This window comes from Priestia filamentosa (assembly GCF_900177535.1).
GTDB lineage: Bacteria > Bacillota > Bacilli > Bacillales > Bacillaceae_H > Bacillus_I > Bacillus_I filamentosa.
Window position 1 is genome coordinate 345793 of the sequence record NZ_FXAJ01000003.1, and the last position, 113927, is coordinate 459719.

130 protein-coding genes, 2 pseudogenes and 1 riboswitch (2 of these 133 only partly in view) are annotated in these 113927 nt (G+C 36.4%); of the genes and pseudogenes, 99 read left to right on the forward strand and 33 right to left on the reverse strand.

Features of this window, described 5'->3' with window-relative positions:
• The 9 genes from purU to B9N79_RS15295 all read left to right on the forward strand — a co-directional run.
• Positions 1–316, forward strand: partial view of a formyltetrahydrofolate deformylase gene (purU, locus tag B9N79_RS15250; protein ID WP_026009624.1) — the final stretch only. It extends 587 nt beyond the left edge of the window; the window shows 316 of its 903 coding nt (coding positions 588–903); its start codon lies off the left edge, out of view; its stop codon occupies positions 314–316.
• 32 nt (positions 317–348) lie between these two features.
• The gene (locus B9N79_RS15255) at positions 349–1143 is read left to right on the forward strand and encodes a thymidylate synthase (RefSeq protein WP_040058176.1); all 795 of its coding nucleotides are present in this window, start codon (positions 349–351) and stop codon (positions 1141–1143) included.
• Positions 1140–1625, forward strand: a complete 486-nt coding sequence (gene folA / locus B9N79_RS15260) for a type 3 dihydrofolate reductase (protein WP_046216797.1) — start codon at positions 1140–1142, stop codon at positions 1623–1625. The genes B9N79_RS15255 and folA overlap by 4 nt, the downstream gene beginning before the upstream one ends.
• Positions 1626–1692: 67 nt before the next feature.
• Positions 1693–2436, forward strand: a complete 744-nt coding sequence (locus B9N79_RS15265) for a lysophospholipid acyltransferase family protein (RefSeq protein WP_019393184.1) — start codon at positions 1693–1695, stop codon at positions 2434–2436.
• A gap of 440 nt (positions 2437–2876) precedes the next feature.
• Positions 2877–4145, forward strand: coding sequence for a threonine ammonia-lyase IlvA (ilvA, locus tag B9N79_RS15275; RefSeq protein WP_019393186.1), 1269 nt, complete (start codon positions 2877–2879; stop codon positions 4143–4145).
• Positions 4146–4238: 93 nt separating this feature from the next.
• Positions 4239–4490, forward strand: a complete 252-nt coding sequence (locus tag B9N79_RS15280) for a DUF2535 family protein (protein WP_019393187.1) — start codon at positions 4239–4241, stop codon at positions 4488–4490.
• An 85-nt stretch (positions 4491–4575) separates the two neighbouring features.
• On the forward strand, positions 4576–5181 hold the full coding sequence (locus B9N79_RS15285) for an SCO family protein (protein ID WP_019393188.1): 606 nt from the start codon (positions 4576–4578) through the stop codon (positions 5179–5181).
• Between the two features lie 124 nt (positions 5182–5305).
• Complete coding sequence (locus B9N79_RS15290; RefSeq protein WP_019393189.1) at positions 5306–6127, forward strand: SGNH/GDSL hydrolase family protein; 822 nt, start codon at positions 5306–5308, stop codon at positions 6125–6127.
• The gene (locus B9N79_RS15295) at positions 6124–6699 is read left to right on the forward strand and encodes a YpmS family protein (RefSeq protein WP_019393190.1); all 576 of its coding nucleotides are present in this window, start codon (positions 6124–6126) and stop codon (positions 6697–6699) included. Before B9N79_RS15290 ends, B9N79_RS15295 begins: the two co-directional genes overlap by 4 nt.
• Before the next feature lie 38 nt (positions 6700–6737).
• Here the strand turns inward: B9N79_RS15295 and B9N79_RS15300 are convergent, their stop codons facing one another.
• Positions 6738–7481, reverse strand: a complete 744-nt coding sequence (locus tag B9N79_RS15300) for a DUF4397 domain-containing protein (RefSeq protein ID WP_040058173.1) — start codon at positions 7479–7481, stop codon at positions 6738–6740.
• Between the two features lie 189 nt (positions 7482–7670).
• Here B9N79_RS15300 and B9N79_RS26185 point away from each other — a divergent pair, with 189 nt between their 5' ends.
• The 5 genes from B9N79_RS26185 (at position 7671) to nagE (ending at position 11650) form a co-directional block, all read left to right on the forward strand.
• A complete protein-coding gene (locus tag B9N79_RS26185) occupies positions 7671–7823 on the forward strand; it encodes a hypothetical protein (protein WP_019393192.1) in 153 nt (50 codons plus the stop codon).
• The gene (locus B9N79_RS15305) at positions 7813–8130 is read left to right on the forward strand and encodes a hypothetical protein (RefSeq protein WP_040058172.1); all 318 of its coding nucleotides are present in this window, start codon (positions 7813–7815) and stop codon (positions 8128–8130) included. Before B9N79_RS26185 ends, B9N79_RS15305 begins: the two co-directional genes overlap by 11 nt.
• Positions 8131–8202: 72 nt before the next feature.
• Entirely contained in the window at positions 8203–8331 is a 129-nt protein-coding gene (yjcZ, locus tag B9N79_RS15310) for a sporulation protein YjcZ (protein WP_108745545.1), read from the forward strand.
• Positions 8332–8480: 149 nt separating this feature from the next.
• On the forward strand, positions 8481–9881 hold the full coding sequence (locus tag B9N79_RS15315; RefSeq protein WP_019393195.1) for an ATP-binding protein: 1401 nt from the start codon (positions 8481–8483) through the stop codon (positions 9879–9881).
• Positions 9882–10288: 407 nt separating this feature from the next.
• Positions 10289–11650, forward strand: a complete 1362-nt coding sequence (gene nagE / locus B9N79_RS15320) for an N-acetylglucosamine-specific PTS transporter subunit IIBC (protein ID WP_019393196.1) — start codon at positions 10289–10291, stop codon at positions 11648–11650.
• 30 nt (positions 11651–11680) lie between these two features.
• Here the strand turns inward: nagE and B9N79_RS15325 are convergent, their stop codons facing one another.
• The 5 genes from B9N79_RS15325 to B9N79_RS15345 all read right to left on the reverse strand — a co-directional run bounded on the left by B9N79_RS15325 (position 11681) and on the right by B9N79_RS15345 (position 18114).
• Positions 11681–13666, reverse strand: a complete 1986-nt coding sequence (locus B9N79_RS15325) for an ABC transporter permease (RefSeq protein ID WP_040058171.1) — start codon at positions 13664–13666, stop codon at positions 11681–11683.
• 19 nt (positions 13667–13685) lie between these two features.
• Complete coding sequence (locus tag B9N79_RS15330; RefSeq protein ID WP_040058170.1) at positions 13686–15581, reverse strand: FtsX-like permease family protein; 1896 nt, start codon at positions 15579–15581, stop codon at positions 13686–13688.
• Positions 15556–16326, reverse strand: a complete 771-nt coding sequence (locus tag B9N79_RS15335; protein WP_040058169.1) for an ABC transporter ATP-binding protein — start codon at positions 16324–16326, stop codon at positions 15556–15558. Before B9N79_RS15335 ends, B9N79_RS15330 begins: the two co-directional genes overlap by 26 nt.
• 112 nt (positions 16327–16438) lie before the next feature.
• Positions 16439–17422, reverse strand: coding sequence for a sensor histidine kinase (locus tag B9N79_RS15340; RefSeq protein WP_040058168.1), 984 nt, complete (start codon positions 17420–17422; stop codon positions 16439–16441).
• Positions 17419–18114: a response regulator transcription factor gene (locus tag B9N79_RS15345; RefSeq protein ID WP_040058167.1), complete on the reverse strand. Its 696-nt coding sequence runs from the start codon at positions 18112–18114 to the stop codon at positions 17419–17421. The genes B9N79_RS15340 and B9N79_RS15345 overlap by 4 nt, the downstream gene beginning before the upstream one ends.
• 189 nt (positions 18115–18303) lie before the next feature.
• Here B9N79_RS15345 and B9N79_RS15350 point away from each other — a divergent pair, with 189 nt between their 5' ends.
• The 6 genes and pseudogenes from B9N79_RS15350 to kamA form a co-directional block, all read left to right on the forward strand.
• Positions 18304–19653: an aspartate aminotransferase family protein gene (locus B9N79_RS15350; protein ID WP_040058166.1), complete on the forward strand. Its 1350-nt coding sequence runs from the start codon at positions 18304–18306 to the stop codon at positions 19651–19653.
• A complete protein-coding gene (locus B9N79_RS15355; protein WP_046216799.1) occupies positions 19650–20348 on the forward strand; it encodes a CoA transferase subunit A in 699 nt (232 codons plus the stop codon). Before B9N79_RS15350 ends, B9N79_RS15355 begins: the two co-directional genes overlap by 4 nt.
• A complete protein-coding gene (locus B9N79_RS15360) occupies positions 20327–20983 on the forward strand; it encodes a 3-oxoacid CoA-transferase subunit B (protein WP_040058164.1) in 657 nt (218 codons plus the stop codon). The genes B9N79_RS15355 and B9N79_RS15360 overlap by 22 nt, the downstream gene beginning before the upstream one ends.
• Before the next feature lie 12 nt (positions 20984–20995).
• Positions 20996–22264 carry a peptidase gene (locus B9N79_RS15365; RefSeq protein ID WP_085118665.1) on the forward strand — a complete coding sequence of 423 codons (1269 nt, stop codon included), beginning with the start codon at positions 20996–20998 and terminating at the stop codon, positions 22262–22264.
• Positions 22265–22278: 14 nt separating this feature from the next.
• Positions 22279–23145, forward strand: a complete 867-nt coding sequence (gene ablB, locus B9N79_RS15370; protein ID WP_019393206.1) for a putative beta-lysine N-acetyltransferase — start codon at positions 22279–22281, stop codon at positions 23143–23145.
• 43 nt (positions 23146–23188) lie between these two features.
• Positions 23189–24193: pseudogene (kamA, locus tag B9N79_RS15375) on the forward strand (lysine 2,3-aminomutase); the annotation flags it as partial.
• 209 nt (positions 24194–24402) lie between these two features.
• On the opposite strand, the gene B9N79_RS15380 reads toward kamA, so the two are convergent.
• Both B9N79_RS15380 and B9N79_RS15385 read right to left on the reverse strand, forming a co-directional pair.
• A complete protein-coding gene (locus B9N79_RS15380; RefSeq protein WP_085118667.1) occupies positions 24403–25959 on the reverse strand; it encodes a recombinase family protein in 1557 nt (518 codons plus the stop codon).
• 264 nt (positions 25960–26223) lie between these two features.
• A complete protein-coding gene (locus B9N79_RS15385) occupies positions 26224–27780 on the reverse strand; it encodes a recombinase family protein (protein WP_085118667.1) in 1557 nt (518 codons plus the stop codon).
• 46 nt (positions 27781–27826) lie between these two features.
• Here B9N79_RS15385 and B9N79_RS15390 point away from each other — a divergent pair.
• Together B9N79_RS15390 and B9N79_RS15395 are read left to right on the forward strand one after the other, a co-directional pair.
• Positions 27827–28249: pseudogene (locus B9N79_RS15390) on the forward strand (lysine 2,3-aminomutase); the annotation flags it as partial.
• Complete coding sequence (locus B9N79_RS15395) at positions 28249–28521, forward strand: YokU family protein (protein ID WP_026009626.1); 273 nt, start codon at positions 28249–28251, stop codon at positions 28519–28521. The pseudogene B9N79_RS15390 and the gene B9N79_RS15395, both read left to right, overlap by 1 nt.
• Before the next feature lie 38 nt (positions 28522–28559).
• On the opposite strand, the gene B9N79_RS15400 is transcribed toward B9N79_RS15395, so the two are convergent.
• Both B9N79_RS15400 and B9N79_RS15405 read right to left on the reverse strand, forming a co-directional pair.
• Entirely contained in the window at positions 28560–29396 is an 837-nt protein-coding gene (locus B9N79_RS15400) for an aminotransferase class IV (protein ID WP_040058160.1), read from the reverse strand.
• A 114-nt stretch (positions 29397–29510) separates the two neighbouring features.
• A complete protein-coding gene (locus B9N79_RS15405; RefSeq protein WP_019393212.1) occupies positions 29511–30542 on the reverse strand; it encodes an acyltransferase family protein in 1032 nt (343 codons plus the stop codon).
• Positions 30543–30906: 364 nt separating this feature from the next.
• On the opposite strand from B9N79_RS15405, the gene B9N79_RS15410 reads away from it, so the two are divergent.
• Positions 30907–31122: a YozE family protein gene (locus B9N79_RS15410; RefSeq protein ID WP_019393213.1), complete on the forward strand. Its 216-nt coding sequence runs from the start codon at positions 30907–30909 to the stop codon at positions 31120–31122.
• Positions 31123–31275: 153 nt separating this feature from the next.
• Positions 31276–31944 carry a hypothetical protein gene (locus tag B9N79_RS15415; RefSeq protein ID WP_019393214.1) on the forward strand — a complete coding sequence of 223 codons (669 nt, stop codon included), beginning with the start codon at positions 31276–31278 and terminating at the stop codon, positions 31942–31944.
• On the opposite strand, the gene B9N79_RS26190 is transcribed toward B9N79_RS15415, so the two are convergent.
• Positions 31939–32109: a hypothetical protein gene (locus tag B9N79_RS26190; RefSeq protein ID WP_019393215.1), complete on the reverse strand. Its 171-nt coding sequence runs from the start codon at positions 32107–32109 to the stop codon at positions 31939–31941. The two genes, B9N79_RS15415 and B9N79_RS26190, sit on opposite strands and share 6 nt — an antisense overlap.
• 144 nt (positions 32110–32253) lie before the next feature.
• Here B9N79_RS26190 and B9N79_RS15420 point away from each other — a divergent pair, with 144 nt between their 5' ends.
• Positions 32254–32427: a YozD family protein gene (locus B9N79_RS15420; RefSeq protein ID WP_019393216.1), complete on the forward strand. Its 174-nt coding sequence runs from the start codon at positions 32254–32256 to the stop codon at positions 32425–32427.
• 36 nt (positions 32428–32463) lie between these two features.
• Here the strand turns inward: B9N79_RS15420 and B9N79_RS15425 are convergent, their stop codons facing one another.
• The gene (locus B9N79_RS15425; protein ID WP_048896723.1) at positions 32464–33537 is read right to left on the reverse strand and encodes a DUF2515 family protein; all 1074 of its coding nucleotides are present in this window, start codon (positions 33535–33537) and stop codon (positions 32464–32466) included.
• Positions 33538–33750: 213 nt separating this feature from the next.
• On the opposite strand from B9N79_RS15425, the gene B9N79_RS15430 reads away from it, so the two are divergent.
• The 6 genes from B9N79_RS15430 to deoD all read left to right on the forward strand — a co-directional run bounded on the left by B9N79_RS15430 (position 33751) and on the right by deoD (position 37384).
• A complete protein-coding gene (locus tag B9N79_RS15430; protein ID WP_040058487.1) occupies positions 33751–34503 on the forward strand; it encodes a serine/threonine protein kinase in 753 nt (250 codons plus the stop codon).
• Between the two features lie 60 nt (positions 34504–34563).
• Positions 34564–34695: a hypothetical protein gene (locus B9N79_RS26780; protein WP_019393219.1), complete on the forward strand. Its 132-nt coding sequence runs from the start codon at positions 34564–34566 to the stop codon at positions 34693–34695.
• 54 nt (positions 34696–34749) lie between these two features.
• A complete protein-coding gene (locus B9N79_RS15435) occupies positions 34750–35391 on the forward strand; it encodes a phosphatase PAP2 family protein (RefSeq protein ID WP_167555129.1) in 642 nt (213 codons plus the stop codon).
• A gap of 36 nt (positions 35392–35427) precedes the next feature.
• Positions 35428–35931 (forward strand): hypothetical protein, encoded by a 504-nt coding sequence (locus B9N79_RS15440; protein ID WP_019393221.1) that lies wholly within the window; start codon positions 35428–35430, stop codon positions 35929–35931.
• A 104-nt stretch (positions 35932–36035) separates the two neighbouring features.
• Positions 36036–36344 carry a hypothetical protein gene (locus B9N79_RS15445; protein ID WP_040058486.1) on the forward strand — a complete coding sequence of 103 codons (309 nt, stop codon included), beginning with the start codon at positions 36036–36038 and terminating at the stop codon, positions 36342–36344.
• A 335-nt stretch (positions 36345–36679) separates the two neighbouring features.
• Positions 36680–37384, forward strand: coding sequence for a purine-nucleoside phosphorylase (deoD, locus tag B9N79_RS15450; protein WP_019393224.1), 705 nt, complete (start codon positions 36680–36682; stop codon positions 37382–37384).
• 159 nt (positions 37385–37543) lie between these two features.
• Here the strand turns inward: deoD and B9N79_RS15455 are convergent, their stop codons facing one another.
• On the reverse strand, positions 37544–37711 hold the full coding sequence (locus tag B9N79_RS15455; protein ID WP_019393225.1) for a twin-arginine translocase TatA/TatE family subunit: 168 nt from the start codon (positions 37709–37711) through the stop codon (positions 37544–37546).
• Between the two features lie 145 nt (positions 37712–37856).
• On the opposite strand from B9N79_RS15455, the gene B9N79_RS15460 reads away from it, so the two are divergent.
• Positions 37857–39149, forward strand: a complete 1293-nt coding sequence (locus B9N79_RS15460) for a hemolysin family protein (RefSeq protein ID WP_081496117.1) — start codon at positions 37857–37859, stop codon at positions 39147–39149.
• A gap of 212 nt (positions 39150–39361) precedes the next feature.
• Here B9N79_RS15460 and B9N79_RS15465 read toward each other — a convergent pair whose 3' ends face one another.
• Positions 39362–40537 carry an FtsW/RodA/SpoVE family cell cycle protein gene (locus B9N79_RS15465; RefSeq protein WP_040058158.1) on the reverse strand — a complete coding sequence of 392 codons (1176 nt, stop codon included), beginning with the start codon at positions 40535–40537 and terminating at the stop codon, positions 39362–39364.
• Positions 40538–40865: 328 nt separating this feature from the next.
• Here B9N79_RS15465 and B9N79_RS15470 point away from each other — a divergent pair, with 328 nt between their 5' ends.
• The 4 genes from B9N79_RS15470 (at position 40866) to yidC (ending at position 43299) form a co-directional block, all read left to right on the forward strand.
• Positions 40866–41441 (forward strand): hypothetical protein, encoded by a 576-nt coding sequence (locus tag B9N79_RS15470; RefSeq protein WP_040058157.1) that lies wholly within the window; start codon positions 40866–40868, stop codon positions 41439–41441.
• A 134-nt stretch (positions 41442–41575) separates the two neighbouring features.
• Positions 41576–42067 carry a PTS sugar transporter subunit IIA gene (locus B9N79_RS15475; RefSeq protein WP_040058156.1) on the forward strand — a complete coding sequence of 164 codons (492 nt, stop codon included), beginning with the start codon at positions 41576–41578 and terminating at the stop codon, positions 42065–42067.
• A 165-nt stretch (positions 42068–42232) separates the two neighbouring features.
• A complete protein-coding gene (locus tag B9N79_RS15480) occupies positions 42233–42526 on the forward strand; it encodes a hypothetical protein (protein ID WP_019393230.1) in 294 nt (97 codons plus the stop codon).
• A gap of 11 nt (positions 42527–42537) precedes the next feature.
• A complete protein-coding gene (gene yidC, locus B9N79_RS15485; RefSeq protein ID WP_019393231.1) occupies positions 42538–43299 on the forward strand; it encodes a membrane protein insertase YidC in 762 nt (253 codons plus the stop codon).
• A gap of 138 nt (positions 43300–43437) precedes the next feature.
• Here yidC and B9N79_RS15490 read toward each other — a convergent pair whose 3' ends face one another.
• The 5 genes from B9N79_RS15490 to B9N79_RS15510 all read right to left on the reverse strand — a co-directional run bounded on the left by B9N79_RS15490 (position 43438) and on the right by B9N79_RS15510 (position 47014).
• A complete protein-coding gene (locus tag B9N79_RS15490; protein ID WP_082864693.1) occupies positions 43438–43995 on the reverse strand; it encodes a class F sortase in 558 nt (185 codons plus the stop codon).
• The gene (locus B9N79_RS15495; RefSeq protein ID WP_019393233.1) at positions 43962–44717 is read right to left on the reverse strand and encodes a DUF4397 domain-containing protein; all 756 of its coding nucleotides are present in this window, start codon (positions 44715–44717) and stop codon (positions 43962–43964) included. The genes B9N79_RS15490 and B9N79_RS15495 overlap by 34 nt, the downstream gene beginning before the upstream one ends.
• A gap of 104 nt (positions 44718–44821) precedes the next feature.
• Positions 44822–45301 (reverse strand): helix-turn-helix transcriptional regulator, encoded by a 480-nt coding sequence (locus tag B9N79_RS15500; protein WP_046216801.1) that lies wholly within the window; start codon positions 45299–45301, stop codon positions 44822–44824.
• A 127-nt stretch (positions 45302–45428) separates the two neighbouring features.
• A complete protein-coding gene (locus B9N79_RS15505) occupies positions 45429–45686 on the reverse strand; it encodes a hypothetical protein (protein WP_085118673.1) in 258 nt (85 codons plus the stop codon).
• Between the two features lie 23 nt (positions 45687–45709).
• Positions 45710–47014 (reverse strand): hemolysin family protein, encoded by a 1305-nt coding sequence (locus B9N79_RS15510; RefSeq protein WP_026009627.1) that lies wholly within the window; start codon positions 47012–47014, stop codon positions 45710–45712.
• A gap of 253 nt (positions 47015–47267) precedes the next feature.
• Between B9N79_RS15510 and B9N79_RS15515 the strand changes: the two genes are divergently transcribed.
• From B9N79_RS15515 to B9N79_RS26785, 4 genes are all read left to right on the forward strand, one after another.
• On the forward strand, positions 47268–47807 hold the full coding sequence (locus B9N79_RS15515) for an HD domain-containing protein (protein WP_019393237.1): 540 nt from the start codon (positions 47268–47270) through the stop codon (positions 47805–47807).
• A 132-nt stretch (positions 47808–47939) separates the two neighbouring features.
• Positions 47940–48602, forward strand: a complete 663-nt coding sequence (locus B9N79_RS15520) for a response regulator transcription factor (protein ID WP_019393238.1) — start codon at positions 47940–47942, stop codon at positions 48600–48602.
• Entirely contained in the window at positions 48599–49933 is a 1335-nt protein-coding gene (locus B9N79_RS15525) for a sensor histidine kinase (RefSeq protein WP_046216803.1), read from the forward strand. The genes B9N79_RS15520 and B9N79_RS15525 overlap by 4 nt, the downstream gene beginning before the upstream one ends.
• Before the next feature lie 332 nt (positions 49934–50265).
• Complete coding sequence (locus tag B9N79_RS26785) at positions 50266–50388, forward strand: hypothetical protein (protein ID WP_019393241.1); 123 nt, start codon at positions 50266–50268, stop codon at positions 50386–50388.
• Positions 50389–50434: 46 nt separating this feature from the next.
• On the opposite strand, the gene B9N79_RS15530 is transcribed toward B9N79_RS26785, so the two are convergent.
• Positions 50435–50974 carry a 5' nucleotidase, NT5C type gene (locus B9N79_RS15530; protein ID WP_019393242.1) on the reverse strand — a complete coding sequence of 180 codons (540 nt, stop codon included), beginning with the start codon at positions 50972–50974 and terminating at the stop codon, positions 50435–50437.
• 171 nt (positions 50975–51145) lie between these two features.
• Here B9N79_RS15530 and B9N79_RS15535 point away from each other — a divergent pair, with 171 nt between their 5' ends.
• The 4 genes from B9N79_RS15535 (at position 51146) to B9N79_RS15550 (ending at position 54305) form a co-directional block, all read left to right on the forward strand.
• Positions 51146–51553 (forward strand): CBS domain-containing protein, encoded by a 408-nt coding sequence (locus B9N79_RS15535; protein WP_019393243.1) that lies wholly within the window; start codon positions 51146–51148, stop codon positions 51551–51553.
• Positions 51554–51565: 12 nt separating this feature from the next.
• Positions 51566–52306: an NAD-dependent protein deacylase gene (locus B9N79_RS15540; RefSeq protein ID WP_019393244.1), complete on the forward strand. Its 741-nt coding sequence runs from the start codon at positions 51566–51568 to the stop codon at positions 52304–52306.
• Between the two features lie 123 nt (positions 52307–52429).
• On the forward strand, positions 52430–52825 hold the full coding sequence (locus tag B9N79_RS26790) for a MerR family transcriptional regulator (RefSeq protein ID WP_046216804.1): 396 nt from the start codon (positions 52430–52432) through the stop codon (positions 52823–52825).
• A gap of 112 nt (positions 52826–52937) precedes the next feature.
• The gene (locus tag B9N79_RS15550) at positions 52938–54305 is read left to right on the forward strand and encodes a hemolysin family protein (RefSeq protein WP_040058153.1); all 1368 of its coding nucleotides are present in this window, start codon (positions 52938–52940) and stop codon (positions 54303–54305) included.
• A gap of 40 nt (positions 54306–54345) precedes the next feature.
• Here the strand turns inward: B9N79_RS15550 and B9N79_RS15555 are convergent, their stop codons facing one another.
• Positions 54346–55446, reverse strand: a complete 1101-nt coding sequence (locus B9N79_RS15555) for a mechanosensitive ion channel family protein (RefSeq protein WP_040058152.1) — start codon at positions 55444–55446, stop codon at positions 54346–54348.
• Between the two features lie 190 nt (positions 55447–55636).
• Between B9N79_RS15555 and B9N79_RS15560 the strand changes: the two genes are divergently transcribed.
• The 5 genes from B9N79_RS15560 (at position 55637) to B9N79_RS15580 (ending at position 58331) form a co-directional block, all read left to right on the forward strand.
• Positions 55637–56737 (forward strand): M24 family metallopeptidase, encoded by a 1101-nt coding sequence (locus B9N79_RS15560; RefSeq protein WP_019393248.1) that lies wholly within the window; start codon positions 55637–55639, stop codon positions 56735–56737.
• A 115-nt stretch (positions 56738–56852) separates the two neighbouring features.
• The gene (locus B9N79_RS15565) at positions 56853–57077 is read left to right on the forward strand and encodes a hypothetical protein (RefSeq protein WP_040058151.1); all 225 of its coding nucleotides are present in this window, start codon (positions 56853–56855) and stop codon (positions 57075–57077) included.
• Between the two features lie 152 nt (positions 57078–57229).
• Positions 57230–57520 (forward strand): polymorphic toxin type 35 domain-containing protein, encoded by a 291-nt coding sequence (locus tag B9N79_RS15570; protein ID WP_040058150.1) that lies wholly within the window; start codon positions 57230–57232, stop codon positions 57518–57520.
• 83 nt (positions 57521–57603) lie between these two features.
• Positions 57604–58044: a hypothetical protein gene (locus B9N79_RS15575; RefSeq protein ID WP_019393251.1), complete on the forward strand. Its 441-nt coding sequence runs from the start codon at positions 57604–57606 to the stop codon at positions 58042–58044.
• A 68-nt stretch (positions 58045–58112) separates the two neighbouring features.
• Positions 58113–58331 (forward strand): hypothetical protein, encoded by a 219-nt coding sequence (locus B9N79_RS15580; protein WP_040058149.1) that lies wholly within the window; start codon positions 58113–58115, stop codon positions 58329–58331.
• Positions 58332–58376: 45 nt separating this feature from the next.
• Here B9N79_RS15580 and B9N79_RS15585 read toward each other — a convergent pair whose 3' ends face one another.
• Together B9N79_RS15585 and B9N79_RS15590 are read right to left on the reverse strand one after the other, a co-directional pair.
• Positions 58377–59294, reverse strand: a complete 918-nt coding sequence (locus tag B9N79_RS15585) for an ABC transporter permease (RefSeq protein ID WP_019393253.1) — start codon at positions 59292–59294, stop codon at positions 58377–58379.
• Positions 59291–60202, reverse strand: a complete 912-nt coding sequence (locus tag B9N79_RS15590) for an ABC transporter ATP-binding protein (protein ID WP_019393254.1) — start codon at positions 60200–60202, stop codon at positions 59291–59293. Before B9N79_RS15590 ends, B9N79_RS15585 begins: the two co-directional genes overlap by 4 nt.
• Before the next feature lie 288 nt (positions 60203–60490).
• Between B9N79_RS15590 and B9N79_RS15595 the strand changes: the two genes are divergently transcribed.
• The 4 genes from B9N79_RS15595 to B9N79_RS15610 all read left to right on the forward strand — a co-directional run bounded on the left by B9N79_RS15595 (position 60491) and on the right by B9N79_RS15610 (position 63665).
• Complete coding sequence (locus tag B9N79_RS15595; protein ID WP_085118675.1) at positions 60491–61807, forward strand: MATE family efflux transporter; 1317 nt, start codon at positions 60491–60493, stop codon at positions 61805–61807.
• 90 nt (positions 61808–61897) lie between these two features.
• Positions 61898–62383, forward strand: a complete 486-nt coding sequence (locus tag B9N79_RS15600; protein ID WP_019393256.1) for a DinB family protein — start codon at positions 61898–61900, stop codon at positions 62381–62383.
• Between the two features lie 124 nt (positions 62384–62507).
• Positions 62508–62963 (forward strand): NUDIX hydrolase, encoded by a 456-nt coding sequence (locus B9N79_RS15605; protein WP_019393257.1) that lies wholly within the window; start codon positions 62508–62510, stop codon positions 62961–62963.
• Positions 62964–63047: 84 nt separating this feature from the next.
• On the forward strand, positions 63048–63665 hold the full coding sequence (locus B9N79_RS15610) for an NUDIX hydrolase (RefSeq protein ID WP_019393258.1): 618 nt from the start codon (positions 63048–63050) through the stop codon (positions 63663–63665).
• Between the two features lie 31 nt (positions 63666–63696).
• Here B9N79_RS15610 and cls read toward each other — a convergent pair whose 3' ends face one another.
• Entirely contained in the window at positions 63697–65166 is a 1470-nt protein-coding gene (gene cls / locus B9N79_RS15615; RefSeq protein WP_019393259.1) for a cardiolipin synthase, read from the reverse strand.
• 184 nt (positions 65167–65350) lie between these two features.
• On the opposite strand from cls, the gene B9N79_RS15620 reads away from it, so the two are divergent.
• The 8 genes from B9N79_RS15620 (at position 65351) to B9N79_RS15655 (ending at position 73046) form a co-directional block, all read left to right on the forward strand.
• Complete coding sequence (locus tag B9N79_RS15620; RefSeq protein WP_019393260.1) at positions 65351–65923, forward strand: LemA family protein; 573 nt, start codon at positions 65351–65353, stop codon at positions 65921–65923.
• Entirely contained in the window at positions 65920–66681 is a 762-nt protein-coding gene (locus tag B9N79_RS15625) for a TPM domain-containing protein (protein WP_040058147.1), read from the forward strand. The genes B9N79_RS15620 and B9N79_RS15625 overlap by 4 nt, the downstream gene beginning before the upstream one ends.
• A 164-nt stretch (positions 66682–66845) precedes the next feature.
• The gene (locus B9N79_RS15630) at positions 66846–67733 is read left to right on the forward strand and encodes a diacylglycerol/lipid kinase family protein (RefSeq protein WP_040058146.1); all 888 of its coding nucleotides are present in this window, start codon (positions 66846–66848) and stop codon (positions 67731–67733) included.
• A gap of 99 nt (positions 67734–67832) precedes the next feature.
• Positions 67833–69131 (forward strand): nucleotide sugar dehydrogenase, encoded by a 1299-nt coding sequence (locus B9N79_RS15635; protein ID WP_040058145.1) that lies wholly within the window; start codon positions 67833–67835, stop codon positions 69129–69131.
• Positions 69132–69227: 96 nt separating this feature from the next.
• Complete coding sequence (locus B9N79_RS15640) at positions 69228–69698, forward strand: TraR/DksA C4-type zinc finger protein (RefSeq protein ID WP_040058482.1); 471 nt, start codon at positions 69228–69230, stop codon at positions 69696–69698.
• 115 nt (positions 69699–69813) lie between these two features.
• Positions 69814–70656, forward strand: coding sequence for a MurR/RpiR family transcriptional regulator (locus B9N79_RS15645; RefSeq protein ID WP_182928742.1), 843 nt, complete (start codon positions 69814–69816; stop codon positions 70654–70656).
• Positions 70657–70767: 111 nt separating this feature from the next.
• Positions 70768–71652 (forward strand): N-acetylmuramic acid 6-phosphate etherase, encoded by an 885-nt coding sequence (gene murQ / locus B9N79_RS15650; RefSeq protein ID WP_040058143.1) that lies wholly within the window; start codon positions 70768–70770, stop codon positions 71650–71652.
• A gap of 26 nt (positions 71653–71678) precedes the next feature.
• Positions 71679–73046, forward strand: coding sequence for a PTS transporter subunit EIIC (locus B9N79_RS15655; protein ID WP_040058142.1), 1368 nt, complete (start codon positions 71679–71681; stop codon positions 73044–73046).
• A 37-nt stretch (positions 73047–73083) separates the two neighbouring features.
• Here the strand turns inward: B9N79_RS15655 and B9N79_RS15660 are convergent, their stop codons facing one another.
• Positions 73084–73524 (reverse strand): YtoQ family protein, encoded by a 441-nt coding sequence (locus tag B9N79_RS15660; protein ID WP_040058141.1) that lies wholly within the window; start codon positions 73522–73524, stop codon positions 73084–73086.
• A 282-nt stretch (positions 73525–73806) separates the two neighbouring features.
• On the opposite strand from B9N79_RS15660, the gene B9N79_RS15665 reads away from it, so the two are divergent.
• The 9 genes from B9N79_RS15665 to B9N79_RS15705 all read left to right on the forward strand — a co-directional run bounded on the left by B9N79_RS15665 (position 73807) and on the right by B9N79_RS15705 (position 81720).
• Positions 73807–74400 (forward strand): beta-class carbonic anhydrase, encoded by a 594-nt coding sequence (locus B9N79_RS15665; RefSeq protein ID WP_376752401.1) that lies wholly within the window; start codon positions 73807–73809, stop codon positions 74398–74400.
• Between the two features lie 41 nt (positions 74401–74441).
• A complete protein-coding gene (locus tag B9N79_RS15670; protein ID WP_040058140.1) occupies positions 74442–75698 on the forward strand; it encodes a SulP family inorganic anion transporter in 1257 nt (418 codons plus the stop codon).
• Positions 75699–75979: 281 nt separating this feature from the next.
• The gene (locus B9N79_RS15675) at positions 75980–76882 is read left to right on the forward strand and encodes an extracellular catalytic domain type 1 short-chain-length polyhydroxyalkanoate depolymerase (RefSeq protein ID WP_046216809.1); all 903 of its coding nucleotides are present in this window, start codon (positions 75980–75982) and stop codon (positions 76880–76882) included.
• Between the two features lie 112 nt (positions 76883–76994).
• Complete coding sequence (locus B9N79_RS15680; protein WP_040058139.1) at positions 76995–78287, forward strand: amidohydrolase; 1293 nt, start codon at positions 76995–76997, stop codon at positions 78285–78287.
• Between the two features lie 193 nt (positions 78288–78480).
• Positions 78481–79320 carry a glycerophosphodiester phosphodiesterase gene (locus tag B9N79_RS15685; RefSeq protein ID WP_040058138.1) on the forward strand — a complete coding sequence of 280 codons (840 nt, stop codon included), beginning with the start codon at positions 78481–78483 and terminating at the stop codon, positions 79318–79320.
• Between the two features lie 117 nt (positions 79321–79437).
• Positions 79438–79728: a hypothetical protein gene (locus B9N79_RS15690; RefSeq protein WP_019393274.1), complete on the forward strand. Its 291-nt coding sequence runs from the start codon at positions 79438–79440 to the stop codon at positions 79726–79728.
• Between the two features lie 254 nt (positions 79729–79982).
• Positions 79983–80279, forward strand: coding sequence for a hypothetical protein (locus B9N79_RS15695; protein ID WP_019393275.1), 297 nt, complete (start codon positions 79983–79985; stop codon positions 80277–80279).
• Positions 80280–80329: 50 nt separating this feature from the next.
• Positions 80330–81058 (forward strand): glycerophosphodiester phosphodiesterase, encoded by a 729-nt coding sequence (locus B9N79_RS15700; protein WP_019393276.1) that lies wholly within the window; start codon positions 80330–80332, stop codon positions 81056–81058.
• A gap of 104 nt (positions 81059–81162) precedes the next feature.
• Positions 81163–81720, forward strand: a complete 558-nt coding sequence (locus tag B9N79_RS15705; RefSeq protein WP_019393277.1) for a GrpB family protein — start codon at positions 81163–81165, stop codon at positions 81718–81720.
• A gap of 77 nt (positions 81721–81797) precedes the next feature.
• On the opposite strand, the gene B9N79_RS15710 is transcribed toward B9N79_RS15705, so the two are convergent.
• Both B9N79_RS15710 and B9N79_RS15715 read right to left on the reverse strand, forming a co-directional pair.
• The gene (locus tag B9N79_RS15710) at positions 81798–82214 is read right to left on the reverse strand and encodes a hypothetical protein (RefSeq protein WP_040058137.1); all 417 of its coding nucleotides are present in this window, start codon (positions 82212–82214) and stop codon (positions 81798–81800) included.
• Positions 82215–82305: 91 nt separating this feature from the next.
• Positions 82306–83091: a hypothetical protein gene (locus tag B9N79_RS15715; RefSeq protein ID WP_019393279.1), complete on the reverse strand. Its 786-nt coding sequence runs from the start codon at positions 83089–83091 to the stop codon at positions 82306–82308.
• A 341-nt stretch (positions 83092–83432) separates the two neighbouring features.
• Here B9N79_RS15715 and B9N79_RS15725 point away from each other — a divergent pair, with 341 nt between their 5' ends.
• From B9N79_RS15725 to B9N79_RS15735, 3 genes are all read left to right on the forward strand, one after another.
• Positions 83433–84314, forward strand: coding sequence for a Cof-type HAD-IIB family hydrolase (locus B9N79_RS15725; protein WP_019393281.1), 882 nt, complete (start codon positions 83433–83435; stop codon positions 84312–84314).
• A gap of 111 nt (positions 84315–84425) precedes the next feature.
• A riboswitch (Lysine riboswitch) is annotated at positions 84426–84601 on the forward strand.
• 88 nt (positions 84602–84689) lie between these two features.
• The gene (locus B9N79_RS15730; RefSeq protein ID WP_046216811.1) at positions 84690–86114 is read left to right on the forward strand and encodes an amino acid permease; all 1425 of its coding nucleotides are present in this window, start codon (positions 84690–84692) and stop codon (positions 86112–86114) included.
• A gap of 154 nt (positions 86115–86268) precedes the next feature.
• Entirely contained in the window at positions 86269–86475 is a 207-nt protein-coding gene (locus B9N79_RS15735) for a hypothetical protein (RefSeq protein WP_046216812.1), read from the forward strand.
• A gap of 38 nt (positions 86476–86513) precedes the next feature.
• On the opposite strand, the gene B9N79_RS27020 is transcribed toward B9N79_RS15735, so the two are convergent.
• Positions 86514–86870, reverse strand: a complete 357-nt coding sequence (locus B9N79_RS27020; RefSeq protein ID WP_472924689.1) for a YczF family membrane protein — start codon at positions 86868–86870, stop codon at positions 86514–86516.
• Between B9N79_RS27020 and B9N79_RS15745 the strand changes: the two genes are divergently transcribed.
• The 5 genes from B9N79_RS15745 (at position 86869) to B9N79_RS15765 (ending at position 92646) form a co-directional block, all read left to right on the forward strand.
• Entirely contained in the window at positions 86869–88464 is a 1596-nt protein-coding gene (locus B9N79_RS15745; protein WP_019393285.1) for a spore germination protein, read from the forward strand. The two genes, B9N79_RS27020 and B9N79_RS15745, sit on opposite strands and share 2 nt — an antisense overlap.
• On the forward strand, positions 88454–89665 hold the full coding sequence (locus tag B9N79_RS15750; protein WP_019393286.1) for a Ger(x)C family spore germination protein: 1212 nt from the start codon (positions 88454–88456) through the stop codon (positions 89663–89665). The genes B9N79_RS15745 and B9N79_RS15750 overlap by 11 nt, the downstream gene beginning before the upstream one ends.
• Before the next feature lie 17 nt (positions 89666–89682).
• A complete protein-coding gene (locus B9N79_RS15755) occupies positions 89683–90804 on the forward strand; it encodes a GerAB/ArcD/ProY family transporter (RefSeq protein ID WP_085118677.1) in 1122 nt (373 codons plus the stop codon).
• Between the two features lie 46 nt (positions 90805–90850).
• Positions 90851–91297: an OsmC family protein gene (locus B9N79_RS15760; protein ID WP_046216813.1), complete on the forward strand. Its 447-nt coding sequence runs from the start codon at positions 90851–90853 to the stop codon at positions 91295–91297.
• A 104-nt stretch (positions 91298–91401) separates the two neighbouring features.
• Positions 91402–92646: a DNA polymerase IV gene (locus tag B9N79_RS15765; RefSeq protein ID WP_046216814.1), complete on the forward strand. Its 1245-nt coding sequence runs from the start codon at positions 91402–91404 to the stop codon at positions 92644–92646.
• A 10-nt stretch (positions 92647–92656) separates the two neighbouring features.
• Here B9N79_RS15765 and B9N79_RS15770 read toward each other — a convergent pair whose 3' ends face one another.
• The 3 genes from B9N79_RS15770 to B9N79_RS15780 all read right to left on the reverse strand — a co-directional run bounded on the left by B9N79_RS15770 (position 92657) and on the right by B9N79_RS15780 (position 94336).
• Positions 92657–93451 carry an ABC transporter ATP-binding protein gene (locus B9N79_RS15770; RefSeq protein ID WP_046216815.1) on the reverse strand — a complete coding sequence of 265 codons (795 nt, stop codon included), beginning with the start codon at positions 93449–93451 and terminating at the stop codon, positions 92657–92659.
• A gap of 183 nt (positions 93452–93634) precedes the next feature.
• Positions 93635–93775: a YrzI family small protein gene (locus B9N79_RS15775; protein WP_019393291.1), complete on the reverse strand. Its 141-nt coding sequence runs from the start codon at positions 93773–93775 to the stop codon at positions 93635–93637.
• Between the two features lie 315 nt (positions 93776–94090).
• Positions 94091–94336 carry a hypothetical protein gene (locus tag B9N79_RS15780; protein ID WP_019393292.1) on the reverse strand — a complete coding sequence of 82 codons (246 nt, stop codon included), beginning with the start codon at positions 94334–94336 and terminating at the stop codon, positions 94091–94093.
• Positions 94337–94451: 115 nt separating this feature from the next.
• Here B9N79_RS15780 and B9N79_RS15785 point away from each other — a divergent pair, with 115 nt between their 5' ends.
• The 4 genes from B9N79_RS15785 to B9N79_RS15800 all read left to right on the forward strand — a co-directional run bounded on the left by B9N79_RS15785 (position 94452) and on the right by B9N79_RS15800 (position 97877).
• Entirely contained in the window at positions 94452–95009 is a 558-nt protein-coding gene (locus tag B9N79_RS15785; RefSeq protein ID WP_026009630.1) for a sigma-70 family RNA polymerase sigma factor, read from the forward strand.
• The gene (locus tag B9N79_RS15790) at positions 94994–95401 is read left to right on the forward strand and encodes a PadR family transcriptional regulator (RefSeq protein ID WP_019393294.1); all 408 of its coding nucleotides are present in this window, start codon (positions 94994–94996) and stop codon (positions 95399–95401) included. The genes B9N79_RS15785 and B9N79_RS15790 overlap by 16 nt, the downstream gene beginning before the upstream one ends.
• 3 nt (positions 95402–95404) lie before the next feature.
• Positions 95405–96652, forward strand: coding sequence for an FtsW/RodA/SpoVE family cell cycle protein (locus B9N79_RS15795; protein WP_019393295.1), 1248 nt, complete (start codon positions 95405–95407; stop codon positions 96650–96652).
• 70 nt (positions 96653–96722) lie between these two features.
• The gene (locus B9N79_RS15800; RefSeq protein WP_082864695.1) at positions 96723–97877 is read left to right on the forward strand and encodes an FAD-dependent oxidoreductase; all 1155 of its coding nucleotides are present in this window, start codon (positions 96723–96725) and stop codon (positions 97875–97877) included.
• Between the two features lie 27 nt (positions 97878–97904).
• Here B9N79_RS15800 and B9N79_RS15805 read toward each other — a convergent pair whose 3' ends face one another.
• Entirely contained in the window at positions 97905–98321 is a 417-nt protein-coding gene (locus B9N79_RS15805) for a hypothetical protein (RefSeq protein WP_019393297.1), read from the reverse strand.
• A 246-nt stretch (positions 98322–98567) separates the two neighbouring features.
• On the opposite strand from B9N79_RS15805, the gene B9N79_RS15810 reads away from it, so the two are divergent.
• The 8 genes from B9N79_RS15810 (at position 98568) to B9N79_RS15845 (ending at position 102378) form a co-directional block, all read left to right on the forward strand.
• A complete protein-coding gene (locus B9N79_RS15810) occupies positions 98568–99017 on the forward strand; it encodes a hypothetical protein (RefSeq protein WP_040058131.1) in 450 nt (149 codons plus the stop codon).
• 84 nt (positions 99018–99101) lie between these two features.
• The gene (locus B9N79_RS15815; RefSeq protein WP_046216817.1) at positions 99102–99524 is read left to right on the forward strand and encodes a hypothetical protein; all 423 of its coding nucleotides are present in this window, start codon (positions 99102–99104) and stop codon (positions 99522–99524) included.
• A gap of 84 nt (positions 99525–99608) precedes the next feature.
• Positions 99609–99824: a DUF1659 domain-containing protein gene (locus B9N79_RS15820; protein ID WP_019393300.1), complete on the forward strand. Its 216-nt coding sequence runs from the start codon at positions 99609–99611 to the stop codon at positions 99822–99824.
• A 15-nt stretch (positions 99825–99839) separates the two neighbouring features.
• On the forward strand, positions 99840–100055 hold the full coding sequence (locus B9N79_RS15825; RefSeq protein WP_019393301.1) for a DUF2922 domain-containing protein: 216 nt from the start codon (positions 99840–99842) through the stop codon (positions 100053–100055).
• 102 nt (positions 100056–100157) lie between these two features.
• A complete protein-coding gene (locus B9N79_RS15830) occupies positions 100158–100292 on the forward strand; it encodes a YvrJ family protein (protein ID WP_019393302.1) in 135 nt (44 codons plus the stop codon).
• Between the two features lie 226 nt (positions 100293–100518).
• The gene (locus tag B9N79_RS15835; RefSeq protein WP_019393303.1) at positions 100519–101022 is read left to right on the forward strand and encodes a sigma-70 family RNA polymerase sigma factor; all 504 of its coding nucleotides are present in this window, start codon (positions 100519–100521) and stop codon (positions 101020–101022) included.
• Positions 101015–102097, forward strand: coding sequence for an anti-sigma factor (locus tag B9N79_RS15840; RefSeq protein WP_158512792.1), 1083 nt, complete (start codon positions 101015–101017; stop codon positions 102095–102097). The genes B9N79_RS15835 and B9N79_RS15840 overlap by 8 nt, the downstream gene beginning before the upstream one ends.
• Positions 102088–102378, forward strand: coding sequence for a hypothetical protein (locus B9N79_RS15845; RefSeq protein ID WP_019393305.1), 291 nt, complete (start codon positions 102088–102090; stop codon positions 102376–102378). Before B9N79_RS15840 ends, B9N79_RS15845 begins: the two co-directional genes overlap by 10 nt.
• A 14-nt stretch (positions 102379–102392) precedes the next feature.
• Here B9N79_RS15845 and B9N79_RS15850 read toward each other — a convergent pair whose 3' ends face one another.
• Entirely contained in the window at positions 102393–102911 is a 519-nt protein-coding gene (locus B9N79_RS15850) for a GrpB family protein (RefSeq protein WP_019393306.1), read from the reverse strand.
• Positions 102912–103210: 299 nt separating this feature from the next.
• On the opposite strand from B9N79_RS15850, the gene gabT reads away from it, so the two are divergent.
• The 9 genes from gabT to B9N79_RS15895 all read left to right on the forward strand — a co-directional run.
• Positions 103211–104542, forward strand: coding sequence for a 4-aminobutyrate--2-oxoglutarate transaminase (gene gabT / locus B9N79_RS15855; RefSeq protein WP_046216819.1), 1332 nt, complete (start codon positions 103211–103213; stop codon positions 104540–104542).
• Between the two features lie 72 nt (positions 104543–104614).
• The gene (locus tag B9N79_RS15860) at positions 104615–105982 is read left to right on the forward strand and encodes a sigma-54 interaction domain-containing protein (RefSeq protein ID WP_085118679.1); all 1368 of its coding nucleotides are present in this window, start codon (positions 104615–104617) and stop codon (positions 105980–105982) included.
• Between the two features lie 102 nt (positions 105983–106084).
• On the forward strand, positions 106085–107509 hold the full coding sequence (locus tag B9N79_RS15865; protein ID WP_046216821.1) for an NAD-dependent succinate-semialdehyde dehydrogenase: 1425 nt from the start codon (positions 106085–106087) through the stop codon (positions 107507–107509).
• Positions 107510–108253: 744 nt separating this feature from the next.
• The gene (locus B9N79_RS15870) at positions 108254–109081 is read left to right on the forward strand and encodes a MerR family transcriptional regulator (RefSeq protein WP_094041280.1); all 828 of its coding nucleotides are present in this window, start codon (positions 108254–108256) and stop codon (positions 109079–109081) included.
• A gap of 141 nt (positions 109082–109222) precedes the next feature.
• The gene (locus tag B9N79_RS15875) at positions 109223–110710 is read left to right on the forward strand and encodes a UbiD family decarboxylase (RefSeq protein ID WP_046216822.1); all 1488 of its coding nucleotides are present in this window, start codon (positions 109223–109225) and stop codon (positions 110708–110710) included.
• Positions 110711–110783: 73 nt separating this feature from the next.
• The gene (locus tag B9N79_RS15880; protein WP_046216823.1) at positions 110784–111395 is read left to right on the forward strand and encodes a non-oxidative hydroxyarylic acid decarboxylases subunit B; all 612 of its coding nucleotides are present in this window, start codon (positions 110784–110786) and stop codon (positions 111393–111395) included.
• A 433-nt stretch (positions 111396–111828) separates the two neighbouring features.
• Positions 111829–112662, forward strand: a complete 834-nt coding sequence (locus B9N79_RS15885) for an alpha/beta fold hydrolase (protein ID WP_046216824.1) — start codon at positions 111829–111831, stop codon at positions 112660–112662.
• A gap of 230 nt (positions 112663–112892) precedes the next feature.
• The gene (locus tag B9N79_RS15890; protein WP_046216825.1) at positions 112893–113573 is read left to right on the forward strand and encodes a cyclase family protein; all 681 of its coding nucleotides are present in this window, start codon (positions 112893–112895) and stop codon (positions 113571–113573) included.
• A gap of 15 nt (positions 113574–113588) precedes the next feature.
• Positions 113589–113927: the start of a carboxymuconolactone decarboxylase family protein gene (locus B9N79_RS15895; protein WP_046216826.1), read on the forward strand. The gene runs 378 nt beyond the window's last position; only the first 339 of its 717 coding nucleotides appear in the window; its start codon is at positions 113589–113591; its stop codon lies off the right edge, out of view.

Sequence of the window (113927 nt, forward strand, 5' to 3'; positions counted from 1 at the left end):
TGTCATAAGACATCCGAATCGCGTTATGAATATTCATCATTCTTTTTTACCTGCATTCGTTGGAGCAAAACCATATGAACGTGCATATGAGCGCGGTGTAAAGCTTATTGGGGCAACGGCTCATTATGTAACAGATGAGCTTGATCAAGGTCCGATTGTTGAGCAAGATATTGAGCGAGTTGACCACCGTGATTCCATAGAAGAACTAAAAAGAATTGGTCGTTCTGTTGAGAAAAGCGTTTTAGCTCGCGGTGTAAAATGGCATTTAGAAGATCGTATTCTTGTTTATGGAAATAAAACGATCGTTTTTGATTAATGATAAGAAGTAAGTGAGAGGAAGGGATCAAAGTGAAACAATATTTAGATTTATGTCAACACATTTTAAACAACGGTACGAAAAAAGAGGATCGAACAGGAACGGGAACAATCAGTACGTTCGGTTATCAAATGCGCTTTGATCTTAAAGAAGGTTTTCCACTTGTAACAACAAAAAAGCTTCATGTAAAGTCTATTATTCATGAGCTTCTTTGGTTTTTAGCAGGAGACACAAATGTTGCCTATTTGCAGGAGAACGGAGTAAGAATCTGGAATGAATGGGCAGATGAAAAAGGGGAGCTTGGTCCTGTATATGGACATCAATGGCGCTCATGGCCGACATCAAACGGAGAAAGCATTGACCAGATTTCAAATCTCATAAAACAGATTAAAGAAACACCAGATTCACGTCGTCTTATCGTAAGCGCCTGGAACGTAGCTGATATCGAGAATATGGCGCTTCCTCCATGTCACTGCCTGTTTCAGTTTTATGTAGCAGATGGTAAACTATCTTGCCAGCTTTATCAGCGTTCTGCTGACGTGTTCTTAGGTGTCCCGTTTAATATTGCGTCATATGCTCTTTTAACAATGATGATTGCCCAGGCGTGTGATCTAGAAATAGGAGAATTTATTCATACGCTCGGTGATGCACACATTTATACAAATCACATTGAACAAGTAAAGCTGCAACTTACACGTGAAGAGCGTTCGCTGCCAAAAATGAAAATTAATAAAGACGTTAAGAACATCTTTGATTTTACGTATGACGATTTTGAGCTTGTTGGATATGATCCACATCCGCATATAAAAGGAGCTGTTAGCGTATGATTTCTTTCATCGTTGCAATGGATGACAATAATCTGATTGGAAAAGATAATGCTTTACCATGGCATCTTCCTGCTGACCTTGCTTATTTTAAAAAGGTGACAACAAATCATACAATTGTAATGGGAAGAAAAACATATGAGTCGATTGGTAGACCTCTTCCAAAACGGAAGAACGTTGTGTTAACGCACAGTACATCATTCCAAGAAGAAGGTGTAACGGTTATTCATTCATTGGACGAGCTGAAAGAAATGGCAAACCATTCGAATGAGGAGCTGTTTATTATCGGAGGAGCTCGTCTTTATGAACAGCTACTGCCTGTTGCAGATCGTTTGTATGTTACCCACATTCGTGCTACGTTTGATGGAGATACACATTTTCCTGTATTTTCAAAAGAAGAATGGAAGATAATAGATTCTAAAGAGCATAAAAAAGATGAAAAAAATGCTTATGATTATGAATTTGTTGTCTATGAACGAAGCTAGCATTACACTTCTCGGATGAAAATAGGACGAGAAAGAGGGAAAACCAGCTTTTAAAGGGGGTTCCAACATGATTCGTACAATTTATATTGGTGGTTATTCACTTTCTTCTCTTTTTTTTAGTTTATCTGAGCTAAATCGTGTTCGAAATCTTCCACCTTTAATGTCGCCTGCAAAACGGGACAAGGAAGTGCATGATAAACCAAAAAAATGGGGACGTAGAGTTATTGAATTAACTGGATCCAAAGTAGAAGTAAACAAAAAAGAGAGGCTGTTGGATGAGCCTGTATTATTTGTTAGTAACTATCAAGGCCCATACGATATTCCAGCTCTTTTAGGCTATATTCAAAAGCCTTTTGGTTTCTTCTCAAAGCAAAAGTTTGAAAACTATCCGCTATGGAATCAATGGATGAACTCTATGCATTGCGTCCTTATGGATCGCAATGATAGTGCAAGAATGAAAGAAGCTTATCGCACAGGAATTCATTTATTAACACAAGGTCATTCACTGCTTGTATTTGCTGAACATAAAGAAAAAGGTTCCAAGGATTTGCATCATCTTAACGGAGAAGACCTTTCAATGGCAGTAGAAGCTGGGGTGCCCATTGTGCCAGTTTCTATTGATGGAACGAAAGAAATTGATGAGCAAGGAACATTTCGCATTCGTCCGAGTACGCTGTCTGTTCATATTGGTTCCCCAATAAGGGAGCATTTAGATGATACTATCACAAAACCGCAGTTGATTAAAAAAGTAGAAGAAGCCCTTCAAGGTGGCCTTCTAAAAGAGGACGCAGAAAAAGAGGATCAATCATGATCCTCTTTTTTTTATTGCAAATGCGTCTCTTCTTCGTATTTATCAAGCTCTTTCATCATATGATGAAAAGAATCTGAGTCTACAAAATCATCTTCATGCTAATGAACTGAAACCTAAGCTATAAGCTGGACTATTAAAAACTTCTCCGCTTGTATCTTCTTTTCGAACCATATAACAATCATTTTCATCATCAAGCGTTCCTAAACAAGGGATCGCACTTTCTTTATTTTTAGGGTGAATTCCATCTGCAATCTCCTTCTCACTTTTCTATTAAAAAGGGAGTTCTTCCTTAATATAAGAAGTTTTAATAGGATTATCTGTTAGTTTATGTAATTTTCATATAGTGAAATGATGAAATTTATAAAATATAGTGATTTTTCTTAATTTTTTGTGCTATAATGTACAAATTAAAAAGGGAATGAAAAGGAAGGAAGTTGATTATGAGCCAGCAAGTAGAAACAAAGAAAAACATTCATCTTGAGGATGTGTTGATCGCTCATCAAACAATTAAAGATGTTGTGGAACATACGCCTCTTCAAAAAAGTGATCTTTTATCAGAGCGCTATGAATGTGAAGTTTATTTAAAAAGAGAAGATTTACAAAACGTCCGTTCCTTTAAAATTCGCGGAGCTTATAATAAAATCAAAAAGCTATCAAAAAAAGAACGAGAAAACGGCATTGTTTGTGCAAGCGCAGGAAACCATGCGCAAGGAGTTGCATATGCCTGTCAACATTTAAAAATCGACGGAAAGATTTTTATGCCTGCCACAACTCCTAAACAAAAGATTAATCGGGTTACATTTTTAGGAAAAGAATTTGTAGAAGTTGTCTTAACGGGCGACACATTTGATGATGCTTATGCTAAAGCGGCAGAGTGTGGTGTAGAAGAAGGAAGAACGTTCATTCATCCGTTTGATGATCCTGATGTCATTGCAGGACAAGGAACAGTTGCAGTTGAAATGCTAAATGATACAGAGAAAGATTTTGATTACGTTTTTGCAAGCATTGGTGGAGGAGGGCTTATCTCAGGAATCGGTACCTACATTAAAAGCGTTTCTCCTCAAACACGAATTGTCGGTGTAGAACCTGCAGGGGCTCCTTCAATGCATGAAGCTCTAAAAAAAGGAAGTGTTCAAACGCTTCAGCATATTGACGGATTCGTAGACGGAGCAGCAGTAAAAACGGTAGGCTGTTTGCCATTTCATATCTGTCAGCAAGTTATTGATGACATTGTAGTTGTGCCAGAGGGAAAAGTTTGTACAACAATTCTATCTCTTTACAATGAAAATGCTATTGTAGCAGAGCCTGCAGGAGCGCTCTCAATCGCAGCTCTTGATGCGTATAAAGATCAAATTAAAGGAAAAACCATTGTTTGTATCGTAAGTGGCGGGAACAACGATATTGGACGCATGCAGGAAATTAAGGAACGTTCAAAGCTTTACGAAGGACTTCAACACTATTTTATTGTAAATTTTCCACAGCGTGCAGGGGCCCTTCGAGAATTCCTTGATGAAGTATTAGGGCCAACAGACGATATTACAAGATTTGAATATACGAAAAAAAATAACCGTGAAAGCGGACCAGCGTTTGTGGGGATTGAAGTGAAGCATAAAGAAGACTATTTTCCTCTTATTGAACGTATGAATCAAAAAGCTTTTCCATTTACAGAGATTAATAAAGATAGTCAGCTTTTCCATCTATTTGTCTAAAAAAAAATTAATGAAGCGTCATAATATGACATGATTTTACGTTAAAGGGAAGTTATAATAGAGAAAAACGGGTGAAAAAGAGGGCTGATCTGCTTGTTATTTAAAAGTTTGGAATTTAAGCTTGCAAATGGACAAAAAGTAAAGGTTATTGAAATTCCGGTTGTGCCACATCATCATCCACTTTCGTTTATGATTTCGGTTCATTTTGAATCATTCGTCAAAATGATTGAAAGAAAAGAAATCCGAAAAGAACTCTATTCATTTAAGGAATATATGAAAAAACATTGTAAATGGACAACATATGAGCAAATCTTTTTAACAGTTCCTTTAAAACATAATGCTTAAAAAAAGAAGAACGGGCTACAATGACCGTTCTTCTTTTTTTCTAAAATATGAAAACGTTTTTTAATATTTTTAGGAGGGATTGGAGATGAAAAGAAAAAGCTTTTTATGGTTAGTATGCTCTCTTTTTTTATTGACAGCATGTGGAGAGAAGAAAGAAGAAAGTAAGGCAGAAACAAAAGAAGAACAGCAATTATCAGACCCAATTGCTGATTTTACATACGAAAACCAAAATGGTGAACCATTTTCATCACAAAGCTTAGATGGAAAAGTGTGGATAGCGAACTTTATCTTTACAAGCTGTACAACTGTCTGTCCGCCAATGACGTCTCATATGGCAAAACTTCAAGAGAAAGCAAAAGAGCAAGGAGCAGATGTGGAATTTGTCTCTTTCACAGTTGATCCAACTGTTGATAGCAGTGAGAAACTGAAAGAATTTAGTGAAGGATTTGAGGCAAATAGCGATAATTGGCAATTTCTCACAGGGTATTCTCAAGAAGAGATTGAAACATTCGCAAGAGAGAATTTTTATATGAATGTTCAAAAGCCGAGTTCAGGAGATCAAGTGATTCATGGAACAACATTTTTTCTTTTAAATCAAAAAGGTCAAATTGTAAAGGACTATGATGGGGTGTCTAATGTTCCTTATGAGGATATTATTCATGAAGCAAAGGAATTAGAAGAAACGTCCTGATAAAACCAACCGACCCCTTTAGTAGGGGGAAGATAGGTTGGTTTTTTTTTGTATGATTTTTTAGTTTTAAAGAATATGATATGATAATACATTAGAGACATCTAGTAACAGGGGTGAACATAGGATGAAAAAAATAGGTCTTATTTTTCTTATTCTCTTTTTGTCAGCTTGTTCTGCTTCACCTCCAACTCAAAATGAGGAAGAGTCCAAAGAAGTGTCAACAAAACAAGGAAAAGATATATTTCCTGCAAATGTGAACATGGTTGCAATTGGTGATTCCTTAACAAAAGGAGTTGGCGATTCAACGAAGGAAGAAGGCTATGTAACACGCGTTGCTTCAGAAATTGAAAAACAGCCTTCTGTTGGAAAAGTAAAAGTGAGCAACTTTGGGAAAACAGGAAATCGTACAGATCAGCTTCTTAAAAGGTTAGATTATGAAAATATCAAATCAAGCCTTGAAGATGCGGACATTATCTTTGTCACAATTGGTGGCAATGATATGATGAAAGTTATGCGAGATCATTATGATAATATTACGTTCAAAACGTATAAAAAAGAGCAGAGAAAGTATGAAAAAAGACTACAAAAAGTAATGAAAAAGATGCGCAGTATTAACGAGGATGCTCCAATTTACCTTATTGGATTTTACAATCCGTTTTTAAATACGCTTAGTGATTTAAAAGAGATCGATACTGTTGTAGCAGAATGGAATAGTTCAAGTGAACGAATGGCATCTCAATACGAAGGGATAACATATATTGAAGTTGCTGATATTTTCACAAGTACAAATGAAAACTTATTATCAAATGACTATTTTCATCCAAACACAAAAGGGTATAAATTAATTGCAGACAGAATTAGCGAGCGCGTTTTTCTTGAAAACATAGATGATGAAAAACTGGTGTTCGCCAATCCAACATATAGAGGAGAGGACAAAGCAGGATGAAAAAATGGAAGACGCTTTTCTTTAGTTTACTTTGCTTAAATATTATTTTAGTTCTAGTTGCTGTAGTAGCTATTTTTCAGCCAATTGAACAGCGACAGGCTCCTTCAAAAGAAGAGATAAACGGTATAGAGCTCGGAGTTGTAGGAGATAAGAAAAACTTGAACGCGCTTATTGATAAGTATTTGAAACAAGAGTTTGCTAGTGATGCGTTAGCATATAATGTTGTTTTAAATGATGAAGTTGAAGTGTATGGAAAAATCGTCGCTTTTGGCCGTGACGTTGATATTAAAATGACATTTGCACCTATTGTCCAGAAAAACGGTAACCTTGTTCTTGAACAAACAGGTCTTTCCGTCGGGGCGTTACCATTACCAGTTGAGACAGTCTTGAAGTATGTGAATAATCATTTCCCAATGCCTGAGTGGGTAAGTATTAATCCGAAAAAAGAATCTATTTATGTTGCTCTAAATCAAATGGAGCTTGAAAATGGTTTCCGAGTAAAAGCTGAGAAATTCGACTTAAAAAATGACGAAATATCAATTAAACTTATTGATCCAACTGTTCAACCGTAAAAAAGAGCCTTCTAACGAGAAGGCTCTTTTTTATTGAGCTAATCTTGTGTAACTAAAGCTTCAAGAGAAGGATTTCCATTTACAAGTCCAACTCCGTATACCGTATAGGTGCGGTCTGGACGAAGACGAAGCGGTGGGATTTTTAATAAAACTTCTTTTGTTCCACTTTTTCTCAGCTCAAGGTTCACTTCCATTGGAGTTAATGCTAAATAGCTTGTAGCCTCTTTAAAAGATACATTCGGGAAAACAACGTCTCCACGCACTGCTGCAACATCAATGGAAGGAGCGTTTGGAGAAAGATGAATAAAGCGCAGCTTTGCTTCTCCTTTTGGTACTGTGTCATCATCTTTTATAGCGAGCAGTGATAAATTAGTAGGTTCTCCAGCTGCAATAATTGTATATTGCATATCTTTTTGTATTTCTCTTTCTGCACTAAGAAGAGGTCGAGCTGTTTCACCTGCTTTGTACAGATCAATTCTATACCGCCCACCTTCTCTTAGTTCAATATAATCTGTTTCTTGCTTAAAGATTAAGTTTGGGATTGTTTTCCGTCCATTAAGGTATACATCAAGGGAAGGAGCACCTGGAGAAGCGTGAAGAATACGGATTCTTGTTCCTTGTCTATTACGCATATTTGATAATGAATAGGAAAGCTTTGTAGCATATTTAAAATGTTTTTGGTAGTAAGCAATGTGTAAAGAAGGATCTCTGTATTTATAGTACTGAGCTAATAAATCGTACATAGCCGCTTTTTGAGCATAGTGCTGCTGTTTATTATTCAAGACTTTGTCCTCCTCAAAGCAAAATTTTTACGTAGCAAGTTTATGCAAGAAAAGAAGGAAAAATGCTACGTATCCTGTTTTTAAAGCTTATTTATGAATAACCTTTAAGGCGATAGGCGCATATAATGGTGTACGGAGAACCCGAAAGTAAAAAGATACTCGCTATACTGAAAAGTAAGGAGTGAGAGGATGAAACATTTCTATGTTAAAACGTTTCGCTTCATGTTAGGAGGCATTATCCTCCTGTCGTGTTTAACATACTTTACGGAAAATGCAGTGGAGAATTCGCCTTCTAAAGCGAAGCACACTATAACGTTTGAGGTGGAGAACAATGGAGAATAAGAAGAAAGTTTTTACTGCCTACCGTTATATTCTTGTTCTATATACAATTTGTTTTACACTGTTTTTATTAGCTCTTTTGCCTCTTCTAGCCGGCTATGACGTGAGCGTTGTAAATAGCAACACATCTGCTTTTAAAGGATCACTTGTTGTCACAGAATACGTAAATGGAGAGCATCATTACTTGTATGAAATTCCTTATATTGGTTATGTTGTAGGCTATGTAAAAAGTATGATCGTTCCTATTCTTTCTCTTTCCTTGTTTCTCTTTTTTCTTACTCTTTTGTTCAATGATAAGGAGAAAAAATAGGCAAATGCACAAACTATTTTTATAAGAAAACATAAGCTGTTTTGGTAAATGAAAATGAGGAGGAATAGAGAGATGGATGATCCGTATGAAAACTGTGGCTATTACTATCCATATAGCGGGGGCTGTGAAAGCTTTAACTTCGCAACCATTGTAGTACTCTTTATTTTGTTAATCATTATTGGAGCGGTTTGTTTCCATTAATAATAAAGTAAACGGGGAGGATGAGGATCCGGCCCGTTTACTTTATAGAAGAAAAAGAGAAAAACTTTCAAATAAATGTTGAAAAACCATATAAATCTCTTATTTTCCATACTATACTAGTGATACATAAGCAAAACGAAGGTGGATTTATGGATAATTTAATATTATTAAAAGAAGCTTTTAAGAAGAGCGTTGTGCCAACTTTGATTATCGACCAAAGCGGGACATGTATTTTTGCAAATGATGAAGCAGAAAAGCTTCTCGATGTTGAAAAGGAAAAGAAGCGTTCTTTTTTCTTTTACTTCACGGCTTTATTCAATTTGTCATTAGCACAATTATTAACCTTGTTAAAAGAAACCATTGAAAAGACAATAAGAGTTCAACACATTTCAAATTTAGAGTACGATATGACGATAAAGCCGATTAAGACGAGTAAAAGTATGTATCAGCTTATTCAGTTTAATGAAGTGTCATTGTCTCTAGAAAAGCAGGATGCTGTTTTAAGAGAGTTGAATCAGTACAAACGCTTTATTGAAGAAAGTCAAGATGCTTTTCTAGTTGTAGTGGATGAAAAAGTGCGCTATGTAAATCCGGCAGCTATTCGACTTTTAGGTGGAAGGAGTAAGTATGAATATATTGGGAAAGAGCTGCTGACGTTCATTCATGAAGACGATATTAGGTTTGTGAAAAAACGAATGGATGCCATCATGCAAGGTAAGCCGTTTAGACCAAGAGTAGAAGTGAAAATCCTAGCTAACAAAGGCGTAAAATTTATTGAATCATCCGTAACTAAAATGGAGTTTCAAGGAAAGCCTGCTATCCAATATTTTATGCGTGATATTACGAATCGAAAGAAATATGATGAGATGGCAAGAACCTCTGAGAAATTAACAATGGTAAGCAAACTAGCCGCTGGAGTAGCGCATGAGATTCGCAATCCCATGACAGCTGTTAAAGGGTTTATTCAGCTTTTAAAAGTATCTAAAGAATATAATGAGGAATATAGCGAAATTATGATTGCTGAAATTGAACGAATTGAGGTTATTATTGAAGAATTTTTAACGCTCGCAAAATCAAAAAAGGAAACTGCTTATAAACCTAAACAGCTATGTCGTATTTTACAGCATGTCGCTCTGTTACTTAACACACATGCAAGCTATCGAGATTGTCAAATTACAACAGATCTTACAGCGGTAGATGCATGGATTTACTGTGAGGAGAATGCTTTAAAACAAGTATTTATTAACGTTATCCAGAATGCAATTGAATCAATGACGAGAGGAACCGTTCATATCTCTTTAAAAACAGAAGGGAGCTTGGCCGTTGTTGAGATTACGGATGAAGGTTGTGGGATGGAGGAAAGTGTTTTACAAAAGATCGGTGAACCTTTCTTTTCTACAAAAGAAACCGGGACAGGTTTAGGATTAATGATTAGCTACAAAATCATTGAACAACATAAAGGAAAAATGACGTTTACAAGTAAAATAGGTGTAGGAACAAAAGTGAAAATTACGCTTCCAATTGTTTTAAATTGTGAAAAAGAGTCTTAGAGGGCTCTTTTTTTAACGTCTGACATAATGTTTTGCACATAGGCTAACATTGTTTCTCCCTTTTAATATAGAGACAAAGATGTTGTTATCTTTCAACTTGATGACTATCCTAAGCTTTCTAGTATCTATAATATTACAATTATATGGAATATAATTTATCAAATAAATTGATGTTCTAAAAGATAATATATTCAAACAAATGAAATAGAAGCAGCCCAATGGCATATTAAAGAAGAAAGTTCCGTATTATTTATGGAAAGATGAAGAGGGTTTGAAGCTGGGTATTCACTATATCAAGGATATCGTTAGTAATTCAAGGTTGAGGTAGCCAGAAAATTGTTATTCACATCTTTCTTTACTAGAAGATGTGATCATAAATAAAAAAGGTGGATATGGGGGGAATCAAAATGTTAGGCTTCTTACAAAGAATAGGAAAAGCACTTATGCTTCCGATTGCTGTGCTTCCAGCAGCAGCTCTGCTGCTTCGCTTAGGGAAGGAAGATATGTTAGATATCCCGTTTATGGAAGCTTCAGGTGATGCCATAATGGCACAGCTTCCGCTTATTTTTGCTATTGGGGTTGCTATTGGACTAGCAAAAGACAGCAATGGAGCAGCGGCTCTTGCGGGAGCGATTGGCTATTTTGTGCTTGTAGGGGGAACCCAAGCCATTGACAAGCATAACGATATGGCTGTTTTTGCAGGTCTTATTGCTGGAACAGTTGCAGGTCTATTATATAATCGTTATCACGATATTCAACTGCCACAGTGGCTCGGATTTTTTGGTGGAAAGCGGTTTGTTCCTATTATAACGGCTGGATCTATGCTTGTACTCGCAGGGATTTTTGGGTACGTGTGGCCGCCAATCCAAAGTTTTATTGATGGAATTGGGCAGTATCTCATTGATTTAGGTGCTCTTGGTGCAGGGATTTATGGTGTGTTAAATCGCTTACTTATTCCAGTTGGTCTTCATCATATTTTAAATAATATTGTTTGGTTTTTATTTGGTGAATATAACGGTGAACGCGGGGATATTGCTCGCTTCTTTGCAGGAGATCCAACAGCAGGCACGTTTATGACAGGGTTTTTCCCTATTATGATGTTTGGATTACCAGCAGCTGCACTTGCGATGATTGCAGCAGCCAAAAAAGAGCGTCGCAAGCTTGTAACAGGAATGCTTGTAAGTCTAGCTCTTACGTCTTTCTTAACAGGTGTGACAGAACCAATTGAGTTTCTTTTCATGTTTTTAGCTCCTGTTTTATATGTTGTACACGCTCTATTAACAGGATTATCGATGTATATTACGGTAAGCTTAGACATTCATGATGGATTTGGATTTTCCGCGGGTGCTATTGATTATCTGCTGAATTATAATATTGCGCAAAAGCCTTTGCTTCTTCTAGGTGTTGGTGTTATTTATGGTATTTTGTATTTCATTATTTTTTATGCTGTGATTAAGAAATTTGATCTTAAAACACCAGGTCGTGAAGATGAAGTTGTAGAAGAAGTGCATCATAATGGAGAAGGAAAGTATGAAAAGGCAGCAGAGCAGTATATTGCAGGTCTTGGAGGCGTTTCAAATATTGAGGAGCTTGATAACTGTGTTACAAGGCTTCGCTTGAAAATAAAAGATACATCATTCATTCAAGAAGAAGTATTAAAAAAAGCAGGAGCAAAAGGAGTAATAAAACTAAATGAACGAGATGTTCAAGTTGTCATTGGAACAGACGTTGAATTTGTCGCAAATGAGATTCGTAGAAAACTGGAATAGAAGAAAGCCGCTTAAATATGAGCGGCTTTTTTAGATGAGTGATTGCTTAATTTTCTTAAGATAGCGAGTTCGAATGACTGTAAAATAGCAAGCCTGTAAAATGAAAAAGCTAATAAGGACAGTAATGACTCCTTTTAAAATTGAGAGAGCAAAGAAATCTTGCAGAGCAGCAAAAGCAACAGTACTATGAATAGTCGCCACAAGAAGAGGAATGAAAAAGAGTAAAAGGAGCTGTTTTGTTACAATATTGCTTAGTTCTTTTTCCGTTAAACCAACTTTGGCAACTGTTGCATATTGGCGTTTATCGTAGTCTAAATCAGCATAAAGACGAAAATAAAGGAAACTTCCGGCTGCAATAAAGAAGACAGCACCAACGAGGAGAGAAACAAACAGAAGCATGTTTGTTATTTTCATTTGTTCAGCATAAGGCTCTCCACTAACGGCTATGGAATAGCTCTTGTTTGGATTGTAGGTGACAATTCCATTGTCTCCAGCTAAACGGGGTAGGAGTCCCGCCGTTTCTTTCCACTCTCGAACGTTGAATCCTGTGAACGTTTCAGTGTTTCCTTTTGAAAGTAGGCGTTTATATACAGCATCATTTACAATAAGAGTATCTGAAGCCATGATATCAGGAGGAAACAAAATGTGTTCTGCTTTATCTTTAATATGCATTACAGGTTCTCCAGGGATTCTATACTCATCCTTTTGCAAAAAATTCATATAGCTCTCATCCATAAACGTTTTAGTGAGCGTATTTGCTGGAGGGATGAGTACTTCATTTTCGTTTAGATGCGACAAAGGCGAAACATGATTGCCAGCTCCTTCTACATACTTTATATAATTTGAGCGAGAAATAAAGGCAAGGGGACGATTTTCACTTACACCGTTTCTTTGAATAGAAGCTCCTGCTGATATGTTCGCCTCTTTTGTTTCAACTTTTCCTTGAAGGATGAGAATTGGTATGGAGAATGTCGTATAGCCCAAGTTTTTTTCTTTAAGCGCTTGTTTAATTTCCTCAATATGTTTTTGCTCTGTTTGATGTTCACCATTTGCTATATAGCTAATCGCATATGGGTAATCTTGTTCGATTTGCTCTGCGAACGTATTAAAAGAAGCGAGCGTACCGATAGCACATATTGAAACCGTTGAGACGATTGTTACCATAAAGAACATACGGGCATTGTCCTTGAGACGGTAAGCAAGACTTGCGATTGTGATTATATTCGTTTTCTTGAAAAAAAGGTACTTTCGCTTTTTAGTAAGATTAAGGATACAAATACTTGTTTGACGAAAGAAAAAATATGTACCAATAATCGTAAGAATGACGGCAGGAAAGAAGCGTTTTAAAACAGCTAATCCGCCTTCTGCCGTTAGCGATAAATAGTAGGCTGTAATAAGGCATGCTAAGCCAATAAGAGAAAGAACAATTGAGTTTTTTGGCTCTTCTTTTACTTTTTGAGATTCCTGAAAAAGATCAAGAAGTTTTTTCGTTCGAATCGTTAAGCTAGTAATCAATGAAATAACAAAAAATAATCCTAAGAAAGAAAAAATGGTTAAGAAAAAGGCTTTTGATGCAAAGTAGAATGGGATATTTGTTATTCCAACAGCTTTTGCCCCCATCATTAAAAATAGTTTTGCAGTTAAAAGCCCAAATAAAAGCCCTGTTACAATTGCCCCGATGCCAATGAGCATATTCTCTAAAAAGACCATTTGATTAAGCTGATGACGCGACATGCCGTGCAACATTAAAATCCCAAATTCACGTTTTCGGGTTTTTAAAAATGCGCTCATTGAGTAGAGCACAAAAAAGAATGAAAAAAGGAAAATGATATATTCCGCAGCTTTCATTGCATCGATGGCTGCTCCTACAGTAATACTCTGTTGAATATAGGGATTAAAAATGAATAGGGCGTACACAAAGAAAATCATAACGGAAAAAGCGCTGCTTAAAAAGTAAGCCGCATATGTTCTTATGTTTCTAGTAACGTTTTTGTAAGCGAACTGACGAAAAGTCAAGAGGTATCTCCTCCTTGAATTATAAAAGCTTTGTTTTGAGTATTTTTAAATATTGTGTTCGAATAAGTAGAAAATAAGCAATTTGAGCTGCTAAGAAGCTTAATAGAACAAGAATCATATTTTGAGCAATTGAAATAGAAAATAAGCTTTGGAGAGCTTTAAAAGCAAACAAGCTGTGAGAGACAGCGAGCATGAAAGGGACAAAGAAAAGCAAGAGAAGTTGTTTTGTAACAATCGTACGCAACTCTTGATCTGTTAGCCCAATTCTTGCAATTGTATTGTATTGCCTTATGTCGTAATCTAAATCCGCATAGAGCCTGAAGTATAAGAAGCTTCCGGACGCAATGAAAAACACGGCTCCAACAAGCAAAGCTACAAAGAACATTGTATTGAAAATTTGCTTTTGAGAAGCTAACACTGTTCCTCCAACAGCCAGTGCATAGGATTTATTATCGCTCGATGAAACAAGGCCGGTATGACTAATATTTGCCCCAATATCGTTTGTTTTGGAGAAGCTTTCTGTATTCCAGCCAACATATGTTTCAGTCTTAGAGGGAGAAAGTTTTTCATAAAGTTCATCACTTACGATCACACCTTGACTTGGCAAAAGGGTGTTTGGCAACATAATGTGGCTAGCCACATCTTTAATAGATAAGAAACCATGGTTTTCTCCCTTAAGCGAATATGTTTGTGCTGTAAACTGTTTTTCATCCCAGAGGGTTGTTGGGAGAAGGTAAGCCTCGCCATTTTTTAACGTTCGAATCGTTTCTGTCTTTCCTGTTTCCTTCAAAAACTTTTGATATTGGGAAAATGAAATATATAAAACTTCTTCTCCTACCGTTGTTTTTACATAGCGAATAGGGAAAGTCATTTTGCTATACGATACGTTGTTTTGTTGTAAGCCATTTTCAATATCCTCCACATGTTTTTCTTCCAACGTATTATTCTTTTTTGAAATATAGTTTATAGCTACTGGATAACTTTTTTCTACTTCTTGGTTTAATACATTAAACGAAGAAAATGCTCCAATTGCACAAAAAGAAACGGTGGAAACAATAGTAACAAGAAAAAATATCCGAGCATTATCTTTCAGTCGATAAGCAAGATTTGCGATCGACACGATATTTGTTTTTTGCAAAAAAAGCGTGCGTTTTTTTCGTGAAATCTTAAGAACAAAAACGCTCAGTTGTGTATAGAAAAAATAGGTACCAACAATCGTCATCATAATAACCGGAAGCATTCTAATGACAATATCTCCGCCTTTTGTTGTAAAAGCTAAGAAATAAGAAGAAAAGAGCAGAAGCGCACATAAAAGAGAAAGTAAAACAGATGCTTTTGGTTCTTTTTTTGGTTTTTGCACTGCTTGAAAAAGGTCAATAAGTTTATTTACTCTAAGTGTAAAAAGAGTAAATATTGATACAGCTGCAAACAAACATAAAAAGGAAAAAGAGGTTAAACTGACAGCCTTCCATGATAAATAAAAAGGAAGCTCCTCGATACCAAGTATACGGCTCCCCATCAGTAACAAGAGTTTCTCGAACAGAAGTCCGCACGCTATTCCGGTTATAATCGCAAAAATACCAATGAGCATATTTTCTAAAAAAATGAGTTGATATAGTTGCTGTTTAGACATACCGTGCATCATTAAAATGCCAAACTCTCTCTTTCTCGTTTTTAAAAAGGTGCTAACTGAATAGAGTACAAAGAAAAACGAGAAAATGTACATAATATATTCAGAGATTGTCATCGCTTGAACGGCGACCCCTACAACAAGACCGGTTTTAATATGGGGATTAAAAATAAACAGCGCATACATGAAGAAAATCATAACGGAAAAAGCGCTGCTTAAAAAATAAGCTCCATACGTTCGTTTGTTTCGGGTTACATTTTTATAAGCGAACTGTTGAAAGGTCATGTGTGTCGCCTCCTAAAAGAGAAAGCATATCAATAATTTTTTGAAAGAATGCTTGTCTATTTTCTCCTTTGTAGATTTCGTTATAAAATTTTCCGTCTTTAATAAAAATAACGCGATCACAGTAGCTTGCAGCAACAGCATCATGAGTTACCATCATCGTTGTGGCACCTTCTTCAATGTTAATAGCAGACAATGTTTCCATCACATCTTTGGATGATTTAGAGTCCAAATTACCTGTTGGTTCATCTGCTAATACGAGAGACGGAGTATGAATAATTGCTCTAGCAATGGCGGTTCTTTGCATTTGTCCTCCTGAGATTTCATAGACACGCTTTTTTAAAATGCTATCAATTCCAAGCTTTTTTGAAACAGAACCAAGTTTCTTTTCCATTTCTTTTATTTTCACGCCATCCAGTGTTAATGGAAGAATAATATTTTCTTCAACTGTTAACGTATCAAGTAGATTGAAGTATTGAAAAACAAATCCAAGCTCACGGCGTCTAAAAAGAGCCGTATTTCGTTTGTTTAAAGAATGAGGATTTTTTCCTCCAATAAATATTTCTCCTGATGTGGGCTTATCAATTGTGGCAATCATGTTTAAAAGGGTTGTTTTTCCACTTCCAGACGGTCCCATAATGCCCACAAATTCACCTTTTTCAATCGAAAAGTTGATGTTATCTAGCGCTTTATATGAGATTTTCCCTTCGTATATTTTCGTTAGATGCCTAACATTTAAAATAGCCATCGTAAGCACTCCTTTTTGTTTGATAGTTTTATTGTAAAAGAGAGGGGGATATGTTGCTATGTTGCTTTCTTACAAGAACCTTACAATGTTGTAATATAAAAAAGCAGTGCACTTAATGCGCTGCTTTTTGGAAGAGAAGTCGGACTGTTGTACCTTCTTCCACCTTTGAAGTAATCGTAATGTTATGATGAAGCTTTTCACCAATCTGTTTCACGAGATAAAGTCCCATACCCGTTGATTCTTGAAATTTCCGGCCATTTTCCCCTGTGAAATAGGGATCAAAAACGCGTGAAAGGTCTTCTTTAGGAATCCCAATGCCTTCATCTCTTACTTCAAGGGCTATATGATCTTTTTCATTATAAGAGGTGAAAAATAATTTGCTTCCTTCGCTTGAATAGCGGACAGCATTTGTGATCAACTGGGTAAGCGCAAATGACAACCATTTCTCATCAGATGTAATCCACGTATTTTTTTTTATGTCGATATGTGGATAAACGCGGTTGCGAATAAACAGACGTTTTTGAGAAGAGGTCACTTTTCGAATAAATTCATTTAGCTCTAACATTTCAACATGAAAGTCATAGGTAAAAGCACCAAGACGTGACGTATATAAAACAAGATCAAGCCCTTTTTTAAGCCGATCTACTTCATCTTGAATTGCAAGGGCTTCCCGATCATCTCGCCTTTCCATCATAAGGTGAATGACAGATAGGGGTGTTTTCATGTGATGAACCCACTGATTCATAAAGGTAATATGATGATCAAGCCTGTGCTTATATTGGTGAATGTTTTGTTGATATTGCTGTAGTCTTTTTCTTTCAAATTCATAAAACGCAGAGGATAAAGGAGTCTCTGCTTTTTTATCTCCAACATCGTTTAGACTCTCTGGAGGGTAAGAAAGTTTTTTATAAAACGAACGGTGCGTTGTATAGCGATAAAAAAGGTACATAACGTAAATAACACTGCTTAATAAGATAGAGTAAAGCGCTGTTGTAATACGCACGTTTCCGTCAAGCCAATAAATAAGTAAAGTGAGAACAAGCTGTATACCGTAGAGTATTGTGAGAAGAAGGTGATCTTTGAAAAAAAGTTTCATTCTCCTTCACCAACATAGAGCCGATATCCTACGCCTCTTACTGTTTGCAGAGCGTTATAGATCTCCAATTCTTTCATTTTTTTACGAACGCGGGCAATGTATACATTTAGCGTATTATCATCCACAAAAGCTTGTTCATCCCAAATTTTTTCGAGTAATCGGTCACGGCTTACGACATGTTCATGCTTTTTCATCATTTCATCTAAGATTTTTGCTTCCGTTAAACTAAGTTCTACCTTTTTTTGATTGTAAGATAAAAAGAGACGTTCAAAGTCTAAGGTAAGGCCTCCAGCTTTAACGTTACGATCATGATAGTTATTAGCATATGTGCCATATGCACGACGAAGCTGACTTTTAATCTTGGCCATTACAATCTCATAATCAAATGGTTTCGTAATATAATCATCAGCCCCATTTTCAAGCGCCATCACTTGATCCATTTTTCCTTCACGCGCTGAAATAAATAAAATAGGGCATGTTGAACAAGCCCGCATTTGTCGACACCAGTAATAGCCATCAAATTTAGGCAAGTTCACATCAAGAAGAACAAGGTCTGGTGCAAAGGTCTGAAACTCTTCTGTTACCTTTTCAAAATTTTGAACGCTGCATGTTTCATATTCGAACCTTTGTAAGTGTTCTTCTAGCAGTGCAACAAGGCTTGGATCATCTTCTACAATAAAAATTTTTCGCATCTTGTAATCTCCTTATGTACAATCTCCATCCCCATTTTACCAAATTCTTCTGTTTTCTACTGTTGATATCCAAAATATGCTTTTAAAAATTATATGAAAAAAAGACCTTCTTCTCACATATCTATAAAGTAGGCGGGGTAAATCTCTTTTCTAGACAAAGGCTCGACTGCGGGATAGGAGGAGAAAGAGATGTCTCATTTGATTAAACCCATTCTTGATGGCACATATCCAAAAGTCTCATATGGAAAAGGCGTTTTTTTATATGATGAACATGGTAAAGACTATTTGGACGCTTCTTCAGGAGCGGTTACTGTTAGTGTTGGTCACGGTGTTCAAGAAATAACAGATGTTTTAGAAAATCAAGCAAAACGCGTTAGTTTTGTTTATCGCTCGCAGTTTACAAGCGAAGCGGCTGAGAGATTGGCTGAAAAAATTTATAAGCTTTCTAATGGCCATCTAAGCTACAGTTTTTTTGTTAACAGTGGAACAGAAGCAACGGAAACGGCGATGAAAATGGCGTTGCAACACTTTCAAGAAAAAGGGCAAGGAAGCAAACTGAAAATTTTATCACGCTGGATGAGCTACCACGGTATTACAATTGGGTCTTTATCAATGTCAGGTCACTCTATCCGCAGAACGCGTTTTGTTCCTCTTTTGCAAGATTATCCAACTGTTTCAGCTCCTTATTGCTATCGATGTCCATATCATATGGAGTTTCCTTCCTGCCAGTTACGATGTGCTGATGAATTAGAACGAGCCATTATTCGAATTGGAGAAGAGCATATTGCAGCATTTATTGCAGAACCAATCATTGGAGCAGCAGGGGCTGCCATTACGCCACCACCTGGGTATTATGAACGTATCCGGGATATTTGTGACCGCTATAATATTTTATTTATTGCAGATGAAGTCATGACAGGACTAGGCCGAACAGGAAAAATGTTTGGATACGATCATTGGGAAGCAAAGCCAGATATTGTTACGCTTGGAAAAGGATTAGGGGCAGGATATACGCCAATTGCAGCAGCTGTTGCAACAGAAGAAGTGATGCTTCCTATAAAAAAAGGCTCTAAGCTCGTTATGAGTGGGCATACGTTCAGCGCAAATCCTTTGTCTTGTGCAACAGCCCTATCTGTTCTTCAATATGTTGAAAAACATAATCTAGTCAATGAATCAGCTCGAAAGGGAGCGTATTTAAAGAAAGAGCTATTAAAATTGAAAGAACGTTTTTCTATTATTGGTGATGTAAGAGGAGAAGGACTTTTATTAGGAGTAGAATTTGTAGAGGATAAGAAAACAAAATATCCCTTTCCAACTTCTGCTCAACTGACAAATCAAATTATCCAAAGCGCAATGCAAAATGGTCTACTTCTTTATCCTTCAGCAGCAGGGATTGAAGGTGTTAGAGGAGATGCTGTTATTATTTCACCTCCTTTTACAATAAAAGAAGGGGAGATAAAAGAACTCTTACGTCGATTTGAAAAAACGTTATTAAGTATAGAGAAGCGCTTAAAAAATAATCAGGAGGAAAGAGAATGAATAATGTGTACGGGAAGATCGTCTCAGTTCAAGAAGCGCTCTCACATATTAAATCGCATTCTACTGTAATGTTTGGCGGATTTGGAGGAATTGGGAGTCCACCAACACTCATTCAAGGAATGATTGATAAAGGGATAGAAGATCTTGTTCTGATTGGGAATGATACAGGATTTCCGACAATTGGAATTGGCAAGCTTATCGTCAGCGGCGCCGCAAAGAAAGTGATTGTATCTCATATTGGGTCAAACCCAGTAGCAGGGGAAAAGATGACAAATAAAGAACTTGAAATCGAGTTTTCTCCACAAGGGACGCTAATTGAACGTATACGAGCAGGCGGTGTTGGGTTAGGAGGTATTTTAATAGACATTGGAATGGATAATGAAACAGTTACAAAAGGGAAGAAAAAAGTAGAAGTACAAGGGAAAACGTATTTACTTGAAACACCTCTTACAGCAGATGTGTCTATTATTTATGCTAAAAAGGCAGATTCGTTCGGGAATTTAATTTATGACAAGACTGCCCAAAATACAAACCCTTTTATTGCAATGGCAGGAGAAAAAACGATTGCTGAAGTAGAGGAAATCGTCCCGCTTGGAAGTTTGAACCCGGATGAAATTATGACACAAGGATGCTTCGTTGACATGGTTGTGCAAAGCGAAGGAGTGAACTGGAAATGGGTATGGGAAAAGAGGTAAGAAATAAAATTGCCAAAAGAGCAGCTAAAGAAGTCAAAAATGGCATGATTGTGAACTTAGGAATCGGCATTCCATCGCTCGTTCCCAACTTCTTAACCGCACAAAACGTTATGTTTCACGCTGAGAATGGAATGTTAGGAATGGGAGAAACTCCGTACGAAGGCCACGAAGATCCTCATATATGTAATGCAGGAGGATTGCCTGTTACAGAAGTGAAGGGAGCTTCTTATTTTGATAGCTCTATTGCTTTTGCTATTATAAGGCGCGGTCTTCTTGATATGACGGTTTTAGGAGCTCTTGAAGTAAGTGAAAAAGGAGATTTAGCCAATTGGATTGTTCCCGGGAAACGCGTGCCTGGTATGGGAGGGGCAATGGAGCTTGCTCAAAAGGCTAAAAAGGTAGTTGTAGTTATGAGTCATCTTGACCGAAAAGGGCGCTCAAAGATTGTTAAAAACTGTTCTTTACCGCTTACGTCTTCAAGGTGTGTGGATATGATTATTACCGATTTAGCTGTCTTTCACATTAAAGAAGAAAAACTTTGGCTCGCGGAAGTCATGGAGTCCTACAGTATAAAAGATGTTGTGAAAGCAACAGATGCTACGGTTCACCTTGGAAGTTCCATTTCGTCATTTTAAGGAGGCAAAGGGATGAAGGAATACAAAGAGAAAGTACATGAAACGTTAACAACATATAAAAATGAAGGAATCAATCTATTAAAAAGGTTAGTAAATGAAAGAAGTGTTCAAAACCACGAAGAAAGCGTTCAAGCTATTGTCATTGAATATTTACGTTCGCTTGGGCTTCAGATTGACGTCTGGGAACCAGATATTAATGAACTAAAAGCACATCCTGCCTTTGTTTCGACAAGAGAAACGTTTAAAGGAAGTCCAAATGTTGTGGGACTTTTACGCGGAAGTGGGGGAGGGCGTTCGCTAATATTGAACGGTCATATTGATGTTGTGCCAGAAGGAGATATAGCGTGGTGGGATTCTAATCCTTATGAAGCAGTTGTAAAAGATGGGAAGGTGTACGGGCGCGGTGCAACAGACATGAAAGGGGGAAACGTCTCCATGCTTTTAGCTCTTAAAGTGATGAAGGAGTTAAAGGTTTCCTTAAAAGGAGACGTTATCTTTCAAAGTGTGATTGAAGAAGAAAGCGGAGGGGCTGGGACACTTTCCTGCATTTTAAGAGGATACAAAGCAGACGGAGCTTTGATTCCTGAACCAACCAACATGAAAATTTTTCCTAGCCAGCAAGGATCAGCCTGGTTTCGCATCAAAGTGAAAGGAAGATCGGCACATGGTGGAACACGCTATGAGGGAGTAAGTGCAATTGAAAAAGCTCAAAAGGTACTGCACCATTTAAACATGCTTGAGAAAATACGAAATGAAGAAATTACAAGTCCTCTTTATAAAAATGTACCAATTCCGATTCCCATTAATGTTGGAAAGATGAGCGGAGGTTCTTGGCCTTCTTCTGTGCCAGATGAAGTAGTTTTAGAAGGGAGACTTGGTATTGGACCGCATGAAAGCATCCATGAGGCAAAAAAAATGCTCGAAACATCGCTTTTAACGCTCAGTGAGGAAGATGAATGGTTTGCTCTCCATCCAGCAGAGGTTTCTTGGTTTGGAGCGCACTGGCTTCCAAGCGAAGTAGAAGAAACGCATCCACTTATAAAGTGTCTTACTGATGCATATTCTTTGACATATAACGAGGAGCCAACTGTTGAAGCTTCACCATGGGGAACAGATGGGGGACTTTTAACAAACTGTGCTAAAACTCCAGCTATCATTTTTGGTCCGGGTGTGACAGAGGTAGCCCATTTTCCAAATGAATATATTGAAATTGAATCGGTGTTTGAAGCAGCAGAAATTATTGCATTAACAATGCTAGATTGGTGTGGGGTGAAAGAATAAAAGGGAGTGAGGAGATGAAAGAAAACGGGTACTATGAGGAAATAGAAATTAAAGAAGATGCGCTATGGGCTGAGGTTATTATTGATTTATTTAATGAACGTATTCGCGTTGAAGACTATAGAGGTTCAACTTCTTTACTTATTGAGAAAGTGCAGTTTTTAACGCGGAAGCATCATCTTCATAAAACAATTGTTAAAGCACGACAGGCTCAATTTCTGTCTCTTCTATCAAATGGTTATGAGTGTGAAGCATTGATTCCTTCTTATTTTAACGGAGATGATGCTTTTTTTATGGTTCGCTATGAAGAAGATCAACGTCGTTATAGTGAACAATATGTAAAAGAGTCTCAAACGTTAAGAGCCGTTCAGTCTATTGAAAAGGGAGACGAAGCAGTTGAGTCGTCTCTTTATAACATTAGAAAAGGAACGGATGGGGATAGCGAAAACCTTTCAAAGCTTTATCAAGAAGTTTTTTCAGTTTATCCAACACCTCTTCATGATCGAGCGTATATTTCATCACTTCTAAAAAAAGATTCCTTATGGTATGTTGCTGAGCATAAGGGAGAGATTGTGAGCGCAGCATCAGCAGACGTCAATACAATGTATCACAACGCAGAGCTTACAGATTGTGCAACCCTTCCTTCTCATAGAAAGGCAGGACTGATGAAAAGATTGCTTCTATCGCTCGAGCAAGAGCTCACAAAATCTCAAATCTTTTGTTTGTATACAATTGCACGAGCTCAATCATTTGGAATGAATGTAGCATTTCATCAGCTTCAGTATCGCTATTATGGTCGGCTTGTTAACAATTGTTATATTTATAAAACGCTTGAAAATATGAATGTGTGGGTGAAGAATTCTGACAAAGAGATTGTCTTCTAGGTAGGAACCCTCTCACATATAATGGAATAAGGAGGCTGATAGTGTGAAATCATCACTCTATAAACCAAAGCGACATTGGAAAGATATTGAGTTATGGAAGGATGTAACAGAAGAGCAGTGGAACGACTGGGTATGGCAACTAACCAATACGATTCGCACGCTTGAACAGCTAGAAAAAGTGGTGGATTTAACAGAGGAAGAAAAAGAAGGGGTTCGGATTTCAACGAAAACAATTCCTCTAAATATTACGCCATATTATGCTTGGCTTATGAATGAAAAAGACCCGCGCTGTCCTGTTCGAATGCAATCTGTGCCGGTTGGAAAGGAAATTTATAAAACACGTTATGATTTAGAAGATCCGCTTCATGAAGATGAAGATTCTCCTGTTCCAGGACTTACACATCGCTATCCTGATCGCGTTTTATTTCTTGTTACAAATCAGTGTTCTATGTACTGTCGCTACTGTACGAGACGACGTTTTTCAGGGCAAATTGGCATGGGTGTTCCTAAAAAACAGCTTGATGCAGCGATTAGCTATATTGCGAATACACCGGCTGTACGAGATGTTTTAATTTCAGGTGGTGACGGTCTTTTAATTAATGATAGAATTTTAGAGTATGTTTTAAAAAGTTTACGAGATATTCCACACGTTGAAATTATTCGGATTGGCACAAGAGCACCTGTTGTATTTCCTCAGCGAATTACAGAAAACTTATGTGCCATTTTAAAAAAGTATCATCCTGTATGGTTGAATACTCATTTCAACACATCTATTGAAATTACAGAAGAATCAAAAAAAGCATGTGAGATGTTGGCAGATGCAGGAGTTCCTGTTGGCAATCAGGCGGTTATTTTAACAGGAATTAATGACAGCGTTGAAATTATGAAAAAGCTTATGCATGACTTAGTGAAGATTCGGGTTCGCCCATATTATATTTATCAATGTGACCTATCAGAAGGAATTAGTCATTTCAGAGCACCTATCTCAAAAGGATTAGAAATTATGGAAGGTCTGCGTGGTCATACATCAGGGTACGCCGTACCTACCAAGCATCTAATAATATGTATAAAAAAAGAGATTGCTTCTAAGAAGCAATCCCATGTTCTACAAATAGCTCAAAAAGAACAAGAGCCATATTTTCAAGGTCTGGCTCATTGCTTGTCACAACTGAAGAAGGTCTTTGTTCAGCATGTTTCATAATGAGTCCCCCCTTATTCACCATATGCAAAGAAGGGTTGGCTCTATTTGTAAAAGAGTTACTTATAATGAATATTAAGTGTGAACGGATAAAGCTTGCGTTCTTTATTCCGCGTTGATTTTTTTAAAAGATCTTCCGGTAGGACTCTCTTATAATAAATCTTATGAATGATCCTTTTCATGCTTCTATTTGCTTCCTCACTCATATCGTTTTCTAACACAATTTCTAGTCCATGAATCCCTTCAACAGCTGTTTGCAGTCTTTCTTTTGTATCGAGCTTTTTCAAATTTGTTAACTCATCTATAATTGCTTCTTTTTGAGCTGTAAACGTATGAAGCGTGTTCAAAAGCTCCTGTCGTTTTGTTAAGATTTGTTCTTCTGAAAAAAGGCCCTTTATGGCAAGATTTAATAAGTTTTCTTCTTCCGTTCGAATGCGGCGTATCTCTTTTTCGATCTGCTCAAGATGGTTGTTATAGTCTTTTTCTGTTCCGCTCCACTCCTCAAGCTTTAATGAATATAAAATGGAAATAATCTCATCTTTATATTGCTTAATATGTTCGACAACATCTTCTTCTACATACTTCAACATAACCCCTCTGTTTGGACATTTCTCCCCACTTGGAAGCAAATATTCACAGCGTTTTAACATATATTTTGAACCTTTGTCTTTTCGAATGGTCATTTTTTTGCCGCATACGCCGCAGTATAAAAGGTCTTTCAATAGAGTGACGCCTGTTTTATTTGCCGCTTTTTCCCGTGTTGTTTCGGCATGATCGGCTCTTTTTTTTCGATCTGCATTTGCTTTTTCCCATTCTTCGGGAGGAATAATAGGATCCCATGCGTTCGGTACTTGAATCGTTTCTACGATTTTGTATATAAACCTATCCTTTTCTTTTACCTTTTTGCGGTCATTAAAGACATTTGTTCCTTTATAAGCAGGATTTCTTATGATTCGCTTAATGGTTGGAAGCTCAAAGTAGCCTCCTTTAGCTGTTCTATATCCTCGTTCATTTAAAATATTACGAATAGAAAAGCTGCCATAGCCTTTCGCATGAAGCTGAAAAATAAGCTTTACAATTTCTGCTTGCTCTTGATGAATTTCAAGCTTTTTAGTATGAGGATTACGAACATATCCAAAAGGTACACTACCGCTAACATGAAGACCTGACTTTGCCATAATTTTTTTATTTGTTTTCGATCTTTTTCCAATTAGCGCATGTTCTTGTGAGGCAATCACAGAGCCGAAGTCATAGAGAAGACGATCATTGTGATTATTTGCTAAATCATAAATCTGATAAGGAGTGATGATTTTTTTATCGTAATCAATACAAACTTGTTTAATTTGTTGAGAAACAAGACCATTCCGGCTTAAACGGGACAACTCAAAAACTAAAATTCCATCAAACAAGTCAATATCATTAAGAAGGCGGTAAAGCTCTGGTCGGTTCTCAAGCTCTGAACCACCTCCGCTCACAATTTCCTCATAACGTTCATATGTCCAATGAGAAGAGCGACAAAAGTCAATTAAAATGTCTCGATGATTAGAAAGAGTATCAATTCCCTCTTTTTTATCCCTTGAAATGCGCAAATAAATAGCAACATGACGAATAGTCATTTTTAAGAGGAGGCTCCTTTCTATGATAGGATCAATAAAAATGTTCGTACCTACCAAGCATCTAATAATATGTATAAAAAAAGAGATTGCTTCTAAGAAGCAATCCCATGTTCTACAAATAGCTCAAAAAGAACAAGAGCCATATTTTCAAGGTCTGGCTCATTGCTTGTCACAACTGAAGAAGGTCTTTGTTCAGCATGTTTCATAATGAGTCCCCCCTTATTCACCATATGCAAAGAAGGGTTGGCTCTATTTGTAAAAGAGTTACTTATAATGAATATTAAGTGTGAACGGATAAAGCTTGCGTTCTTTATTCCGCGTTGATTTTTTTAAAAGATCTTCCGGTAGGACTCTCTTATAATAAATCTTATGAATGATCCTTTTCATGCTTCTATTTGCTTCCTCACTCATATCGTTTTCTAACACAATTTCTAGTCCATGAATCCCTTCAACAGCTGTTTGCAGTCTTTCTTTTGTATCGAGCTTTTTCAAATTTGTTAACTCATCTATAATTGCTTCTTTTTGAGCTGTAAACGTATGAAGCGTGTTCAAAAGCTCCTGTCGTTTTGTTAAGATTTGTTCTTCTGAAAAAAGGCCCTTTATGGCAAGATTTAATAAGTTTTCTTCTTCCGTTCGAATGCGGCGTATCTCTTTTTCGATCTGCTCAAGATGGTTGTTATAGTCTTTTTCTGTTCCGCTCCACTCCTCAAGCTTTAATGAATATAAAATGGAAATAATCTCATCTTTATATTGCTTAATATGTTCGACAACATCTTCTTCTACATACTTCAACATAACCCCTCTGTTTGGACATTTCTCCCCACTTGGAAGCAAATATTCACAGCGTTTTAACATATATTTTGAACCTTTGTCTTTTCGAATGGTCATTTTTTTGCCGCATACGCCGCAGTATAAAAGGTCTTTCAATAGAGTGACGCCTGTTTTATTTGCCGCTTTTTCCCGTGTTGTTTCGGCATGATCGGCTCTTTTTTTTCGATCTGCATTTGCTTTTTCCCATTCTTCGGGAGGAATAATAGGATCCCATGCGTTCGGTACTTGAATCGTTTCTACGATTTTGTATATAAACCTATCCTTTTCTTTTACCTTTTTGCGGTCATTAAAGACATTTGTTCCTTTATAAGCAGGATTTCTTATGATTCGCTTAATGGTTGGAAGCTCAAAGTAGCCTCCTTTAGCTGTTCTATATCCTCGTTCATTTAAAATATTACGAATAGAAAAGCTGCCATAGCCTTTCGCATGAAGCTGAAAAATAAGCTTTACAATTTCTGCTTGCTCTTGATGAATTTCAAGCTTTTTAGTATGAGGATTACGAACATATCCAAAAGGTACACTACCGCTAACATGAAGACCTGACTTTGCCATAATTTTTTTATTTGTTTTCGATCTTTTTCCAATTAGCGCATGTTCTTGTGAGGCAATCACAGAGCCGAAGTCATAGAGAAGACGATCATTGTGATTATTTGCTAAATCATAAATCTGATAAGGAGTGATGATTTTTTTATCGTAATCAATACAAACTTGTTTAATTTGTTGAGAAACAAGACCATTCCGGCTTAAACGGGACAACTCAAAAACTAAAATTCCATCAAACAAGTCAATATCATTAAGAAGGCGGTAAAGCTCTGGTCGGTTCTCAAGCTCTGAACCACCTCCGCTCACAATTTCCTCATAACGTTCATATGTCCAATGAGAAGAGCGACAAAAGTCAATTAAAATGTCTCGATGATTAGAAAGAGTATCAATTCCCTCTTTTTTATCCCTTGAAATGCGCAAATAAATAGCAACATGACGAATAGTCATTTTTAAGAGGAGGCTCCTTTCTATGATAGGATCAATAAAAATGTTCGTACCTACCTTTGTTGTGGATGCTCCAGGAGGAGGCGGAAAGATTTCTGTTCAGCCAAATTATATTATTTCTCAAAGCGCTAAAAAAGTTGTGCTCAGAAACTTTGAAGGTGTTATTACAACATATCCAGAGCCTGAAAGTTATACAGAAGGAACAGCAGATGCTTATTTTGAAGAAGTTTATCCATATATGAAAGAGCAAAAGACAACAACAGGTATCTCCAGTTTAATGAACGATGAACAGTTCAATCTTGTACCAGAAGGATTAAAAAGATATAACAGACGCCAAACGTACGAAAGTAATCCAACACATGAAACATTGAAAAATAAACGAGAAAAGCGTGATGAATTAAAAGAAAAGAAATATGAAGCAGAGCGCCGGAAAGAGAGTGAATGTGACAAACAGGAAGGGAGCAGAGGATGATGAACTGTTTATGGTGTGAAGCAGAAGGAGCAAAAATCGAAAAAAATACAGTGTATTGGGAACTTCCTGATGGCACGAGAAGTATTGAAATTACAGAGACTCCTTGTGTGAAATGCGAAAACTGTTTAATGGAGTATCAAGAAGAAGATGTTATTACAAATATTGAAGATCAACTTTTACTAATTGATACAAACAAAATTGACGACTCTATTTCATTTCATCACTTAATGAAACAACCTCGCTTGCTCAAGCGCAACTACTTTAACTTTTAGGGAGAAGAGAAAGCCTTTCAATATGAAAGGCTTTCTTTCTATACTTCTTGTTTATAAAAATTCTGATAAGCAGAATAAAGTCTTTCTGTTACAGGGCGCTCTTTTGGCAGTATTTGATCTTCAATAGAATAAATAGGCATAATTTCAATGGATGTGCTTGTAATAAATGCTTCATCACAATTTTTGAAAAATGTTGTATTAATGGCCTGCTCTCGAACAGGAATATTATATTCACGCGCGCAGTCTAGCACGGCTTTTCTTGTAATGCCGTGTAAAATATGTCTTGTTGCAGGAGGAGTATAAAGAGTGCCGTCCTTTACCATAAAGACATTGCAGCTTGTACCTTCACGCACGAAATCTTCATGTACAAAAATCGCTTCATCATATCCTTTTTCAATTGCTTCTTGTTTTGAAAGCACATTCGGAAGCAAATTCAGTGATTTAATAAAGCAGTTGGCCCACCGTTCGTCCTGCCTTAGCATGACAGAAATCCCTTTGGTGCGAGCTTCATCCGTAAAAATAGTCGCTTTCTTTACAGTCATAGAAAATACAGCTTTAACGTTTGGAAACGAATGGTTACGAGGAGCGATTCCTCGTGTGATTTGGAAATAAACTGCTGCTTCCTTCAAGGAAGAACGTTTAATTCCTTCATAAATAATTCCTGTTATCTCATCTCTTCGATACGGAAGGGTTAATTTAATTTCAGCGGCACTTTTTTCTAAACGATCAAGATGTTCATCTAAAAAAAGCGGGGTCCCGTCATATACTCGAATATACTCGTACACTCCATCTCCGAACTGATGTCCTCGTTCATCAATAGGAAGAGCCGGGGAGTCTACGTCTATAAATTTGTTTTGATAGTAAGCAATTTCCATGTTTAATTCTCCTTACGTTTTGAGATAGTCCTTTAAAAGAACAATTCTCTCATATAGAGAAAAAACCTTCTTTTCCATAGAAAAAAGCTTCTTCCAATTTGGAAGAAGCTTTTTTTATTTAGAAGACGCCGTAACGTTTTTTGGTCGAAACAAGCGTTTCATTCCTTTTATTTTACTAAGCACAATATCTACAAGTTTGCTTCCTGTTAATAGCGTAATGGCAATGGACAGAAGTGTTAGAAATGCGAAATCACTGACCGTTTGCATCGTCTGAGCGTAATCTGTTGTGAAAAACCATTTTAGGAAGAAGCCATGTAGTAAATAAACGTAAAGGGAGCGCTGCCCAATTCCTGTAAAAATGGAGCGTTTGCTTGGAATAAGGGCCATAAATGCAAATGATACAATGAAGGCAATAACGTAGTGAGCAATTCGAATATAGAAATCTGAAAAGCTATCATACATTTTTGTACCATAAAGCATTTCCGTATATTGCGTATCATTTAAGAAATAATACGATCCAATAAGCGTACAAAGTAAAATAACGACTGATAATACCCGTCCAACAGGAGTTACTAGCAAACCAAACGGATTTTCTCGTTGTGATAAATAATAACCAAGAAGAAAAAATGGGAAGAAAACAAGCATACGGCTAATGCTTAAGAAATCTTCAATTCCATCATAAAAGTTAAAGAGCCCAACGAGTAAACCGAGTAAAATCGAAACGGTCATTCCAATCGATGGTTTGAGCTTTGCGAAGTAAGGAAGCATAAGTTTCCAGAATACTAAGCTCAGTAAAAACCACATTGCCCATCTAGGAACAAGATAGTAGTCTACGCTATACGTATCAACTCCATAGATGAAATTATAGAAAAAAGTATATACAGTTTGAAATATTAAATACGGCAGAAGAACTTTTGTAAAAGTTTTTTTATAGTATCCTTTTTTATGAAAATTCTTTGAAAAATATCCAGCAAGTAAAATAAATACCGGCATATGAAAGATAAAAATAAAGTGATAGACAGACAGAAGTTCGCTCGTTTCAGTTCGGTAAGGAGATATCGTATGACCAAACACAACGAGGAAAATAAGCACAAACTTGGCGTTATCAAAATACGCTGTTCGTTTATTTGTTTGACCTGTACTCATAGGTACCTCCAACGTTTGATAAAATTAGTTAACTTTCATTTAAGAAATAGTGTATTCTTATCTTATCGCGTAAGTGTGAATATTTGTCCGCTGTTAACGTTTCTTCAATGATTTGTAATCCTTCTTTAACAAACATTAATTTTATGTTACGATTTCACATAGTTTCCCACACTTTGCAGTGGGAGTAGACAGAAGGGTAGTCTATATCCTTATCCATCAATTTACCCAAATTTTTGAAATGCAAACAGCAATCTTGAAAATAAAAGAGTATGTTTATAAGCTTAAAAGCTCAAATATCGCTACTGTGAGAATTCATTCCCTTGCTGCTTCATAATAGAAATTATTGTAAAAAAGGAGAATCACAATGAAATCTTTTTACCACTACATGATGAAGCATCGTCATAATAAAGCTTCTGATCCGCTTGGTAAGCTTGCACGTCATATGTATGAAGACCATAGTTTTCCTAAAGATTCAACAGATTATAACGAAATTAGCTCTTACTTAGAACTTAACGGTGACTATTTTGACGGAATGTCAACGTTTGATCTAGCATGGGAGCTTTACGAAGAAGAGCGTTAAAAGCCGAGGGAGTTCTCCCTCGGCTTTTCTATGTAAAAGTTTTTTAGGTTAAATGCATCTTTCTTTCATCTTCCTATTGCGCTTTTTCTCTTTTTGCATATACTATCTTAACTTTTCGTAATTGTTGCTGAGGTGTTAAGGAGGTGCAAGAAGATGGCTAATGGAAAAGAACCGAAATTTAGCATTGGAGATACTGTTGTCATTACCATCTATGGAACAGTTGGCACCATTACCGACATCAAATTGATGGACGGGATGCATGTATATGAGGTTAATCATAGCGAAGGCTTGTTTCTAGAAGATGCGATTGAATCCCTTGAAGAGTATGATGGACAAATCATTATTCAAGAAAGAATCGACCTAGAGTACAAATATTTTTTTGGTGATGTTGTGCAAGTCCATAATTATGGCGAAGATTTGTTTAAAATTATTGGGATTCGCACTGAAATTTGGCGCTATCAAGAAGACAGCTGGGAAGATATTATTTACGAACTATCTCGTGTAAAAGACGGAGAGTGGCTTGAAGCAGGAGAAGAAGAACTTCATCTTGTTGCTCCGTATGAGTATGCAGAACGTTACATTCAAAATGTTGGTATTCTTTATTCTGGAAAAGAAATTAATAAGACGGAGTTGTTACCAGCGATGAAAAAGCCGAATGAAGTAGGAGAAAACAAGGAGCGTCTTATGGCAGAACGTTTAAAAATTATCGATGGTCTATTAGATGTCTATAATGATTATTCCTTTTTATATGAGTGGTTCAAAGATGAAGAATATAAAGAAGTGATGGAGTTAGTATTGAAACATTTACGTAAAATTTCATAGAAAGCTAGTGAAAAACTGTAAGATGATCCAGAGCGTCACAGGTAGCGCTCCGGCGTAAAGTAAAATATGAAGACCCTTTTCCAAGCACTCATCAATTCTTTCTTCCAACGAAGAAGTTGTATTGCTTTTTGCTTGGATTTCTTTTTGTGCAAAAGAATTTTTCATGATAAACACGCTCCTTTTTACTAGTTACTCTACTTTATGGATAAACTAGAGTTAGTAGAACTAAAAAAGAAAAAAGAGTTCTGTTTATGCTTTTTGTACATACATAGCTTCTATATTTCATACGTTTTACAAAGGAGGGATTCTGTGAAAGAAATCGAAGTTGTGATTGACACGGAAGAAATGGCTGATTTTTTCTATGAAGAGTTAATACGCCGAGGGTTTGTCCCTTCATCCCAAGAGCTAGAAGAGCTTGCGGACATTATGTTTGACTATCTTATTGTGAAAAGCATCATTGATGAAGAAGAGGAAGAAGAATAGAAAAAGAGAGCGCAGAGCTTGGTTCTGTGCTCTTTTTTATGAAGAGAGCGTATGAGAAAGTGAGTTTAGTGCTTTAATTTTACGAGAATAGCTTGCCGTTATATCTTTAGGAATGACGCATTTCTCACTTGCAAACAAATTTAAAACATAATCATTTTTATACCAGTCTTGATGAGGAAGAGAAGGATGAACAACATTAGGCCAAGCTGTTTTAAGAGGAGGACTATACAGCTTTGTTTTTTGCATTTCTATAATGGAAAATAAGTGCTCGGCATAATCTTCACGTGATCCTCTATGAATAGTAGATGCTGCGAAGAGAAGGAAGTCATCAAATAAAACTCTATCGTACAGGATACTATACAACATTTTCCCTACTTTAATACGTTCTGTAAGAGATGAGAAGTCATTTACAGTAATGCTGAACAAACGGGAAGATGACGGTAGTAAGACTTCTGTTAATCCTAAAGATTGCTGAAGTAAAAAAGGCCATGTTCTAAGTACGTTCTGCTGCACGACTTTTGTGGTCACAAGCTTCTGTTCAAGATGATGTTGCTCATTAATAATAAGAGCTGTTGTAAGAAATTCACTGTTAGGATATTCCCAAAAAACGTTCCATACTTTTTCCATAAAACAAGAAACGTTAAAAAAAGGGAGAAGATGAAAAAGAGGCTTTTGACAGCGTGTACTTTCTCTAAAAAGAAGAAGCTGTGGAAAGGCATCATGAAAAATAAGAGCATTGGCTCGTTCTAAAAATAAGAAGAAAGCTTTCCGGTTTTTTTGTTTTAAAAGATGCGGAATTAACCTTCCTTCTAAATCTGTCATATGATACCCTCCATTGCGGGAAACAAAGTGCGCAAGAAGGGCCCAATGAATAGAAGGGTGCTGCTTAAAAAAATCGAGGTAAGCATTTGTCCTTGTTATATTATTAATATTTGCACGTCTGGTGATTGACCGAATATCTTTAATAATGGCTTCTTCTTTGGTCGAAAGAAGAGATGAAGATTGCTGTTCCTTTAACTGCGTTTTTAATAATGATACGCACAAAGCCATTGAAATTGGAAAAGAGTCGTTATTTTCTTTTTTGAAGGAAGACCATAATTTTGTGAACAACGAAAACCACTTCCTTTTCAGATTTCTATGTATAATAGGTTTGAAAATAATCTAAAGGGGAACATAATTAAGGTGTATGTTCTCTCGTATTGTGAAACTCTTAAAGCTGATAAAACGTTATTAAAGTAGATGAATTTCACTATAAAAGCAGAGGACGGGAAGCATGAACTGGAGAAGAAAACAAAAAGCCAAAAATCAAAAAGCGGTAATTACATGTTAAAACATATAAAACGATTGCTGTTTGATCATCCAATTAAACTGAATACGATTATTATAAACCGCTACGTTGTCAAGGAAGTCTTAGGATTTGGAGGCTTCGGTATTACGTATATTGTCCAAGATTTACGAAATGAAGAACATCACTATGTGTTAAAACAGTTGCGGCCTTCCCGAAAAGGAACAAAAAAAGGAAAGAACTCGTTTTTAACGGAAGCCGATATTTTAACCTCTTTAACAAATACGGAATTTCCCACTCTTCGTAATGCCTTCATTTGGAATAACCACTATTGTATTGTGATGGATTACATTCACGGTAAAACATTTGAAGACCTGATTTTTGAAGAAGATAGAAAATTTTCTGAGCAGGAAGCGTTAAAAGCTCTGCTTGATGTTACATGCTTGGTTCAGATCCTTCACAAAAAAGGCATTGTTCACAACGATTTGCGTATTCCAAACATCATTTTACGAGAAAAGTCTATTTCAATTATCGATTTTGGATTAGCTAGGAGGGTAGAAGAGCGTAAGAAGCAAGAAGAAATTCAAGATGATTTATATATGCTTGCACATTTCTTGCTCTTCTTGCTTTACTCTACATACACACCTAGTGAGAAAGAAAAATCTTGGGAAGAAGAGCTTTCCATTCACGATAACGTGAAAGCTATTATACGTAAAATGTTTGGTACAGATCCTTGTTATCAAAACATTGAAGCATTACAAAATGATATTCAAAAGCACCTGAAAAAGTGATTAGTGCGGATAATGTTCTCCACCTTAACACACATTAATGTGTGAAAGGAGGAGATTTCATTGCGTAATCGTTATGAGGAGAAGAAAAAAGGGAACACAAATGAGAAAGAGAAAATGGAGTTTTCACACGAATTTCTTCCATATATCACCCAATCTCCTAAAAATGAACATTACTTAAAACCTAAAAAATAACATGTCAGAAGAAGACAGAGGGAGCTTTGTCTTCTTTAATAAAGGATGAAAATAATGGGGAAGTTTCATTTAACTGTATGGTTATGTTTAATGATTTTACTTTTTTTAATAATTGGATTTACGTATGAAACATCTTTTATCGTAGGAATTGATAAAGAGATTGCTTTAATCTCTTCTTCATTTCAAAGCGATGCAGCTACAACCGTTTTCTTATTTATTACAAACTTAGGATCGTGGAAATTTGTTATGTTCTTTACGCTTATCTTGTTTGGATATAGCTTATATAAAGGTGACAAAGTTCTTGCTTTGTTTGCCATTCTTTCTTTTATTGTGCCACGCACTTTAAACTTTATGCTAAAGGAGTTTTTTGCAAGAACACGACCACAAGACCAGCTTGTTCCAGCTACACATTTTAGCTTTCCAAGCGGTCATTCAATGAATTCGTTTGTTTTCTTTGGCTTTGTAGCCTATGTATTAATAACATACTGTGTTTCTCGCAAAGCAAAACAAGTTATTATGGTTGTGTTGTTTAGCCTGCTCATTGGCTTAATTGGTTTTAGTCGCATTTACTTGGGCGTTCACTATTTTACAGATGTAACAGCTGGATTTCTCGCTGGAGGAGTTGTATTAATTTTGTTAATCAAAATTCATCAACGATTAACAGATTCAGCGGAAGAAAAGCGTGCCCATGAATGATGAGTTGATTTAGGCAAAGGGAGGATTATACATCTAATGGAACAGAGAGCTTACTTGTCTTTACAAACCTTATTTTTAAAAAGCGCCTCTAAATTGTTACAAGAGTCTCCTCTTTTAGAAGTAAAAGAATACTATGAAAAACTAAAGTCGATGGTCCCATATCGACAAATTCAATATATGTTTGAAAAAATTCCGTTTTTACACGGAGAAGTGCACGGTGAGATGATTAAAATTTTAACCTCTTCTTTTGGGTATGCAGTAAAAGAGAGAGCACTAACCTTTTTAGAGGATATTAAGTTTGCACCAAATAGGCGTCCATATGTTTTATGTGGCCCCCAAACTTATGAGCTAAATGAAGCTGGAGAATTTGCAGTAACAGCAGATTTATCTGTAACATGCTATCCGCATGATACCGTGTTTTTCGTTTCACTTTCTGCAACTCAATATGACTTGATTTCTCATGCTACTTTAAAAATGAAAGATCAAGACATACAGTCGCAAATCCATGCTCAAAAGGAACCGCGCAACCGTATTTCCTAGATATGTAAACGTTCGACAAAATTAGTTTTTTTTAGAGAAAGGAAATCTCTCTCCTCTTAGCTAATAATGTAAAGAAGAAAAAGCAGGGGGGAATTAGCGTGTTAATGACTTTCAAACGACTTGTCAAAAGACCATTGAAATATGAAATTACCATTATGCAAACGCCGAATCCTGGGGACCGAAACGGCTATCGTCAAGTGTATAAGATGTCTTTAAAAGGGCACAGTCATTCGGATGTTATTAGCCAAGTATTTCGAAATTTTAATGTATCAGATCGTTTGCCAAAGGATTTTCACGCTCGCTATGTTGGAACGCGAGATATCATTTTAATTGATGAAGGAACAAGAGGGAAATATTATTATAAGCTTCTTTCAGGAGGATGGAAGCCTGTTCAGCTTCATTCTCACGTATAAAAAGAGCCATTAGAGGCTCTTTTTTTATATGTGATTGCCAGGGCCATTTTTTCGTTTTATAGCGCTATGTTCTTTTTCATGAACCTCTTTATCGACTGTTACATGGTTTATTTTTCTTTGGGCTATTAATGCGGTTACGTTGCTTTTTTCCCACTTCCATCAGCTCCTTACTTTCGTTTTTTATGTGAACGATATGTTCTTTCATAGGATGAGCATTTCAACAAAAAATAGCCATCCATTTTTCACTAGGAAAAGGGAGGAGCCTTGGGAATTACAAGTTCAGCTTTTTATATGGTATAGTAAAGAGAAGCTATTTCTATTAGGAGGACAATTGAATGAGTGTACATATTGGAGCAGAAAAAGGACAAATTGCAGAAACGATTTTACTTCCAGGAGATCCGCTTCGTGCAAAATACATTGCTGAGACATTTCTAGAAGATGTAACATGTTATAACGAAGTGCGCGGTATGCTTGGATATACAGGTACATATAAAGGAAAACGCATCTCTGTGCAAGGAACAGGTATGGGTGTTCCGTCTATTTCTATTTATGCGACAGAATTAATTCAATCTTATGATGTGAAAAACCTTATCCGCGTTGGTACGTGTGGGGCTTTAAAGAAAGATGTAAACGTTCGTGACGTTATTTTAGCTATGACATCTTCAACAGACTCACAAATGAACCGTATGACGTTTGGTGGCATTGATTATGCTCCAACAGCTAATTTTGATTTGCTGAAAAAAGCGTACGATGTTGGCACAGAAAAAGGGTTGAGTCTTCGCGTTGGTAGCGTCTTTACGGCAGATCAGTTCTACAATGAAAATGCAGATTGGGAAAAATGGGCTCGCTATGGTATGTTAGCGATTGAAATGGAAACAACAGCTCTTTACACGATTGCTGCAAAGTTTGACCGAAATGCACTATCCATTTTAACGGTTAGTGACCATGTATTAACAGGAGAAGAAACAACAGCAGAAGAAAGACAAACTACATTTAACGAAATGATTGAAGTAGCGCTTGAAACAGCGATACAGCAATAAGAAAGAGGCTGCTTTGTCCGGGTGGGCAGCAGCTTTTTTCCCTTTCCTTTATGTCTTTATGACAAAGCTTTTTTAAAAAGGTTAGCAACTTTATGAAAAGGGTAACGATATTCATGGAACAAGACTTTAAAGCTAAAAAAGTCCCTTTAAGGGACTTTTTTACTTCAGTTTCTCTTCGGTGTCTGAAGAGCTTTCACCAGAGAGTGCTTTTTTGAACTCACGAAGAGTTGTACCAGCGGCTCGGCCAAGCTCTGGAAGTTTTTTAGGACCAAAAATAAGGAGAGCAACAACAATAATAATGAACCATTCACCAGGACCAATTGCCATTTTGTTCACCCACCTTAATAAAGATGTATCACGTGCATTTATCATACACTGAAAAGCTTGGAAAGGAAAGAGTGGAAGAACTTTACTGAAATTTTTAAGGAGGTGTAGTTCGTACATTTTAATGTGTACGACGAAATTGATTGCCATTAAATTAGTTTCATTAATTTTACTTTTAATATGTTCGGGCTTTTTTGTTGCTTCTGAGTTTGCCATTGTAAAAGTTCGAGCTTCACAGTTAGATCAGCGCATAAAAGAAGGAAACAAGCGAGCGGTTGCTGCGAAAAAGCTAGTCACTCACCTTGATGAATATTTATCTGTTTGTCAGCTTGGGATTACGCTAACGTCTCTTGGGCTTGGGTGGTTAGGAGAACCGACAATACATCGTTTACTCCTACCGCTTTTTGAAAAAATAGGTTTAGCTGCTTCTCTTTCATCAACCGTTTCTTTTGTCGTTTCCTTTGCCTTTGTTACCTTTTTACATGTTGTAACAGGAGAGCTTGCACCAAAAACATTTGCGATTTATAAAGCTGAAAAGATTGTGATGTTTACAGCAACCCCACTTATTTGGTTTTATCGCATTTTTTATCCATTTATTTGGTTCTTAAATACATCAGCGCGAGTATTAGCTCGTATGTTTGGCTTTAAAGCCGTTGGAGAGAATGAAATGGCTCATAGTGAAGAAGAGATTCGTCTTCTAATAGCTGAGAGCTATCGAGGTGGAGAGATCAACTCTTCGGAATTACAATACGTGCAAAATGTGTTTGAATTTGATAATCGATTAGCACGTGAAATTATGGTGCCTCGAACAGAGATGTTTGTGCTGCAACTTGAAAAATCACTACAAGAGAACTTACAGGAAATTAAGCAGCATAAATTTACTCGTTATCCTGTTGTACATGGCGATGACAAAGACCAAATCGTTGGAATGGTTAATGTTAAAGATTTATATAACGACATTTTGATGAAGAAAAAGAGTCCAAATGTGAATCTCAGTCGTTACGTTCGTCCTGTTATTCAAGTCATTGATTCAGTAGCCATTCATGATTTGCTCCTGCAAATGCAAAAAGAGAATGCGCATTTAGCCGTTTTGTTTGATGAATATGGAGGAACGTCTGGCATTGTTACACTTGAAGATATTGTAGAAGAAATCGTAGGAGAGATTCGTGATGAATTTGATATCCATGAATTACCGTACATTGAGAAAGTGGATGATTCTACGGTTTTACTTGATGGAAAAGTACTCATTGCAAAAGTGAATGAGCTTTTAGATCTTTCACTCGAAGATGATGAAGTTGATACAATTAGCGGCTGGCTTCTTATGCAAAATTATGATGTGAAAGAAGGAGATACTGTTTCGTATGATGATCATGTGTTCTTTACAGTAAAAGAGATGAACGGTAAAAGCATTCAAAAAGTAGAAGTGAAACATGTTGCTTAACGAAAAAAAGCACCCCTAGAACGTGGTTCTAGGGGCTAATCGTTTGTATAATGAAAAAAGGATAAAAGGCTAATGGCAAGGCCTTTGAGCAAAAGCGTTCAGCAACAATGCTTCAGGAAGAAATCATATTGGAAACGCTTTCTATGAAATAAATATACCACTTTTATATAATTTTGTAAATAAAAAAAGTAGAGCAATTTTTAATTGCTCTACTACCCGTTTGAACTGAACATATAGCGTTTATGATGATATGAAACACCAAGCATAAGACCCATCGCAAGCATATTCCCCATAAGGGAGCTTCCTCCGTATGAAATAAACGGAAGAGGGATACCTGTAATCGGAAGAACTTGAATTGTCATACCGATGTTTTGGAAAACGTGAAACGTAACCATTGAAATTACACCAACACAAAGGTAGGAGTTGAAAGCTTCCTTTGTTTCAAGACCTAATTTAATGAGATAGTAGATAAGAACAAAGAAAAGACTAATTACGACGCTTCCTCCAATAAAGCCAAAGTCTTCGGCAATAATAGCAAAGATAAAGTCTGTATGACCTTCAGGAATGTAGACGCCTTCTCCGCCAATTCCTTTCCCTTCAACCATTCCTGAACCAATTGCCATTAACGACTGCAAGAGGTGATAAGCGCCTTCTCCGCTGTAAGAACGCGGATCAAGCCATGCGTAAATACGTGTAAGCTGGTATGGGTTGACTCCTAAGTACTTTTCAAGAAAGTCAGGAGCGTACATAACAAGAGACAATACTGTGCCCCCAAAAACAGCTAAAACAGAAAAAGCAGGAACGATAAGTTTCCATGAAATACCTGATACAAACACAAGTCCAACAAAGATAGCAAGAAGTACAAGGCTTGTTCCAAGGTCAGGCTGACTCAATACAAGTCCAAGTGGAAGAGCAAGCGTTAGACCCATTTTCAAAAGAAGAAGAAAGTCTTCACGAAAACCGCGAATACGATACTTTTCATTATGCTTTGTGACGACGTTACTTAATGCAACTACCAGAAAGACTTTTACAAACTCCGAAGGCTGAATAGAACCAAGCCCTGGAAAGATGAACCAGCTTTGAGCTCCGTTACGAACTGGTGTAAAACTTGTGTTAGGGGCTACAAATAAAATTAGTAATAAAAAGACTCCAAATGCGTACGCATACCAGGAAAGCTTTTGAAGTTGATCACTATCTAAAAACATGACCCCAAAAGCAATCCCTCCTGAAACGATATACCATATAATTTGTTTTACTAAAAAGTTTTCGTTGTACTGTCCTGAAGACTGAGCGCTGTAGATGCCGATACAGCTAACACAAAAAAATAAAAATAGCAAAAATGCTATATTAACATCAAAACGAGGCACATTAGATCGATTATTTCCCATTCTCTTCACCTAGCAATTTCATTGTTTTGTAGAAAAATATTATATCGTAATTCCTTTGAAACATAAAGCTAAACTTCTCTTTTCATCAGCTCTCTTCTAGCACTTATAAAAGGAAAAAAGAGGCTTCTAGTCCTTCTTAATCTTAGCGATTCTTTGTGAAATGTGCAAAGTATTTTCCATCATCTTTAAAAAAATAGTTCAATTAACATAGAAGGTAGAGAAGAAAGGACTAAATCTAGCAAAGTACGCATATATGTAAGATAGAGTTCCCTTACTAAATATTCGAATGATGAAATGCGACTATAAATAGATTTGAAGGAGGAAAAATATGCTGTTTCTTATTTTATTTTTCTTACTATGGTGCTTTACTTGGACGCTTTTCTACCTTTATCGTTATCAAACATCACTAAAAGAAAAAAAGACGACAGTAGCACTTATTACTTTTTCCACTACTATTTCAGCTACCTTTTCCGCCATCTACCTTTGCTGTTTCCATTTACCTCTGTCTCTTTATAATGCACTTGTTTTTTGTTTTTTCATAGGAGTTTTAACAGCCTTTGTTGTTGGTAGAGTATCAGGCATAAGAATGATCCTCCTCGGTATACTCACAGCTTGTATCAGCTCTCTTTCTCTTCCGGGGATATATCTTTCGTTTGAGCGAAGAGATGCAGGTGATTTATTTGAATTACAGCTCCTTTTGTCTGTTTTATTAGCAACGTTCGCTCTTTATCTTTTATTTAAGAATATACCTCTTGAAGAAGGTGCGCTCATAAAAAGCTGGCTTCAAAGTCCATTTGTAGCTGGGATTGTTCTTCTCATCATCTTCTACACGTACGAGATTTTTCATTCTTTTTTTAATATAAAAAATAACCCTACAAGTATGAACGGTTCGAAACGAAAATAGTTGCAAAAAGTGCAGAAAGATTTCTGCACTTTTTCTGATAGAGCCTTATTTTTTGCAGAGAGAAAGAAAAAATGATTAAATAAGCAAAAGATTAAAAAAATTAAACTATTAAAAAATGTAAGGGAGAGAGAGACGTGTTCAAAAAATTGTTTGGAAAGAAAACGAGAGAAGAGAATATTACCGCCCCTCTTACTGGCCGCATTTTTAGCCTTGAAAACGTTCCGGACCCTGTTTTTTCGCAAAAAATGATGGGAGAAGGGTTTGCAATTGAACCAACAAATGGAGAAGTTGTCGCTCCAATAGACGGTGAGATTGTCCAGCTTTTTCATACAAAACATGCTATAGGATTAAAAACAGAAAACGGAGCGGAGATTATTATTCACGTTGGGCTTGAAACAGTAGCTATGGAAGGAGATGGATTTACTGCTCATGTAAAAGAAGGCTCAAAAGTTAAAAAGGGAGACAAGCTATTAACTGTTGATTTAGAAAAAGTAAGAGAGAAGGCTAAAAGTACAGTAACGCCTGTTGTTGTCACAAATAGTGCTGATTCGGAAAAAATCTCTTTGGTAGCTACGGATTCTGTTATAAAAGGAGAAACCGTTTGTATGACAGTAACAATGAAATAATGGACATTAAAAGCGTTCTTCCACTAAAGGGATGGAAGAGCGTTTTTTTGTATAGAGGAAAATTTGGTATTTTTCCCTATAATCTTAAATGAACAGTTTTATATTACAAGTGAAAATGGTATACTAGGGAAGGAATTAAGTAGAAACGCGAAAGAGAGTTGTTATATGGACTTTTCAATTGAATTATTGCTGTGCGTTTCATATGCAAGTTTGTTTCTACTAGCGGTTTCCTATTATTTAGCATGCAATAAAAGATCTTATTTTTATGTTCGTGCCCAAAGAATAGACAAGCAGTTAGTAACAGGGAAACATTTATTTGAAAAAGGGAGAGTATGTAGACCTTTACACTATTTTTCCTACTTGCAAGTGAAAAAGCCCGTAAAAGAGCCAGCTAACATAGATGAAGAAGATCCTTTCTCTTCTGCAATGAACGTCGTATTTCAACCACGATTTTTTTAGGAGGAAGGATTATGAAAAAAAAGTTAGCCTTATTTATCCCGGCCCTTTTTCTTTTAGCCGGCTGTAGTATTAAAGAGCCTATTACTGCAGATAGTACAGGAATTTGGAATGAGTACTTTGTGTATCCAATGTCTCAATTATTAACACATGTTGCTCACTGGTTAGGAAACGAGTATGGACTGTCAATTATTTTAGTTACCATTTTAATTCGTCTTATTCTATTGCCGCTTATCATTAGACAACAACGTAGTACAATGGCAATGCAAGCGCTTCGTCCTGAAATGGAAAAACTTCGTGAAAAGTATCCATCAAAAGATGCTCAATCACAACAGAAATTACAGCAAGAAATGATGCAGCTTTATCAGAAGCATAGCATCAATCCGATTGGTGGATGTTTACCAATCTTTATCCAGATGCCGATTATTATGGCTTTCTATTATGCTATTGCAAGAACACAAGAAATTGCTGATCACTCGTTCCTATGGGTAAGTTTAGGAGCTCCAGATCCATACTTTATTTTCCCGATTGTTGCAGCTTGTACAACGTTCTTACAAGTTAAAGCAGGGATGACAACTGATGAAGTATTACCGCAAATGAAAATTATGATGTACATTATGCCAGTTTTTGTTTTAATCGCTGGTTTAAGTTTACCATCTGCGTTAGCTCTTTATTGGGTAATCGGAAACGTCTTTGGAACATTCCAAGGTCTTTACCTTAAGAAACGTATGACGATTCTAAAAGCAAAAGATGCTGAAAAAAAGAATAACGCATAAAAGAAGCGCGGAGATTTTCTCCGCGCTTTTTATACTTGTTCTGAAAACCGTTTCATAACTTATACTAAAATTAAGCAGGCTCGCGTAACCTTTGGGCGTAAGAGCATGATCAAAAGCGTTTGTAAAAGAACGCTTTTTTTAATGTGAAAAAGGATTTAATGTTGCAGTCACAAGAAGGCGGTCTGCATGTGTTCCTTCTTCTTTATTAAACAGCCCTGTACATGTAACTAAATGGACAGTTCTTTTTGAAGAAGAACCAAAAACTTTGTTCACGGGAAACTGATTTCGTTCATATACTGCTGTTTTTGTCACTGTGAAAGACATCGTTTTTCCACTTTTCTTTTGTATAAAAAAAGTGTCACCTTTTCGCATTTTAGAAAGTGAATAAAAAATAGCCCGTCCTTTTTTACTGTCAACATGTCCTGCAATAACAGCATTCCCTCGTTCTCCTGGGGAAGAACTATTTTGAAACCATGTTACGCTACTGCTGTTTTCGGGTAAAATAATCTCCCCGTTTTGTGAAAGTCCATGCGCTTCAATAGGGGCTACAATGTTTGCCGTTGGAATAAGAAGCAGAACAGGCTGATCATGATGAGCAGCAAGAGTATAAGGTGAATTAAAAAACAGGAAAACTAGAAAAATACAGCCTAAAAAGAAGTGCTTCATTGGTGACGGCGACGGAGGAAAAATACGCATCCTCCTAAAATAACAAGAGCAGCATACGAAAGGGTATGGGAAGAACTCATTCCACCCATTCCAGTTTTCGGAACAAGAGATGGTGACAAAATGGCGTTATCCTGAAGGAGAACGGTCTCAACTTGATTTCGCGAGTTTACCGCCAATACTGTATAAGCAGATCCTGACTGAAGTGTTTGCGACAGTGACGTTACCTTTTTATCATTATCTTTAATATGAAGTTTTGATTCCGCTTTAATTTCTTCATAAGAAGAAACATCATTAAAAGCAAGATTATCAAAAAGCTTTTTCCCATCTTTAATACTTGCTTCAAGATCGTTAGAAACAGGAGCAAGGTTTAAAACTCGTACATTTGCTTTTCCTTTCGGAGCTGAAGTTTCATCATTAAGAAGTTTTAAGCTCATTTTTTTTTCTTTTTCGAATGCAATCACAGTATATGCTTGATTTCCTTCTGTTTCTACATCACCTACGATGAGTGGTGTTTCCTTTTCACCAGAACGATAGACCTCTATTGTATGAGCTCCTTCTTCTAAAGTCATATAATCTGTTGCATTTTTAAAAAGAGCTCCTTCCACAGCCGGCTTATGGTCAATGTAGATGTCAACAGATTCATTGTTGCTTGAGGCGTTCACAATACGGACTAGCGTTTCTTTTTCTTCAGCATGTGCTAAAGAAGGAAACATAATTATAGCGCTAAATAAAACAAGCCAAAGCTTTCTCATCTTTTTATCTCCTTCATTATAATAGGTTATTCTTATAATGGCTCGGTTGCTGAAATATATGCAGAAGGAGAAAGGAGAAAGGAGAAAAAGGCAAAAATAATAGCCTATTTTTTTAAAATAGGCTGCAGTGGGCACTGTTTAAGTAATTCGTTCATTCTACTCATCATTTCTTTCTTTGAAAAAGAGCTTGAATAACGATAATTATGAAAGTCTAAAATGCGATAGTGTTTACTAATAATGTTTTGCTGTAAGCGAAATGGGCCGCTTGATTTTAATTCGCGCCACCAAATACCGCCGCCAAGTCGTTTATCTTGCGGAGGATCGGAGTCTTCTAAAGCAATAAATTGAACTGTATCAACAGGATTGTCTCCAATAGCTTTTTTCAATGCTGTACTTTCTTCAAAAAGAGCGCAAAGGGTTACAATAACAGCCCAGCTTGCTGTTTTCTTTTCCTTCTCAATTTGAGAAAGTGTTTTTTTTGAGATGCCAAGTAAATAAGCCATTCTTTCTTGAGTAAACTTTTGTTCTAAACGTACATAACGAATCTGATTTGATATGAGTTCTGTGAAGTATTGTTTATCCATAGTTCCCTCCGTACGAAAAAGCTATTCGTTCGTATCATATCGTATAGAAAACAAAATACAAGCGTTGTAACCAAAATGTAAGGAAATGTATAAAGAAAGAAACCTCTTTGTTACGGGAATGCGATTTTTAGAGTTTAAGCCACTTTTTAGTTGTATAAGAAGAAAGTAAAGAAATGAAGGCACATCCTATACTGTATAATATCCAATTCAGCGAATATTGAAAGGAAGGAATGCTCCAGTAGAGCAAAAGTGGAAACCAAAAAGAAAAGAAAGGACCTATAAAAATGTTACGAAACAAAACTTCATAAAGAAAACCTGCAATAACAGCTAAAAGCGGTAGGGTAATAAAAAGCTGCTGTTCTGGAGTAATATAAAATATTTCCACATTCCTTCACCTTCTTTCAATAATTAGTGTTCAGTGGGAATCTTATTTACTTCAACAGATTTAATTTGATTTCCAATAATGTTTTTGGGGGTGAATCGGTAGCCTTCCACATCCGCATACAGATTTGTTCCATCTCCAATTTGCTGGAGAAGCAAGTAGCCGCCAATTGTATCTACTTCATCCTCCTCAATAGAGATACCAAGCAAATGATTAACTTCTTCAATGAGCACTTTTCCATCTAAAATATAGTGAGTTTGTGAAAGCGTTTGAATATAGGGCAGTTCGTTTACATCAAACTCGTCTCGTATTTCTCCTACAATTTCTTCTAAAATATCTTCTACTGTAACAAGTCCTTGTGTTCCTCCGTATTCATCAAACAAAATGGCCATATGAATTCGTTCTTTCTGCATTTTTAAGAGAAGATCACGAACAGGGATAGAATCTAAAACAGTGATAATTGGTTTAATAAGATCCTCGATGGTTCTTGAGTTAGCAGAGTCTTCACGAACATAGCTCTTTAACGCTTCTTTTACATTAATTAATCCAATTACATGATCTTTATCCCCTTCAATAACAGGATATCGTGTGTAAGGTTGTTGATCTGTATATTGTGAGAACTCTTTCAGCGTCATATTTTTGTTAACAGCGACCATTTCTGTACGAGGAATCATAATTTCATGAGCAACTCTGTCGTCAAATTCAAAAATGCGATCAACATAGCGAAATTCTGATTGATTAATTTCGCCACGTTCGTAACTTTCGGATAAAAGCAAACGAAGCTCTTCTTCAGAATGAGCCACTTCATGCTCGCTAACAGAGTGAAGCCCAAATGTTTTCGTAATCATGCGAGCAGAATGATTTAAAAGCCATATAAACGGATACGTAATTTTATAAAACCAGATAAGGAAAGGAGAAAACATGACGGTGATTTTTTCTGCTTTTTGAATGGCGAACGTTTTAGGCGCAAGTTCTCCAATTACAACATGAAGAAATGTGACGATTAGGAAAGCTAAAACAATCGAAAATGCTCTTGGAACATATGGCTCAAGACGTAAAAAAACAAAAAGGGGATGTAAAATAGACTCTATTGTTGATTCTCCAATCCATCCGATTCCAAGAGCTGTCACTGTAATACCAAGTTGACAAGCAGAGAGATACTCATCAAGATGTGAAACAACTTGCTCAGCAGCTTCAGCTCCTTTTATATTATCTTCTACCATCTGCTTAATTTTAGAGTGTCTAATCTTTACAATGGCAAACTCTGTTGAAACGAACATAGCCGTTAGGGCAATTAAAATAACGATAATAAACAGGTTAAGAAAAATCATCATAGTCCTTGAAAAGCCAAGGTCATCTCCTTTCCAAAATATTTCTCCTTAGTTTGTCCAACAAACGTGTTTCTACTAACAGAAGGAGAAGGTAGGGACAAGCGTACAAAATGCAATACTGTGAAAAAAAGGGCACTTTTTTACGCACTATTTTGATGCTGATTTTGTAAAATAGCGTAACAAAACTATTGATAACCTCACATGGTTTATGTTAATGTTTATAGAAATACCTAAAACAAAGGAGGGATAGAAGTTGAGAAACGTAACTTTGACAGATGTTTTTACACATCCTATCGCACAAAAATATCTAGGACGATCAGGGATTGCTCATGCAGTATCTGTGGCTCATCACGCTTTTCGACTAGCGCTTGAACATGAGGTTAACCCAGATCTTGCTACAAAAGCCGCCCTTCTCCACGATGTTGGACATTACGAGTGGTACACGAACGGACAGTGGGATTATGAAAAATACCGTGAAAACGATATTCATGCGATAAAAGGCGCAGAGCGCGCTCATAAATTATTAATTCGTCTAGGTGAGGATCCTGCTTCTGCAAAAGAAATGGCACTGGCGGTTTTACTTCATACAGATTCTTATTTACCAGAGGGTTATCTTGATAAGAACAATCTTCAAAAAGTTGTTCGTTTAGCAGATGAAGCAGACGAAGAGCCAGGCGGTAACCATCACTACCGAAAGATGGACTATGACTTAGCATTAAGAAAAATTCAAGCATTGGACCAAAAAGTAGCGGATGTGCTTAAAAAAGATCAGCGCTACAAAAAATCAAGTTAACTCCTTCAACCAGCTTTTTGAAGCTGGCTATTTCCTATGTCTTCCCCACCTTTCTCCTTGCCATCCTCCTTACTTTTTGTACAATAGAAAAAGAGTAGTTGAAGAAAAGTAATCGTGGAGGAATCCTTCGTTATGTATGATATTTATTTAGTAGAAGATGAAAAAACGTTGAACACTGTGCTTAAAACATATTTAGAAAAAGAAGGCTGGAATGTAACCTCTTTTTTGACAGGAGAAGAAGCTAGCCGGTTTATCCCTCAAAAACCTCATCTATGGATTTTGGATATTATGTTGCCAGATTTAGATGGCTATGAGCTTTTAAAACGAATCAAAAAAGTGGATGAAAATGTTCCGATTATTTATATTTCAGCTCGAGATGCTGATCTTGATCGAATTATCGGTCTTGAAATGGGGAGTGATGATTATTTGGCAAAGCCGTTTTTGCCAAAAGAACTTGTTGTGCGAACAAAAAAATTACTTCAGCGTATATATGGACAAGCTCGACCGAGTGTTTTGCAATACGGTCCATATAAAATCAATCAAACTATGCGTACAATTGAAGAAAACGGAGCGGAAATTTCTCTTTCTCCAAAAGAGTTTGATATTATATTTCTCTTTGCTTCCCATCTTGGACAATCTTTTTCAAGAGAAGAAATTTTGAACTTAATTTGGGGAGATAATTATTTTGGTTCTGATCGCGTTGTCGACGACCTTGTCAGAAGGATCCGTAAAAAGGTGCCATACTTAAAGCTTGAAACAATCTATGCTTATGGATATCGAGCCGTTTCGCTATGAAAAAGCAACCGCTATTTGCACAAATTTTAATTGTATTTACCGCGGTTATTTGTCTAATGGGAGCGATGATTTTAATTTTTGTCAGAGGAACGCTTAATGAATTTTTTACAAGTGAAACATATGCAACAATTGAGGCTTCCCAGCAATCCTTAACAAGCCATAATGAGCCTTTTTCTCAAACGCCTCAAGATTTGAAGCAGCAGCAAAACCTGCGCTCTGTTCAACACGTATTTCTTGGGGTTGATGGAGAGATTGCTAATGATACAAGCTTACCAAACAAAGTGCTCAATTTCTTATACAAGCAAGCAATAAGCCAAGAGAAGAATACACAGCGTTACAAGCTAAACGTCAACGATCAAGAAATGCTTTACGCTATTAGAAAAATTCATATAGAGGGCGAAGGTTTTTATCAAGTTTCCTATATGTGGGATTCCTATCGTCAGCAGCTTGTAAAAACATTGTTTAAACGTATTTTTCTCGTTTCTTTAATTGTTCTTTTATGCGGAATTTTAATTGCTTTTTTCTTTTCAAAATGGCTCGCAAAGCCGATTGTAGAAATGAAGCAACATGTTCAGCGCATTGCTAATCGAAAATGGGATAGTACGCTTGAAACAGATCGGTCAGATGAAATAGGGGTTCTTGCTCATTCGATTGATGAAATGCGTATTCAGCTTAAAAAGCAAGATGAAGCACAGCAATCGATGCTTCAAAATATTTCGCACGATTTAAAAACCCCCATTATGGTTATTCGAAGCTATACGGAAGCTCTACGTGATGGCATTCATCCAAATGGAACGTTTGAAAGCACGCTTGAAACGATTGATGGTGAAGCAAATCGTTTGGAAAGTAAAATTAAAGATTTGCTTTATTTGACAAAGCTTGACTATATTTCTCAACAAAACCAAGAGAAGCACAAAGTGAAAATGAGCGTTCTTGTAAAAGAGGTTGTTCAGCGCCTGCGAACAAATAGACCAGATGTTTCTGTTCATGTAGCATGTCCGTCCCTTGTTGTTTATGGGCAAGAAGAGCATTTTCGTGTGATATGTGAAAACATGCTGGACAATGCATTAAAATATGCAAAAGAGCAAGTTTCAATCTCTGTGGAAGAAAGAGAAGACACGGTTTTTCTTTCTTTTTATAACGATGGACCACATATTGAAGAGAAGTTAATTCAGAGATTATTTCAACCTTTTCAAAAAGGGGACAAAGGAAACTTTGGACTTGGGTTAGCGATTGTGAAGCGCCTTATGACGCTTTATGAAGGGGAAATATCAGTAGAAAATAATGAGCATGGAGTTCTATTTTCACTTGAATTTCCAAATCAAAAGTAATAAATTTTGATTTGTTATGCAACAATTCCTCTTTTCTTTCATATGTTTTATAACAGAATGAAGGAAAGGGGATATGAAAATGGAACAAGGAGAAGAAAAAGGAAAAGAGCAACAAATTTTTACGCCTGTTGAAGAGTTTCCAACCATTTTAGATTTAATTAACGACTATTACGGATACTGTAAATAAGTGAAAGCTCTAGGTTTTATATAGCCTAGAGCTCTTTTTTATTTAAAAAAATGAATTGGGAACAAGTAACTTTTTATTTCACTAAATTAATGTTATACTAAGTGTAGTAATTGTTAACTTTTCAAACAAGGGGGAGTTGAAATATATGTTAGCGATTATGAGACCCTTACTTATTGGGTTTTTCTCAATAACGGCAACATTTTTATTAGTATTTCAATCAATTGAGATTTCACACGCTTTTCAAGCGTTATTTTCTCACGATAAATAAACGTTCAGTTTATAGAAAAGGAAGCACGAATTTGCGTGCTTCCTTTTTAATAAAATGCTTTTGTTTGAAGAAATTCTTCAAATTCGAGCCAACTTTTCACCCGCGGAACATCGATATTGCGGTTATACGGATAATCCATTGCAACAACCTTTCGTCCTGCATCTTTAAATGCTTCTAAGTTATGAGGGGCATCGTCAAAAAGCAGATCACCCTTTACTTGATTTTTTTCGTGTGTAAAAATGATTTTTTTTGCCCCAATAAAAGGGATATGTTTTGTGACCCACAGTTCCTTTTCGGTATATGCATATGTATGGCTTGTTGTAACGATAAAAATGTTGAAGTGTTTATGAAGCCTTTCTAGAACTTCAACAGCGTTTGGCAGCGGCTTTAAATGTAGGAAAAGTCCTTCTTCGTCTAAGTAGTCGTAAATTTTATTTCCACACTCTTTTTTTACATATTTTGCTGAGTCCCAGCATAGTAAACGATCTACTGATAAATTATCGTTATAATCTTCATTGTACCGCTTATGCCAATCTGTCATAAGGTCGCATAAAACAGAATCCATATCAATAAGCAGTGTTTTCATTATAGATACTCCTTTTGTGCAATCTAAGTTTTATTATATAAAACATCATCCTGAAAAGAAAATGAAGTTTCCTATTATTCTTTGAGCGTAGCGTAAATTTACGGTAAAATGAAGAATAGCAAGGCAAGGGGATATTGCTATTATATGAACAAACGATAAGGGGAATTATACATGAATATTGCTTTTTTTCTGATACCAAAACAAGAAGTTGTTACTGTTAATATTGAATGGACGATGAGGCAAGCGTTAGAAAAAATGGAATATCATCGTTACAAATCCATTCCAGTTATTGATCAGCAAGGTCATTACATAGGCGTCTTAACAGAGGGAGATTTGCTTTGGAAGCTAAAAAGTGAACAGTTTACATTTGAAGATACGCCGCGCATTCCTCTTTCTAACGTGCCAAGGCATGAAAAAGTAGAAGCAATCTCGATTAATGAGAAAGTGGATCATATGTTTTTAAGTGTGATGGAGCGCAACTTTGTCCCAGTTGTAGACGATCAGGGGATTTTTATTGGGATTATCAGAAGACGCGAAATTATGGAGTTCTATGTTAATAGACTAGTCATAGAGGAGTGAATATTAATTTTCATGACAGATATTGAAAAAGTTCAAAAATTAGTTAAGCAAGCAGATACAATTACCTTTTTCACAGGAGCAGGAATGAGCACAGAATCAGGTCTTCCAGATTTTCGTTCTTCAAATGGATTGTATAAACAAAATATGAATTTTACAGACATTGTTTCGCTTGATTTTTATGAAAAAGATCCCGTCTTATTTTGGACGCTTTTTAAAGATATTTTTAGAATTAGAATGCTTCATAACTATGTACCAAATAAAGGGTACCATTACATATCAAAACTACAAGAAAAAGGGAAGAACATTCGCGTTATTACCCAAAATATTGACGGTCTTCATTATGATTCAGGACATGAATCGGTCTATGAAATTCATGGTTCAATCAAAAAAGCGCACTGTCGTTCTTGCTATCGGGAGTATGATTTAGAATATTTAAATGAATATGATTGCCCAAAATGTAAGGAATGCGGAGAAATTTTAAAACCTAATGTTGTGCTTTTCGGTGATCCAATTCAGCAATTTGAAGAAGCGGTAAGAGATGCTTTGCAATCCGATTTGTTTTTTGTACTCGGCTCGTCACTTGAAGTAGGGCCAGTAAACCAAATTCCGCTTATCGTGAAAGAACATACAGATGCAAAGCTCATTATCATTAATCGGGAGGAGACTCGCTTTGACTCGCTTTTTGATTATGTGTTTCATATAAACATTAGTGATGCTTTTCAACACATTTTAGGGCCGCTGCATAATGTATAAGAAAACAAGCATTTATGTTAGGAGCCAAACTGTCACGTTTGACTGTATGGTTTTTGTATTGTATGATTAATTTAATTAAAATGAAAGAGGTGATAGGATGGGGCAGAGTATCGGATAAGTGAATTGGCTCAAAAAGCTAATGTATCTAAACGGACAATTGATTATTATACAACAAAAGGGTTATTAAAAGCTGTTCGTTCTCCATCAAACTATCGCTTCTATTCGGAGCAAGCTTTAGAAGACCTCAAATTTATTGAGCAATGTAAAAATGAACATATGCCTTTGTGTGAAATTAAACAGCGCTTAGATATGGTTCGCTCATTAGAAAAAGACAATGAGGCTCTTAAAAAACAGGCTGAATATTTAGAAGGACGGATGGAACGGCTAGAACACGATATTTGTGAGCTTTTGCCTTTTTTTCAGCTGTTAAATGACGGGGAAAAACGTACAATAAATCACAAATTGTCCGATCGTAGTTCAACGCTTATGAACTCGCTAGCATCATTGCGAAATATTTGAGCTCATTCGTGTAAAAGTTAGTCTGAATATTTAAAAAGAAAGATATAATAGTAAAAATTTTGGATTATTAGGAGGTGACACCTCGCTTACTTTTGGTAAGTGGGGGATTTATTTGGACATATTAAACTTGGTGCTTGTGGCGATTTTGATCGCCTTAACTGCTTTCTTCGTAGCATCGGAGTTTGCCATTGTGAAAGTGAGGAGCTCACAAATTGATCAGCTCGTCGCAGAGGGAGGACGAAATGCTCTTGCAGCTAAAAAAGTCGTCTCACATCTTGATGAGTATTTATCAGCGTGTCAGCTTGGTATTACTGTAACAGCTCTAGGATTAGGATGGCTTGGTGAGCCAACTGTTCAAAGGTTGCTTAACCCGCTGTTTGTAGAGCTGAATATACCATCTACACTTTCTCATATTCTTACATTTGGTATTGCATTTGCTTCCGTAACGTTTTTACACGTTGTTGTTGGGGAGCTTGCACCAAAAACAGTAGCCATTCAAAAAGCTGAGCAAGTGACGCTTTTATCAGCGCGTCCTCTTATTTTGTTTTACAAAGTAATGTATCCATTCATTTGGGTATTAAACGGTTCAGCTCGTTTGTTTGTAGGAATGTTTGGACTTCGTCCAGCAAGTGAACACGAGATGGTTCACTCGGAAGAAGAGCTCCGTCTTTTGCTATCTGAAAGCTATAAAAGCGGCGAGATTAACCAATCTGAGTTTAAATATGTAAATAAAATCTTTGAATTTGATGATCGTGTAGCGAAAGAAATTATGGTTCCTCGTACAGAGATGATAAGTCTTTCAAAGGATGAGTCTATTACAAAAGCAATTAAGATTATCCGTGAAGAAAAATTTACTCGCTATCCGATTATTGACGGAGATAAAGATCATATTATCGGGTTATTAAATGTAAAAGAAATGTTTGCAGATCTTGTGCACGAAAAACAACCAGACGAGAAGTCACTTGAACAATATACAAGACCAATCATTCAAGTAATTGATTCTATTCCAATTCACGATCTTCTGCTTAAGATGCAAAGAGAGCGAATTCATATGGCAGTCTTAATTGATGAATATGGTGGAACAAGCGGTCTTGTAACTGTTGAAGACATTTTAGAAGAAATTGTGGGCGAAATTCGTGATGAATTTGACACAGACGAAATCCCAGAGATTCGTAAAATTAAAGAAAACCACTATCTTGTTGATGGAAAATTACTTGTAAGTGAGATTAATAACTTATTAGGAATTGAAATTGACGATGAAGACATTGATACTATTGGAGGATGGATTCTAACAGAAAAGCTTGATGTGAAACAAGGAGACGTTGTCGAACACGGAGAATTCAAATTCAAAGTGGTGGAAATGGATAGTCATCACATCAAGTATATTGAAGTAACAAAACCATCTGCTCCAAGGTTGCTAAAAACACAACAAGCTTCAGCTCCAATGAAGACGGCACAGCAGTCTGAAGCAATGTCTTAATAACAGAAGAAAGAAATGAAACAGCTAATCGCTTTTGCGATTAGCTGTTTGCGCGTTGAAATTGATTTTCAGCAAGTGGATGATCATTTTGCTGGACAACAAGCGTTTGTGTTGGATATGCAATAGAAACGTCGTACTTTTCTAAGATACCGATTATTTTATAGTTCACATCTTCACGAATGCGAAGGTATTCTACATAGGCAGTGTTGCTAGAGAAAAAGTAGACAAGTAAATCAAGGCTAGATTGACTAAAGTCTTCAAAACGAACGATAATGGTTTCTTTATCAACTTCTTCATGATTTTCAAGCATACTTTGAATTTCTTCTACACACGCTTTCACGACGTGAAGAGGCGTATTGTATGTCAAACTTAACGTGAAGGATACTTGACGTTTTCCCATCTTAGACCAGTTAATAATTGATTCACTTGAAAGGGTCGCGTTTGGTACAGTAACAAGCGCCTGATCAAATGTTCGTACTTTTGTACTTCGGAACGTAATATCTTCTACAACCCCTTCAACACTTGGTGTTTTAATCCAATCTCCCATTGTAAAAGGTTTTTCTGTAATGATAATAATCCCGCCAAAAAGGTTTGCGATCGCATCCTTTGCCGCCAGAGCAAATGCTAATCCTCCAATCCCAAGGCCTGCCACAAATGTACTTACGTTGAAGCCCCACTCTTGTGCAATAATAGAAATTGCCATAACAATAACAAGTGAGCGAATAAGCTTTTGTACAAATGGAATAATAATTCTATCAACTTGAATATCAAATTTTTTAATAAAGGTAGCCATGAAAATAGCAGTTGAGCCTGCTACATTGTAAACTCCCCATCCAATCATCGCAATAAATAATGAACGAAAAAGATGACGATGAAGATCATGCTCTAGCACTGTAAATGGAAAATATTTAAGCGCTAACTGAAGGCCAATAATAACAAATAGCCATCTTATTGGCTTTTCAAAGCCTTCTAATATTGTTGTAATAAGATTAATTCGTTTATGACGAGCAAAACCAAGAACAAGTTTGAAAAGGTATGACGTAAATAGTTTGCGAAGTCCTAAAAAGATAACAAAGATCACTACTGCTATTCCAATTCTTTTCCATGTTTCAATATCAATATTTAAACCTAAGATTTCCAAGCCTTTCCCTCCAAATATATAAATCTCACGCCTAATCATTCTATTAAAATAGTAACAAATGCATATATATGATACCCTTTAATTAGCATGATTATACTTATAATAAAACTTTTTGATAAGATTTAAAAGAGTAAAGAGAAATGCTATCTTAGAAAAGTAAACAAGATGAAATAATTAAGGAGGAAGAATAATGAATGAACGATTAAAAAAAGTAACAACATGGTTAGAGGAAGAAAACATTGATGGAGCTTTTTTCACTTCAACAGAAAACGTATTTTATCTCAGCGGGTTTTATACAGATCCACATGAGCGCCTTTTAGGTTTATTAGCCTCAAAAAAAGGAGATGCGATTCTCATCCTTCCTAAAATGGAAGCAACTCAAGCGAGAGATGCAGGGTGGGAAGCTGAAATGCTATCATACGAAGATCATGAAAATCCATGGGAGATTCTTGGTCAAAAAATAAGTGAGCTTGAGCTTCAAGGAGCACAAGAGGTAGCAATTGAAAAAGAAGTTTTAACATACGAAAGAGCTGAAAACCTCAGTGAGATTTTCGAAAAAGCGAGCTTTGTGGATGGATCGAAGAAAATGAACGAACTTCGTCTTATTAAAGAAGAAAAAGAAATTGAGATCTTGAGAAAAGCAGCACAGCTTGCGGACTATGGAGTTGAAGTAGGGGTAAAAGCGTTAAAAGAAGGCGTTACAGAAATGGACGTTGTAGCCACAATTGAATATGAGCTCAAGCGAAAAGGAATTCGTGAAATGTCATTTTCAACGCTTGTACTTTTCGGAGAAAAATCAGGCCAGCCCCACGGTAATCCAGGAAACCGTACTTTGAAGAAGGGAGATTTTGTACTTTTTGATCTTGGGGTTGTGCTTGACGGGTACTGCTCAGATATTACAAGAACAGTTGTTTATCAAAGCGTAAGTGATAAACAAAGAGAAATTTATGATACAGTACTTCGAGCTAACAATGCTTCACTCAAAGAGAGCCGTCCAGGAACAAGAATTGGTGATCTTGATATTGTAGCACGAGATACAATTGAGAGAGCAGGTTATGGGGAGTACTTTACGCATCGCATTGGGCATGGACTAGGAATTAGCGTTCATGAGTTTCCATCGATGAGTAAAAATAATGACGGAGCGTTAAAAGAAGGAATGGTTTATACAATTGAACCTGGTATCTATCTCTCAGATCTTGGAGGAGTTCGAATTGAAGATGATGTATTAGTTACAAAAGATGGATATGAAACGCTCACAAAATTTCCAAAAGAGCTTCTCGTAATTTCTTAATAAATTGTGAACAAGTGGTGACACTAATAAGAAAAGGAATTTTTTAAAACGCTATTTTCTTGTTTTCACTCCTCAATATATGGTCTAATTTGGAGGAGGGAAGGAGCTACAAAAAATGAATGAACCTAATGAAAATCAAGATGAATACAGAAAAGGAAAGCGAATATTTTGGCTAATTTGGATTGTTCCAATTATAGGAGCACTTGTTGTGGCAGCTGTAGCCTTTTTAATGCAGCCAACGCCAAATGAAAAGCCTCGTGATATTGGACCACCAGCGCCAAAAGTTCCTCATGAACAGTCAACAAGTTATATAGTAGATATGGATCACTTTCATATTTAAAAAAGAAGCACAAAAAGTGCTTCTTTTTTTATGGAGATTTGTCATTATAACAGAAAGTTCGCAATAAGCTAGTATTAAACGTTAGCGAGGTGTTGCCCGTTGGTTTAGCTCCGTTTTCACCCGTATATTCTACCTCTCTGTTAGTGGATCATTTGTTAGTTCAGCTGCAAGCAATGAATGAAAATCAAATTCACCATGTGATTTATGGGAGTAGGCGAAGCAATCACTATTGGGAACGTCTTGTACCAAATCGAAATTGGAACGAGATTGATAAGATCATTAGACTTGTAATTCAAACAGGACAAGATCAAAAATATAAAAAAATTTTTAAGCGTACAAAGAGGATTGAGGGAGAACCTGTTGAAGTTGTTTATTTACAATTAAAAGACGGATCCTACAAACTTTCAAACGCATGGATAAACTTCGAAGGAAAAACGTTATAGCATGCTGAGAAAGTGGTGCGTCGTGTACTGCTTTTTTTACATTTCATTTATAAAATTATTTGTGAAAAGAAAGGAAGAAAAAAATGAAAAAATTTCAGTATTTGCAAAGCTATGTTCATAAGAAACCTTTAACATCTTTTCCTGCCGCTCTTCACGTTTTCTTTCCTGCTTCTTCTCAAGAAATCAAACAATGTGAGCAGTATTTTACGGGAGGATTACCAAAAGAGCTTGCCGTTTTTTATAAAGAAGTAGGGTTTGGATTTGTGTATCCTGAAGCGTCTCAGCGGTTGTTTAATCGAATTATCAGTCCTTCAGAATTAATGGAGCTATCTTCTAGAGAAGCGACAATGCTACCATTTTTAGAAGTGAAAGAAGATATTTATATGTTTATAGATTATACAGGCTCTATTTATTGGCAACATGAACGAATTGCAACAGATATTAGAGATTTGTTGGATAAAATGGAGCAGAGGTTAACATTTTTCTTAAGAGGTTCATCTTTCACATTATCTTTACTCGCTTAAATTTCAGAAAATTGAAACTTATAGCCTTTCTTTTCGTATTACTGTAATAAGGAAAGGGAGGGAAAAAGATGAACTTTTTTGTAATAGGAGCCATTATTTTATTATTTATGACAGGTATTATTCTTTTGCTTGTAAATATGAGTAATGATGAAAAGAAAAAAGAGAGAAAGAAAAGAAGCCACGTATCAAGCGATGCTGGCCATACGAGCGGTTTCAGCTTTTTTGCAAGTGATTCAAATTCATGTGATAGTGGCGGAAGTGATGGAGGGGGAGGAGGATGTGATTAAAGATTTAAAAAAGGTGGATGCCTAGGCATCCACCTTTTTTCGATATTAACCGTTTGTGATGTCCCGCTTTGAAAAGACAAAATAGGCAGCAAATAAAAAGACGGCAATGTGAACAATTTGGACAATAAACGTAAATGACACGTCTTCCGCATTAACAAGGGAAGTATTCGCAAAGAATAAATATTTCGCCCAGTCAAATTTTGACTGAAGGAAGAAATTAATTGCGTTACTTGAGAGCATAAGGAAAATAGAAATTCCGACTGCAATAGCGTTCGCTTTAAAAACAGTTGCAAGCGCAAATGCTAAAATAGCGACAAGCATGATGTTCATAATTCCATAAAGATAAGACAAAAAGAAATCTCCATCAATAGCAACTTCTTTAATCCCACTTGCAGAACTCATATCAAGAATTGTAGCGCTTGTTTCAAATCCAAACAAGATAATTCCGATAAGAAAACAAGAAGCAAGTAATACAGCAAGAAAGACAAGAGAAGTTAAGAAAATAGCAATAAGTTTTGATGTTAAAATCTTGTAGCGTTTAAACGGACGAATCATAAGAAGTTTAATACTACCAAAAGAAAATTCACTTGAAACCGTTGTTGCTGCGATCACAACCATAAATAGAGCAACAAAGGAAATTAAAAAGGTAGAGTCATTTAAAAATTCAGGAAGTGTATATCCATAAGGATTAACATTGTTATCAAGCGCAAGCTGATTTGTCGCAATATTTTCTTGAGCCATTTGCTTTTCTGCATCTGAAGCTTTTGAATCATTTAATGTTTTTTGATCATCTTTGATTTCATCTTGCACTGTCTGCTTCCAGTCATCTCCCGCAAGGAAATCAGTTGTTTGCTGACTAATGATGGCAATTCCAATTGCCGCCACTACGGTTAAAATCAGCATTACGAGCGTTCCGCGACGTCTAAAGATTTTCATCCATTCATTTTGTACTAAACTCATCATTTTTGGTCGCCTCCTGTCATTTCAAAGAATGAATCTTCAAGTGTTTTGCGGACAGGATTGAAGCGATAAAGCGTAAATCCATGATCCAAAAGTTCTTTCATCAGAGGGGAAGCTTCAAGCTTTGTAATTGAAACTTGGACAAGATCTTCTTTTTGCTCCGCTTTTAGTCCTTTTTCCGTTAAGTAAGCGACAACGTTTTCTGCTTGATCACACTGCAATTCATAAATAGAAGAAGTATCATCAGTACTGTTTTCCTTCACATCTTGTACGCGAACAAGCTTCCCTTTACTAATAACAACAATACGATCACACATTTGTTCAATCTCAGCAAGTAAATGTGAAGAAACTAACACAGATAGGCCTCTTTCATGAGAAAGCTTCTTTAAAAGAAGACGGAACTCACGAATACCAGCAGGATCAAGTCCATTTGTTGGCTCGTCCAAAATTAAAAACTTAGGATTATGTAGGAGAGCTTGAGCTAAACCTAATCGCTGACGCATGCCGAGTGAATATGTTTTCACCTTTTTATCAAGATAAGAATCAATTTCTAGCCACTCGGCAACTTCTTTCATTCGTTCCTTTGTAACATTTTTATGCATACGAGCAAAATGGAGAAGGTTCTGACGTCCTGTTAGATAAGGGTAGAACTCCGGATTCTCCACAATTGCTCCAACGCCCTCAAGTGTTTTTTCGAACTCCTGTTTGATGCTGTGGCCGTTAATTAAAACATCCCCGCTATTCATTGAAATAAGGCCAACCATCATCCTGATTGTTGTTGTTTTACCTGCACCGTTTGGGCCAACAAGGCCAATAATCTCGCCCTTTCGAATTGAAAAAGAAAGATTATCAATAATGGTGTTTTTACCGATTACTTTTTGAAGTTCACGAACTTCAACCATGTTTTCCATTCTGTTTCCTCCTTTAATAGTTTGTGAGTTTCTTTCACAATATAGTAGTACGGAGAAGGAAGAAGTTGGTTTCGTTAAAAGTTCATTTTTAAATAAATTATTTACTTTCTTTTGAAAATCCCTTATCCTTAGTGAGAATAAATCGTAATCATTACGCATTATAAGTGTGCCATGAAGTAGATTGAAGGGTTATTTTTGTCTTTCACTGTTTTTTCTATCTTAGAATTTTTAGGTATTGATACATGTTAACCAGAACATTTGCTTTTTAAAAGAGTAAGGAAGTGAACTATGAGACATAAAGAATATCTTAGCTTAGCCATTCCGCTTATGCTGTCAACAATGACAACTCCCATTCTCGGTGCTGTTGACACAGCAGTTGTTGGGCATGTAAGCGGAGCTACATATATTGGAGCAGTTGCTATTGGTAGCCTAATTTTCAGCACGATTTATTGGCTGTTTGGTTTTTTAAGAGTAAGCACCTCGGGATTTTCAGCCCAAGCAGTAGGGAAGGGAGCAAAAGAAGAACTTCTTCATGCTTTAACACGGCCGATATTTCTTGCTCTACTTGTTGGCGTTTCTTTTATTTTATTGCAGTGGCCAATCGGCAAGATAGCATTAATGGTTATCAAACCAAGTCAGGAAATTCAGGAACTTGCATTAAACTATTTTTATATCCGCATATGGGGAGCTCCATTTGCACTTATAACATATGTCATATTAGGCTTTTTAATTGGCACTGGACGGGTAAAAGTGTCTCTTTTTCTGCAGATTGGAATGAACGTTCTAAATATCGTTCTCGACTTTTTATTTGTCCAAGGGTTCGGTTGGGCGGTCAAGGGCGTTGCTTTTGCAACCCTTATTGCTGAAGTTGCGGGAGCTGGTGTGGGAATGATCATCATTGCTCAAACATTTAACCTTTCTCTAAAAAAATGGTCATTTGTGAGCGCTGCTGATTTTTCCTCTTTTAAAAAAATGCTTGAAGTCAACCGTGACCTTTTTATTAGAACGTTTTGTTTAATTGTTATGTACAATATGTTTACAGCAAAAGGAGCGGATTTTGGTACGGAAATACTAGCAGCAAATGCCATTCTTCTTCAAATTCAATTTATTATGGCTTATTGCTTAGATGGTTTTGCTAATGCTACAAGTATTGTTGTAGGAAGAGCTGTTGGAAGTAATAACGAATCTCTGTATAACAAAGGTCTTTCGCTTACAACGTATTGGGGGCTCATTGTTGTTTGTTTCTTAAGTTTGGGCTACTTCTTTATGGACAGTGCTTTGTTCTCGTTATTTACAAACGATATGAGCACAATTGAAGTTGCTAAAGAGTATAGTTTTTGGCTCACTCTATTTCCTTTTGCTACAGGTGCTGGTTTACTCTTTTACGGTGTTTTCACAGGAGCAACAAGAGCAAAACCAATTCGAAACTCTACTATTTTTGCACTCTTTTTCTTTTTAACGGCGTATTTCTTGCTCCCCCCGTTTTATGGAAATCATGGGTTGTGGATTGCTTTTTTAGTATTTAACACTGGTCGTTCTTTATTTTTGATTGCTTCTTTGCCAAAGCTGAAAAAACAGGTATTAACCAAAGGGATGTCTGTTTAATTAGATTTGCTCTATTTTAGTAGAGTTTCAGATGTTATTGCTTTATATTTCCTAATTGAAAAGTGTAAGATAGGAATGGGAGGCGATATTATGGAAAAAGGTTTAATAAGTCAATTTCAATTTTTACGTTCGGGGACAATTCGTTTACTAGAGACAACGTCAGAGGAAAAGGCTGACGTTATTCCAGAAGGATTCAGCAACTCTATCCACTGGAACTTAGGACATATTGCCGTTATTCAAGAACGCGTGCTATATGGATTAGGATTACGACAAAAACCAGAGCTTTCAGAAGAGTTTATTTCTCATTTTGATATGGGAACAGACCCAAAAGAAGACGGGTGGGAAAAAACAGCTCCATCACTAGAAGAAGTCAAGAAAGAATTGACTCGTCAGCTTGAACAATTTCCTCAAACATTTGCAGGGAAATTTGGTGAGGAGCTTGTTGAACCATTCAAACTTGGAAGTGTGGAAATGAAAACAATTGGAGAGCTTTTTTCTTTCAGCCTTTGGCACGAAACTCTTCATGATGGTGTAATTAAAGGATTGAATTATGCTTTAAAAGGGCAAAGTAAATAAGGAGAAGGCCGTTCATCGGACGGCCTTTTTCTTATTTAGAAGAAAATAAATATAAAGCAGTACACAACAGGGATGAAATCTATGTTAAGATTAGGAAAAATCGCTGTTATGAGGAAGGATTGTTATGGAAAGATACGTTGAGCAGATGAGAAAGAAAATAGGGGCGTCTTCTCTTTTTGTCCCAAGTGCCATGATTATCGTTGTGAATGAGGAGAATAAAGTACTTTTATTACATAGAAAAGATACAGAAACATGGGGATTGCCGAGTGGAGCTATGGAGCTTGGAGAAACTTTTGAAGAGGCAGCTGCAAGACAGCTCAAAGAAGAAACAGGATTAACAGCTCATAAACTTCAATTTATGGATATTCTTTCAGGGGAAGACTACTATTTTAAATATCCTAACGGTGATGAAGTGTATAATATCATTTCTGTTTTTTTAGCTATTGACCCATACGGAAGCTTGCAGTGTAACTTTAAGGAAGCAAAGAAACTTTCTTTCTTTTCTCAGGACAATTTACCGCCGCTTGAGAAGAGAACGAGTAAAGTATTGCTAAAAGTAGGTGCAACAATACTAGAATAAATAGAGAAACATGCCTTTTTATCTTTGCATACTATAAAAGACGAGCGTCTTTTTGCTCGAAAACTAGGTAAAGGGTGAGAGACTGTGAGTGAAAACTGGTTAGCATGGGTACAACAAATGCAGGGAATTGCGCAAGCGGGATTAGCATACTCAAAAGATAAGTATGATATTGAACGTTTCGAACAACTTAGAGAACTAAGTAAAGAAATTTTGCTTCAGTATACAAAAGTAGATGCTAATATGTTAGACACCCTATTGGAGGGGGAAGTAGGATATCCAACTCCAAAAGTGGCGGTAAGAGCAGTTGTGTTTCAGGAAAATAAAATATTAATGGTGCAAGAAGAACAAGATGGGCTATGGTCTCTTCCTGGAGGATGGGCAGACATTGGATTAAGCCCGCGTGAAGTTGTTGTAAAAGAAGTGAAAGAAGAAGCAGGGATTGAGGTAGAACCTGTACGTCTTCTTGCCATTTTTGATCAGCATCATCACGATCACCCACCATCATTTTTCCACATTTACAATCTCTATCTTCTTTGTGAGGTAAAAGGCGGAGAGCTTAAAGCAGGGATGGAAACACTTGATGTTCAATATTGTGAGCAAGAAAATTTGCCGCCGCTTTCTGTCAAACGTGTGACAAAGGCCCAAATCGACACCTTTTTCCGGTTTCTTGAAAATCCTAATATGGAGACGATTGTTGATTAAAAAAGAGACAAAGCTAAGCTTTGTCTCTTTTTTATAATATAGGTGATAATAAGCGCGAAATCGATTCTTTAAAGCGGATATAATAGGAGCGCTGATCATAAATCTCACGAGTCAGTTTCTTTGATTTTAGCATGTCATCTTCGAAGATTGCGGCAAGCTTCATAGCAGTTTTGTAATGATAAAGAAAAGCATTTACTTCAAAGTTTAGACGAAAGCTTCTTACATCAATATTGGCCGTGCCGACTGAAGCAATCTCATCATCAATAACAATAGTTTTTGCATGAAGAAAGCCATTTTCATAAATATAAACATCTGCTCCTGCTTTTAAAAGCTCTCCAATATAAGAATATGTTGCCCAATATACAAAAGGGTGATCAGGTTTGTCTGGAATCATAATTTTTACTTTCACACCTGAAAGAGCCGCAATTCGAAGTGCATCAAGTAAACTATCATCAGGAATAAAGTAAGGAGTTTGAATATAAATATAGCGCTCCGCTGACAAAATCAGTTTAATATAGCCGTTTTTTATTTGTTCCCATTGAGAATCAGGACCGCTTGAAACAATTTGAACGCCGACATCTCCTCTTGGAGAAACTGGAGGATAATAATGTCCCTTAAAAGAAATATCGTGTTTTGAAGCTTGATTCCAATCTAAAATAAAGCGGCTTTGAATATGGTGAACAGCTTCACCTTTGACACGTAAATGCGTATCTCTCCAATATCCAAACTTTTCATTTAGTCCCAAATACTCATCTCCAACGTTGAATCCACCAATATATCCAATGCTTCCGTCAATAATCACAAGCTTTCGGTGATTGCGGTAATTTAAGCGGAGGTTAACGAGTGGAAAGCGAGCCGGGAAAAATGCTTCAACTTCTCCCCCTGCTGCTCGAATGCTTTTGACAAGCTTCCGACTGAGTCCTCTAGAACCCATATCGTCATAAAGAAGCCTTATTTTAACTCCCTCTTTCGCTTTTTTAATAAGCAAATTCCCAAGTTTAGTCCCAAGCTCGTCTGATCTCAAAATGTAGTACAGCATATGAATATGATGTTTCGCGTTTTCAAGGTCTTGAAAAAGAGAGTCAAATTTCTCCCTTCCGTCAATAAAAAGATCAACTTCATTATCCTGAGTGAAAATAGCGCGATCGTTATTTAAAAGCATTGCAATTAAATGCTGGTGCTTTTTATTGATGGGATTATGGAAATCAAACATATGTGATTGAAGAAGTTCGCGCTGATTTGCAACGATTTTCTTAATATATTCCTTACTTTTTTTATCCCAAGTAAAAATCTTTCTTTTGCTTAAATTTTGACCAAATATTAAATATAAAATAAATCCAACAATTGGGATAAACCCTAATATCATAACCCATGCCCATGTTGCTGTAATGTTGCGTCGTTCTAAAAAGACAATTGCCATTGCAAGCAAAATATTTAGAACAAGCAGCACTGTTGGGACATAAGGAGGCATGATCCCGGCAAAGAAATCGTTTACTTCCATAGAATGCTCCTTTAGTTTGCTGTTGTAGTAGGTTTAGTTGATCTTTATATTTTTAACCGCTACTTCTGTTCAATTATAGAAAAAAAGCGTTAGAAAGAAAAGAAATAGCTATTTTAACAACATATGAAATAAAAAATGTTTTTCGTTCATACTATAACTAAGATTAGAAAAAGAGGTGAGTAACGTGAAAAAATGGGGACTTTGGGTTGTTCTTGGTGTCATTGTACTGCTTGCAATCTTTTCGTTTAGTTCATATAACGGTCTTGTCACACAGGAACAAAAAGTAGATACGTCATGGGCACAAGTAGAAAATCAGCTAAAACGTCGCTCGGATTTAATTCCTAACCTAGTTGAAACTGTAAAAGGATATGCAAGCCAAGAAAAAGAAGTCATTCAATCTGTAACAGATGCTCGCGCCCAGCTTGCGGGGGCAAATACTCCAAAGGAATATGCAAACGCAGATGAGAACTTGAACGGAGCGTTAAATCGTCTTCTCGTCGTTGTTGAAAACTATCCAAATCTTAAATCAAACGAGAATTTTAGAAGTTTAATGGACACGCTTGAAGGAACAGAGAATCGTTTAGCTGTTGCTCGCCGTGATTACAACGAAAGTGTCGAAACATACAACTTAAAAGTTCGACGTTTCCCAGGAAACATTATGGCTAATATTTTTGGATTTTCAAAAAAATCGTATTATGAAGTAAGTGAGAAAGATCAAGAAAATCCTCAAGTAGACTTTGGGAGTGGAAGCGAATGAGCCTCTCCCGTTTTTTTATGTTTCTCTGTTTTTTTACTCTATTTCTTTGTCCTTTTTCAGCGAATGCTAAAGCTCCGACACCAGTTGGTGATATTTATGTTCAGGATTTTGCAAAGCTCCTAACAACAGAGGAAGCTGAGGAATTGAAGCAAATGGGGAGAAGTCTTCAACAAAGAACAAAAGCTCAAATTGCGGTTTTAACGGTCTCTTCCACAGAGGAAAAGACAATTGAAGAGTACGGAATTGAAGCATTTAGACAGTATAAGCTAGGTGACAGGAAGCTTAACAATGGTATTCTTCTTCTTGTTGTAAAAGGCAGTGAACAAAGAGAAGTTCGCATTGAAGTTGGATATGGTCTTGAGGGAGCAATACCGGATTCTAAAGCAGGAGCTATTTTGGATGAATTTACTCTTCCTTATTTTAAACAAGGGAAGTATGGAAAAGGAATTGTTGAAACATATCGCGTTCTTTATGCGGAAACAGCTAAAGAATACGGAGTGGAAACAAAATGGGAAGGAAAAACAGCCACACCAGCTAAAAAGGAAGCTTCTTCAGGACAAGAAATGAATCCATTTGTTGTAATTATTATCGGTATTATCTTAATTCTTCTTATTGTGATTGATGTAAAGTTTTTTGGTGGCTTTCTTACAAACTTATTGCTTCAGCTTCTTTTTCTCTTTCGAGGAGGTGGAGGTGGAGGCAATATCGGTGGCGGAGGTGGAAGCGCTGGTGGTGGGGGAGCAAGCCGGAAATGGTAGAAAATAAAAGTGAGGGAAACTCTTTCATTTGAACGATAAGTTCTTTGTGAGCGTTTCTCTAAAACTCATGTGAAAAAGGACAAGCAATACAGGGCGGATGGTGTACAATTTTTTGAAAGAGGGAATAAACAAAGACAAAGTACTATGAATGGGGGAAGATGACGATGATGTCAGCAGCACTGATTTTAAATCCTAATGCAGGCAATGGAAAAATAAAAAAAGAGTTACAACATATAAAAGAAATTATAGAAAGCACGTATGCTCCACTTTCTGTTTATGAAACAAAACGGGAAGGAGATGGCGCTCGTTTAGTAAAAGAGCTTGAAAGTAAAGTTGATTTAATTATTGGAGCAGGGGGGGATGGAACGATTCACGAGCTCATTAATGCTATGTGTAAGTTAGAAACAAGACCTTTATTTGCAGTGCTTCCAGGAGGAACATGTAACGATTTTTCACGAGGTATTGGAATGGATCAAAATATTATCAAAGCAGCACAGCAAATTGCAACAGGAAGAGTTGAAAAAGTAGACATTGGGAAGAGTGAGCATCAATACTTTTCAAACTTTTGGGGAATTGGGCTTATTAATGAAGTATCAGAAAACATTGAGGAAGATTCAAAAGCTCGTTTTGGTAAACTCTCTTATTATATGAGTACAGCTAAAACGATTACGAATATTGAACCTTTCTACGTAGAAATAGAAGGTGATGGAGAGGAGTTTAAAGGAGAGGCTGTTATGGTTGTAGTAGGAAACGGGGCTTTTACAGGAGGGCTAAGACCTTTTTTTCCGAAAAACCATCTCCAAGATTCTTGTTTGGATGTGCTTGTTGTGACGGAATCTAACGTACAGACGTTTTGGAAGCTTTTTCTCTCAAATTTTTCAGATGAGAAAGTTATTCAAGAGGAAAGTATTCTTAAATTTCAAGCTAAGCATGTTAAAGTAACCACATCACCAGCACAAAAAATTGACTGTGATGGCGAGCGCAAATATTATACCCCGGATTCTATTAACGTTTTACCACGATTTCTAGAAGTGATTGTAGGAAATTTCTAAAATAAAAGAATTAATATTTTATAATTGGTGTGGTGTCCATGCCAACTTCTTTCACTATGCATACCTTATAAAAGGAATAGAGCAAAGGCGGGTTTTTATATGCATAATGATAAGAAGAAAATAGCTGTAGTAGGGTTAGGATTTGTTGGATTACCTCTATCTATGTTGCTATTATCAAAAGGATTTATGGTTGTTGGAATTGACTTAGATGAAAATAAAATTCGCTCTTTAAACAATGGAAAAAGCTATATTTCAGATATTAGTGACAAGAGTGTAGAAGAAAGTATGAAATCAAAACGATTTTCTGTTTCTTCTAGCTATAAAAATGTAGAGGAAGCAGATGCAATCATTATCTGTGTTCCAACTCCTCTTAAGGAAGAATATGCCCCAAATCTTATTTATATCGAGAAAGCTGCAGAGGCGTTGAAAGCTCATCTTCAAAAAGGTCAGCTTGTTGTTCTCGAGAGCTCTACGTTTCCAGGAACAACAAGAGAGATTCTTCAACCTCTTTTAGAAGAAAGTGGGCTTGAAGCAGGAAAAGACTTTCATTTAGCATATTCTCCAGAACGCGTTGACCCTGGGAATGTTCAATTTTCACTTGGAGATATTCCGAAAGTAATTGGAGGCATTACTTCAGATTGTCAGGAAGTTGCTTGTGATTTATATTCAAAGATTTATCAAACGGTTGTCCCTGTTTCCTCGCCTGAAATAGCTGAGCTTACAAAGCTTTTAGAAAACACGTATCGATTTATCAACATTTCTTTTATTAATGAAATGGCGATGCTTTGTGACCAAATTAACATTGATGTATGGGAAGTGATTGCGGCTGCAAGCACAAAGCCATATGGATTCGCGCCTTTTTATCCAGGTCCAGGCATTAGCGGACACTGCATTCCTGTAGATCCTCTCTATTTGCAATTTAAAGCAAAAGAAAAAGGAATTACTAGCAACTTCATTGAGTTGTCAACTTCTACAAATGAAAAAATTGTTCAGTATATTGTTGAAAGAACATTAGAAATAGTAGGAAAAGAACCTGGAGAAACAAGCGTTTTACTCTATGGATTAACATATAAAAGAGATGTACCAGATGTGCGAGATTCAAAAGCTGTAGAAGTGATGGAATATCTTCTTGAAAAAGGGGTTAATGTAACTTATCATGATCCACACTTTGAGCGTATTATGATCAATGGAGAGGTTCACCATAGTGTCTCACTACTTGACAAAGAGTTAAGTGAAAGCGACTGTGTGGTAATTTTAACAGATCATAGCGTGCTGCCAAAAGAGCAGATTTTAGAAAAAGCAAACCTTATTTTTGACACGCGTGGAGTGCTCCAAGACGCAAAAGGAAAAGCTAAAGTAGTTGAGCTTGGTGGAGGAACAGCTTTCTTTAAGAGGTAAGGGAAAAAAGCTATCTGTTTTTGAGATAGCTTTTTTATATGTTTAAACAATTGGAAAGGGGGAATGAAAATAGTAAAGGAAAAAGGAGAGAAGAAAATGGCTTTAACAAAAGAACAAGAAATGCATTTAAAAGAAATGCTTTTAAATATGAAAAAATATAAAACAGAGCGAGTAGAAGAAAGGCCAAAAGAAGATTTACAAGAATCAACAGGTGAATTAACGAACGGAGTTGACAATCATCTAGCAGACATTGCGACAGAGCAATATGAGCGTGAACGAGATGAGACGATTCGGGAAGTTGATGAACGCTTAATTCAACAAGTAGATGAAGCATTACAGCGTATGGAAGATGGAACATACGGTATTTGCGTAGATACTGGCGAAGAAATTCCATATGAACGCTTAAAAGCTAATCCTTATGCAAAACGAACAGCTAAAGCACAGGAGAGGTTTGAAAAAGGACAGCCTTCTCAAAAAGCAGACCGAGCGACACAGCCAAGTCGACGCATTGATGAAGAAAAGACTTTAACCGTTGACTCATTAAAAAAAGAACAGGATGCTTTCTAGCACAATCACAATATGTGATTGTGCTTTTTATATGGAAAAGAAAGATTGTATTCCATTTTTTTAGCCCGTAAAATAAAGAAAACAGATGTACTTTACAAAAAGTGAGGGATTGTCATTGAGCTTATTACAACAAATCAAAGAAGGTAAAAAAGGGTTTACAAAGTCAGAAGAAAAGATTGCTGGGTATATTTTAAATAATGTTGAAGAAATTCCAACTCTAACAACAAAAGAGCTTTCTCTTCGTTGTAAGGTAAGTGAAGCTAGCATTGTTCGTTTTTGTAGGACAATAGGGCTTAAAGGTTATAAAACATTTAAGATGTCTTTGGTGCGTGAACTCAGTGGAAACGATTATATTAACGAAGTGTCGAGAATTCATAAGGATGATCTTCCGTTGCAACTTTTTATGAAAGTAACGAATGCTAGTCGAAAAGCGCTTGATATGGCGGAAAGTTCTCTTGATAGAAAGGTATTTGAACGTGTTATTGAGAAATGTGTAGGAGCAAATCGAATCTTTTTTTTCGGTGTTGGTGGATCTGCTGTAAGTGCTATGGATGCTACATATAAGTTTTCAAAGCTTGGCTATCCTTCTTTAGTTTCATACGATTTTCATATGGCTATCAATTTAATTACAAGCATGGAGAAAAAAGATCTTTTTGTCGGAATCTCCACATCTGGAAAAACAAAAGAAGTAGTCGAACTAGCCCGACTAGCCAAGAAACGAGGGATATGTGTCGTAGCTATTACAAAACTTGAAAAAACGCCGCTTTATAAAACAGCAGATTTTCCGCTTTGTATTCCAGATGTTGAACAAGATTACCGAATTGGAAGTATTGCTTCCAGAACTTCCCAGCTTAACATTGTCGATGCCCTGTATATTAATGTTTTTAATCGTCTTAGCGATGATATTTTACAAAAGTTTCATGAAACAAGAGAAGCCGTCATAAATTTAAGAAGGTAGCAATATGCTAAATGAAACATAATTTCATTAAAAATAATAAATATATTGACTATTTGTTTCATTTTCTCATAAAATAAAGGTATATGAAAGCGTTATCGAAGGGGTGGGAAAGTGTTAGAACGTTTAGGAACAGAACGACGTAACAATGAAACAGAGGAATTAGATACAATGAGTATTCAAAATATTTTGCGTATTATGAATGAAGAAGACAAGAAAGTTCCAGAAGCCATTCAAAAGGAATTAGAAAATGTTGAAAGAGCTGTGAGGCTAGTTGTAGAAAGCTTTAAATCAGGGGGGAGGCTTTTGTACGTTGGAGCAGGAACGAGCGGACGTCTTGGTGTTCTTGATGCTGTTGAATGCCCACCGACATTTGGCACAGATCCAAACCTTGTAAAAGGGGTAATGGCAGGAGGAGAATCAGCTTTTATTAAAGCTGTTGAAGCAGCAGAAGATCGTGAAGATTTAGGAGCAGAAGATATGAAATTGCTGAACGTTACCTCTAATGATACCGTAATCGGTATTGCGGCGAGTGGACGAACGCCATATGTTATAGGAGCCTTACGATATGCTAGAGAAAGAGGTGCATCAACATGTACGATTTCGTGTAATAAAGAAACAGCTATTAGCGCTCTAGCAGACGTGGCAATTGAAGTTGATACAGGCCCGGAAGTTCTTACAGGTTCAACAAGATTAAAAGCAGGAACAGCTCAAAAGCTTTTACTAAATATGATTTCAACTGTTTCAATGATTCAGATAGGGAAAGTATATAAAAACTTAATGGTAGACGTACAGCCAACAAATGAGAAGCTTGTAGAGCGCTCAAAACGAATCATTATGGAGGCAACAAGTATATCATATGAAGAGGCTTCTACCTATTATGATCAATCAAAACAAAATATTAAAGTTGCCATTTTAATGGCTTTAACAAATTGTACAGCTGAGGAAGCGGAAACAAAGTTGCAGGCTAGCAATGGATTTGTACGTCAGGCTCTTTAAGAGAGGTAAAAAAGAGGGGGAGTACAATGTCAAAAGAGCGGGAAGTAGCACACAAAATTTTAGCTTGTCTTGGGTTTGAGGAGAATGTAGCTAATTTTACAAATTGTATGACAAGACTTAGAGTGAACGTCTATAACCGAGAAGAGGTTAATATTCAAAAACTTGAAGAAATAGACGGTGTTATTGGAGTTGTAGAAGATGAAACAATTCAAATTATTTTAGGTCCTGGTTTTGTGAATAAGGTGGCTTCAGAATTTCAGCAGTTTTTTGATCAATCTTCAGTTGAAGAAGATCAAAAAAGAAAAATTCAAGAAAAGAACAATACACCTTTCAAAAATGGTCTAAAGAAAATTGGAAACGTCTTTATCCCTCTTTTACCGGGACTTATTGCTTCAGGACTTATTAATGGGATTGTAAGTACGCTTATCAACGGCGGTGTTGATGAAGCAAATGAACTAATTGTATTAATGAAGTTTATTGGAGGATGTATTTTCACCTATCTCGGGGTTTTTGTTGGGATCAATGCTGCAAAAGAATTTGGGGGTACGCCAGTTCTGGGGGGAATTGCAGGTTTATTAATTATTAACCCAGCTCTTGATACTCTTGATCTTACCATTATGGGAGAAGAAGTAACAGCAGGACGGGGTGGCCTTATTGCTGTTTTGATCTCAGCTTGGTTTATGACCGTTATTGAACGAAATGTAAGAAAGTTTATTCCAAACGCTGTAGACATTATTTTAACTCCTCTTCTCACGCTTCTTATTGTTGGAATAAGTACAATGTATATTATTCAGCCACTAGGAGGGCTTCTTTCAGAAGGGATTTTAAACATCTTAACTGCTGTACTAGAAATAGGTGGGCCTCTCGCTGGTGCCGTACTAGCAGGTACATTTTTACCTCTTGTAATGGTAGGGCTTCATCACGGGTTGATTCCTCTTCATATGGAATTTATTCAAGCAACAGGAGCTACTCCGCTTCTTCCTATTTTAGCGATGGCTGGAGCAGGTCAAGTTGGAGCAGGGCTTGCTATCTTAGCAAAAACGAAAAACGAGCGCATTAAGAAAAACTTGTATGGAGCGCTTCCTGTAGGATTTTTAGGAGTAGGAGAACCGCTTTTATACGGAGTGACTTTACCGCTTGGACGTCCATTTATTACAGCATGTCTAGGCGCTGCTGTTGGAGGAGCTTCACAAGCTGTTTTCGCAACAGCAACAAAAGCAGTAGGAATCTCAGGGCTCCCGCTTACACTGCTTGTTGTAGATGGGAAAATTATTTTATACTTGCTTGGTCTTTTAATCTCTTACGGAGCAGGTTTCATTTTCACTTACTTCTTTGGCTATAAAGAAGAAATGGCTCAAAATCTTAGGAAAGAAAAAGAGGTTTCAGTAGAATAGAAGTCAAAAGACGTCTCGCATATGCGAGACGCTTTTTTTATGAGAATACGTAAGAAAGAGCTTGCAAAGCTTGCTGTGGTGTTTCTACAACAACTTGTGCTTTATTTGAAAGTTCTTTTAATGGGTGATGAAGAGTTTCCGGGCGAACTAGAATAAGCGGTTTTCCTTTTTCAATTGCGCGTGATGCATCCATTGCTGTATTCCACTGTTTATATTTATCACCGAAAAGAGCAATAACAACATCACTTTTATTCATTAAAATTTCAGTTCGCAGATTATTAATAGCAGAAGCTGCTTCATCTTTAAAAATATTATTAGGTTGTTTTCCGAGAATTTCTTCTCCAATGTTATCAGAACGATCGTGATTTTCCATCGGACCAACAAATGTAAGTGGTAAATTTAAGTCGCTTGCTTCATTTTTTAATATATCGCGCCAGTTATCGTGAATCTGTCCTGCTAAATAAACGGTAAGTTCCATTATGTAATCCTCCTTTTTCAGTTCATTATACCTTTTTATCATAAGAAAGAAACCTTCTTTAGAAAGGTTTCTTTTGTATTAGTTCTATAATACTTATTTAATTTACAATAAGTTAGCAAAATTGAGTTAAATTAAAAGTTAAGAAAGTTAATTATATTTTAATTTTTCTAAAATCTCATAGAATTCTAATATTTATCTAATTATTCTCTCATATTTTCCTTTTATTCTTTAAAAGAACATAAAAGAAAACGGTTCAACTTAAAAAGCCGTATGGAAGAAAGGATGAATAAAGTGGAACGATTAGAAAGCATGTTAAAGAAGAACGAGGAATTTGTAGCAAAAGGCGAAGGAAAAAAGTTTAAAGCAAGTAAATTTTCTAATAAAAACATGCTTGTTATTACATGCATGGACGCTCGTTTAATTAAAATGTTGCCGGAAGCCCTTGATTTAAAAAATGGAGATGCCAACATTATTAAAACAGCAGGTGCTCTTGTTTGTGCAAAAAGTGAAAATGTTCTTAGAAGCATCCTTGTTTCGGTCTATGAGCTTGGTGTTGAAGAAATTTTTGTTGTAGGACATTATGACTGCGGTATGGCAGGGTTTTGCTGCGACAATCTACTTGAAAAATGGAAGGATAGAAGTGACATTCAACAAGGTGTGCAACAATTATCAAATGAAGGAGTTAATTTTGAAAGATGGCTCAAAGGATTTGATCATGTAGAAGATAGCGTGAAAGATAGTGTTTCATTCCTCCATGAGTACCCACTCCTGCCCCAAGGGATAAAAATTCACGGTCTTATCATTAATCCAGAGGATGGAAGGGTTGATCATGTGACATCCCTTACAAAAGAAGAAAAGATAGAGCGTACTTTCTAAGAAAAAGTGAGGACAAAGGAAGATGGGTGAGGAGAAAGAAGATGAATAAAACAAAAAAACAGCCGTATACGCTTGAGATGCTGAGGCGTGATTTGATTGCCGGGATTATTGTAGGAATCGTAGCTATTCCACTTGGGATGGGATTTGCTATTGCTTCAGGAACGGAACCTGTACATGGAATTTATACTGTTGTAATTGCCGGAATTATTGTTTCTACATTAGGAGGATCAAAATTTCAAATTGCAGGACCAACAGGGGCATTTGTTCCGATACTGCTTGGGATTGTCACACAGTACGGATTTGATAACCTAATGATTGCGACCTTTATGGCAGGACTTATTCTCATTGTGCTTGGATTATGTAAAGCAGGTTCGCTTGTTAAATATATTCCGAAACCTGTTATTATCGGTTTTACAGCTGGGATTGCGATTATCATTTTCTACGGCCAACTTCCCCACTTTTTAGGGTTATACAATACAAATGATGAAGCTGGATTTTTAGCTGGCATGGTTTCCATTGTTAAAAGTCTACCAGATGCCAATTTTTATGGAGTGTTAACAGGCATTGTCGGTCTTGTAAGCATTATTTTAGCAACGCGCTTTGTTCCTAAAATTCCAGGTGCTCTTATTGGGGTTCTTGTCTCAACTGCTTTTGCGCTTTTACTTTTCCCTGATAAGCTTGTAACCATTAATACACTCTACGGAGCAATCCCGAACACGCTTCCGCAGTTTGGACTTCCTGAAATTACGCTAGAAAAAATTATTACCCTTATTCCTGCAGCGTTAGCCATTGCCTTCTTAGGTGGTTTGGAATCTCTACTTTCGGCTGTTGTAGCAGATGAAATGGCTGGTACAAAGCATAAAAGTAACCGGGAGATTGTTGCCCAAGGCATTGCAAACACTATATTACCCTTTTTTCAAGGAATTCCTGCTACAGGAGCTATTGCAAGAACGGCAACAAATATTCGAAACAAAGCGGCAACTCGATTTTCAGGCGTTGTGCATGCTTTATTCGCCTTAATTGTCCTCCTTGTGCTCGCTCCTTATGCTTCTCATATTCCGCTTGCAAGCCTTGCCCCAGTTTTAATGGTAGTAGCGTGGAATATGAGTGAACGTAAACATTTTGCGGGCATTGTAAAAGAAAGATCACGTGAATCATTTGTGTTGCTTGTTACCTTCTTTTTCACTGTCTTTTTTGATCTGATGGTTGGAATCGGCATTGGAATGCTCGCATACTTTGTCCTTAACTTTAATAAGACAGCAATAGGGAAGAAAGTTCGCTCAACTGCTGGAATGTAAGAAAAATGATATGATGTGTTCGTTCTTCTAACAAAAAAGAAGACAAAACATGTAAATTAACCTACAGTAAAGGTAAGTCCTTTGAGTGCAGGTATATTGTTAAGAAACTCCGTCCATGGTGGACTTTAGGTAAAAGTTCATCCTCTATTGAAGCATTTTCTCTAAATAAGAGAGGATGCTTTTTTTATCTTGTTTTTAAAAAAAGAAGGAATAAGAGAAGGAAACGATGAAGCTATGATGAAGCGAATTTTATTCTGAAAATAACGAGGAGTAGGGTGTATATGATAAATGCAGAAGAAAGATTTGAAGAATATGAATCTAAACAGGGCTCTTACTATCTTTATGTACCACCAAATAATCGCCCGCACGAAAAGTCTCCACTTATGGTTGTCTTGCATGGATGTACGCAAAATCCTTTCATTATTGCTACGGCAACAGAAATGAATGATACGGCTCGCCAAAACAATTTTCTTGTTTTATATCCTGATCAGCCAAGAAGTGAAGATTCTGGGAAATGCTGGAGTTGGCATGATGTAGATCATCAAGAAAGAGGGAAAGGAGAGCCTCACAAAATTGTTAGCATGATTAATCATATAAAAGAAAAATATGAAGTATCTGATATATACATAACAGGTCTTTCTGCCGGAGCGGCAATGGCTCTGATCGTAGGAGGCGTTTATCCAGATCTTTTTTCAGGAATAGGAGTTGTAGGAGGCCTCCCTTATAAAGCAGCCGAAACCAAATCAGAGCGTGCGCTTGCCATGATTAACGGCCCACAGCATGATGCTGAAAAGATGGGAGAGCTTTTATACGAAAAAACGGCTGTGTACGATAAAAGGGTGCCTCTTATTGTCTTTCACGGTACATATGACCGTGTTGTTCATCCAATAAATGCTAATAAATTAATAAAACAGTGGATCACTTTGTGTAATTTAATGAACAAAAATGAAAAAGACGGCAAAATTCCCTCTACGCCTGTTCGAACACATAAGGGGGCGGTACCGCTTGGGAAGACGTATAAAATTGAAGAATATGAATCTCCGGATAAAAGCATCAAAATTCACTACGTATCAATTAATAGCATGCTTCATTCATGGCCAGGGGGAAGCGTAAAAGGAACGTTCACAGATCCTCTTGCTCCAAGTGCTAGTGAAATGATGTGGGAGTTTTTTAAACAGAAATAAGCTTGATTATTTTGAATGTTAGGAAAGTAAACGAACGCCTTACGGAGAGCTTAACAGGTATGCTATACTTGAAAAAATTTAACTTCAAACCTTAAAAGAAGGGAAGCATATAATGAAAAAAGCGTTCTATCATTGCGATATATTCACACTAGATCACGAAAAAATAATTAAAGACGGAATGATTATAACGGAAGACGAGAAAATCGCCTATATTGGAAAGATGGAAGAGGAGCGATTGCAAGATTGTGAAGAAACTTACAACTGGAGCGGGAAATGGGTTATGCCAGGGCTTGTGAATTCACATGTTCATATTGTAATGAACATCCTACGTGGTGTTGGAGATGATATGCTTCTTCATCCATGGCTAACGGAAAAAATTTGGCCGCTTGAAGCGAAGTTTACGACAGATCTTGCTATTACAAGCTCAAAAGCAGCTATTGTTGAAATGATAAAGAGCGGGACAACGCTTTTTAACGACATGTTTAATCCAATTGGTCTTGATGTATTTAAACTTTACGAAGCAGTAAAAGATACCGGAATGAAAGGTAATTTGGCGTATACCCTGTTTTCTAATGACAAGGGAGATGAAGCTATAGCAAAAGAAGCGTATGATATGGCTCAATATATTAAGAAAGATCGTTCATTAATTAGAACAACAGTTGCTCCACACAGTCCGTATTCTTGTAGTGAAGAGCTTCTGCGTTCATCTGTTTCAATTGCAAAAGACCTTGACTTGCCTCTTCACATTCACGTGTCTGAAACAGAAAAAGAGATGAATGATTGTCTTAGCGAACATAAAGCAACTCCTGTACAATATCTAGCAGATCTTGGTTTTTACGAACAGCCCACCATTTTTGCTCATGGAGTTGTTCTCACAGATGAAGATGTTGCTCTTTTAAATGAAAAAGGAACATCAATTGCTCACAACCCTATTAGTAATTTAAAGCTAGGATCTGGAGTTGCTGATATTTCTAGCCTAAATCGTGCAGGCGTGAACGTAGCTATTGCAACAGATAGCGTTGCTTCTAATAATAATTTAGATATGTTTGAAGAAATGAGAACAGCTGCACTTTTGCAAAAAGGTACACATAAAACGCCAGAAGCAATGCCTGCTTATAGCATGCTAAAAATGGCAACCTTGAATGGATCAAAAGCATTAGGATATGAGGATACAGGTGTATTAAAAGAAGGATACAAAGCAGATTTCATTTCGATTGATCCAAGAGATAAAGTCCATCTTCAACCTCTTGAAAATGCCTCTTCACATCTCTTATATGCAGCAAGTGGAAAAGATGTTTCTGATAGTGTTATTAACGGAAATGTCGTAATGGAGAATCGCGTTCTCTTAACGCTAGATGAAGAAAGAATCATATACGATCTAAATTACTACTATAAAACATTATAAAATGTAAAAAAGGTGCTACTTTTAGCACCTTTTTTACGCTTTCTCCTTTCCTAATGTTCCCAACATGAAAGAATTATGATAGCATTTGAAATGCGGATAACAGATGATAATGAAAGAAACACAATCTTTTTACATAAAAAAAGAAAGAACCGTGAATAGTAAAAAACACGGCTTACATAAAAAGGAGAAAACGATGACAAAACGCATTTTTATCGCGATTGGGTTACTTCTGCTTCTCGTGAGTTCTGAACATAGATTTGTTCTAGCACAATCTAATCATCCTATTTTAAATATTGCTCATCGTGGTGCGTCTGCATATGCACCTGAACATACGATGATTTCTTATAAAAAAGCTCTTGATATGGGAGCAGACTATCTTGAAATAGACCTTCAGCAAACAAAGGATGGCGTCCTTGTTGCGATCCATGATTCAAAATTAGAAAGGACAACAAATGGAAAAGGTCGTGTGAAAGATTACACATATGATCAATTAAAGAATCTTGATGCTGGTTCATGGTTTAATCGAAAATATCCTGAGCAAGCAAAAGAGTCATTTGAAAAAGAATCAATTCTATCACTCGAAGAAATTTTTGCTTACTTTGGGCGTGATCAGCATTACTATATTGAAACAAAATCGCCCCAAAGCTATAAAGGAATGGAAGAGAATTTGCTTAAGCTTGTGGATAAATACAATATTCCAGAAGAGCATCTTTTAATTGAATCTTTCAGTGCGAAAAGTTTAAAAAGCATTCATGAGAAGAAGCCTGAACTTTCACTCATTAAGCTTTCTCTTTGTCGTCCATCATTACAGGAAATAAAGGAAATTAAAACGTATGCAGACGGAATTGGTCCCCGTGCTACGTGTTTAGATAAAGGATATATTGAAAAAGTTCATAGTCAAGGTTTGTTTCTTCATGCCTTTACAGTCAATGATAAAAAGGCAATGGGGAAGCTGATACATTGGGGCGTAGATGGTCTTTTTACCAATAATCCTGACGTATTAAAGGATGTAATTGAGAATCAGAACTCATAGAATTTTCTCTTTTTTCTATGTTTTGTTCTTTCTCTTTTTCGTGATAAGATGTACAGTGTTGGAATAATTATCAAGTTACCGGTCATATTTGAAATGAAAACAAAAGGGGAGGTTTCATTGTATAGAGAAACAAAAAAGAATATTGCAAAAACTTCGTTATGGTTCGGAATAGCAAGCCTTATTTGTACAGGGATCTTCTTTATACCGACTGTTTTACAATTTGCGTTTGGCATTTTCTTTTTCTTCGGTGCTTTTCTCTTATCTTTTGTTGGAATCGTATTAACGATTATCAGCTTTTTTAAAGAGAAAACAAAAATGTCTATCGTATCGGTCATTATAAATGGTGCTGTACTCATCGTCTTTATTCTTCTTTCTATTGCAGCGGCTCACATGCCAAGTGCGTATTAATCAAAAGAGGAAGTTTTCTAAAGAAGCTTTAGAGAGATCTTGGTCTTAAGCTTTTATTGAAAAGCCTCCTCTTTTATTAAAGAATGCTTGAGAGCAATAGAAATGAAATTTTATATAAAGTACAACCCTAAAAAATACGTCTAGAGTCGTCAAAAAATGACAGAAACATTTGCGTATTTCCTCTTTTTCTCTTAAAGGAAAAGAACGAATAAATAAGAAAGTATAAGAAAAAGAGATGAAAGGAACGAAAGCCAGTGAAGCTTAAAAAAAGAATCGTTATACCTGCTGTTGCAGTTGTTGTTCTTGTATGTGCGGCCTTTTTTATTTTTACAAGAGCGGATTATCATGGGAAAGTGGTTGATATTAGCGGAAGCAAAGTATACCTTGGTCCATTAACTCAAGATGAAGGATATCAAATCATTGAAGTAACAGCAGATAAAGATACAGAATTTGAGGGCGGAGATCAAGGCGTGTTTGGACTGAAAAAGGGTCAAGAAGTACATGTATGGTTGAAAAATGGAGAATTAGCAAGCAAAATTTCGGTGGAGTGAGTTATTGCTCCATCTTTTTTATGAAGAAAAAAGATAAGAGGGGAGAAGTCATGAACATTGCTCATAGAGGTGCTTCAGGGTATGCTCCAGAAAATACGTTTGCAGCTTACTTTTTAGCATTGAAAATGAAGGCAGACTATCTTGAAATTGATGTTCAAATGAGCAGGGATGGAGAACTTGTTCTTATACACGATAAGACAGTAGAGCGAACAACAGATGGAAATGGCCTTGTTAGTGAAAAAACGCTTCATGAGCTAAAGGAACTTGACGCTGGAGGGTGGTTTTCCGGGGAGTTTAAGAACGAGCGTATTCCTACACTCCCAGAAGTATTTGCAACATTCCGAACGAAAGTAGGTTTTCTAATCGAACTGAAATATCCTTCTTTATATCCAGGGATTGAGGAGAAGCTTGCACGAACGCTTGAAAGTTTTCGATTAGCAGAGTCTGACAAAATTATTGTTCAATCTTTTGATGAGAAAGCTGTGCAACGGATTAAGAAACGTCTTCCGAAAATTTCAGTAGGAGTTCTTGTAAAGTACAATATATGGGGGATATCTTCTGCAAAATTAAAAGACATTTCGGCATATGCAACATATGTGAACCCAAACAGAAGACTGATTACAAAGAAGCTTGTGAAACGTATTCATAAAAATGGAATGAAAGTTACTCCTTATGCTGTGTATCGTAAAAAAACAATTCAAAGCTTTTATAACCTAGGTGTTGATGGTATTATTTGTGATTATCCTGATCTTGTAGCGGAAAATCAAAAAGCGCGTTAAACCGACAGAATACGCTTATTTTCTGAAAAAGCAATAATTCTCCTTTTCCCAATTAATCTTTCTATTATATAATAATATGGGAAAGTGATGAGGGGGGAGAAAGAATGGCAAAAGTACAGCTTGTTCCGTATGATGCACAGTGGCCAGAGAAGTTTAGAGTTCTGAAAGAACAGTTGGAGGAAAAGTTAGCACCAATGAAGGTTTGTATTGAGCATATTGGTAGTACTTCTGTACCTAATATGATGGCAAAACCAATCATTGACGTAATTGTAGGAGTGGAAAAAGAAGAAGAACTACAGGATGCTATTGATCCAATTCGAGAGCTTGGTTATACATATGTGCAACAATATGAAACCATTTTGCCAAATCGACGCTATTTTGTTCGATTTAAAGAGGAAGGTCTTCCAGACATTATTAGGAATGGAGAACATGATTTTTCACAGGATGCCGATATTCATCATGAAGCACATCTTCATGTTGTTGTAAAGGGGAGCAACTTATGGGAAAGGCATCTACAATTTCGCGATATTTTAAGAAGTAGTGAAGACAGTTTAGAGGCATATGCTTCGGTTAAGCGAAAGCTTGCACTTCGAGAATGGGAAAGTACAAATGAATATGCGAAAGCAAAAACGAGCGTTATTACAGGAATTTTAAGTCGATAAATTCAAGTATGCTAAAATTGTTATAGTTATTTAACTTATCATAAAGCTCATGCGTTTAGACGCATGAGCTTTTTTAGCTACGTAGGAGAATAAAGAGTAAGAATACGCTTTTTTCCTTTTTGATCTTTGTACTGAACATAAAGGGCATAGTCTGCTTTTTTCCACTCTTGTTTTGTAAGAGTTCTACTAACAGTTTCACTTGTTTTTCCTTCTAGAAGCATTGAGTATACTTGTGTTGAAAATGTGTTAGAAGGTTGAGTTGTTCCATTTTTATTAAGCCAGAGAAGAGTACCATGATCAAATAAAAGTTGAATGTCTTTAAGTGTTTTATTGTGTAGTGAAGCCTCGATTGTGTATTCTTCTGTTTTAGATTGATAGGAAACGTTTACCTCGGCTCTTAATATGCTATCTTCCGCTTTTTGCTTCCGTGCTTGTCGGTCATCCGAGTATCCAGCCAATACAATCACCACCCAAAAGATTAATAGGTATTTCATAAGAAAAAAGCCTCCTACTCTTACCCATTATCTTACTATACTTTACATTACTCTACACAAAAAAAACGTATAAGTCTTTTTAACTTATACGTTACACAGCATGTGATTTTTGAATGGCTGCCTTTCGCTCTAGCGCAAGTTGTTCAAGTTGCTTCACTTTTGGAACTGTAAAAGCAAGAACAGAGAGGAAAAGAGCTCCAAAAATAAAAACATTAGATGGTTTTGTTATCTCTGCTTCGGTAGCAAGTTTCCTTCCTTGATCAAATAAAGAAAACAGGCTCTCGTCTGGAATAGGCATTGTAATAGAAACAATTATAAAAAGAACAAAAATAGCAACTATATACAATATTCCATGTACAAGCCTTATGAAAGCAAGTCCTTTTTGTTCAGGTGCTGTTAAAAACATGGAAAGTTCCTGACCTGAACGAATCATATCGTCACTTTTTTCTTTATATTCATAAGGGAAAAATAGCGCAATTCCCCAATAGTAGAAAAAAGATAAAAGAAGTCTTACAGCTTCTACAATTAAATAAAAGATAACAGTTACTGTTACAGCCATTAAAAAGTAGTTTTCTGTAAAAATAGCTCCTGCAGATAACCAGATGGCTGCTGTTGAGAAGTAGAGAAACCGAGCTTGTTTGTTATAGCGTACGCTTTTAATAACCCTTTTATCTGTAGCTAATAAAAATCCATTAATCAACAAAATAAGAAAGTTGACGAAAGCGCTTATATAATGCTCGGTAGAAAGTGGTTTAAACGTTAATATCCCGATGTGTACGATATATGTAAAACTCAAGGCATAAAACGAAAAAGCCGTTGGTGAATCAAGGTATGAAACAGATGATAGGCGATGAGCTTTTTTTAGTGAACGAATCAATGTTTTTTCTTTACCCCCTTTCTAGGATAGTTCCTAAAGGTACTTACATACAAGATAATATACAGCATGTGAAAAAACAATCGACAAAATTTGTGAATAGACCAAGAAATCGTAAAAAATCTTCTTCTTTCTATAGTATTATAGAAAAGGAGAAGAGGACAACAAAAAAGAGCGATAATTCACAAGCATTTCACGGAAGTCTAATTTTTGATTGAAACATTTGAAATAGGGAATAATATTTTTACTATGTCTAAAAAATAACATGAAATAATAAAAAATCTTTCAGTGAAAAGCGTTTCATACGCTATAGTAAAAACAAATACAGCAAGGGGGAACAATTGATGATTATTGCAATTGATATGGATGGAACATTATTAAATAGTGAAGGTAAGGTGCCTGCTGAGAATGTAGAAGCGATCAAAAATGCACAGCGCGCTGGGGTTAAGGTTGTCATTGCAACAGGAAGAAGCTATGAGGATGCAATGCGTCCTTTACAACCGTTCGATCTTAAACTTCCTAAGATTTGTGCAAACGGAGCAGACGTAAGAGATGAAGAAGGAAACGTTCTTCATCGCCAATCTCTAGAGGAGCAAGACATTCAAAATGCTATGAATCTTCGCTTTCATAATGATGAGGAAGTTTACTTTGAAATGTATGTGCAAGACGGGGTTTATACATATGAAAATGCAGGAGATGTAATGAAAGCGGAAGCAGACCGAGTGAGAAGCTCTAATGAAAAAATTTCTCGCTTTGAACTTGATCTTTTAGCTGCCAAACAGTCACAGCAGGCTGGCGTGACCTTTTTACCAAAAGAAGAGCTTATGAAAAAAGCGCTCCAAGAAGATACTAATATTTTTAAATTCCTCTTTTTCTCCTTCGACTTAAACAAGCTGCAAGTTGTAAAAGATGAATTAGGAAAAAGCGACAACGTAGCTATTAGCTCATCTGCTTTGCATAACGTGGAGGTCAACCACTTGAAGGCAACAAAGGGAATTGCGCTTCGTAAAATGGCAGAGCATTTCAAAGTTGATATGAAACATTCAGTCGCTATTGGAGACAATCACAACGATATTAGTATGTTTAATGAAGCAGCTACAAGTTTCGGGATGGGAAATGGAGATCCTGAAGTGCAGTCATTATGTGACTACGTAACCGAAACAAATGATAATAATGGAGTAGCAAAAGCGATTGAGAAAGTATTAAAAAGTTCTCTAAAAGCCTAAGAAACAAACATGAGCTGTTTTTCCTTATTTTACACAAAATAGGGCTTTGACAGCTCATGCTCTCTTTGGTATTATAACGTAGTAAAAATAATATAAATCCTCACTCTTTCTCGGTGAGGTAGAGGTTGCGCGTATTAGGAGTAACATATGGGAAGCAAGTGGAGCTTATGAACATATGTGAAAGGAATGAGCGCCGAAGCTTATAAAAAACCACTTTTTTTATAAGCTGGGCCTGTATTAAATAAGTACAGGACTGCCACAAGTTTTTGTGGAGGGCTATCAGAGAGATATGGCAGAGTGAATGCAAAAGTATGGGCATTTCCATACTTTTTTATTTTGTCTGCTAAAAATTACTTATTGGAGGATTTTTGCAGCATGGAACAAACGAAAAAATGGGGTTTTTGGCTCTTAACAGCTTTTGTTGTTGGAAACATGGTAGGATCAGGGATTTTCATGCTTCCAAGTACGCTTGCACAAGTGGCAAGTCCACTTGGCGTTATGACAGCATGGGCTGTTACTGGGTTTGGTGTATTAATGCTTGCCCTAACTTTTGGAACGCTATCAATTCGAAAACCAGAGCTACAAGCGGGACCGCAGAGTTATGCGAGAGCGCTATTTGAAAATAAAAAAACAGGTGATGTAGCAAGTTTTACAACCGTTTGGGGATATTGGGTAGCAAACTGGATTAGCAACGTAGCGATTATTACAAGTTTTGCAGGTTATTTATCTACTTTTCTACCGATTATGAGAGACGGTCGAGTATTATTTCATGTTGGGTCTCAACCGATTGAATTAGGGAAGCTTATTACTTTTGTAGTTTGCTCTATCTTCTTATGGGGAACTCATACAATCTTAGTTACAAGTATGAATGCAGCAGGTAAACTGAATTTTGTTACGACATTTTCAAAAGTCGTGGGATTCGCTCTTTTCATTATTGCTGGGTTATTTGCTTTTCAGTTCTCAACAATGGGAAGTTTTTATTATCCTGTTGAGAGCACAGATGGAGGAAATCCGCTTGGACTTTCGAGTCAAGTGTACAATGCCGCTATTTCAACACTATGGGCATTCGTTGGTATTGAGTCAGCCGTTATTTTATCAGGTCGAGCATCTTCACAGCGCGATATTAAAAAGGCTACTGTGGCAGGGGTAACAATTGCTATTATTATTTATATGACAATTACAATGATTACAATGGGGGCGCTCCCACACAGTGAACTCCAAGCATCAGATAAGCCTTTCGTAGACGTTTTAAACGTTTTAATTGGTCGTGGTGGCAGTATTATTATGGCACTTCTTGCACTTGTCTCCTTGTTTGGATCAATGCTTGGGTGGATCTTATTAAGTTCAGAAGTTCCATACAGAGCAGCGCGTGAAGGAAACTTTCCAGCCTTTTTTGCAAAAACAAACAAAAAAGGAAGCCCAAGTAATGCTTTACTTGTAACGAATATTATGTCTCAAATCTTTATTTTTTCAACTGTTTCAGGAACGATTAGTCAAGCGTATTCTTTCTTAACAACATCATCAACGCTTGCTTATCTTATCCCATATTTAATTTCAACTATTTATTTCTTAAAAGTTGTCATTAAAGGGGAAACATACGCAGAACTAGGGGGAACATCTTCACGTATAAAAGACGGGATTATTGCAGGGCTTGCATTTATTTATGCAGCATGGGTTATTATTTCCGGAACTGCAGATATGAAAACTTTTTCTTTAGGAATTGGCCTCTTTTTAATCGGAATTGTATTTTATCCGCTTGTAAAGCGTAAAGGAAAACGACAAAGCACACAAGAAATGTAAAGTATGAAAAGCTGAGGGAAACGTTCCCTCAGCTTTTTTTATGAATGAAAAGGCAGTGTTCTGAAGAGTGTTTATCAAGTGATAAAAAGTGGAATACAAGGTGAAGAAGGAGGAATAACTTTTCGGTGTTAGTGAATATGGATGGACAATTATTATGCTATTAGTAGGAGGATTACTAAGTATTTACTTTACACTGAAAAATCGAGATATTGCCTACCCTCTTGTTTTCATTTGGTCATACATTGCTATCATCGTTCAAAGACAAGATATGAAGGCTATTGTTATTACAGCATCTATTTCCATCGTCCTCATTCTCAGTTCCATCATTGCAAGCCTTATTAAAAGAAAACGTTTTTCATAATATAAGAGCCAGCTTTGTTATCAAAATAAAGCTGGCTCTTAATTTTTTTTACTTTTTCTTTGTTTCCATATTTCTTTGCCTATATAAACAAAAAGAGACAGAAGCAGAAAACAAAGCAAAAAGAACTCTAAAGGTGCCATAACGCGAAAACCATAAAACACATTATAAATAGCTCTCGCTACAGAGTAGTTCATAAAAAGGTCTAAAACAATGACTAAAGAGAAAGATAAAGAACTCATAAGCAAAAGAGCAAGAAGCATTTTCAAAGTAGTCTTCCTCCAACAATTATCATTTGTTTTTTTACTTTTTTCATTTGAAGTTCTCTTTATACAGATGAATGCATAATTGTGCTCTTTTCTGCAGAAAATGGATAAAAAAAGGTAGGTCTCTGCCATGTTTTTTAAGAAACGAAAAAAGAAAGAAGACAGCAAGTCAGATGACACCCATGAAGAGAAATCTCCAGCAGAACTTCTTCAGCGTGATTTAACATGTAATATTAAAAGAATAAAGGAAGAAGTTGGATATAGCTCAGACGTTATTGTAAGAGAATTTTCAATTGGTTATAACGAACAAATTCCATCTGCCATTGTTTTTATTGATGGACTAGTTGAGGCGAGTATTATTAATGATTCTCTCCTTAAGTTGCTGCTTGAGGAGCCTAATATTGAACGCTATTTTAAGGAGTGGAATCCTATTCAACTTTTGCAAACGAAAGTGGTAGCTCTTGATGATGTGAAGATAGTGTTGGATTGGGAAACGCTATTTCAGTCTTTAGTAGATGGAGAAACCATTGTTTTAGTTGATGGGTATCCTCAAGCACTCTCAGGAAGCGCTAGAGGGGGAGAACAAAGAGCTATTGAGGAGCCACAGACGCAAGTTTCCATTAGAGGACCAAAAGATGGTTTTACAGAATCAATTCGTACAAATACAGCGCTACTCCGAAGAAGAATTAAAAATACGGATTTTAGAATGGAAACAAAAAAGCTTGGAAAAGCAACTCAAACAGATGTGAGCATTCTCTACATCAATGGAATTGCAAAAGATAAAATTGTTCAGGAAGTAAGAGACCGGATTTCAGGAATTGATGTTGGTAGCATTTTAGAGTCGGGAAATATTGAAGAGCTTATTGAAGATGAAACATTTACAACATTTCCGACCGTTTATCATACAGAGCGTCCTGATGTTGTAGCAGCCAATTTGCTTGAGGGTAGAGTAGCTATTCTTGTAGACGGCACGCCGTTCGCTCTTGTTGTGCCAGCTTTATTCATTCAATTTTTTCAGTCTCCTGATGATTACTATACTCGGTTTGATATTAGTTCAGGGTTGCGCTTCTTGCGCATTATGATTTTTTTCATTTCTTTAATTGCGCCATCAAGTTATATAGCAGCAACCACATTTCACCAAGAAATGATTCCAACTCAGCTTGCTTTTTCGATTGCAGCACAGCGAGAAGTTGTTCCATTTCCCTCATTTGTAGAAGCCGTGATTATGGAAGTGACTTTTGAGATTTTACGAGAAGCAGGAGTTCGAATGCCAAGGGCAGTCGGACAAGCTGTCTCTATTGTAGGAGCACTTGTTATTGGACAAGCAGCTGTTCAAGCTGGGCTTGTATCTCCAGCTATGATTATTATTGTTTCGTTAACAGCAATTGCGAGCTTTGCTACTCCGTCTTTTTCAATTGCTATTTCAGCGCGTGTTATTCGCTTTGCTTTAATGGTTTGTGCAGCTGCGTTTGGGTTCTATGGCATTTTCCTAGGATTAATTATAATGGTTGTTCATTTATGTAGTTTGCGGTCGTTTGGTGTCCCTTATATGTCTCCTCTTTCCCCACTCGATTTTCAAGGTCTAAGAGATACGTTTATTCGAGCTCCTTTTTGGTCACTTGATCGTAGACCCGCGCTTATAAATGAAGATAATGTTAAAAGACAAGGAAGAAATCAAAGTCCACATCCTCCAACAGAAGAGGAGGAAAATCAAGATGAAACATAGTATACGGGCTTTTATGATTCTTTTATGTTGTTTTTTTTTATCAGGTTGTTGGAGCAGTAAAGAAATGTCTGATTTAGCTTTTGTTACAGCAGTTGGAATTAGTAAAGATAAAAATGGAAACAAATATAAAGTTTCGCTACAGGTTGTGAATCCAGGAAGCGTTGCAGGTGGACAACAAGCAAGTGTTCAAGATGCCCCTGTGACGATTATGTCTAGTACAGCAGTTAATCCATTTGAAGCTAGTAGACACGTTACAAGCAAAATGTCACGGAATTTATACTATGCTCACACAAACTTAATTGTCATTGATGAAGAATTAGCAAGAACAAAAGGACTATATGAACTATTTGATTTTATTGAACGAAGTGATCAACTAAGGGAAACTGCTACAATTGTAATTGCAAAAGGTACAAGTGCTGAGAACGTAATTAAAAACTTAACGCCTATTGATCGAATTCCAGCCGTTTATGTAAACAAACTGCTTGAAAATGCGGAAGACAATGGAGGACAGAATATAAAAGTAAATGTTGATGAAGTTTTGCAAAAAATCACTTCTCATGGAAAAGAACCTATTATTAACGGTATTTCGATTCAAGGTAGTGCAGAAGAAGGTTCAATGCAAGAAAGCATCCAAGGAAGTGATCCAAAGGGAAAGATAGAAGCAAGCGGCATTGCTATTTTTAGAGAAGGAAAACTCATTGATTGGGTAAAAGGAGACAATGTGCACGGAATTTTGTGGTCAACAAATAAAGTGAAAGATATTGTAGATAGCATAGACTGGGAAAGGCATAAAAAAGCAATTGCACTACAAACAATAAGAGCAAAATCAAAACTTAATGTCAAATGGCAGCATGGACGCCCTATTATTTTGATGAATATCGAAACAGAAGGAAACATTAATGGAGTTAATGTTTCTGTTGATTTAAGAGATCCACAGACTATCCAAAAAATCGAAAGATTATGGGAGAAGCGAATTGAACAAGAAGTGATGAAAACAGTAAAAAGAGCAAAAAAGGACAAAAGTGACATCTTTGGGTTTGGAAGAACGATTTATGAACATAGTCCAAAAAAGTGGAAAGAAGTGAAAGATGATTGGAATGTAAAAGGATTTACCGAAGTAGATGTGGAGGTAAACGTCAAAGCCTTTATCCGTAGGACAGGTCTTCGTAATCAGCCGTTCCTTTCTAATCCTAATCGGTAACAGAAAGTGTGAATAACGTGGAAAATATTAAAATCAGTACAAAGCAATTGTTCTTTCTTATTATCTTTTTCGAACATGGGAGCGCTCTTGTCGTTGGTCTTGGCGGAGGGGCTGACAGGGATGCGTGGATTGCTGTTTTGCTAGGGATGCTTAGTGGGATATGTCTTTTTTTTCTCTACGATCGCCTGTACAAATATTATCCCGATGAACCTCTAACAAGCTATGTTCAAAAAATTCTTGGTCCATTTCTAGGACGTATTGTAGCTGTGATGTATCTCGTCTATTTTCTTTATATATCTGCACGCGTACTGCGTGATTTCGGAGAGTTTCTTATTGCATTCTCATACGTAGATACCCCTTTATTTATCATTAGTACGTTAATGATGATGACGATGGTATATGCCGTTTATAAAGGGTTTGAAGTTATTGCTAGAACAGGTGAGCTGTTTTTCGCCCTTCTTTATTTATTAGCTATACCTGGTTTTATTTTAATCATTGCGTCCGGTCTCGTTGATTTAAGTAATTTAAAACCAATTCTTGAAAATGGCTGGAAACCTGTATTGAAAACGTTAGTAACGTCAACAATCTACTTTCCGTTTAGCGAAATGGTTGTGTTTTTAATGCTTCTTCCTTATTTAAAGGATAAGTCTAAAAGTACAATAGCAGGAATTTCGGCTATTTTATTAAGCGGAATTAACTTAACGCTTACAATGGTGATTAACATATCTGTACTTGGGTTAGATCTTTTTGAGCGCTCTCAGTTTCCCTTACTCGGAACAATTCAAAGAATTGAAGTAGCTAATTTTTTAGAGCGTCTTGATGTGTTTTTTATGGTTTATCTTATTCTTGGTGGATTCTTTAAAATTAGTATTTTCTTTTACGCTGTTTTAATTGGCACTGCAGAATTATTTAAATTTAAAGACTATAAAAAGCTCACATATCCATTCGGCATTTTACTTCTCCTCCTTTCAATGTCAATTGCAAGCAGCTATCCTGAACACATTAAAGAAGGAACAGGACATAATATTATTATGATTCATATTGTGCCTCAAATGCTTCCATTGCTTCTTTTAGTTATCGCTTATATACAAAAAAAGATAAGGAAAAACAAAGAGCATAAAAGTACGCGTCTTTCGTAATGTGTGCTATAGTGACAAAGTCAAACATTTAGAAGGAGGAATTACAATGGCTAAACATCCTTTTCAATTAGAAGCCGTTTGGAATGGAGGAAGAAACAGCGACGGGCATATTGAAGCAGGGAATTTAAAGTCTTCTATTTCGATTCCAAGAGAAATGGGCGGCCCTGGAGTTGGGACAAATCCTGATGAAATGCTGCTTGGAGCAGCTGCAACGTGTTACGTGATAACACTTGCTGCTATGCTTGAGAGAGCAGATATTGGAGTAGAGAGTTTAACTCTTCATTCAGATGCTGTTGTAGATGTTACAAACAACATCTTTACATATGAAAGTATAACGCATAAGCCTGTTATTACATTAAAAGCGGAATCAACTCCTCTTCAAGTTGAGAAAGCCCATCGTCTAGCACATAAAGCAGAAGAGTCATGTATGATTTCAAGAGCTTTAGCTGGAAATGTAAAATTAGCAACAGAAGAAACTGTTCGTGTAGTTTGAAAAATGATGAGCCCTATATGGGTTCATCATTTTTTTTATATCTATTGAGGAACGTATGTTCTTTTGGTAAGATAAAGGGAAAGCGATATTAAAGGAAGATGCTCATGAAATCGATGTATCCAAAAAAGGGACGCGTTATTTTACATATTGATGCAAATGCTTTTTTCGCCTCTGTTGAAATTGCGAACAATCCATCTTTGAGAAACAAACCAGTTGCAGTAGCAGGAACGAAGCGAAGAGGAATTATTTTAACGTGCAATTATGAAGCGAGAAAATATGGAATTTATACAACAATGCCTTTGTGGGAGGCAAGGAGGAAATGTCCAGAGCTTGCTGTTTGCACACCTAACTTTTCTTTGTACCGAGAAGCATCCCTAAACCTTTTCACCTATTTATCAACGATAAGCTCGTTGCTTGAACCTGCTTCAATTGATGAAGGGTACTTAGACATTACGAACTGCCATGAGCTTGGTACGCCTGTTGAAATTGCTGAAAGAATTAGAAGAGACATTTTACAAAAATATAATTTGCCTGTTTCAATCGGAATTGCACCGAACAAATTTTTAGCAAAAACGGCTTCTGATTTTAAAAAACCGCTTGGCATTACTATTTTACGAAAAAGAGATGTTCAAAAAGAGCTGTGGCCAAAGACGGTACATGAAATGCACGGAATTGGTAAAAAAACGGCTGAGAAGCTTCACAGTATTGGTATTCAAACGATAGGAGACCTGGCTGGGGAAGAAGAGAGGAAGTTATCTTCTTTACTTGGTGTTCTAGGACCACATCTAAAAAAGCGTGCGAATGGAATAGATGAACGCCCTGTTGATCCTGATGCTGCAGCAACGGTAAAAAGCATAGGAAATTCAACAACGCTAGCCTTTAATAGTGACGATGATGACCTCCTATTAAACACGTTAAGTAGCTTGTCTCAAACGGTTAGCAAACGAATGAAATTGAGAAATACGGTAACAGATGATATCCAAATTACGATACGGTACGCCAATTTCCAAACTGTAACAAGAAGTCAGCAATTGATGAATCCAATTGAAGAAAAAGAAGAGATTTTTCAAGTTGCTTCTTCTTTGTTTGACAAACACTGGAGCGGTTCTCCTGTACGTCTTCTTGGTATAACAGCTCTTCGGGTTGAAGAAAAAGAGCAATCATTAAAACAGCTTAGCTTGTTTACATACGAGAATGAAATTCAAGACGAAGAAATTTTAGATGTTGTTGAAGATATTAATAAAGAATTTGATAAACCGCTTTTACATCGAGGGGTTCATCATATTCAAAAAGCTTCTTCTTTTGAAGAAAACTTCAAGAAAAAATATGGAGCATGGAAAAAGCGCTAAACATAATTGTTTAGCGCTTTTCTTGTTGAAGAATTTTAACGTAGGTTCTTCCGTTTTCTGTTTGAGCTTCAAGAGGAACGTTGAAAAAGGTTGATAACGTTTTAGAGGTTAAAAGCTCTTCCTTCTTTCCTTGAGCATAGACCTCTCCGTCTTTTAATAAACAGGTTTTATTAAAAACAGGTAAAATTTCTTCGATATGATGTGTTACATAAATTAAGGTTGGACCATCCTCAAGGCGTGCCAGTGTTTCAATACTTTCTAAAAATGCTTCACGTGAAAGTAAATCAAGGCCATTGCATGGCTCATCAAGAATGAGAAGCTTGGGATTTGCCATAAGAGCTCGTGCAATAAGCACCTTTTGTTTTTCCCCTTGTGAGCAGATACCATATTCTCGCGCTGCTAGACCTTTGATTCCAAGCATCTTCATAAGCTCAGCCGCTTTTTCGAAATCTGCCTTTTCTGTTTGGTCATATAATCCAATAGAAGCGAATTTCCCGCTTACAATAACTTCCTCACAGAGCACTGTTGAAGAAAATCGTTCGCTAAGAGAGGAGCTAACAATTCCAATATGCTTGCGAAGCTCTTGTAAATTAACGTGACCAAACGTTTCTCCAAGAACAGAAATGCTTCCTTTTGTTGGCCAAAGATAGCCGTTAATCATATTTAAAAGTGTCGTTTTCCCAGAACCGTTTCGACCAACAAGTGCCCAATGTTCACCTTCCTGTATTGTCCAGCACACATTTTTAATAATCGGCTGCTTTTGTCTGATCCATGAAATGTTGTCTAGCGAAATAACGGTATTCATTGCTGTTCCTCCTACCCAAAAATAAAAGTCTATTAGTATAGTTTACTTTATTTTCTGAATTCGTCCAGCATACCGTTTCTAAAAAAGGCTATGTTGAGTCAATATCTATATAGTGCTTGATTTGATTTATTTTCCATATCGTCCTTCTTTTCATACATATCATCACCTTTCAAAATGGATTTATTAGTTGTGATAGTAATAGTTAATAATCTTATCGTGCTGTTCTTTCATAATCTTTTCTACAAACTCGTTGTATTCGATTTCTTCGTTTGTATACTTCCGCTTTTTAAATGAAATGGTAAAAAATATTAAGTTGAGCGTCATTCTTTTCACCTCCTTTCAAAGTAAAAAGCCACGAGAATACTCATGGCTTTAAACATAATAAAGCCACAGAACATCATCCGTCCTGTGGCGTAGAATGTGAAAAGAATAAAACTTATTTCACTCCACGGAAGGTCGGATGCAATAGAGAAAAACGGCAGCAACTAAGAGTATGCATAAACTTTTTCATAAATGTCGACCTCCTTGGAATTTTTTTCTTAACGATGTAATTATATAGAAAAATCAGAAAAAGGTAAAGGTGTTTTTGAAAAAATAGGCAAAAAGGGTAGAAATTATAAAAGCTTTCTAAGAAAATAGCTAAAGGGAGTATAGATGGCTAATCTCTTTTAAATCATTAAGAAGCATATGTTGTTCAGTATGTGAAAGAGGAGCAGGGTCTTTAAAATTGAGGAAGCCACCTTTTTTTATTTGTTCATAAAAAAAGTTCAGTTCATCCTTTGTATAAGATGAAGAATGAAAAATATCGTTAATCGCTCGAATATAAAACATATTTTCTTCTCTAACATAGTGTCCTGAAACAATTAAACCGGAGTATTGACTCATCTAATCTCTCCTTTTATACATATAGCATTAGTATGTCCATAAAAACATAAGTTAAAAAACCAAACTTTTAGAGAGGGGAGTTCGTCAAATGAAAAGAGAAGAAGGGGGTGTCAGAATGAGTGAGGTTGCACTCGAAAAACTAATCCAAGAGGATCAGTGTGATGAAGTACTTCAAGAACTCATGATTGATTATGGCCAAGATGTGCTGCAGCTTGTGTATTCATATGTGAAAAGTCGAGAAATTGCAGAAGACTTGACGCAAGAAATTTTCGTAAAGTGCTACAAAGCACTTCCTACATATAAAGGGCAAGCTAAAATGAAAACATGGCTATGGAGGATTGCGATTAATCACTGTAAAGATTATTTTAAAAGCTGGCACTACCGAAAAGTTATGGTATCTGAAAAACTCTCGCTTTTTTCTTCTCCTAAGCAAAAAAGTGTTGAAGAAGAAGTAATCCAAAAAAGTGAAGATGCAAGTTTAGTAAGTGTTGTCATGAATCTACCTATAAAATATAGGGAAGTTATTTACCTTTTCTATTTTGAAGAAATGTCGCTAAAACAAATTGAAGAGCTTATTGGTATTAAGCAAAATACGGTGAAAACACGCCTTAGAAGAGCAAAAGAGCTTTTAAAAGATGAATTAAAGGAGGCAGAACAATGGACGAAAAATTAGCATCCTTAAAAAAAGCGATGAAGAATACGGTTTTTAAAGATTTACAGTTTACAGATCGGCACCGTCGTGCTATTTCTTCTTCCATAAATGGAGGGGATAGTGAAAAAAATAAGATACTTTTCGCTGTGTTACAACTTGTGAGAACAGAAAAAACCGGAATGGAAATTTTAACTGCCTTAAAGTCGCAAGCTCTTTTTGCGTTTGAAGGGAAAGAAGGGATGATGTATACATTTCTTCACGAACTTGAGAATAAACGTTGGATTGTAGGTGAATGGAAAGCTGAGCGAAAATATTACAAGTTAACAGAAACAGGAGCGAAAGTGTTAGGAAAAGCAAGCGATATGAGAAAAGAAGTGAAGACTTTTAGCCAAAGTTGGAGTTTGGGAGAGTAATCAATGGATATGAAAGAAGCTTTTTTAAATCGGGTTACAGCTCATATTCGTTCTAAGGAAGCGAAAAAAGTCGTTCGACTAGAGCTCTATCAACATATGAGAGAGCTTTCTTCCTTATGGGAAGAAGAAGGAATGACGAAGGAGGAAGCAGAAAAGAAAACAATTGAACAAATGGGGAGTCCAGCTCAAATTGGGAAAAAGATGAATAAACTGCATCGACCTATTGTAGATTGGTTTGCTCTTTTAACGATGATTTCCTTCATAGCACTAAGTTTCCTAACTCCTATTCTTTTTACGAAAGTTTCCTCATCAGATATGCTCAAAATGCACAGTATAGGTGTTTCAATTAGCGTATGTATTGTTGGATTGCTTATGTTTTTTAACTATGAAAAACTGAAAAATAAAGGGTTGTTCTTTTATATAGCAGGATGTGCATTCCTTCTTTATATGCATTTTTTTGGTACCATAAAAGGAAGTCGAACTTTTGTTAGTATTGGTCCTGTTTTTTTAAGTGCTTATATAACATTTCCTTTTTTTCTTCTTTCATGGGCTTCATTTACGGTACGGAACAAGATGTCTTTTTTAGCATCAAGTTTTTTACTTGTGTTTCCGTTTTTTATGTTTATTAGGATGGGGTATTATGGACCTTCTCTTCTTTATGTCCTTCTTGCCTTATGTTTAGCAGGAGCAGGGAAGTGGAAAAGGAAGGGAAGCCATCTTTCTATATGGTTTGTTGTGTTGATTTTGTCAGCTTATGCTGCATCCTTACTAAGAGGTACAACGTTACCAAAGATTATAGACTTGTGGAGAGAAAAACCATACCAGCTTTTTTCAGAATCGTTTTATTTATTAAGCAGAGCAGGCTGGTTTGGAAATGGAGTTTTACCTTCAACAGTAGAACTCAATACAAAATATTATGTTGATTTAATCTTTGTACCTCTTACGTATATGTATGGGTGGCTTTTTAGTCTATTCTTATTATTTCTTATGAGCTTTCTGCTTTTTCGAATGTACCGAACATTCATTGGAACAAGGGAACCGTTTGGACGAGCTTTAACACTAGGCGTTATTCTCCTGTATGGGGTGACCTGTGGATGGGGTCTGCTTATGGGAATGGGAAAAGTACCGTTTCTAAACGTTTCTGTACCATTTGTTAGCTATGGTGTTATCTCATTTATGATTAATGCGTCCTTCATCGGCTTTGTTCTTAGCGTTTATCGGTGGAAGAATATAAACAGTTTGAAAGAGTAGTTTCATAGGGTTTTAAATTGAATCATGCTAAGATAGAAGGAAGAAAAACGTAATCAAGGGATGGAAAGGGATGAGATGTATGTATGATATGGTTATTGTCGGTAGCAATTTAACGGGACTTTCAGCAGCGAAAGCGTTTCATGAAAGAGAAGAAGGAGCGCGTGTCTTGATTCTGGCTCAAAGTACTGAGGAAGCTTACTCGGAAAATAACATGATTGATACAGAAATCTATGCGGGCAAAAATACGGTAGAACAAAATCTCGTGAAACAAGGGCATGAAGAGTTATACCGATTTTGTGATCAGCACAGCATTCCTTATAAAAAATGTGGCAAGCTTATTGTAGCAAAAGACGAAAAGGAAGTAGAACTTCTTCACTTTTTACAAAGAAATGATGAAAATAGTACGGTTCTTTCACAAGAGGAGCTTTTCGAACGAGAACCTTTTGCACTTGGTGTAGGCGCCCTTTATCTTCCATCTGCAGGCATTGTTGAGTATAAAAAAGTTGCCTCAGCACTTTTACAAGAGGTAACAGAAAGTGGAGCGGAAATACGATATGATGAAAAAGTAAAAAGTATTGTGGAAGGGAAGAAATCGGTTGTAGTAGAAACGAACAATGGAGCGTACTATGCCAAAAAATATATTAATTGTGAAGAATCTCAAAGTGATAAAGTTGCAAAATTAAGCGACTACTATACAGATATAGAGAAGTTCCCGTTACAAAGACAGTACTATTCTGTTAAAGAAGCGAAACTCCAGCACATTGTGTCACCTGTGCCATCTGCCCTTGTCCCTTTTGTAAATATTTATGTAGCTCCGACGCTTAACGGCGGAATGGAAGTTGGTTCTTCCATAAACGAGGGTCACGGTAAAGGAAATATAAAAGAGTTTATTTCGAATATATCAAGTATCAGAAAAGTTTCTTCTTACAAAAGCATGCTTGGAACATATAAAAAAGCGATGAAGGATGTAGGCTCCGAAGAGTATTTCTTAGAACAGGTGCAAACCGTTATTCCTTCCATTGCTAGAGAAGATCTTATACCGCATTTTACAGAGCAGGATCAAGCTGTTGTTATAACAGACGACCAGTTCCGAGATGGCTTCTTCTTCATTAATGGGGAGTGTTCTGCTCATGTTGTGCAAATACCATACTATGGGAGAAAAGCCTCGTTCGCTATTGGGCAGTATTTAGTAAATCAAGTGTATGAGCCTACGCTTCTCTCTTAAAGAAAAAGCCCGTGCCATAACACGGGCTTATTTTAACAAAGTTCGAATTTCTTTAGGATTATAGTTGAATTCAAAGAAAAGGGTCCGATTTTCATCAGTAAATACCATAAGGAGCGGTTTTTCACGCTCGCCAAAAATAATAATAACTTCATCAACAAGGTCGTCCATCCATTCATTTTTAATGGAAACAGCAGGGTCAAGGGGAATCCGCACTAATGCTCCTTTTCGAGGAAGCGGGCTTACTTTTTTACTTAATAAAGTTATGGAACGGATGCTTTTTTCTGCCTCTTTTTGCAGTACCTTATTTGTTGGTGTAATCTTAACAACTTTACTTTGGGTAAGATCGAAAACTTCCACATTCTTATTTGAGGATGTGAAAGAATCTGAAAATCCAGTTAGAAATATAGAAAATATAACAAGATAAACAGCAATTTTCTTGCTCATTTATTTTTTCGCTCCTTTCTTTCTTGAAAGAGCAGTTTTATATAAATTCTTCTTCTTTTTTATACTTCCCACTACATAAAGTTTTACGAAAGGTAATAAAGGGTTATAGAGTAAAAAAGAGAAGGTTTGTTTTAAATAAAGTAACTTTAGCAATATTTATATAGGATTTTTATATTGACTTGTTGAATAATATAAGAATATAACCTGTTAAGCATGCACGATAAAAATGTAAAGGAGAGAAAAAAATTGATACGCTTACTGCAGATTGCTTATGATATGCCGTGGTTAGTGGAGTGCAGCGAACAGCTTGCCCGGGCGCATGAAGAAGTTTTTCATTCGCTTGCTACAATAGGACAAGAATCAGTTCCTTCTTTTAATCAGGAACAGTTTTTAGATCACATAAAGAAATGGGTTTTAGAAACTTTTTCATACATAGAAGATGTTAAGAAATACGAGGAAAACCAAAATTTGGAGAGGGAACAAGAAGTTTTAAATTACTTTAAATATTTGGAAGACAACCAGCTTCCCCATTTTTATGTCATGGTTGAATGTCTTGTTCGTGAAATAGGAAAGGATCTTTATTTTCTTCATTCAGCTGGATTTTCTGAAGAAGAAAGAAACGTTATCTTTTACACATACAAAGAAGAACAAGAGATTATTCAAAATGAAGCGGAAGTAGCAAATTGGCAAGGATAGGATGGTTCACCACCTTTTTTGTATAAAGGACAAAGCCTCTTTATGATACACTTTACTCAATGGTAAAGTTAAGGAGGCGTTAGATTGACTAACTTTGCAGCAAATGTCTTTTTTTATGAAAAGCGTAAAGGTCATCTTGCCAAACTTACGGCAATTTGTGATAGTATTGAAGGTTTTCCTCTAGATTATACGGCAGAAAGTTTGCTTGATATCGAACTTTTATATAGAGAGATAGAGAAAAAAGAAAAATGGTCCATCTTTCAAACGTCAAAAGAAGAGTTTGAGGAAATGATGTTTGTGTACTTTGGGGAAGTTGTGATCGAATCTCTATCTGGCGCTCAATGGGTGATAGCAGAACATCCTCTTTTACAAGGGGAACAGGTGATGGGGATGGAGTATAATGCATATGCAATCTATGCTACGGCTGGTTTTGAAGACTTAAACAACAAGCCTCTTCACTACTTGTTTTATGAGTATGAACGGTTTACAAGAAGAAAAGCTATATAAACGATAAAAAAGGGTAGTCATAAAAAAATGACTACCCTTTTTTTGTTGTTACTTTGTATAAAAAGAGTGAAAGGAGGGATAAAGATGGCAAATACAATCTTACAAACACGCAAGCTTCGACTCGTATTTTTGGAAGGGACAAATGAGAAAGGAAATCCGGTTTATGCTTTTAAAACGTACAACACAAAAGCTAGCAGCACCGAAGATCAGTTGTACAAAGCAGCGAATGCTCTTGCTTCCTTACAATCGCTTCCACTTGAAAGAGTAGAACAAAATGACGTTCATTTTATTGTTGAATAATAAGGGGGAACAATAATGGAGAAAACGCTAAGTATGCAGTTTTTAAATGAAAGTGGAAAATCAGTAAGTATCTCTTTGCAGCATCCTAGAGAAAATGTGACAGAAGCCGAGATTAAAGCAGTGATGGAGGAACTTATTTTACAGAACATATTTAGTTCACAAGGTGGAGATTTTAAAGAGGTAAAAGGAGCTCAAATTGTGAGTCGAGAAGTAACAGAGCTTATCGTTTAAAGAAAACGCCAAGCGCTGCTAAAAACATATTAGCACGCTTGGTCTTTTTTTATAAAAGAGGTGAAATTCTAGTACATTTACGTTAGAATAGGGGGATATAAAATGGACCAATTTATTTCAATTGCATCAGAAGTTGGCTTTCCAATTGCTGTGAGCATCTATTTGCTTCATAGAATTGAAGGAAGACTTAATGCGCTAATTGAATCTGTTGACAAGCTACCAGAGCGACTTTTTTAAAGTTTAAAATGAAAAGGTAAAGCCCCTCTAAAAGACGCATCAAAGGGGGAGTTTTACCTATTTTTTGACGTTCTTGAAACCTTTACATCCATTAAACGTATGAAAAGAGAATTTGACTTTTTTAATAAAACAATGTAAAACCAGAAATTAAGGTGCAACTTTTTGCTGCCTCGATTCGTTTTGTAAACGGAATAAACGGGTGGAGGTTATAGAAAGGGAAAATACAATGGATGAACAAACGTTAGAAGACTTATATAGGCAATATGTAACAGATGTGTATCGATACCTCCTTTCGTTAAGTAAAGACCATTATATAAGTGAGGATTTAGTGCAGGAAGTATTTTATCGTGCTTACTTACATGTTGATAAAGATGAGACAACCAATATAAAAGCCTGGCTATTTAGAGTTGCGCATAACGTGTGGATTGATTTCTTAAGGAAACATAAACGTGTATCTGTTGTTGACGATGAATTTTTTCGTACTGTTCAATCGAACGATCAAGTGGAAAAACAGGTGCTTACAAAAGATTCGGTTCAAAATGTTTTTAACGCTATGGACGAACTATCTCCTAAATATAGACAAGCTGTCTTGCTATCAGATGTAAGAGAACTTACATATCAGGAAGCAGCAGATGAGATGGGTGTATCGCTTGCGAACTACAAAAGTATTTTGTTTCGAGCACGACGGAAACTGCGCAAGTTAAAGGAAAAGGATGATGACATTGGATAATGAATTTCGCAAGAAGCTAGAGCTCTATAAAGAAGGAAAGCTTTCTCAAGCTGAGGAAGAGGAGCTCGAGCAAGACTTAGAAAAGTTTGAGGTTTATCAAGATTTTCTTGATGAAGAATTTGAACCGAATATGGAAGAACAAGGATTATCGGAAGAGAAAAAGTTGAAATTAATCAACTTAGGAAGAAGAAAAGCTGTAATTAAAGCGGCTTTGCTTGGAAGTGTATTGCTTCTTTCTATCTTACCTGCTGGGACGCTTTTAACGTATATCTTTTACGGATACGGAGAAGAACAAAATATGGCAAATCGCTTTTTGGACGTTGCCTCAGATACGGTAATGGTCACAGAGCCCAACGTACAAGTTGATCGCAATAAGTTTCATGAGCAAGTTGGTCTTTTTACCTTAAGTGCCAATCTTGATATGTGGAAACAAGTTGGAACAGAACAGACACGGATTGGGGATAAAGGACTCAATTTATGGTTTAGTAACCTTGAAAACGTGGATCATAATTATTTAAGCGATTCTTTTTCTTCTTCTCAGAAAGTGAAAGACTTAAAAATCCATCATCCGAGCGTGAGCCCGTTTCCTTCATCTGAAAAAGAGTGGCAGCGTTTAAGTCAGCTACCAGAAGGAACGGTTGCAGAGGCTTACGTGTCGTTTGACAAATTATATGATCCAAGTGATGTGGAAAATCTGCTAGGGAATATAGATCATAAAACATTATGGTATGCTATTGATACAGGATATGAAAAAGAACAAAAAGATAAAAATGGCGTTGTGGTAACACCAATGGGTTATCCTGTTCAAAATGGAATTGAAAATCCAAAGAAAATGACAACAGAGGAATTTCATCAAATTTTAAAAGAGCTTACTGAAAATGAAAAGTGGTCTGAAAAAATAGCAAAATCGCGGGACTTGCATTTAAAAGAACGCTTAGCTTATGTCAATAAAAACGGCATCAAAACATATGGTATTGTTATGACAGGCCCAACAAAAGAAATTTTGAAGCTAAAGGATAATAAGCATGTAAAAGGATTAGAACTAGGTGAGGTGGAACTTTGGCAATGGGAATAAGAACAAAGCGAAATCATGAAGAACCCCTTATTGGGTTAATATCGTTTGGAATCGGTTTTTTAGGATTGATTTTAGCTAATGTGACCATTTTAACGCAAAAGATGTATTTAGAGCTTCTTCTTCCATTCTTATTTATTGGAGGAGGACTTGGTTTCATTAGTTTATTTTTAAAGCGCCGAAAAAGCACACTGTCACTTTTAGGTTTTTTACTGAACGTGGTTATTTTAATTTCATCTGCGCTTGTTGTACATTATATAGGGGTAATTCACAACCTACCTTAAAAGGCTCGGGAACTTCATCCCCAGCCTTTTTTTTGGTTTGAGTAGTTTATAACGTTGTTAATAAAAGAAAGCTTTTGACTAATATATTCTTGAAGATCGTGAACCCCATTTCTTACAAGGCCATGTTTAAAGCTGCCGAAGTTTTGGGCAATCTTAGGTGTGCTGCGTAAGTAGTCGCGCCAAAGTAGTCCGTTTCTCCACCGCTCTCCATCATAAAGAACAATATGTAAGTTAATCGAAAGGTTTGTTCGTTTTGTAAAAAGCAATCTTTCATTTTCTATTTCTTCAGTTAATGTGTAATCAAGACTTTCTAATTTATGATAGAGTGGCTCTGTCAGTCGTAAAGAATACATGCCTGCTTGAATATCGATAACAGGTCTTGCAATCATCCCTTCAACAGCAGTACTTCCTACATGTTCTATATCACATAAGTCCATACCTAACGCTTTTTTGATTCGATGCTTTTCATAATGGAAGAGCTTCGGCCACGCTGGGTCATAAGTGGAAAGTGAAATGGTTTCTTCTTTTTTCAATCTTTATCCCTCCCAAATCACCATTCATTAAAAGTATACAAAAAAAATACTCGTTTGTTATCAAATTTGATGATTATAAGCAAACGGTAATGAAAAAGTAATCGGTTTGTAAATTTCAATCATACTATGCAAACTTAAACGATATATAGGAACTAAGTCAAGAAAGACTTATTGAGTCTTTTTTGACTTAACGTATGCACAGAGCAGAGAATAAAAGTCTTTTCTTATCGTCTTTTTAAAAGTTGGCACGGAACTTGCATTATAAGAGAGGGAAGACTTTATTTAGAGGAGAGATTGCAATGAGCAAAGAATATAAGAAATCAGAACAGCTATTAAAACGAAGAGAAGCTATTGTCCCAAAAGGCGTTAGTTATGGGAATAAGGCATTTGCTCAAAAAGCAGAGGGAGCTCTTGTTACAGACGTAGATGGCAATACATTTATTGATTTTGCAGGAGCGATTGGCACAATTAACGTTGGCCATAGTCATCCAAAAGTGACAGAAGCCTTGCACAAACAAATTGATGATTTTATTCATACAGGATTTAATGTGATGATGTATGAGTCATATATTGAATTAGCGGAAAAGTTAGCAAGCCTTGCCCCAGGAAGTTTTGAAAAAAAGGTAATGTTTTTAAATAGTGGAGCAGAAGCTGTGGAAAATGCAGTGAAAATTGCTCGTAAATATACGAAGCGCCAAGGAGTAATCTCCTTTACACGCGGCTTTCATGGCAGAACATTGATGACGATGACGATGACAGGAAAAGTAAAGCCTTATAAATACGGATTTGGTCCTTTTGCACCTGAAGTGTATAAAGCACCTTATCCATATGAATATCGTCGTCCTGAAGGAATGACAGAAGAGCAGTATACAGATTTTATTATTGATGAATTCAAAAAGTTTGTATTGTATGAAGTAGCTCCAGAGACAGTAGCTGCAGTTGTAATGGAGCCTGTTCAAGGTGAAGGTGGTTTTATTGTCCCGTCTAAAAAGTTTGTTAAAGAGATTGCTGCATTTTGTAAGGAGCATGGAATACTGTTCGTAGCAGATGAAATTCAAACAGGGTTTGCACGCACAGGAAAAACGTTTGCCATTGAGCATTTTGACGTTGAGCCAGACTTAATCACAGTTTCAAAATCTTTGGCAGCAGGTGTACCGCTCAGTGGAGTAATAGGACGAAGTGAAGTAATGGATACAGCTGCCCCTGGAGAACTTGGAGGAACCTATTGCGGAAGCCCGCTTGGTTGTAAAGCTGCTCTTGCTGTGCTTGATATTATTGAAGAGGAACAGTTGAATGACAGAGCTGTTAAGCTTGGTGAAACTGTAACAAACCGTTTTAAAACATGGCAGAAAACATTTGAATGTATCGGAGACGTTCGTTCTCTAGGTGCTATGTGTGCAATGGAGCTTGTAAAAGATCCAAAAACAAAAGAGCCCGACGCTCTTCTTGCTAAAGAAATTGCTCAAAAAGCGAATGAAAGAGGTTTGCTTCTTTTGAGCGCTGGAGTATATGGGAATGTATTGCGTGTTCTTATGCCACTTGTGATTACAGATGAACAGCTTGAACAAGGGTTAGCTCTAATGGAAGAGCTATTGAAAGAATGTACATCTAGCAAAGAGCTTTCATATTAAAACAAGTCTATAATCCTTTTTCCCCTTTATGCTATGATGAAGATAAAAGAATTGAGCAAAAGGGGAAAAAAGATGACATTTCATACCCATCATCATGAACAGGTAGCAGAAGAGCTTTACGATATTTTTGAATCATCTTTTGATGAAATTTTTGTAACAGATGCACACGGTACGGTCATTATGGTGAACTCAGCTTGTGAACAGTACTATGGTCTCTCTAAATCAGATTTTGTTGGAAAGCATGTAAGGGAGCTAGAAGAGCAGGGGATTTTTTACCCTTCAGCAAGTCTTCAAGTTATTGAAAGTAAACAGGCCTTAGAAATTGTTCAAAAAACAGATAAAAGTCGTTATCTTCATGTAAGAGCACGACCTATTTTTTATAAAAATGGAAAACTTAAAAGCGTCATTAGCTATTCAAGAGACTTAACAGATTTAATGGAGCTTTCTCATCAAGTTGATAAAATGGAGCAGCAAATTGAATTTTACAAGCGTGAGCTTGTTCAAACGCAGAGCGACATAACAGGAATTATTGTTCATAGCGATAAAATGAAAAAAGTGTTTCAGTTTATAGAACGAGTATCAGTAGTTGATACAACAATCCTTATTCTTGGTGAAACAGGAGTCGGAAAAAGCAGAATTGCTCGCCTTATGCATGATAGGAGTTCTCGTAAGACAAAACCTTACTATGAAGTGAATTGCGCAGCGCTGCCCGAGACGCTTATTGAAGCAGAGCTTTTTGGCTATGAAGGCGGTGCTTTTACAGGGGGGCTTAAGCAAGGAAAGAAAGGATTGATTGAGAAAGCGAACTGTGGCACGCTTTTTCTTGATGAAGTTGGAGAACTTTCTCTTTCAGCACAAAGCAAGTTGTTGCACGTATTACAAGAAAAGAAAGTGCGTCCAATTGGAGGAACAAAAGAAATAAAGCTTGATATAAGAATTGTTGCAGCAACAAATCAGTCTTTAGAAGAAATGGTGAAAAAGGGTACGTTTAGAAGAGACTTATATTACCGGCTGAATGTTATACCACTGTACATACCGCCTTTGAGAGAGAGAAGAGAAGAGATCATTCCACTTGTTCATCATTTTTTAACCGTTTTTAATGAGCGATATAATCGAAATGTGGAATTTTCTCCGAAAGTCTTTGAAGCTTTTTTGAAAGGAGAATGGCCCGGAAATATAAGAGAAATTGAAAATATGGTTGAGCGGCTTGTTGTGACAAGTGAACGTATTGTTACCATAAGAGATGTTCCATTTCTTCAACAAGAAACATATACGTCCGCGCATTTATCTCTTCACCAAAAATTAGAAGAGCTTGAATGCCGTCTTATCCAAGAGGCATATGAAGAATTTGGCTCCTCTTACAAAGTAGCTGAAGAACTTGGAATTAGCCAGTCTTCAGCGATAAGAAAGATTCAGAAGTACACAAGAGGGATAGAGTAGTTTTTGTAGAAAAAATTCTGAGCATTTCAATAAGTCAGACAAAGGAAAATATGCTAGAGTAAAAGATAGAATGAGAAGATAAAGAAGGGTGTGGAAAAACTAATGACTCAAGAGCGCTTATATATTGACGGAGAATGGATTACACTTCAAGAGAATATTGAAGTAAACAATCCAGCTACAAATGAAGTAATTGCGACTGTTCCAAACGGAGGAGAAAAAGAAGCAGAGAGAGCAGTTGCTGGAGCTTATGAAGCATTTTCAACTTGGAAAAACAAAACGGCTGTAGAACGCTCGTCACTTTTAATGAAATGGTATGAAGCCATCGCGGCTGAAGAAAAAGAAATAGGAAAACTGATGACAAGGGAACAGGGAAAACCGCTTAACGAAGCAATTGGAGAAGTGAAATATGCCAATAGTTTTTTAGCATGGTATGCAGAAGAAGGAAAACGAATTTACGGGGAAACAATCCCTGCTTCAGCACGAAATAAGCGTCTTTTTGTGCAAAAGCAGCCTGTTGGAGTTGTAGCAGTGATTACACCTTGGAATTTTCCAGCGGCTATGATTACTCGTAAGGTAGCACCAGCGCTTGCTGCTGGGTGTACAGTTGTAATCAAACCAGCCGAACAAACACCTTTAACTGCTTTTAAGCTTGCGAAACTTGCTGAAAAAGCAGGAATCCCAAAAGGAGTTATTAATGTTGTAACAGGAAATGCTGCTGAGATAGGAGAAACGTGGATGAAAGACAGCCGGGTTCGTAAAATTTCATTCACAGGATCTACAGAAGTTGGCAAACTGCTTATGCGTGGTGCAGCAGATACAGTAAAAAAAGTATCGCTTGAGCTTGGAGGACATGCTCCTTTTATTGTGACAAAGCATGCTAATATTGAAAAAGCTGTTGAAGGAGCAATTACTTCAAAATTTCGTAACGCAGGCCAAACATGCGTATGTACAAACCGTATTTATGTACATGAAGCAGTTGAAAAAGAGTTTACAGAAGCATTTGTTGCAGGGGTAGAAAAGCTGCGCGTTGGAAATGGATTAGAAGAGGGAGTAGAGATTGGCCCATTAATTGATGAAAAAGCAGTCAAAAAAGTCGCTTACCAAATTCAAGATGCAAAGGATAAAGGGGCAGCTCTTCTTTTAGGCGGAGATCAAAGTGCTGAACAGGGAGAAAACTTCATGCAACCAACCGTCATTAGTAATGTTGATGATAGTATGCTTTGTATGAGAGAAGAAACGTTTGGACCTCTTGCTCCTATTTCAACGTTTAAAACAAATGAAGAGGTCATACAGCGAGCTAACAACTCTCCATATGGGCTTGCTGCGTATGTGTTTTCTGAGCATATTTCAGAAGCAATATCAATTGCCGAAAATCTGGAATACGGCATTGTTGGGCTGAATGATGGTCTTCCTTCAACAGCTCAAGCTCCGTTCGGTGGATTTAAAGAAAGTGGTTTAGGACGTGAAGGCGGACATCATGGACTTGATGAATTTTTAGAAATTAAATATATTTCCCTTGGCCTATAAGTGAAAAAGAACTTCAAGTGATATTGGCATATAGGGAAGATAGAGTGCAAAAATTTCTTGATTTTTTATAATGAGCTTATCCAGAAGGAAAATAGCCCAATACTTATCTGAAAACCCTTGGATTTCACTGCGAAATTCAAGGGTTTTTATTTTGTTAGGTTGCTAGATAATAAACATAGTTCTGTTCTAAATTATTTATACTTTTATTTTCCTCATTTCAGTATTGTCTATATGAAAATCCCTAACTAGTTATTTATGATATCTTAAAGAAGGAAGATACTTATACAAATATTTTTATTAATTTTCTCAATTTTAGAGTGAATAAAGTCGTTTTTTTCGTAAAAAAGCGACGGAGCACTTTCAGATGAATTAATAGAATCTGGAGAGCGAAGCGCACTTGTTGAATTCCATACTTGCACTTTATATGCAGACATGGTTTAGGATAGCTGTTTCCCTTAGTACAATTGGTTTTAAAAAATGGCATAGAAACAGTACTTTTTTCTGCGAACAAGTAATTAAGAGCTTTATAGTACTCTTATATCCCTTCATTTTAGAGTACCAGTATTAGCAGGCTTAGAATTTAGAGATTTACTATAAGTTTCTTGAACTTTTTGCCCGAGAGCCTTGTTTTAAAAACTATAATAGTAGTGTAATATGATTCTGCTTTCAATAAAGGTGTTTAAGTGAAATCATTTTGTAAAAGACTAATTTGAAATTTTTATAGCATGTAGAGGGGGAATAGATGTGGGAAATTATTTATCAATTAGTGAAATGGCGGCTATTCACAATATATCAAGGCAAACACTTATTTATTACAATAAGATAGGGTTATTCAAACCTGTCCGTATTGATGAAAATGGATATAGATATTATAGTGCAGAACAAATTCCGTTGCTAAGAGAAATTTGCTTTTTAAAATCTATTGGTATCAAACTTAATAGTATTAAGCACCATATTGGAAATAGAAATGTTACGACAGCTATTTCACTTTTAGAATTGCACGAAGAATTTATTAATAAAGAAATTGATTATTTACTAAAAACGCGTAAGTTTATTCAACAAAGATTAATGAAATATGGAGAAGCTAAGAATTTTAAATATGAACTAGATAAGCCTATGATTGAAGAACTACCAGAACGAAAGGTATTGTTTATTCCATTTGAAAACGAGTTATGTCGAGAAGAATTACATTTAACATTGATGAAAGCTTGGAATGTTCTAAGTAAACATGAGATGCTTCCTTCTGAGGGATTTGGCACAGTTATCTTAAAGGACCAGTTAAGAAAAGATGATGTGTTTAAGGGGGCAGGAATATATACTTCATTACCTTTTGTAGACGCTAATATTGAAAACCTGATTACTTTACCTGCTGGACAATATGTTTGTATGTATAAATACGGAATGCCTTATCATACGGAGTTTTTAAAAACATTAATCCAATGGATTGATGATCATCAGTATAAAATTGTTGGTGATGCTATAGATGCTTGTTTATTAGATACGACTTTTTACGAAAATGACCAAAACGTTGATTTTTGTCAGTTGCAAATCCCTGTAGAAAAAATCTATTAAATTTTATATATATGTTGACTGTATAGTCGAAATACACCTTAGGATATTATTTGTAACCAATCTATTTACATATAGCAAGGTTATCATGAAACTAAACATTTCATAGGTTACCGATTATACAAATGCAAGGGGGAAGTTTTAATGTCTACAACAAAAATCAAAGTAACGGATTTACGTTCTGCAGTAGAACTTTTAAAAACGATTCCAGGTCAGTTGATTGAGACAAATGAACAAGTAAATCCACATGCTGAATTATCAGGTGTATATCGTCATGTGGGGGCAGGTGGAACAGTTAAACGGCCTACACAAAGTGGCCCAGCGATGATGTTTAATAATGTAAAGGGACATGAAGAGGCAAGAGTAATTATTGGACTTTTAGCTAGCCGTGAAAGAGTCGGCCTACTGCTTGATACAAAGCCAGAACGTCTTGGCTTTCTCTTAAATGATGCCGCTAATAATCCGATTGCACCAGTCACCATTTCAAATGATAAAGCTCGGGCCCAAGAAGTTGTTCACTATGCAGATGAACCAGGCTTTGACATTAGAAAATTAATTCCTGCTCCAACGAATACAGAAGAAGATGCAGGTCCATATATTACGATGGGGATGTGCTATGCTTCTGATTCAGAGACAGGCGATTCAGATGTTACCATCCACCGTTTATGTTTGCAAAGTAAAGATGAAATGTCCATGTACTTTGTTCCAGGACGCCATCTAGAGGTATTTCGTGAAAAAGCAGAAAAGCATGGCAAACCTTTGCCTATTTCAATTAGTATTGGCGTTGACCCGGCTATTGAAATTGGAGCATGTTTTGAACCGCCAACAACTCCACTCGGTTTTAACGAATTGAGTATTGCAGGAGCCATCAGAAAGGAAGCTGTTGAACTAGTTTCATGTTTGACTATTGATGAAAAAGCAATTGCGAATGCTGAATATGTGATTGAAGGGGAATTAATTCCTAATGTACGCGTTCGGGAAGATCAAAATACAAATACAGGAAAAGCTATGCCGGAATTTCCTGGTTATACTGGACCAGCGGTTGCTGAACTTCCCCTTATTAAAGTAAAAGCTGTTACTCATCGAAAGAACCCAATTATGCAAACCGTTATTGGACCAAGCGAAGAACATGTCAACATGGCTGGCATTCCTACAGAAGCAAGTATTCTCCAAATGGTAGAAAAGGCTATGCCAGGCAAATTATTAAATGTTTATGCACATTCATCAGGCGGCGGTAAATATATGGCTGTTTTGCAATTTAAGAAAAGCCAACCGAGTGATGAAGGAAGACAAAGACAAGCAGCTTTGTTAGCTTTCTCAGCATTTTCTGAATTAAAACATGTCATTATAGTTGATGAAGATGTTGATCCATTTGATAGTAACGATGTAATGTGGGCTCTTAATACACGTTATCAGGGGGATGTTGATACAGTGTTTATCCCTGGGGTACGTTGTCACCCATTAGACCCTTCACAAACTCCTGCTTACAGTCCTTCCATTCAAGAGAAAGGGATTTCATGTAAGGTTATTTTTGACTGCACGGTACCATTTCATTTAAAAGGTGAATTTAAAAGAGCGGAATTTAAAGAAGTAGACCCAAGTCGTTTTGCGCCGGAATTGTTTAATAAGTAATCTGACTGTCTAAGTCGATTTTAAGCTGTATACTAAGATACCGTACCGCCATAAATAAATAAGGTGGGATTAGATGAAAATTATTGTGGGAATAACGGGAGCAACAGGAGCTATTTTAGGTATTCGAATTCTTCAACTGCTTAGAAATACCGAAGTGGAAACTCATTTAGTTATGTCTTCTTGGGCGCGTGCGACAATTCAACACGAAACCTCCTATTCTGCTAGAGATGTGGAAGAGTTAGCTGATTATGCCTATTCATATAACGATCAAGCGGCTAGAATATCGAGTGGATCATTTCGGGTTGATGGGATGATTGTAGCTCCATGCAGTATGAAAACTCTTGCTACAATTAGGATGGGTATAGCTGATAATTTGATAACTCGAGCTGCTGATGTCATGTTGAAAGAACGAAAAAAGTTATTATTAATGACAAGAGAAACTCCATTAAACACGATTCATTTAGAGAATATGACAGCTCTTTCTAAAATGGGAACCATTATTTTTCCACCGATGCCGGCCTTTTATAATCATCCGCAAACTATTGGTGATATGATTGACCATCTAGTCTACAGAGCTTTAGATCAATTTGAGATTGTATTTGATGAGGCAAAAAGATGGGATGGAATGAAAAATAGTTGTAAGTCATATATTACTCGGGAAAACTTTCAGAAAATATCCGAGTAAAAGGATAGTTTGTAAGATCATTAGTTAATTTTAATTGAGATTTAAGAGATGATGCACTTTGATACAATAAAATAAACTGAAAATTATTGAAATTAAGAAAATTTTATGTACAATGAAGTTATTACAAATTATAAATTAACGCCTATTCATTAATGTTTAAAAAATGTCCTTTTTTAATAAAAGTTAATGAAGTGACTGGCTATCTTAATTTCACCATTAGATAATTGATGGGGGAGTTAAGGTAGCCTTCTTTCGTAATCGAAACATTGGTAAGGGTGGAGAATTTCTATGATTCCATGCAAACAACCGAAGGCTTACGGAATTTGATTTAGTCAAAAAGAATGTAAAATACTTATCGTTTATAAGCGTTAACAAGCAAATGAGTCCTCAAATAATGAACAAGGATAGGTAAATAAAGACAAGAGGTGTTTTAATGAAGATGTATGTAAAAGAATTAGGAAAGCGAAGTATTCAAATTGCCGATTACCCTGGTACAAAAGGGACAATTATTGCTATTCATGGTTTAACGGGCAATCATAAACAAATGCATTATTATGCGGAAATGTTAACAGGAACGTACCGAGTAATTGCAGTTGACTTGAGAGGAAGAGGGAATAGTTCAGAAACAGACGAACAGACTTCTCTTTTCAAACATGCAGAGGATATTATGTCATTAATTCATGAATTAGACATTGAACATCCAATTTTAATGGGGTATTCAATGGGAGCCTTTATCTCCGCTGTTGTAGCAAGTAAATTAAAACAAGTAAAAGGGTTAATATTACTAGATGGCGCAGCTACATCAACTCAACAACAACGCGACATTGTGCAACCATCGTTAGGAAGATTGAGCAAGGAATATGACTCAAAGGAAAGTTATATCAGGGAAATGAGAGACATTTATAGCCGGTTAGGGGTTCCGTGGACAGACCATCTGCGAAATGTGGCAGAATATGAGATTCATAAAGTGGACAATCACTGGGAGAATAAATCATCAGAGAGCCATATCCTTGCAGATTTTAATAGTTTTTACTCCTTTGTTCCTAGGGAAGTATGTTCACAAATTGCTTGTCCTACATTATTAGTGCATGCAAGTGGTAAAATTGGTCAGTTCCCCCCTTTATTTTATAAAGAAGCCTATGAGGATACACAAACATATACGGATAACATTAAAACGATAGTTTCGGATTGCAATCACTATACAATGGTTTTTGAGAATAGGGAAGAAATTAATCAGGAAATAAGAACATTTCTAAAGAAAATTTAAACATAGAAATCGATTTCAAAAAAAGTGTTGCAATTATCAGAATTTATTGTAAAATTAATTTAACAAATTAATTAACGCCTATTCATTAGCTATTAAAAAACGACCTTTTTTAATAACAACTAATGAACGAACTGGCTATCTTAAACACCTACTATCAATCTTTGATAGTAATGTTTAGGGTAGCCATTTTTGTTGTAGTAAAGTAAATGCTTTACGTCGGAGGTATGACGATGAAAATAATTGATTTAACGCTAGAACTTTACAGTGGTTTCGTAACAGATAACGATCACTTGAGAGAGCACGTTTTAAACAAATCAAAAAAAGATAATGATTATTCAAAAAGTAAAGAAGTTGAACAGCGGTTTATTTCCTTTCTGAATCAGAATGGAACACATGTAGAAGCACCGTTACATTTCATTGAAAATGGAGCTTCTGTAGAACAAATGAAGGTAGAGAAGATGTTTGGTGATTCATTAGTTTTAGATGTAAGTATGCTAAAAGAACTGCATGATCCAATTACAAAAGATTTACTTGAAGAAGCGGAGCGTAGACAAGGAGTATACGTTGAGAAAAACGACATTGTTCTCATTAAAACGAGAAAAAGAGGTGGAGGAGAAGAAGGCGCTATTGAAACAAAAGGACTTGATGAAAGTGCAGCAAACTGGTTTGTTGAAAAACAAATTCATGTTGTTGGATTGGATTTACCGAATGTGGATAGGAGAGAACATTTAGAAAGCGATATTTACCAATTTCTACTCAGTAATGAAATCTATATTGTAGAGAACTTGATTAACTTAGATCAGTTACCTAAGCATTCTCGCTTCCTATTTTTCGGGATACCTTTGAAACTGAGAAATGCCACCACCTCCCCAATAAGAGCATTATCTATACTAAACTCACAATTAATTTAAGGAGCGATTAATGAAATGAGTAAAGGATTAACATATTTTAAAGAAGTGTATGATGTTGTTCCTGGCTGGGTTCAAAAAATGCATGATTACAGTCCAAATGTGCTGAACCACTATACGAGCTTGCGTAGTGACATTATGCAAGAAGGGGCTTTAACGCGAAAAGAAAAAGATATCTTATTAGTAGGGATGAATGCAGCAAGATTATATGAACGAAGTATGGTATATCATACAAAAGGAGCACTAGATGGAGGGGCAACTTTACCAGAACTCGTTGAATATCTTATCGTTCCATACTTGTATAACGGAACGCAAGCATTGAAAACGGGAGTGAAGTCGTTAGAATATGCCCTTACA

Coding starts and splice junctions, on each gene's coding strand:
- yjcZ (WP_108745545.1), top strand. CDS start 8,203: ATGGATGATCCGTATGAAAACTGTGGCTATTACTATCCATATAGCGGG.
- B9N79_RS15765 (WP_046216814.1), top strand. CDS start 91,402: ATGAAATCGATGTATCCAAAAAAGGGACGCGTTATTTTACATATTGAT.
- B9N79_RS15490 (WP_082864693.1), bottom strand. CDS start 43,995: ATGCGTATTTTTCCTCCGTCGCCGTCACCAATGAAGCACTTCTTTTTA.
- B9N79_RS15510 (WP_026009627.1), bottom strand. CDS start 47,014: ATGATTTTTCTTAACCTGTTTATTATCGTTATTTTAATTGCCCTAACG.
- B9N79_RS15440 (WP_019393221.1), top strand. CDS start 35,428: ATGGAACAGAGAGCTTACTTGTCTTTACAAACCTTATTTTTAAAAAGC.
- B9N79_RS15540 (WP_019393244.1), top strand. CDS start 51,566: ATGACAGATATTGAAAAAGTTCAAAAATTAGTTAAGCAAGCAGATACA.
- B9N79_RS15775 (WP_019393291.1), bottom strand. CDS start 93,775: ATGACGCTCAACTTAATATTTTTTACCATTTCATTTAAAAAGCGGAAG.
- B9N79_RS15380 (WP_085118667.1), bottom strand. CDS start 25,959: ATGACTATTCGTCATGTTGCTATTTATTTGCGCATTTCAAGGGATAAA.
- B9N79_RS15340 (WP_040058168.1), bottom strand. CDS start 17,422: ATGAAACTTTTTTTCAAAGATCACCTTCTTCTCACAATACTCTACGGT.
- B9N79_RS15865 (WP_046216821.1), top strand. CDS start 106,085: ATGACTCAAGAGCGCTTATATATTGACGGAGAATGGATTACACTTCAA.
- B9N79_RS15465 (WP_040058158.1), bottom strand. CDS start 40,537: ATGGGAAATAATCGATCTAATGTGCCTCGTTTTGATGTTAATATAGCA.
- B9N79_RS15595 (WP_085118675.1), top strand. CDS start 60,491: ATGAGACATAAAGAATATCTTAGCTTAGCCATTCCGCTTATGCTGTCA.
- cls (WP_019393259.1), bottom strand. CDS start 65,166: ATGGAAGTAAACGATTTCTTTGCCGGGATCATGCCTCCTTATGTCCCA.
- B9N79_RS15680 (WP_040058139.1), top strand. CDS start 76,995: ATGAAAAAAGCGTTCTATCATTGCGATATATTCACACTAGATCACGAA.
- B9N79_RS15655 (WP_040058142.1), top strand. CDS start 71,679: ATGTCAAAAGAGCGGGAAGTAGCACACAAAATTTTAGCTTGTCTTGGG.
- ablB (WP_019393206.1), top strand. CDS start 22,279: ATGAAAGAAAACGGGTACTATGAGGAAATAGAAATTAAAGAAGATGCG.
- B9N79_RS15575 (WP_019393251.1), top strand. CDS start 57,604: ATGAAAAAATTTCAGTATTTGCAAAGCTATGTTCATAAGAAACCTTTA.
- B9N79_RS15315 (WP_019393195.1), top strand. CDS start 8,481: ATGGATAATTTAATATTATTAAAAGAAGCTTTTAAGAAGAGCGTTGTG.
- B9N79_RS15455 (WP_019393225.1), bottom strand. CDS start 37,711: ATGGCAATTGGTCCTGGTGAATGGTTCATTATTATTGTTGTTGCTCTC.
- B9N79_RS15635 (WP_040058145.1), top strand. CDS start 67,833: ATGCATAATGATAAGAAGAAAATAGCTGTAGTAGGGTTAGGATTTGTT.
- B9N79_RS15470 (WP_040058157.1), top strand. CDS start 40,866: ATGCTGTTTCTTATTTTATTTTTCTTACTATGGTGCTTTACTTGGACG.
- B9N79_RS15415 (WP_019393214.1), top strand. CDS start 31,276: ATGGCTAATGGAAAAGAACCGAAATTTAGCATTGGAGATACTGTTGTC.
- deoD (WP_019393224.1), top strand. CDS start 36,680: ATGAGTGTACATATTGGAGCAGAAAAAGGACAAATTGCAGAAACGATT.
- B9N79_RS15285 (WP_019393188.1), top strand. CDS start 4,576: ATGAAAAGAAAAAGCTTTTTATGGTTAGTATGCTCTCTTTTTTTATTG.
- B9N79_RS15410 (WP_019393213.1), top strand. CDS start 30,907: ATGAAATCTTTTTACCACTACATGATGAAGCATCGTCATAATAAAGCT.
- B9N79_RS15770 (WP_046216815.1), bottom strand. CDS start 93,451: ATGAATACCGTTATTTCGCTAGACAACATTTCATGGATCAGACAAAAG.
- B9N79_RS15365 (WP_085118665.1), top strand. CDS start 20,996: ATGAAGGAATACAAAGAGAAAGTACATGAAACGTTAACAACATATAAA.
- B9N79_RS15665 (WP_376752401.1), top strand. CDS start 73,807: ATGAATAAAGTGGAACGATTAGAAAGCATGTTAAAGAAGAACGAGGAA.
- B9N79_RS15830 (WP_019393302.1), top strand. CDS start 100,158: ATGGACCAATTTATTTCAATTGCATCAGAAGTTGGCTTTCCAATTGCT.
- B9N79_RS26185 (WP_019393192.1), top strand. CDS start 7,671: ATGAAACATTTCTATGTTAAAACGTTTCGCTTCATGTTAGGAGGCATT.
- B9N79_RS15530 (WP_019393242.1), bottom strand. CDS start 50,974: ATGAAAACACTGCTTATTGATATGGATTCTGTTTTATGCGACCTTATG.
- nagE (WP_019393196.1), top strand. CDS start 10,289: ATGTTAGGCTTCTTACAAAGAATAGGAAAAGCACTTATGCTTCCGATT.
- B9N79_RS15860 (WP_085118679.1), top strand. CDS start 104,615: ATGACATTTCATACCCATCATCATGAACAGGTAGCAGAAGAGCTTTAC.
- B9N79_RS15560 (WP_019393248.1), top strand. CDS start 55,637: ATGAATGAACGATTAAAAAAAGTAACAACATGGTTAGAGGAAGAAAAC.
- B9N79_RS15565 (WP_040058151.1), top strand. CDS start 56,853: ATGAATGAACCTAATGAAAATCAAGATGAATACAGAAAAGGAAAGCGA.
- ilvA (WP_019393186.1), top strand. CDS start 2,877: ATGAGCCAGCAAGTAGAAACAAAGAAAAACATTCATCTTGAGGATGTG.
- B9N79_RS15640 (WP_040058482.1), top strand. CDS start 69,228: ATGGCTTTAACAAAAGAACAAGAAATGCATTTAAAAGAAATGCTTTTA.
- B9N79_RS15480 (WP_019393230.1), top strand. CDS start 42,233: ATGGACTTTTCAATTGAATTATTGCTGTGCGTTTCATATGCAAGTTTG.
- B9N79_RS15435 (WP_167555129.1), top strand. CDS start 34,750: ATGGGGAAGTTTCATTTAACTGTATGGTTATGTTTAATGATTTTACTT.
- B9N79_RS15685 (WP_040058138.1), top strand. CDS start 78,481: ATGACAAAACGCATTTTTATCGCGATTGGGTTACTTCTGCTTCTCGTG.
- B9N79_RS15805 (WP_019393297.1), bottom strand. CDS start 98,321: ATGAGCAAGAAAATTGCTGTTTATCTTGTTATATTTTCTATATTTCTA.
- B9N79_RS15845 (WP_019393305.1), top strand. CDS start 102,088: ATGGGAATAAGAACAAAGCGAAATCATGAAGAACCCCTTATTGGGTTA.
- B9N79_RS15710 (WP_040058137.1), bottom strand. CDS start 82,214: ATGAAATACCTATTAATCTTTTGGGTGGTGATTGTATTGGCTGGATAC.
- B9N79_RS15780 (WP_019393292.1), bottom strand. CDS start 94,336: ATGAGTCAATACTCCGGTTTAATTGTTTCAGGACACTATGTTAGAGAA.
- B9N79_RS15885 (WP_046216824.1), top strand. CDS start 111,829: ATGAAGATGTATGTAAAAGAATTAGGAAAGCGAAGTATTCAAATTGCC.
- B9N79_RS15625 (WP_040058147.1), top strand. CDS start 65,920: ATGAGCCTCTCCCGTTTTTTTATGTTTCTCTGTTTTTTTACTCTATTT.
- B9N79_RS15585 (WP_019393253.1), bottom strand. CDS start 59,294: ATGATGAGTTTAGTACAAAATGAATGGATGAAAATCTTTAGACGTCGC.
- B9N79_RS15500 (WP_046216801.1), bottom strand. CDS start 45,301: ATGGATAAACAATACTTCACAGAACTCATATCAAATCAGATTCGTTAT.
- B9N79_RS15265 (WP_019393184.1), top strand. CDS start 1,693: ATGATTCGTACAATTTATATTGGTGGTTATTCACTTTCTTCTCTTTTT.
- B9N79_RS15290 (WP_019393189.1), top strand. CDS start 5,306: ATGAAAAAAATAGGTCTTATTTTTCTTATTCTCTTTTTGTCAGCTTGT.
- folA (WP_046216797.1), top strand. CDS start 1,140: ATGATTTCTTTCATCGTTGCAATGGATGACAATAATCTGATTGGAAAA.
- B9N79_RS15580 (WP_040058149.1), top strand. CDS start 58,113: ATGAACTTTTTTGTAATAGGAGCCATTATTTTATTATTTATGACAGGT.
- B9N79_RS15600 (WP_019393256.1), top strand. CDS start 61,898: ATGGAAAAAGGTTTAATAAGTCAATTTCAATTTTTACGTTCGGGGACA.
- B9N79_RS15760 (WP_046216813.1), top strand. CDS start 90,851: ATGGCTAAACATCCTTTTCAATTAGAAGCCGTTTGGAATGGAGGAAGA.
- gabT (WP_046216819.1), top strand. CDS start 103,211: ATGAGCAAAGAATATAAGAAATCAGAACAGCTATTAAAACGAAGAGAA.
- B9N79_RS15880 (WP_046216823.1), top strand. CDS start 110,784: ATGAAAATTATTGTGGGAATAACGGGAGCAACAGGAGCTATTTTAGGT.
- B9N79_RS15825 (WP_019393301.1), top strand. CDS start 99,840: ATGGAGAAAACGCTAAGTATGCAGTTTTTAAATGAAAGTGGAAAATCA.
- B9N79_RS15675 (WP_046216809.1), top strand. CDS start 75,980: ATGATAAATGCAGAAGAAAGATTTGAAGAATATGAATCTAAACAGGGC.
- yidC (WP_019393231.1), top strand. CDS start 42,538: ATGAAAAAAAAGTTAGCCTTATTTATCCCGGCCCTTTTTCTTTTAGCC.
- B9N79_RS15360 (WP_040058164.1), top strand. CDS start 20,327: ATGGGTATGGGAAAAGAGGTAAGAAATAAAATTGCCAAAAGAGCAGCT.
- B9N79_RS27020 (WP_472924689.1), bottom strand. CDS start 86,870: ATGGCAGAGACCTACCTTTTTTTATCCATTTTCTGCAGAAAAGAGCAC.
- B9N79_RS15875 (WP_046216822.1), top strand. CDS start 109,223: ATGTCTACAACAAAAATCAAAGTAACGGATTTACGTTCTGCAGTAGAA.
- B9N79_RS26190 (WP_019393215.1), bottom strand. CDS start 32,109: ATGAAAAATTCTTTTGCACAAAAAGAAATCCAAGCAAAAAGCAATACA.
- B9N79_RS15385 (WP_085118667.1), bottom strand. CDS start 27,780: ATGACTATTCGTCATGTTGCTATTTATTTGCGCATTTCAAGGGATAAA.
- B9N79_RS15890 (WP_046216825.1), top strand. CDS start 112,893: ATGAAAATAATTGATTTAACGCTAGAACTTTACAGTGGTTTCGTAACA.
- B9N79_RS15520 (WP_019393238.1), top strand. CDS start 47,940: ATGTATGATATTTATTTAGTAGAAGATGAAAAAACGTTGAACACTGTG.
- B9N79_RS15330 (WP_040058170.1), bottom strand. CDS start 15,581: ATGACCTTTCAACAGTTCGCTTATAAAAATGTAACCCGAAACAAACGA.
- B9N79_RS15820 (WP_019393300.1), top strand. CDS start 99,609: ATGGCAAATACAATCTTACAAACACGCAAGCTTCGACTCGTATTTTTG.
- B9N79_RS15700 (WP_019393276.1), top strand. CDS start 80,330: ATGAACATTGCTCATAGAGGTGCTTCAGGGTATGCTCCAGAAAATACG.
- B9N79_RS15630 (WP_040058146.1), top strand. CDS start 66,846: ATGATGTCAGCAGCACTGATTTTAAATCCTAATGCAGGCAATGGAAAA.
- B9N79_RS15535 (WP_019393243.1), top strand. CDS start 51,146: ATGAATATTGCTTTTTTTCTGATACCAAAACAAGAAGTTGTTACTGTT.
- B9N79_RS15745 (WP_019393285.1), top strand. CDS start 86,869: ATGTTTTTTAAGAAACGAAAAAAGAAAGAAGACAGCAAGTCAGATGAC.
- B9N79_RS15345 (WP_040058167.1), bottom strand. CDS start 18,114: ATGCGAAAAATTTTTATTGTAGAAGATGATCCAAGCCTTGTTGCACTG.
- B9N79_RS15350 (WP_040058166.1), top strand. CDS start 18,304: ATGTCTCATTTGATTAAACCCATTCTTGATGGCACATATCCAAAAGTC.
- B9N79_RS15400 (WP_040058160.1), bottom strand. CDS start 29,396: ATGGAAATTGCTTACTATCAAAACAAATTTATAGACGTAGACTCCCCG.
- B9N79_RS15430 (WP_040058487.1), top strand. CDS start 33,751: ATGTTAAAACATATAAAACGATTGCTGTTTGATCATCCAATTAAACTG.
- B9N79_RS15750 (WP_019393286.1), top strand. CDS start 88,454: ATGAAACATAGTATACGGGCTTTTATGATTCTTTTATGTTGTTTTTTT.
- B9N79_RS15790 (WP_019393294.1), top strand. CDS start 94,994: ATGGACGAAAAATTAGCATCCTTAAAAAAAGCGATGAAGAATACGGTT.
- B9N79_RS15305 (WP_040058172.1), top strand. CDS start 7,813: ATGGAGAATAAGAAGAAAGTTTTTACTGCCTACCGTTATATTCTTGTT.
- B9N79_RS15730 (WP_046216811.1), top strand. CDS start 84,690: ATGGAACAAACGAAAAAATGGGGTTTTTGGCTCTTAACAGCTTTTGTT.
- B9N79_RS15795 (WP_019393295.1), top strand. CDS start 95,405: ATGGATATGAAAGAAGCTTTTTTAAATCGGGTTACAGCTCATATTCGT.
- B9N79_RS15405 (WP_019393212.1), bottom strand. CDS start 30,542: ATGAGTACAGGTCAAACAAATAAACGAACAGCGTATTTTGATAACGCC.
- B9N79_RS15735 (WP_046216812.1), top strand. CDS start 86,269: ATGCTATTAGTAGGAGGATTACTAAGTATTTACTTTACACTGAAAAAT.
- B9N79_RS15590 (WP_019393254.1), bottom strand. CDS start 60,202: ATGGAAAACATGGTTGAAGTTCGTGAACTTCAAAAAGTAATCGGTAAA.
- B9N79_RS26785 (WP_019393241.1), top strand. CDS start 50,266: ATGTTAGCGATTATGAGACCCTTACTTATTGGGTTTTTCTCAATAACG.
- B9N79_RS15670 (WP_040058140.1), top strand. CDS start 74,442: ATGAATAAAACAAAAAAACAGCCGTATACGCTTGAGATGCTGAGGCGT.
- B9N79_RS15295 (WP_019393190.1), top strand. CDS start 6,124: ATGAAAAAATGGAAGACGCTTTTCTTTAGTTTACTTTGCTTAAATATT.
- B9N79_RS15525 (WP_046216803.1), top strand. CDS start 48,599: ATGAAAAAGCAACCGCTATTTGCACAAATTTTAATTGTATTTACCGCG.
- B9N79_RS15785 (WP_026009630.1), top strand. CDS start 94,452: ATGAGTGAGGTTGCACTCGAAAAACTAATCCAAGAGGATCAGTGTGAT.
- B9N79_RS15355 (WP_046216799.1), top strand. CDS start 19,650: ATGAATAATGTGTACGGGAAGATCGTCTCAGTTCAAGAAGCGCTCTCA.
- B9N79_RS15800 (WP_082864695.1), top strand. CDS start 96,723: ATGAGATGTATGTATGATATGGTTATTGTCGGTAGCAATTTAACGGGA.
- B9N79_RS15495 (WP_019393233.1), bottom strand. CDS start 44,717: ATGAGAAAGCTTTGGCTTGTTTTATTTAGCGCTATAATTATGTTTCCT.
- B9N79_RS15605 (WP_019393257.1), top strand. CDS start 62,508: ATGGAAAGATACGTTGAGCAGATGAGAAAGAAAATAGGGGCGTCTTCT.
- B9N79_RS15705 (WP_019393277.1), top strand. CDS start 81,163: ATGGCAAAAGTACAGCTTGTTCCGTATGATGCACAGTGGCCAGAGAAG.
- B9N79_RS15445 (WP_040058486.1), top strand. CDS start 36,036: ATGACTTTCAAACGACTTGTCAAAAGACCATTGAAATATGAAATTACC.
- B9N79_RS15395 (WP_026009626.1), top strand. CDS start 28,249: ATGAACTGTTTATGGTGTGAAGCAGAAGGAGCAAAAATCGAAAAAAAT.
- B9N79_RS15660 (WP_040058141.1), bottom strand. CDS start 73,524: ATGGAACTTACCGTTTATTTAGCAGGACAGATTCACGATAACTGGCGC.
- B9N79_RS15335 (WP_040058169.1), bottom strand. CDS start 16,326: ATGGCTATTTTAAATGTTAGGCATCTAACGAAAATATACGAAGGGAAA.
- B9N79_RS15835 (WP_019393303.1), top strand. CDS start 100,519: ATGGATGAACAAACGTTAGAAGACTTATATAGGCAATATGTAACAGAT.
- B9N79_RS15725 (WP_019393281.1), top strand. CDS start 83,433: ATGATTATTGCAATTGATATGGATGGAACATTATTAAATAGTGAAGGT.